The organism is Sphingopyxis sp. (assembly GCF_050725655.1).
Classification (GTDB): domain Bacteria; phylum Pseudomonadota; class Alphaproteobacteria; order Sphingomonadales; family Sphingomonadaceae; genus Sphingopyxis.
Genome location: NZ_JBOHHT010000033.1, coordinates 1 through 108,331, shown reverse-complemented (window position 1 = coordinate 108,331; position 108,331 = coordinate 1). Strand labels below are relative to the sequence as shown.

The 108,331-nt window shown below is 65.6% G+C and carries 122 protein-coding genes (1 of these 122 cut by a window edge); 56 read left to right on the top strand and 66 right to left on the bottom strand.

The genetic code is table 11. The features are described from left to right. Positions 1–1,672, top strand: the 3' portion of a protein-coding gene (purL, locus tag ACREBX_RS04690; protein ID WP_431560590.1) for a phosphoribosylformylglycinamidine synthase subunit PurL. It extends 584 nt beyond the left edge of the window; the window shows 1,672 of its 2,256 coding nt (coding positions 585–2,256); its start codon lies off the left edge, out of view; the stop codon is at positions 1,670–1,672. Positions 1,673–1,831: 159 nt separating this feature from the next. Next, positions 1,832–2,569 (top strand): DUF72 domain-containing protein, encoded by a 738-nt coding sequence (locus tag ACREBX_RS04685; RefSeq protein WP_431560589.1) that lies wholly within the window; start codon positions 1,832–1,834, stop codon positions 2,567–2,569. A gap of 84 nt (positions 2,570–2,653) precedes the next feature. On the opposite strand, the gene ACREBX_RS04680 is transcribed toward ACREBX_RS04685, so the two are convergent. Beyond that, complete coding sequence (locus ACREBX_RS04680) at positions 2,654–3,001, bottom strand: winged helix-turn-helix transcriptional regulator (RefSeq protein WP_431560588.1); 348 nt, start codon at positions 2,999–3,001, stop codon at positions 2,654–2,656. A 135-nt stretch (positions 3,002–3,136) separates the two neighbouring features. Between ACREBX_RS04680 and ACREBX_RS04675 the strand changes: the two genes are divergently transcribed. Next, positions 3,137–3,784, top strand: coding sequence for a flavodoxin family protein (locus ACREBX_RS04675; RefSeq protein ID WP_431560587.1), 648 nt, complete (start codon positions 3,137–3,139; stop codon positions 3,782–3,784). Between the two features lie 77 nt (positions 3,785–3,861). On the opposite strand, the gene ACREBX_RS04670 is transcribed toward ACREBX_RS04675, so the two are convergent. Beyond that, on the bottom strand, positions 3,862–4,641 hold the full coding sequence (locus tag ACREBX_RS04670; protein WP_431560586.1) for a Coq4 family protein: 780 nt from the start codon (positions 4,639–4,641) through the stop codon (positions 3,862–3,864). 113 nt (positions 4,642–4,754) lie between these two features. On the opposite strand from ACREBX_RS04670, the gene ACREBX_RS04665 reads away from it, so the two are divergent. Further along, positions 4,755–5,429, top strand: a complete 675-nt coding sequence (locus ACREBX_RS04665; RefSeq protein WP_431560585.1) for a nitroreductase family protein — start codon at positions 4,755–4,757, stop codon at positions 5,427–5,429. 28 nt (positions 5,430–5,457) lie between these two features. Further along, on the top strand, positions 5,458–6,696 hold the full coding sequence (locus ACREBX_RS04660; RefSeq protein ID WP_431560584.1) for a DUF418 domain-containing protein: 1,239 nt from the start codon (positions 5,458–5,460) through the stop codon (positions 6,694–6,696). Here the strand turns inward: ACREBX_RS04660 and ACREBX_RS04655 are convergent. The 6 genes from ACREBX_RS04655 to panB form a co-directional block, all read right to left on the bottom strand. Next, positions 6,690–7,094 carry an Hpt domain-containing protein gene (locus tag ACREBX_RS04655; protein ID WP_431560583.1) on the bottom strand — a complete coding sequence of 135 codons (405 nt, stop codon included), beginning with the start codon at positions 7,092–7,094 and terminating at the stop codon, positions 6,690–6,692. The two genes, ACREBX_RS04660 and ACREBX_RS04655, sit on opposite strands and share 7 nt — an antisense overlap. 117 nt (positions 7,095–7,211) lie before the next feature. Then, positions 7,212–7,442, bottom strand: coding sequence for a sulfurtransferase TusA family protein (locus ACREBX_RS04650; RefSeq protein ID WP_431560582.1), 231 nt, complete (start codon positions 7,440–7,442; stop codon positions 7,212–7,214). Continuing rightward, entirely contained in the window at positions 7,439–8,827 is a 1,389-nt protein-coding gene (der, locus tag ACREBX_RS04645) for a ribosome biogenesis GTPase Der (RefSeq protein ID WP_431560581.1), read from the bottom strand. Before der ends, ACREBX_RS04650 begins: the two co-directional genes overlap by 4 nt. Positions 8,828–8,873: 46 nt before the next feature. Beyond that, positions 8,874–10,208 carry a PQQ-binding-like beta-propeller repeat protein gene (locus ACREBX_RS04640; RefSeq protein WP_431560580.1) on the bottom strand — a complete coding sequence of 445 codons (1,335 nt, stop codon included), beginning with the start codon at positions 10,206–10,208 and terminating at the stop codon, positions 8,874–8,876. A 1-nt stretch (position 10,209) separates the two neighbouring features. Beyond that, positions 10,210–11,019, bottom strand: coding sequence for a tetratricopeptide repeat protein (locus tag ACREBX_RS04635; protein WP_431560579.1), 810 nt, complete (start codon positions 11,017–11,019; stop codon positions 10,210–10,212). A 114-nt stretch (positions 11,020–11,133) separates the two neighbouring features. Continuing rightward, positions 11,134–11,997 carry a 3-methyl-2-oxobutanoate hydroxymethyltransferase gene (gene panB, locus ACREBX_RS04630; RefSeq protein ID WP_431560578.1) on the bottom strand — a complete coding sequence of 288 codons (864 nt, stop codon included), beginning with the start codon at positions 11,995–11,997 and terminating at the stop codon, positions 11,134–11,136. Between the two features lie 167 nt (positions 11,998–12,164). Here panB and ACREBX_RS04625 point away from each other — a divergent pair, with 167 nt between their 5' ends. Then, a complete protein-coding gene (locus ACREBX_RS04625; protein WP_431560633.1) occupies positions 12,165–12,551 on the top strand; it encodes a hypothetical protein in 387 nt (128 codons plus the stop codon). Continuing rightward, positions 12,544–12,765, top strand: a complete 222-nt coding sequence (locus tag ACREBX_RS04620) for a helix-turn-helix transcriptional regulator (RefSeq protein ID WP_431560577.1) — start codon at positions 12,544–12,546, stop codon at positions 12,763–12,765. Before ACREBX_RS04625 ends, ACREBX_RS04620 begins: the two co-directional genes overlap by 8 nt. 63 nt (positions 12,766–12,828) lie before the next feature. Here the strand turns inward: ACREBX_RS04620 and ACREBX_RS04615 are convergent, their stop codons facing one another. From ACREBX_RS04615 to ACREBX_RS04600, 4 genes are all read right to left on the bottom strand, one after another. Continuing rightward, positions 12,829–13,758, bottom strand: coding sequence for an aldo/keto reductase (locus ACREBX_RS04615; protein WP_431560576.1), 930 nt, complete (start codon positions 13,756–13,758; stop codon positions 12,829–12,831). Beyond that, positions 13,755–14,831 (bottom strand): glycerophosphodiester phosphodiesterase, encoded by a 1,077-nt coding sequence (locus ACREBX_RS04610; RefSeq protein ID WP_431560575.1) that lies wholly within the window; start codon positions 14,829–14,831, stop codon positions 13,755–13,757. Before ACREBX_RS04610 ends, ACREBX_RS04615 begins: the two co-directional genes overlap by 4 nt. Continuing rightward, a complete protein-coding gene (locus ACREBX_RS04605) occupies positions 14,828–15,178 on the bottom strand; it encodes an ArsC family reductase (protein WP_431560574.1) in 351 nt (116 codons plus the stop codon). The genes ACREBX_RS04610 and ACREBX_RS04605 overlap by 4 nt, the downstream gene beginning before the upstream one ends. A 72-nt stretch (positions 15,179–15,250) precedes the next feature. Further along, positions 15,251–15,928, bottom strand: a complete 678-nt coding sequence (locus ACREBX_RS04600; protein WP_431560573.1) for a Crp/Fnr family transcriptional regulator — start codon at positions 15,926–15,928, stop codon at positions 15,251–15,253. A 257-nt stretch (positions 15,929–16,185) separates the two neighbouring features. Between ACREBX_RS04600 and ACREBX_RS04595 the strand changes: the two genes are divergently transcribed. After that, positions 16,186–17,559, top strand: a complete 1,374-nt coding sequence (locus tag ACREBX_RS04595; protein ID WP_431560572.1) for a class II 3-deoxy-7-phosphoheptulonate synthase — start codon at positions 16,186–16,188, stop codon at positions 17,557–17,559. A gap of 88 nt (positions 17,560–17,647) precedes the next feature. Here the strand turns inward: ACREBX_RS04595 and ACREBX_RS04590 are convergent, their stop codons facing one another. Next, a complete protein-coding gene (locus tag ACREBX_RS04590; protein WP_431560571.1) occupies positions 17,648–19,153 on the bottom strand; it encodes a M28 family peptidase in 1,506 nt (501 codons plus the stop codon). Positions 19,154–19,253: 100 nt separating this feature from the next. Continuing rightward, positions 19,254–20,063, bottom strand: coding sequence for an HpcH/HpaI aldolase/citrate lyase family protein (locus tag ACREBX_RS04585; protein ID WP_431560570.1), 810 nt, complete (start codon positions 20,061–20,063; stop codon positions 19,254–19,256). A gap of 83 nt (positions 20,064–20,146) precedes the next feature. Between ACREBX_RS04585 and ACREBX_RS04580 the strand changes: the two genes are divergently transcribed. Continuing rightward, positions 20,147–21,061 carry an SPFH domain-containing protein gene (locus tag ACREBX_RS04580; protein WP_431560569.1) on the top strand — a complete coding sequence of 305 codons (915 nt, stop codon included), beginning with the start codon at positions 20,147–20,149 and terminating at the stop codon, positions 21,059–21,061. A 1-nt stretch (position 21,062) separates the two neighbouring features. Next, positions 21,063–21,509: an NfeD family protein gene (locus ACREBX_RS04575; RefSeq protein WP_431560568.1), complete on the top strand. Its 447-nt coding sequence runs from the start codon at positions 21,063–21,065 to the stop codon at positions 21,507–21,509. On the opposite strand, the gene ACREBX_RS04570 is transcribed toward ACREBX_RS04575, so the two are convergent. The 3 genes from ACREBX_RS04570 to ACREBX_RS04560 all read right to left on the bottom strand — a co-directional run bounded on the left by ACREBX_RS04570 (position 21,506) and on the right by ACREBX_RS04560 (position 23,672). Further along, positions 21,506–22,048: a GNAT family N-acetyltransferase gene (locus tag ACREBX_RS04570; RefSeq protein ID WP_431560567.1), complete on the bottom strand. Its 543-nt coding sequence runs from the start codon at positions 22,046–22,048 to the stop codon at positions 21,506–21,508. The two genes, ACREBX_RS04575 and ACREBX_RS04570, sit on opposite strands and share 4 nt — an antisense overlap. 32 nt (positions 22,049–22,080) lie before the next feature. Beyond that, positions 22,081–22,641: a hypothetical protein gene (locus tag ACREBX_RS04565; RefSeq protein WP_431560566.1), complete on the bottom strand. Its 561-nt coding sequence runs from the start codon at positions 22,639–22,641 to the stop codon at positions 22,081–22,083. A gap of 140 nt (positions 22,642–22,781) precedes the next feature. After that, positions 22,782–23,672, bottom strand: coding sequence for a metal-dependent hydrolase (locus ACREBX_RS04560; protein ID WP_431560565.1), 891 nt, complete (start codon positions 23,670–23,672; stop codon positions 22,782–22,784). Between the two features lie 56 nt (positions 23,673–23,728). Between ACREBX_RS04560 and ACREBX_RS04555 the strand changes: the two genes are divergently transcribed. The 6 genes from ACREBX_RS04555 (at position 23,729) to sppA (ending at position 30,585) form a co-directional block, all read left to right on the top strand. Then, positions 23,729–24,337, top strand: a complete 609-nt coding sequence (locus ACREBX_RS04555) for a TetR/AcrR family transcriptional regulator (protein ID WP_248456751.1) — start codon at positions 23,729–23,731, stop codon at positions 24,335–24,337. Positions 24,338–24,545: 208 nt separating this feature from the next. After that, positions 24,546–25,586: a GTPase ObgE gene (gene obgE / locus ACREBX_RS04550; RefSeq protein ID WP_431560564.1), complete on the top strand. Its 1,041-nt coding sequence runs from the start codon at positions 24,546–24,548 to the stop codon at positions 25,584–25,586. Positions 25,587–25,636: 50 nt separating this feature from the next. Then, positions 25,637–26,431 carry a MipA/OmpV family protein gene (locus ACREBX_RS04545; RefSeq protein WP_431560563.1) on the top strand — a complete coding sequence of 265 codons (795 nt, stop codon included), beginning with the start codon at positions 25,637–25,639 and terminating at the stop codon, positions 26,429–26,431. Positions 26,432–26,476: 45 nt separating this feature from the next. Further along, a complete protein-coding gene (gene proB, locus ACREBX_RS04540; protein ID WP_431560632.1) occupies positions 26,477–27,580 on the top strand; it encodes a glutamate 5-kinase in 1,104 nt (367 codons plus the stop codon). 47 nt (positions 27,581–27,627) lie between these two features. Then, positions 27,628–28,524, top strand: a complete 897-nt coding sequence (locus ACREBX_RS04535) for an NAD-dependent epimerase/dehydratase family protein (protein ID WP_431560631.1) — start codon at positions 27,628–27,630, stop codon at positions 28,522–28,524. A gap of 78 nt (positions 28,525–28,602) precedes the next feature. Then, positions 28,603–30,585, top strand: a complete 1,983-nt coding sequence (sppA, locus tag ACREBX_RS04530; protein WP_431560562.1) for a signal peptide peptidase SppA — start codon at positions 28,603–28,605, stop codon at positions 30,583–30,585. A 121-nt stretch (positions 30,586–30,706) separates the two neighbouring features. On the opposite strand, the gene ACREBX_RS04525 is transcribed toward sppA, so the two are convergent. From ACREBX_RS04525 to ACREBX_RS04515, 3 genes are all read right to left on the bottom strand, one after another. Further along, positions 30,707–31,609 (bottom strand): alpha/beta fold hydrolase, encoded by a 903-nt coding sequence (locus tag ACREBX_RS04525; protein ID WP_431560561.1) that lies wholly within the window; start codon positions 31,607–31,609, stop codon positions 30,707–30,709. A 25-nt stretch (positions 31,610–31,634) separates the two neighbouring features. Beyond that, complete coding sequence (locus ACREBX_RS04520; RefSeq protein WP_431560560.1) at positions 31,635–32,909, bottom strand: oxygenase MpaB family protein; 1,275 nt, start codon at positions 32,907–32,909, stop codon at positions 31,635–31,637. Between the two features lie 90 nt (positions 32,910–32,999). Next, on the bottom strand, positions 33,000–33,620 hold the full coding sequence (locus ACREBX_RS04515; RefSeq protein ID WP_431560559.1) for a trimeric intracellular cation channel family protein: 621 nt from the start codon (positions 33,618–33,620) through the stop codon (positions 33,000–33,002). Between the two features lie 53 nt (positions 33,621–33,673). Between ACREBX_RS04515 and ACREBX_RS04510 the strand changes: the two genes are divergently transcribed. Next, positions 33,674–34,135 carry a GFA family protein gene (locus tag ACREBX_RS04510; RefSeq protein ID WP_431560558.1) on the top strand — a complete coding sequence of 154 codons (462 nt, stop codon included), beginning with the start codon at positions 33,674–33,676 and terminating at the stop codon, positions 34,133–34,135. Between the two features lie 5 nt (positions 34,136–34,140). Here ACREBX_RS04510 and ACREBX_RS04505 read toward each other — a convergent pair whose 3' ends face one another. From ACREBX_RS04505 to mdh, 8 genes are all read right to left on the bottom strand, one after another. Then, positions 34,141–35,478, bottom strand: coding sequence for an amidohydrolase (locus ACREBX_RS04505; RefSeq protein WP_431560557.1), 1,338 nt, complete (start codon positions 35,476–35,478; stop codon positions 34,141–34,143). A 23-nt stretch (positions 35,479–35,501) separates the two neighbouring features. After that, positions 35,502–36,929, bottom strand: a complete 1,428-nt coding sequence (gene lpdA / locus ACREBX_RS04500) for a dihydrolipoyl dehydrogenase (RefSeq protein ID WP_431560556.1) — start codon at positions 36,927–36,929, stop codon at positions 35,502–35,504. Between the two features lie 50 nt (positions 36,930–36,979). Then, a complete protein-coding gene (locus tag ACREBX_RS04495) occupies positions 36,980–37,297 on the bottom strand; it encodes a hypothetical protein (protein WP_431560555.1) in 318 nt (105 codons plus the stop codon). A 4-nt stretch (positions 37,298–37,301) separates the two neighbouring features. Beyond that, positions 37,302–38,546 (bottom strand): 2-oxoglutarate dehydrogenase complex dihydrolipoyllysine-residue succinyltransferase, encoded by a 1,245-nt coding sequence (gene odhB, locus ACREBX_RS04490; protein WP_431560554.1) that lies wholly within the window; start codon positions 38,544–38,546, stop codon positions 37,302–37,304. Positions 38,547–38,578: 32 nt separating this feature from the next. Beyond that, positions 38,579–41,401, bottom strand: a complete 2,823-nt coding sequence (locus ACREBX_RS04485; protein ID WP_431560553.1) for a 2-oxoglutarate dehydrogenase E1 component — start codon at positions 41,399–41,401, stop codon at positions 38,579–38,581. A gap of 82 nt (positions 41,402–41,483) precedes the next feature. Continuing rightward, a complete protein-coding gene (locus ACREBX_RS04480) occupies positions 41,484–41,774 on the bottom strand; it encodes a GIY-YIG nuclease family protein (protein WP_431560552.1) in 291 nt (96 codons plus the stop codon). Between the two features lie 68 nt (positions 41,775–41,842). Continuing rightward, positions 41,843–42,733: a succinate--CoA ligase subunit alpha gene (gene sucD, locus ACREBX_RS04475; protein WP_431560551.1), complete on the bottom strand. Its 891-nt coding sequence runs from the start codon at positions 42,731–42,733 to the stop codon at positions 41,843–41,845. Positions 42,734–42,858: 125 nt separating this feature from the next. Then, entirely contained in the window at positions 42,859–43,821 is a 963-nt protein-coding gene (mdh, locus tag ACREBX_RS04470) for a malate dehydrogenase (protein WP_431560550.1), read from the bottom strand. Between the two features lie 408 nt (positions 43,822–44,229). Between mdh and ACREBX_RS04465 the strand changes: the two genes are divergently transcribed. Then, positions 44,230–45,273, top strand: coding sequence for a polysaccharide deacetylase family protein (locus tag ACREBX_RS04465; RefSeq protein WP_431560549.1), 1,044 nt, complete (start codon positions 44,230–44,232; stop codon positions 45,271–45,273). Here ACREBX_RS04465 and zapE read toward each other — a convergent pair. The 3 genes from zapE to ACREBX_RS04450 are packed head-to-tail and all read right to left on the bottom strand — an operon-like array spanning position 45,226 to position 47,632. Then, positions 45,226–46,365 (bottom strand): cell division protein ZapE, encoded by a 1,140-nt coding sequence (gene zapE / locus ACREBX_RS04460; RefSeq protein WP_431560548.1) that lies wholly within the window; start codon positions 46,363–46,365, stop codon positions 45,226–45,228. The two genes, ACREBX_RS04465 and zapE, sit on opposite strands and share 48 nt — an antisense overlap. Further along, positions 46,362–46,853, bottom strand: coding sequence for a PaaI family thioesterase (locus ACREBX_RS04455; protein WP_431560547.1), 492 nt, complete (start codon positions 46,851–46,853; stop codon positions 46,362–46,364). The genes zapE and ACREBX_RS04455 overlap by 4 nt, the downstream gene beginning before the upstream one ends. Next, entirely contained in the window at positions 46,850–47,632 is a 783-nt protein-coding gene (locus ACREBX_RS04450) for a succinate dehydrogenase iron-sulfur subunit (RefSeq protein WP_431560546.1), read from the bottom strand. Before ACREBX_RS04450 ends, ACREBX_RS04455 begins: the two co-directional genes overlap by 4 nt. 128 nt (positions 47,633–47,760) lie before the next feature. Here ACREBX_RS04450 and ACREBX_RS04445 point away from each other — a divergent pair, with 128 nt between their 5' ends. The 5 genes from ACREBX_RS04445 to ACREBX_RS04425 are packed head-to-tail and all read left to right on the top strand — an operon-like array spanning position 47,761 to position 52,673. Next, positions 47,761–49,305, top strand: coding sequence for a lipopolysaccharide biosynthesis protein (locus tag ACREBX_RS04445; protein ID WP_431560545.1), 1,545 nt, complete (start codon positions 47,761–47,763; stop codon positions 49,303–49,305). 5 nt (positions 49,306–49,310) lie between these two features. After that, positions 49,311–50,009 carry an HAD-IB family phosphatase gene (locus tag ACREBX_RS04440; RefSeq protein WP_431560544.1) on the top strand — a complete coding sequence of 233 codons (699 nt, stop codon included), beginning with the start codon at positions 49,311–49,313 and terminating at the stop codon, positions 50,007–50,009. Continuing rightward, positions 50,009–51,148 carry a hypothetical protein gene (locus tag ACREBX_RS04435; protein ID WP_431560543.1) on the top strand — a complete coding sequence of 380 codons (1,140 nt, stop codon included), beginning with the start codon at positions 50,009–50,011 and terminating at the stop codon, positions 51,146–51,148. The genes ACREBX_RS04440 and ACREBX_RS04435 overlap by 1 nt, the downstream gene beginning before the upstream one ends. Next, complete coding sequence (locus ACREBX_RS04430) at positions 51,145–52,248, top strand: CDP-alcohol phosphatidyltransferase family protein (protein ID WP_431560542.1); 1,104 nt, start codon at positions 51,145–51,147, stop codon at positions 52,246–52,248. The genes ACREBX_RS04435 and ACREBX_RS04430 overlap by 4 nt, the downstream gene beginning before the upstream one ends. Continuing rightward, a complete protein-coding gene (locus ACREBX_RS04425; protein ID WP_431560541.1) occupies positions 52,245–52,673 on the top strand; it encodes an HIT family protein in 429 nt (142 codons plus the stop codon). Before ACREBX_RS04430 ends, ACREBX_RS04425 begins: the two co-directional genes overlap by 4 nt. Here the strand turns inward: ACREBX_RS04425 and ACREBX_RS04420 are convergent. From ACREBX_RS04420 to ACREBX_RS04410, 3 genes are read right to left on the bottom strand one after another with little or no spacing between them, the layout of a single operon-like run. Then, positions 52,661–53,425 (bottom strand): sugar phosphate nucleotidyltransferase, encoded by a 765-nt coding sequence (locus tag ACREBX_RS04420; RefSeq protein ID WP_431560540.1) that lies wholly within the window; start codon positions 53,423–53,425, stop codon positions 52,661–52,663. The two genes, ACREBX_RS04425 and ACREBX_RS04420, sit on opposite strands and share 13 nt — an antisense overlap. Further along, positions 53,422–54,216, bottom strand: a complete 795-nt coding sequence (locus ACREBX_RS04415; RefSeq protein WP_431560539.1) for a nucleotidyltransferase family protein — start codon at positions 54,214–54,216, stop codon at positions 53,422–53,424. Before ACREBX_RS04415 ends, ACREBX_RS04420 begins: the two co-directional genes overlap by 4 nt. Further along, complete coding sequence (locus ACREBX_RS04410) at positions 54,213–55,139, bottom strand: alpha/beta hydrolase (RefSeq protein WP_431560538.1); 927 nt, start codon at positions 55,137–55,139, stop codon at positions 54,213–54,215. The genes ACREBX_RS04415 and ACREBX_RS04410 overlap by 4 nt, the downstream gene beginning before the upstream one ends. 244 nt (positions 55,140–55,383) lie before the next feature. Between ACREBX_RS04410 and ACREBX_RS04405 the strand changes: the two genes are divergently transcribed. From ACREBX_RS04405 to ACREBX_RS04390, 4 genes are read left to right on the top strand one after another with little or no spacing between them, the layout of a single operon-like run. Then, positions 55,384–56,226 carry a diacylglycerol/lipid kinase family protein gene (locus ACREBX_RS04405; RefSeq protein WP_431560537.1) on the top strand — a complete coding sequence of 281 codons (843 nt, stop codon included), beginning with the start codon at positions 55,384–55,386 and terminating at the stop codon, positions 56,224–56,226. Further along, positions 56,223–57,071, top strand: coding sequence for a metallophosphoesterase family protein (locus ACREBX_RS04400; RefSeq protein ID WP_431560536.1), 849 nt, complete (start codon positions 56,223–56,225; stop codon positions 57,069–57,071). Before ACREBX_RS04405 ends, ACREBX_RS04400 begins: the two co-directional genes overlap by 4 nt. A 55-nt stretch (positions 57,072–57,126) precedes the next feature. Then, positions 57,127–58,215 (top strand): hypothetical protein, encoded by a 1,089-nt coding sequence (locus ACREBX_RS04395; RefSeq protein ID WP_431560535.1) that lies wholly within the window; start codon positions 57,127–57,129, stop codon positions 58,213–58,215. Next, positions 58,212–59,252: a phosphotransferase family protein gene (locus ACREBX_RS04390; protein ID WP_431560534.1), complete on the top strand. Its 1,041-nt coding sequence runs from the start codon at positions 58,212–58,214 to the stop codon at positions 59,250–59,252. The genes ACREBX_RS04395 and ACREBX_RS04390 overlap by 4 nt, the downstream gene beginning before the upstream one ends. 98 nt (positions 59,253–59,350) lie before the next feature. On the opposite strand, the gene rpsI is transcribed toward ACREBX_RS04390, so the two are convergent. The 4 genes from rpsI to ACREBX_RS04370 form a co-directional block, all read right to left on the bottom strand. Beyond that, on the bottom strand, positions 59,351–59,848 hold the full coding sequence (gene rpsI, locus ACREBX_RS04385; RefSeq protein ID WP_431560533.1) for a 30S ribosomal protein S9: 498 nt from the start codon (positions 59,846–59,848) through the stop codon (positions 59,351–59,353). Then, complete coding sequence (gene rplM, locus ACREBX_RS04380; RefSeq protein ID WP_431560630.1) at positions 59,848–60,327, bottom strand: 50S ribosomal protein L13; 480 nt, start codon at positions 60,325–60,327, stop codon at positions 59,848–59,850. Before rplM ends, rpsI begins: the two co-directional genes overlap by 1 nt. 180 nt (positions 60,328–60,507) lie before the next feature. Further along, a complete protein-coding gene (locus ACREBX_RS04375; protein WP_431560532.1) occupies positions 60,508–61,317 on the bottom strand; it encodes a hypothetical protein in 810 nt (269 codons plus the stop codon). Beyond that, positions 61,314–62,363 carry a COX15/CtaA family protein gene (locus ACREBX_RS04370; protein WP_431560531.1) on the bottom strand — a complete coding sequence of 350 codons (1,050 nt, stop codon included), beginning with the start codon at positions 62,361–62,363 and terminating at the stop codon, positions 61,314–61,316. Before ACREBX_RS04370 ends, ACREBX_RS04375 begins: the two co-directional genes overlap by 4 nt. Positions 62,364–62,467: 104 nt before the next feature. On the opposite strand from ACREBX_RS04370, the gene ACREBX_RS04365 reads away from it, so the two are divergent. The 6 genes from ACREBX_RS04365 to galU all read left to right on the top strand — a co-directional run bounded on the left by ACREBX_RS04365 (position 62,468) and on the right by galU (position 67,432). Beyond that, a complete protein-coding gene (locus ACREBX_RS04365; protein ID WP_431560530.1) occupies positions 62,468–63,490 on the top strand; it encodes a M48 family metallopeptidase in 1,023 nt (340 codons plus the stop codon). A gap of 57 nt (positions 63,491–63,547) precedes the next feature. Next, a complete protein-coding gene (gene msrA, locus ACREBX_RS04360) occupies positions 63,548–64,084 on the top strand; it encodes a peptide-methionine (S)-S-oxide reductase MsrA (protein ID WP_431560529.1) in 537 nt (178 codons plus the stop codon). A 139-nt stretch (positions 64,085–64,223) separates the two neighbouring features. Continuing rightward, complete coding sequence (locus ACREBX_RS04355) at positions 64,224–64,763, top strand: YfiR family protein (protein ID WP_431560528.1); 540 nt, start codon at positions 64,224–64,226, stop codon at positions 64,761–64,763. Next, a complete protein-coding gene (locus ACREBX_RS04350; RefSeq protein WP_431560527.1) occupies positions 64,760–65,986 on the top strand; it encodes a diguanylate cyclase in 1,227 nt (408 codons plus the stop codon). The genes ACREBX_RS04355 and ACREBX_RS04350 overlap by 4 nt, the downstream gene beginning before the upstream one ends. Before the next feature lie 19 nt (positions 65,987–66,005). Then, entirely contained in the window at positions 66,006–66,506 is a 501-nt protein-coding gene (locus ACREBX_RS04345) for an OmpA family protein (RefSeq protein WP_431560526.1), read from the top strand. A gap of 62 nt (positions 66,507–66,568) precedes the next feature. Then, on the top strand, positions 66,569–67,432 hold the full coding sequence (gene galU / locus ACREBX_RS04340; RefSeq protein ID WP_431560525.1) for a UTP--glucose-1-phosphate uridylyltransferase GalU: 864 nt from the start codon (positions 66,569–66,571) through the stop codon (positions 67,430–67,432). 36 nt (positions 67,433–67,468) lie between these two features. On the opposite strand, the gene aqpZ is transcribed toward galU, so the two are convergent. Next, positions 67,469–68,191 carry an aquaporin Z gene (gene aqpZ, locus ACREBX_RS04335; RefSeq protein ID WP_431560524.1) on the bottom strand — a complete coding sequence of 241 codons (723 nt, stop codon included), beginning with the start codon at positions 68,189–68,191 and terminating at the stop codon, positions 67,469–67,471. A gap of 100 nt (positions 68,192–68,291) precedes the next feature. Further along, positions 68,292–69,578 carry a methyl-accepting chemotaxis protein gene (locus ACREBX_RS04330; protein WP_431560523.1) on the bottom strand — a complete coding sequence of 429 codons (1,287 nt, stop codon included), beginning with the start codon at positions 69,576–69,578 and terminating at the stop codon, positions 68,292–68,294. A 180-nt stretch (positions 69,579–69,758) separates the two neighbouring features. On the opposite strand from ACREBX_RS04330, the gene ACREBX_RS04325 reads away from it, so the two are divergent. Further along, entirely contained in the window at positions 69,759–70,064 is a 306-nt protein-coding gene (locus tag ACREBX_RS04325) for a hypothetical protein (protein WP_431560522.1), read from the top strand. A gap of 113 nt (positions 70,065–70,177) precedes the next feature. Here ACREBX_RS04325 and ACREBX_RS04320 read toward each other — a convergent pair whose 3' ends face one another. After that, entirely contained in the window at positions 70,178–70,846 is a 669-nt protein-coding gene (locus ACREBX_RS04320) for a S24 family peptidase (protein WP_431560521.1), read from the bottom strand. Positions 70,847–70,982: 136 nt separating this feature from the next. Between ACREBX_RS04320 and ACREBX_RS04315 the strand changes: the two genes are divergently transcribed. Both ACREBX_RS04315 and ACREBX_RS04310 read left to right on the top strand, forming a co-directional pair. Continuing rightward, positions 70,983–71,246, top strand: a complete 264-nt coding sequence (locus ACREBX_RS04315) for a hypothetical protein (RefSeq protein WP_431560520.1) — start codon at positions 70,983–70,985, stop codon at positions 71,244–71,246. Further along, positions 71,243–71,569 carry a hypothetical protein gene (locus ACREBX_RS04310; RefSeq protein WP_431560519.1) on the top strand — a complete coding sequence of 109 codons (327 nt, stop codon included), beginning with the start codon at positions 71,243–71,245 and terminating at the stop codon, positions 71,567–71,569. The genes ACREBX_RS04315 and ACREBX_RS04310 overlap by 4 nt, the downstream gene beginning before the upstream one ends. Here the strand turns inward: ACREBX_RS04310 and ACREBX_RS04305 are convergent. Together ACREBX_RS04305 and ACREBX_RS04300 are read right to left on the bottom strand one after the other, a co-directional pair. After that, on the bottom strand, positions 71,566–72,414 hold the full coding sequence (locus ACREBX_RS04305; RefSeq protein WP_431560518.1) for a hypothetical protein: 849 nt from the start codon (positions 72,412–72,414) through the stop codon (positions 71,566–71,568). The genes ACREBX_RS04310 and ACREBX_RS04305 overlap by 4 nt on opposite strands. A 56-nt stretch (positions 72,415–72,470) precedes the next feature. Next, the gene (locus ACREBX_RS04300) at positions 72,471–73,676 is read right to left on the bottom strand and encodes a TIGR04063 family PEP-CTERM/XrtA system glycosyltransferase (RefSeq protein WP_431560629.1); all 1,206 of its coding nucleotides are present in this window, start codon (positions 73,674–73,676) and stop codon (positions 72,471–72,473) included. Between the two features lie 105 nt (positions 73,677–73,781). Here ACREBX_RS04300 and ACREBX_RS04295 point away from each other — a divergent pair, with 105 nt between their 5' ends. The 10 genes from ACREBX_RS04295 to ACREBX_RS04250 all read left to right on the top strand — a co-directional run bounded on the left by ACREBX_RS04295 (position 73,782) and on the right by ACREBX_RS04250 (position 81,878). Beyond that, positions 73,782–73,907, top strand: coding sequence for a hypothetical protein (locus ACREBX_RS04295; protein ID WP_431560517.1), 126 nt, complete (start codon positions 73,782–73,784; stop codon positions 73,905–73,907). Further along, positions 73,900–75,237 carry a putative O-glycosylation ligase, exosortase A system-associated gene (locus ACREBX_RS04290; protein ID WP_431560516.1) on the top strand — a complete coding sequence of 446 codons (1,338 nt, stop codon included), beginning with the start codon at positions 73,900–73,902 and terminating at the stop codon, positions 75,235–75,237. Before ACREBX_RS04295 ends, ACREBX_RS04290 begins: the two co-directional genes overlap by 8 nt. Further along, positions 75,198–76,364, top strand: a complete 1,167-nt coding sequence (locus ACREBX_RS04285; protein ID WP_431560515.1) for an acyltransferase family protein — start codon at positions 75,198–75,200, stop codon at positions 76,362–76,364. Before ACREBX_RS04290 ends, ACREBX_RS04285 begins: the two co-directional genes overlap by 40 nt. Positions 76,365–76,423: 59 nt before the next feature. Continuing rightward, positions 76,424–77,434, top strand: coding sequence for a DNA topoisomerase IB (locus ACREBX_RS04280; RefSeq protein WP_431560514.1), 1,011 nt, complete (start codon positions 76,424–76,426; stop codon positions 77,432–77,434). A gap of 126 nt (positions 77,435–77,560) precedes the next feature. Then, the gene (locus ACREBX_RS04275) at positions 77,561–78,661 is read left to right on the top strand and encodes a mechanosensitive ion channel family protein (protein WP_431560513.1); all 1,101 of its coding nucleotides are present in this window, start codon (positions 77,561–77,563) and stop codon (positions 78,659–78,661) included. 95 nt (positions 78,662–78,756) lie between these two features. Further along, positions 78,757–79,215 (top strand): MaoC family dehydratase, encoded by a 459-nt coding sequence (locus ACREBX_RS04270; protein WP_137891928.1) that lies wholly within the window; start codon positions 78,757–78,759, stop codon positions 79,213–79,215. Positions 79,216–79,228: 13 nt separating this feature from the next. Then, the gene (locus tag ACREBX_RS04265; protein ID WP_431560512.1) at positions 79,229–79,783 is read left to right on the top strand and encodes a carboxymuconolactone decarboxylase family protein; all 555 of its coding nucleotides are present in this window, start codon (positions 79,229–79,231) and stop codon (positions 79,781–79,783) included. 2 nt (positions 79,784–79,785) lie between these two features. Then, a complete protein-coding gene (locus tag ACREBX_RS04260; RefSeq protein WP_431560511.1) occupies positions 79,786–80,967 on the top strand; it encodes an acetyl-CoA C-acyltransferase in 1,182 nt (393 codons plus the stop codon). A gap of 16 nt (positions 80,968–80,983) precedes the next feature. Further along, positions 80,984–81,568, top strand: coding sequence for a carboxymuconolactone decarboxylase family protein (locus ACREBX_RS04255; RefSeq protein ID WP_431560510.1), 585 nt, complete (start codon positions 80,984–80,986; stop codon positions 81,566–81,568). A gap of 19 nt (positions 81,569–81,587) precedes the next feature. Beyond that, positions 81,588–81,878 (top strand): putative quinol monooxygenase, encoded by a 291-nt coding sequence (locus tag ACREBX_RS04250; protein ID WP_431560509.1) that lies wholly within the window; start codon positions 81,588–81,590, stop codon positions 81,876–81,878. An 81-nt stretch (positions 81,879–81,959) separates the two neighbouring features. Here ACREBX_RS04250 and ACREBX_RS04245 read toward each other — a convergent pair whose 3' ends face one another. Further along, on the bottom strand, positions 81,960–82,445 hold the full coding sequence (locus ACREBX_RS04245; RefSeq protein ID WP_431560508.1) for a hypothetical protein: 486 nt from the start codon (positions 82,443–82,445) through the stop codon (positions 81,960–81,962). 81 nt (positions 82,446–82,526) lie between these two features. Beyond that, positions 82,527–82,997: a redox-sensitive transcriptional activator SoxR gene (gene soxR, locus ACREBX_RS04240; protein WP_431560507.1), complete on the bottom strand. Its 471-nt coding sequence runs from the start codon at positions 82,995–82,997 to the stop codon at positions 82,527–82,529. 83 nt (positions 82,998–83,080) lie between these two features. Here soxR and ACREBX_RS04235 point away from each other — a divergent pair, with 83 nt between their 5' ends. The 3 genes from ACREBX_RS04235 (at position 83,081) to ACREBX_RS04225 (ending at position 84,438) form a co-directional block, all read left to right on the top strand. Continuing rightward, on the top strand, positions 83,081–83,476 hold the full coding sequence (locus ACREBX_RS04235) for a VOC family protein (protein WP_431560506.1): 396 nt from the start codon (positions 83,081–83,083) through the stop codon (positions 83,474–83,476). Positions 83,477–83,540: 64 nt separating this feature from the next. Then, positions 83,541–84,005, top strand: coding sequence for a pyridoxamine 5'-phosphate oxidase family protein (locus ACREBX_RS04230; protein ID WP_431560505.1), 465 nt, complete (start codon positions 83,541–83,543; stop codon positions 84,003–84,005). A 40-nt stretch (positions 84,006–84,045) separates the two neighbouring features. Beyond that, entirely contained in the window at positions 84,046–84,438 is a 393-nt protein-coding gene (locus tag ACREBX_RS04225; RefSeq protein WP_431560504.1) for a hypothetical protein, read from the top strand. Here ACREBX_RS04225 and ACREBX_RS04220 read toward each other — a convergent pair. Next, positions 84,435–85,436 carry a dipeptide epimerase gene (locus ACREBX_RS04220; protein WP_431560503.1) on the bottom strand — a complete coding sequence of 334 codons (1,002 nt, stop codon included), beginning with the start codon at positions 85,434–85,436 and terminating at the stop codon, positions 84,435–84,437. The genes ACREBX_RS04225 and ACREBX_RS04220 overlap by 4 nt on opposite strands. Before the next feature lie 24 nt (positions 85,437–85,460). Here ACREBX_RS04220 and ACREBX_RS04215 point away from each other — a divergent pair, with 24 nt between their 5' ends. Beyond that, complete coding sequence (locus ACREBX_RS04215) at positions 85,461–85,856, top strand: YkvA family protein (RefSeq protein ID WP_431560502.1); 396 nt, start codon at positions 85,461–85,463, stop codon at positions 85,854–85,856. A 308-nt stretch (positions 85,857–86,164) separates the two neighbouring features. On the opposite strand, the gene ACREBX_RS04210 is transcribed toward ACREBX_RS04215, so the two are convergent. Beyond that, positions 86,165–87,397, bottom strand: a complete 1,233-nt coding sequence (locus ACREBX_RS04210; protein ID WP_431560501.1) for a polyhydroxyalkanoate depolymerase — start codon at positions 87,395–87,397, stop codon at positions 86,165–86,167. A gap of 277 nt (positions 87,398–87,674) precedes the next feature. Between ACREBX_RS04210 and ACREBX_RS04205 the strand changes: the two genes are divergently transcribed. The 3 genes from ACREBX_RS04205 to ACREBX_RS04195 all read left to right on the top strand — a co-directional run bounded on the left by ACREBX_RS04205 (position 87,675) and on the right by ACREBX_RS04195 (position 90,416). Then, positions 87,675–87,932, top strand: coding sequence for a YjhX family toxin (locus tag ACREBX_RS04205; RefSeq protein WP_431560500.1), 258 nt, complete (start codon positions 87,675–87,677; stop codon positions 87,930–87,932). A 133-nt stretch (positions 87,933–88,065) separates the two neighbouring features. After that, a complete protein-coding gene (locus ACREBX_RS04200) occupies positions 88,066–89,850 on the top strand; it encodes an ABC transporter transmembrane domain-containing protein (RefSeq protein ID WP_431560499.1) in 1,785 nt (594 codons plus the stop codon). A 23-nt stretch (positions 89,851–89,873) separates the two neighbouring features. Further along, positions 89,874–90,416, top strand: coding sequence for a DUF1993 domain-containing protein (locus ACREBX_RS04195; protein WP_431560498.1), 543 nt, complete (start codon positions 89,874–89,876; stop codon positions 90,414–90,416). Positions 90,417–90,438: 22 nt separating this feature from the next. On the opposite strand, the gene ACREBX_RS04190 is transcribed toward ACREBX_RS04195, so the two are convergent. The 11 genes from ACREBX_RS04190 to ACREBX_RS04140 form a co-directional block, all read right to left on the bottom strand. Beyond that, positions 90,439–90,879, bottom strand: coding sequence for an ExbD/TolR family protein (locus ACREBX_RS04190; RefSeq protein ID WP_431560497.1), 441 nt, complete (start codon positions 90,877–90,879; stop codon positions 90,439–90,441). Positions 90,880–91,121: 242 nt separating this feature from the next. After that, on the bottom strand, positions 91,122–92,237 hold the full coding sequence (locus tag ACREBX_RS04185; protein WP_431560496.1) for an OmpA family protein: 1,116 nt from the start codon (positions 92,235–92,237) through the stop codon (positions 91,122–91,124). Between the two features lie 129 nt (positions 92,238–92,366). After that, a complete protein-coding gene (locus tag ACREBX_RS04180) occupies positions 92,367–92,819 on the bottom strand; it encodes a DUF2793 domain-containing protein (RefSeq protein ID WP_431560495.1) in 453 nt (150 codons plus the stop codon). Between the two features lie 12 nt (positions 92,820–92,831). Then, positions 92,832–95,009 (bottom strand): phage tail protein, encoded by a 2,178-nt coding sequence (locus ACREBX_RS04175; RefSeq protein WP_431560494.1) that lies wholly within the window; start codon positions 95,007–95,009, stop codon positions 92,832–92,834. A gap of 73 nt (positions 95,010–95,082) precedes the next feature. Then, on the bottom strand, positions 95,083–95,463 hold the full coding sequence (locus ACREBX_RS04170) for a hypothetical protein (RefSeq protein ID WP_431560493.1): 381 nt from the start codon (positions 95,461–95,463) through the stop codon (positions 95,083–95,085). Between the two features lie 34 nt (positions 95,464–95,497). Then, positions 95,498–96,319 carry a DUF2163 domain-containing protein gene (locus ACREBX_RS04165; RefSeq protein WP_431560492.1) on the bottom strand — a complete coding sequence of 274 codons (822 nt, stop codon included), beginning with the start codon at positions 96,317–96,319 and terminating at the stop codon, positions 95,498–95,500. Beyond that, on the bottom strand, positions 96,313–98,652 hold the full coding sequence (locus ACREBX_RS04160; RefSeq protein WP_431560491.1) for a DUF2460 domain-containing protein: 2,340 nt from the start codon (positions 98,650–98,652) through the stop codon (positions 96,313–96,315). Before ACREBX_RS04160 ends, ACREBX_RS04165 begins: the two co-directional genes overlap by 7 nt. A 270-nt stretch (positions 98,653–98,922) precedes the next feature. After that, a complete protein-coding gene (locus ACREBX_RS04155; protein ID WP_431560490.1) occupies positions 98,923–99,504 on the bottom strand; it encodes a tail tape measure protein in 582 nt (193 codons plus the stop codon). Beyond that, positions 99,497–99,700, bottom strand: coding sequence for a phage tail assembly chaperone (locus ACREBX_RS04150; protein WP_431560489.1), 204 nt, complete (start codon positions 99,698–99,700; stop codon positions 99,497–99,499). Before ACREBX_RS04150 ends, ACREBX_RS04155 begins: the two co-directional genes overlap by 8 nt. A gap of 1 nt (position 99,701) precedes the next feature. Then, positions 99,702–100,013 carry a gene transfer agent family protein gene (locus ACREBX_RS04145; RefSeq protein WP_431560488.1) on the bottom strand — a complete coding sequence of 104 codons (312 nt, stop codon included), beginning with the start codon at positions 100,011–100,013 and terminating at the stop codon, positions 99,702–99,704. After that, positions 100,010–100,417: a phage major tail protein, TP901-1 family gene (locus tag ACREBX_RS04140; protein ID WP_431560487.1), complete on the bottom strand. Its 408-nt coding sequence runs from the start codon at positions 100,415–100,417 to the stop codon at positions 100,010–100,012. The genes ACREBX_RS04145 and ACREBX_RS04140 overlap by 4 nt, the downstream gene beginning before the upstream one ends. 49 nt (positions 100,418–100,466) lie before the next feature. Between ACREBX_RS04140 and ACREBX_RS04135 the strand changes: the two genes are divergently transcribed. Beyond that, a complete protein-coding gene (locus ACREBX_RS04135) occupies positions 100,467–100,802 on the top strand; it encodes a hypothetical protein (RefSeq protein WP_431560486.1) in 336 nt (111 codons plus the stop codon). Positions 100,803–100,805: 3 nt separating this feature from the next. Here ACREBX_RS04135 and gp17 read toward each other — a convergent pair whose 3' ends face one another. The 4 genes from gp17 to ACREBX_RS04115 are packed head-to-tail and all read right to left on the bottom strand — an operon-like array spanning position 100,806 to position 104,049. After that, positions 100,806–101,198 (bottom strand): tail completion protein gp17, encoded by a 393-nt coding sequence (gene gp17, locus ACREBX_RS04130; protein WP_431560485.1) that lies wholly within the window; start codon positions 101,196–101,198, stop codon positions 100,806–100,808. Continuing rightward, a complete protein-coding gene (locus tag ACREBX_RS04125; RefSeq protein ID WP_431560484.1) occupies positions 101,195–101,752 on the bottom strand; it encodes a head-tail connector protein in 558 nt (185 codons plus the stop codon). The genes gp17 and ACREBX_RS04125 overlap by 4 nt, the downstream gene beginning before the upstream one ends. Then, complete coding sequence (locus ACREBX_RS04120) at positions 101,752–102,033, bottom strand: hypothetical protein (protein WP_431560483.1); 282 nt, start codon at positions 102,031–102,033, stop codon at positions 101,752–101,754. The genes ACREBX_RS04125 and ACREBX_RS04120 overlap by 1 nt, the downstream gene beginning before the upstream one ends. A 21-nt stretch (positions 102,034–102,054) precedes the next feature. Then, positions 102,055–104,049 (bottom strand): hypothetical protein, encoded by a 1,995-nt coding sequence (locus ACREBX_RS04115; RefSeq protein ID WP_431560482.1) that lies wholly within the window; start codon positions 104,047–104,049, stop codon positions 102,055–102,057. 242 nt (positions 104,050–104,291) lie between these two features. Here ACREBX_RS04115 and ACREBX_RS04110 point away from each other — a divergent pair, with 242 nt between their 5' ends. Beyond that, positions 104,292–104,579 carry a hypothetical protein gene (locus ACREBX_RS04110; RefSeq protein WP_431560481.1) on the top strand — a complete coding sequence of 96 codons (288 nt, stop codon included), beginning with the start codon at positions 104,292–104,294 and terminating at the stop codon, positions 104,577–104,579. Further along, complete coding sequence (locus ACREBX_RS04105; protein WP_431560480.1) at positions 104,579–104,788, top strand: hypothetical protein; 210 nt, start codon at positions 104,579–104,581, stop codon at positions 104,786–104,788. Before ACREBX_RS04110 ends, ACREBX_RS04105 begins: the two co-directional genes overlap by 1 nt. 59 nt (positions 104,789–104,847) lie before the next feature. Here the strand turns inward: ACREBX_RS04105 and ACREBX_RS04100 are convergent, their stop codons facing one another. The 4 genes from ACREBX_RS04100 to ACREBX_RS04085 form a co-directional block, all read right to left on the bottom strand. Then, positions 104,848–105,990 (bottom strand): phage major capsid protein, encoded by a 1,143-nt coding sequence (locus ACREBX_RS04100; protein WP_431560479.1) that lies wholly within the window; start codon positions 105,988–105,990, stop codon positions 104,848–104,850. Between the two features lie 77 nt (positions 105,991–106,067). Beyond that, positions 106,068–106,466 (bottom strand): HK97 family phage prohead protease, encoded by a 399-nt coding sequence (locus ACREBX_RS04095; protein ID WP_431560478.1) that lies wholly within the window; start codon positions 106,464–106,466, stop codon positions 106,068–106,070. A gap of 101 nt (positions 106,467–106,567) precedes the next feature. Continuing rightward, complete coding sequence (locus ACREBX_RS04090; protein ID WP_431560477.1) at positions 106,568–106,876, bottom strand: DUF6127 family protein; 309 nt, start codon at positions 106,874–106,876, stop codon at positions 106,568–106,570. A 15-nt stretch (positions 106,877–106,891) separates the two neighbouring features. Then, the gene (locus ACREBX_RS04085; RefSeq protein WP_431560476.1) at positions 106,892–107,998 is read right to left on the bottom strand and encodes a phage portal protein; all 1,107 of its coding nucleotides are present in this window, start codon (positions 107,996–107,998) and stop codon (positions 106,892–106,894) included. Positions 107,999–108,331 lie beyond the last annotated feature (333 nt).

Sequence of the window (108,331 nt, the reverse complement as noted above, 5' to 3'; positions counted from 1 at the left end):
CGGCATCGCCGAACAGGACAAAATTTTCTATTCGGCCGCGTCGGGCATCGGCAATCCGATCGTCTATGTCGGCTCGAAAACCGGCCGCGACGGCATCCATGGCGCAACGATGGCGTCGGCCGACTTCGGCGAAGATGCCGAGGAAAAGCGCCCGACGGTGCAGGTCGGCGACCCCTTCACCGAAAAATTGCTGATCGAGGCGTGCCTCGAACTGATGGCGTCTGACGCGATCGTCGCGATTCAGGACATGGGCGCAGCCGGGCTTACGTCATCGTCGGTCGAAATGGCGTCGAAGGGCGGCGTCGGCCTCCACCTGAAGATGGACGACGTGCCGCAGCGCGAAACCGGCATGACCACGTACGAGATGATGCTGTCCGAATCGCAGGAACGCATGCTGATGGTGCTGAAGCCCGGCCGCGAGGATTTCGCCGCCGCGATCTTCCACAAATGGGAACTCGACTTCGCGGTCATCGGCACCGTCACCGATACGGGGCGCATGGTGCTGGAGCATAAGGGCGAGATCGTCTGCGACATTCCGCTCGCCCCGCTCGCCGACGACGCGCCGCTCTACGACCGCCCGCACGTCCCGACGCCGAAGCAGCCCGAGCTGACGAACGTCCCCGAAACGACCGACGTGGCGGCCGACCTCAAGACGCTGATGGGCACCCCCGACATTGCCAGCCGCCGCTGGATCTGGGAGCAGTATGACAGCCAGGTCGGCGCCGACACGGTGCAGATCGGCGGCGACGCCGCGCTCGTCCGCATCCACGGTACGAACCGCGCGCTCGCGATGTCGACCGACTGCACCCCGCGCTATTGCTACGCCGACCCCGTCGAGGGCGGCAAGCAGGCGGTCGCCGAGACGTGGCGCAACATCAGCGCGGTCGGCGCCACTCCCCTGGCGATCACCAATTGCCTGAACTTCGCCAACCCGCAGCGCCCCGAAATCATGGGCCAGATCGTCGGCTGCCTCGACGGCATGGCGCAGGCGTGTATCGCGCTCGACTATCCGATCGTGTCGGGCAACGTCAGCCTCTACAATGAATCGAAGGCAACGGGCGGCGGCAGCGCGATCCTGCCGACCCCCGCGATCGGCGGCGTCGGCGTGATCGAAGATCTGAACAAGGCGGTCGGCATCGGCTTCAAGCGCACCGGCGACATCGTGCTCGCGGTCGGCGAACGCGCCGGCCATCTCGGCCAGTCGGTGTGGCTCCGCGAAATCCACGGCCGCGAAGAAGGTCCGCCGCCCGAAGTCAATCTGCGCTGCGAAAAACGCACCGGCGACTTCATCCGCGGCGCGATCAACGCCGGCTGGATCACCGCCTGCCACGACGTGTCGGACGGCGGCATGGCGGTGACGCTCGCCGAAATGGCGCTGAAATCGAATATCGGCGTGCTGGTCAGCGAAGAACAGCCGTTCGGCGTCGCCGAAAGCTTCTTCGGTGAGGATCAGGGCCTCTATCTCGTCACCGTCTGCGACACCTGCCTCGCCGACTTCCTCGACGCCGCAGGCCGCGCCGACGTGCCGGTCGATCCGGTCGGCCGCACGATCAAGGACCGCATCGTCTTCGAACTGGAGGGCAGCGACCATCAGGTGACGCTCGCCGAACTTCGCGAAGCGCATGAGGGTTTCTTCCCGACGCTGATGGGAGCCGACGCGGCGCTTGCGTGATGCGCCAAGCGCTAGCGTTGGCAACAGTTCCTAGATAAATCACGCTCGTCATTGCGAGCGAAGCGAAGCAATCCAGGGCGGTTTACGCCATTCTGGATTGCCGCGTCGCTTCGCTCCTCGCAATGACGGTTCAGGATTTGTGCGCGAAGGGAAGAACCGATGAGCATCTATGTCGGAATCGGAGGCTGGACCTTCGAGCCGTGGCGCGGCCCCTTTTACCCTGCCGGGCTCGCGCAGAAACGCGAGCTCGAATATGCCGGCCAGCACCTGACCGGCATCGAGATCAACGGCACCTATTATGGCAGCCAGAAGCCCGAAACCTTTGCCAATTGGGCTGCGTCGGTGCCCGACGGCTTCAAGTTCAGCGTCAAGGCGTCACGCTTCACGACCAACCGCAAGATATTGGCGGAGGGCGCCGGGTCGATCGAGAAGTTCCTGACGCAGGGGCTGACGCAGCTCGGTGACCGGCTCGGCCCGATCCACTGGCAGTTCATGGCGACGAAGAAGTTCGATCGTGACGATTTCGCGGGCTTCCTCGATTTGCTTCCCGACACGCAGGACGGCCTGCCGCTGCGCCATGCGATCGAGGTCCGCCACGAAAGTTTCCGCGACCCCGCCTTCGTCGAGATGGTCCGCGAACGGAACATGGCGATCGTCTTCGCCGACAGCGACGAGTTCCCCTGCATCGACGAACTGACCGCCGACTTCACCTACGCGCGGCTCCAGCGCAGTCAGGACGACGTCGAAACCGGTTATGACGCCAAGGCGCTCGACCAAAGGGCGAAGCAAGCCCGCGACTGGGCGAAGGGCGACCGCGACGTCTATATCTTCTTCATATCGGGCGCGAAGGTCCGCAACCCGGCGGCGGCGCAGGCGCTGATCGCGAAGCTCGGCTGATTAACACCGTCATCCGCGTTGAGATCGAAGAACGAGCTGGCAACGAACGACCTGGGCAACGAATGTTACGCCGGTCGGCGCGTTTCAGCCGGGCATCGGATCGGATGGCCGGCGATTTTCCAGATTGTGTTTTCCCCATTCGCATAGCGGCGTCAGCGCTTCGTTGAGCGATGCCCCCAAGGGGGTAACCGAATAATCGACGCGCGGGGGAACCTGGTGGAACATTTCGCGGTGGACCAGGCCATCGGCTTCCATTTCCCGCAATTGCTGGATCAGCATCTTTTCGCTGATACCGGCGATACGCCGCTTGAGCGCGCCGAAGCGCACGGCGTTGCCGTGAAGTTCCCAAAGAATCAGCGCCTTCCACTTCCCGCCGATAATCTCGAACACCGGCCCAAGACCATCATTATAGGGTTGATTGCGTGTCGTCATGATCTTCAATTCTTACCTGAAGGTTAGTATATGACAAAATAGTAGGTAGTTGATCAATCGAAAGTACCACGCCACCCCTTTGCGTCAACAAGACATGGCAGCCGTGCCGTGTCTGACGCGAAAGGATCGGTCGATATGTCGGAAAAACTGCTCATTCTTGTCGGAAGCCCGCGCAGAAACGGAAACACCGCTACGCTTGCCGAAGCCGTTCGGCGCGGCGCTGAGGCGGCGGGCAGCGATGTCGCACTGCGATTTCTGGATGACCATATTTCCGGGTTTCTGCGCGATTGCCGCCAATGCCGACGCGCCGATGGTGAATGCGCGATCGACGACCCGTATCGCGCCCTATTCTTCGAAGAGTTCTTGCCCGCGCGAGGGGTGATTTTTTGTTCGCCCATCTATTGGTACGGCGTGTCCGCCCAGATCAAGGCGTTCTTCGATCGCAGCTTCTGCTATTATGCGGCCTCCTATCCGGGCTCGCAGGAAGCGCTCGCAGCGATGGCGCGGAAACGGCTCGGCCTGGTGCTGGCGTCCGAGGAAACATATCCCGGCGTGGCCCTCGGCATCGTCCACCAGATTCAGGAATTTTCCCGCTACACGAATTCGGACTTCGTCAGCGTGGTGCGCGGAGCCGGCAACAGCCGCGGCGAAGTGCGCAACGATCCGGCGAACCCGATCGGGGACGCCGAACGCCTGGGCAGGGAGATATTTTCCCGATCCTATTCCGACTATCGACTGGAAACGCCGCGCAGCCCGCGCGTCTGGCCGGAAAGCACGGGTTGATCACGAGCAGTTGCTGCGAACGGGGAATTCGAGGTTGGCGTCGAGGCCCCGGCTTTCGCCGGGGTGACGTTGGAGGTTCAGGCGGCCGCGGCCTGCGGCGCGAGGAAGTTGTACGGATCGATCCCGCGGTTGCGGTACGCTCGGTGCGCTTCCTGATAGAGCGTAGGCTCGCCGATCCCCAACCGCGTGCGCGCGGCTTCGAGCGGTTCGGCGAGCAGCGAGCGGATGTCCTGCTCGATGATCGCCTGCGACGCCTTGCCGTGGCGCTGGCCCTGACGGATCGCGCCCATCACCGGCGCGTCGCTCTTGATGCTGCGCTTCACTTCGTAGCCGCCGGCATAGGCGATGAAGAAATTGCCGTAATTGCCCGTCTGGCCATAGGTGAAGCCGAGCACGCACTGCTCGCCGAGCGCGTCGCGGCCATAGCCGGTCAGGATGTGGAACAGGTCGTGCGTGTCGCGCAGGCGGTTCGAATACCATTGCACCTGGTCGTCATATTGCGGGCGGCCCATCTTGTCGCTTTCGGCGACGAGGCCCGCGGCCGAAAGACCTTCGCGGCGCATGAAGGTGACATAAGCGTGGCCGACGGTGCCTTCGGGCAGTGCGTCGATCCAGCCATGGTCGTCTAGCAGGTCGGGTAGATAGGGTTCGCGTTCCATCAGCTTCTTGCCGAAATCGCTTTCGACGAAGGCGCGCGCATCGTCCATGAAGCCCTTGCGCGGCAGGTTTTCAAAGATGCGGAACACCTGTTCGGTGTCTTCCTTGTCCTTGATCAGATTGCGGAAGTGCCGGAACGCCTTGAACGGGCGGAATTTCGCGGGGATGCGGTCGGGGTGGGAGAAAATGGTTGGGGTCATGGATCGTTCCCGTTCGAATCATTTGATGCTGTCCAGATAACATTACTGACATGGATGTCAATAGTGAGTTAACACCGCTGGCGAGCCGGGCGCATCGCGGCTAGACCGGTGCTATGAAACCGCACCCGACCGTCCCTTATACCGCCCTGCCCCACATGACCGACGCCGCGCGCATCGCCGCCGCCGAAGCGTTTCGCGACCATATCGCTGCGCGGCGCACATGCCGCATGTTCACCGATGATCCGGTCCCGCGCGAGGTGATCGAAGCGGCGATCGCCGCCGCCGGCACCGCGCCGAGCGGCGCCAACCACCAGCCCTGGCATTTCGCCGCGATTTCGACCCCCGCGATCAAGCACCGCATCCGCCTCGCCGCTGAAGCAGAGGAGCGCGAATTTTACGCGAGCCGCGCCGGACAGGAGTGGCTCGAGGCGCTCGCGCCGCTCGGCACCGACGAGGACAAAAGCTTCCTCGATATCGCGCCATGGCTGATCGTCGTGTTCGGGCAGCGTCGCGGCGGCATCGAGCCCAGCGACACGCGGCAGAATTATTACGTCACCGAAAGCGTCGGCATCGCGTGCGGCCTGTTGCTGACGGCATTACACGGCGCGGGACTCGCGACGCTGACCCACACCCCGTCGCCGATGGGCTTCCTGCGCGAGATTTGCTTGCGCCCGGGCGACGAAAAGCCGCTGATGCTGATCGTCGCGGGCCACCCCGCTCCCGATGCGACCGTACCGGCCTATGCGCTGCGCAAAAAACCGCTCGACCAGATCGCGTCTTGGCTGTAGTATATTGGTAATACAGCCGGAGAGCCGCATGATCATTGCCGACGAACGCGCGACCGAACGCCTCGTCACACTCGACGCGCTGCGCGGCTTCGCGGTGATGGGCATTTTGGCGATGAACGTCGTCGCCTTTGCGATGCCCGAAATGGCTTATGTCTCGCCCAAAGCCTATGGTGGCGACACGGGGTCGAACATCGCCGCCTGGGCGTTCGGCTTCCTCCTGTTCGACGGCAAGATGCGCGGGCTGTTCTCGATCCTGTTCGGCGCGAGCATGCTCCTGATCATCGATCGCTCCGAGGCGTCGGGACAGGATCCGGGCTCGGTGCATTACCGCCGCATGGCGTGCCTCGCGGTATTCGGCCTCTGCCATTATTTCTTCCTCTGGTGGGGCGACATATTGTTCCTCTACGCCGCAGTCGGCTGCGTCGCCTTCCGCTTCCGCGCGTGGGAGCCGCGCCGGCTGATCAAATGGGCGCTCGGCATCTTCACCCTCGGCGTCGTCCTGACATCGCTCTTTTTCGGCGCACAACTCGCGGTCGGAAATGCGGCCGACAATCCCGCGTCGCCGATGGCCGAGGCCGGGCACGAGGTCCGCGCCGAATATGCCAAGATCGACGGTGAAGTGACCGAGGAACTCGCGCTCTATCGCGGCCCCTATCTTCCGATCCTCAACTCACGGCTCGATACCGCGATCAATCCGTTCGTCGGCGTGCTGATGATGATATGGGAAACGCTGCCGTTGATGATGATCGGCATGGCGCTGTTCCGCAACGGCTTCCTGACGGGTGCATGGGCGGCGGCCGACTACCGGCGGATCACCCTGCGCTGGCTGCCCCCGGGGGTCGTGCTGACATTGCTCGTCGGCTGGCTCCAATGGCGCGCGGGCTTCGACTATCTCGTCGCGGTCAACGCCTTCATCGCGTGGGCCGGGCCGGGACGATTGATGATGACGATCGCCTATGCCGCGCTGCTCGTGCTGCTGATCCGGCGCGCCAGCGCCAGCGCGTGGATCGCTCGTGTCGCGGCGGCGGGGCGCGCGGCCTTCTCCAACTATCTCGGCACCAGCATCGTGTTGACGACGATCTTTTATGGCTATGGGGTCGGTCTGTTCGGCGACGTCGGCCGCTGGACGCTCTATCTCGTCTGCGCCGCCATGTGGGCGGTCATGCTGCTGTGGTCCAAGCCATGGCTCGATCGCTTTCGCTATGGCCCGCTCGAATGGCTGTGGCGCAGTCTTGCGCGCGGGTCACTGCAACCGATGCGTCAGTAACCGACGGCGCGGTCGAACCCCGTAGGGCGGCGCTGGACAAGCGGATTGGCTTCGCGTTCGAGCGCGGCGAGCGTCTCCTCGAACAGCGGGCGCAGGGCGACGACGCGCGGCAGATATTCCTCGGGGCTGATCTGGCTTTCGACGCAGTGCCGCGCGAAGACTTCGATGTCCTCGGCGAGCGCGCCGAGTTTCTCGCCGCCGAACTGCCGCGCTTCGCTTTTCAGCGTGTGCGCGGGCATGACGAGACCGCGCGCGTCGCGCGCGCGCATTGCCTCTTCGATCGCGGCGACCGATTTGGTGCCGTCTTCGCGAAAATAGCCGAGAATTCGTACGAATGCGGCACCCAACTGAGTGCGCGTCGCGCGAAATTCATCCCAATCGACCAGGATTTCGTCCAATGCTTTAGTCCCTTGGTGTTCAAATTCGGCCGTGGTCCCAACCGGTCCATGCCGAAGTTGGGTAAAAAAGACGTTACGGCGTGAGTGACCCTGCGAAGAAAACCGCTCCATTTTGGGTCAGCGCCGGACGCGCCAGCGTCCCTCGGCAGCGGGCGTTTCATTGGGTTCGACCGACCAGCCGTGCTCGCCCGCCAGCGCCGCAACTTCGAGCCCCGCCTGCGGATCGTCGGCGATCAGCAGCACGTCGGACGCATCGCGCATCGCTCGGGCGAGCCGCAGCGCGGGCCAGGGACAGCGCATGCCCCGTGCATCGACGACCAGCGTCCCCAATGCCTTAGGCGCTGTCATTCGTCATAGGGATTGCGCGAATTGCGGAAATTGATGCGCACGGGAACGCCCTGGAAACCCAGTTCCTTGCGCATGCCGTTGACCAGATAGCGCGTGTAGCTTCCGGGCAAGCTATCGGTTCGGGTGCCGAAAACAACGAACGTCGGCGGCCGCGTCCGCGCCTGCGTGATATAGCGCAGCTTGATCCGCTTGCCGCCCGGTGCCGGCGGCGGATTGTTTTCGACCGCATTTTCGAACCAGCGGTTGAGCTTTGCGGTCGAGACGCGGTTGGTCCAGATCGCCCGCTGTTCGAACGCGACGCGGACCAGCGTGTCGATGCCCTTGCCCGTTGCGCCCGAAATGCTGAGCACCGGGACGCCCTTGACCTGGCTGAGCCCGTCCTCGAGCGCGGTACGCACGCCGTTGAACAGCGACGACGGGTCTTCTGCGACGTCCCATTTGTTGAGCGCGATGATCAGTGCGCGGCCTTCCTGCAGCACCCTGTCGGCGATATGCAGATCCTGCGACTCGAGGCCCTTGGTGGCGTCGAGCAGGAGGACGACAACCTCGGCGAAATCGACCGCGTGGAGCGCATCGGCGACCGACAGTTTCTCCAGCTTTTCGACCACCTTGGCGCGCTTGCGCATGCCTGCGGTGTCGAACAGCTGAATCTCGTGGACCTCGCCGTCCCTCTCCCATTGCCAGTCGACGCGGATCGAATCGCGGGTGATCCCGGCCTCGGGTCCGGTGATCAGGCGATCCTCGCCGATCATGCGGTTGATCAGCGTCGACTTGCCCGCGTTGGGACGGCCGACGATCGCGAGCTTCATCGGCCCGAGCGGCGCGTCCTCGTCTTCTTCGCCTTCAACCGGCGGCGGCACCGCCTCGAATGCCGCAGCATCGAAACCCTCGACGATCGGGCGGAGCGCGTCGAACAGGTCGACGACGCCCTCGCCATGCTCGGCGCTGAGCGCGATCGGATTGTCGAAACCGAGCGAATAGCTTTCCATCAGGCCGTTTTCGCCCTGTTTCCCCTCCGCCTTGTTGACGACGAGGATGATCGGCGTGTCCTCGCTGCGCAGCCAGCGCGCGATTTCCTCGTCGAGCGGAGTGACCCCGGCACGGCCGTCGATCATGAACAGCGCCGCGTCGGCCTCACGCACCGCCTTTTCGGTCTGCACGCGCATGCGGCCGGGCAGCGTCGCGGCGTCATAATCCTCGAAACCCGCGGTATCGACGATGCGGAAATCGAGGCCGAGCAGATGACCGTCGCCCTCGCGGCGGTCGCGCGTCACCCCGGGCTGGTCGTCAACGAGCGCGAGGCGCTTGCCGACCAGCCGGTTGAACAGCGTCGATTTGCCCACATTGGGCCGTCCGACAATGGCAATCGTCGCGAATCGCGACATGAAACTTATCCCTATTACACCGGGCCGCCCCGGCCCGGACGCTGTGTCAGCGCCAGGCCGTGATCTGCCCGTCGTCCGCGAGGACGTACAAAATATTGTTCGCGACCACTGGGGCCTGCGACAGCGGCGATTTGAATTCGGTCGTGCCCAGCAGCGATCCGTCGGTCGGCGAAAATTCCGACAGCACGCCTTCGCTGTTGACCGCGATCAAACGGCCACCCGCGAGGATCGGCCCGGTCCAGCGGATCGGATCCTTCTTTTTCTTTTCGGTTTCGACGCGGAAGCGCGCGAGTTGTTGCAGCCAGCGTACCTTGCCGCTCGCGCGCGCGACGGCCAGCAGCTTGGCGTCGTCGGTCATCGCATAGACCCACTCACCGATGACATAAGGCGTCGAGATGCCGGCGATCGAGATTTCCCAGCTGCGCTGACCGGTCACGAGTTCATAGCTTGCCATGCGGCCGCCCTGACCAAGCGCGAAGACGCGGCCGCGATCGACGACCGGATCGGCGTCGACGTCGGTGAGCGTCGACACCGACAGCGCCATCGACGTGCGCGCGAGCGCGTCTTCCCACAGGTCGCGGCCGTTTTCGTAGCGATAAGCCTGGACCTCGCCCGACGAGAAGCCGGCGACGATCGTTCCCTGCCCCGCCGCGGGCGACGCGGCGCCGAACACGCTGCCCGCCTCCATCGACGCGGTGGCCTGCCACTGCACCGCACCATCGGCGGCATTGAGCGCGAAAATCTGGTTGTCCTGGCTGATCACATAGACGCCGCCGAAGGCAATCGTCGGCGCACCGCGCAGCGGACCTGCGGGCCGCACCTTCCAGATCACCGATCCGTCGGCGACGTTGAGCGCCGCGACGTCGCCGACGCCGCTGGTCGCATAAACGACATTGCCGTCGACCCCGGCGCCGCCGCCGAACAGCGACGCCTTGAAATCCTTGCCCGTGCTGCCGATCGCGACGCTCCACAATTTCGCGCCCGTGTCGGCGGCGAAGGCGGAGACCACGGCGTCGGTATCAACGACGAACAGGCGGTTGTCGGCGATCACCGGCGAGGCGGCGATCCGCTGCTTGTTGGTGCTGCCCGCGATATTGGCTTCCCACAGCTTGGTCCGCGTGGCGGCGAGCGCCGGGTGCCCCATCGATTTCGATGCGTTGCCGCCCGATTGCGCCCACGCGGCGTTGACCGCCGGTTCGGGCAGCACGACCGCGATCGACGCGGTGGCCGGATCGACCTTGACGCTGTTGTCGTTCGAGAGGATCGACACGCGGTCGCCCACCGTCGGGGTTTTCGGCCCGCCGTCACCCTTGAGCACGCCACATGCCGTCAGCGGCAGCGCGAGCAGCGCCGCATAAATTCCGAAACGCGCTTTCCGCATATTAATTGGCTTCCTCAGTCTTTACGGCTGCCGCGGCCTTTGGCGCGGCATTGCCTTTCTGGTCCCCGGCGGCGGCGGCTTGCGTCGCGCCTTTCTTTTCGGCTGCGGCGCTTTCGTCCGCCCGGTCCGCGACCGCATCGACGCCGAGCATCCCCGCCATCTGCACCGACCGCGATTGCAGCGATTTGCTCACATTGGGCAATTTGGCGATGCGGCCATAAAGCGCGCCGGCCTGGTCGAACTGGCCAAGCTGGTAATGCGCGGTCGCCGACAGTTCGGCGGCGCTCGCGAACCAGCTCGAGGCCGGATCCTTGGCATCGACCATCGGCTTCATCCGCGCGATCACCACTTCGGGCTTCAGCGTGTCATATTCGAACGCGGTCTGGCGGATCAGCGCGAGATCGCGCAGCGCCTGGTCGAGCTTGGTATCGGCCGCGACTTTCGCCATCAAGGCGGCGGCCGCCTTCAGGTCGCCAGTCTGTGCCTTGATGTTCGCTTCCTGCATCTGCGCGACCGCGCGATAGGCGGGGTCGCCTTCGGCTGCGAGCTTCTGCAATTCGGTGGTCGCAGCGCGCGGCTGGTTGGTGCCGAGCTTGTCGAACGCCGCGATCAACTCTTCGGCCTGCTCGCCGCGCGCGGCATCCTGCTGATGGCTCCAGAAGAGATAGCCGCCGAACGCCAGCAGGGCCGCGATGACACCGCCGATGATCCAGCGGCCATAGCGCTGCATAATCGTATCGAGCCGGTCCTTGCGAACAGCTTCGTCGACTTCCTGTAACAGCGCGGCATCATTCGTCGGGCTCAGGGCCAATCAAACCTCCATAAACTCAATATTGGCCCGGGCCTTCAGCATCGCGCCGGCCGCTTCCTTAGCGACGGCGCCGAAAAACGCCAAGCGTTTCACTCTGCGCGGATCACCGGACGCTCAACCTGCGTAGGTCTGATCCTCGGTCGGGAATGAACGGGACCTGACTTCGTCGGCATAGTCCTTGACCGCGCCTTCGACGACGCTTGCCATATTTCCATAACGCTTCACGAACTTGGGAACACGCTCGAACATGCCGAGCATGTCGTCGGTGACGAGCACCTGACCATCGCACTGTGCCGATGCGCCGATACCGATGGTCGGGCAATCGACCTTGTTGGTGATCTCGATCGCGATCGATTCGAGCACGCCTTCGATCACGATCGAAAAAGCGCCGGCCTGTGCGACGGCGATGGCATCTTCGACGATCGAGCGCGCTTCTTCCTCGCTCTTGCCGCGCACGCCATAGCCGCCGAGGATGTTCACCGCCTGCGGGGTCAGCCCGACATGGCCCATCACCGGGATGCCGCGCTGGGTCAGGAATTCGATCGTCGGCGCAAGCACCTTGCCGCCCTCGACCTTCACCGCCGCCGCACCGGTTTCCTTAAGCAGCCGCGCAGCGTTGTGAAACGCCTGTTCAGGACTGGCTTCATAGCTGCCGAAGGGCATGTCGACGATCACCGCGGCATGATAGCTGCCGCGCACCACCGCCGCGCCGTGCAGCGCCATCATCTCCATCGTCACGCCGACGGTGTGCGGCAGCCCGTAAATCACCTGCGCCAGCGAATCGCCGACGAGCAGCATGTCGCAATGCGGGTCGAGCAGCTGCGCCATGCGGACGGTGTAGGCGGTGAGCATCACGATCGGTTCGCCGCCCTTGCGCTGGCGAATGCGCGGCACGGTAAGGCGTTTCATCGGCTGCGGCGTCGGATTGGCGCGGCTGGTCGACGTGTCGAAGGTGAGCGTTTTCGGGAGTGTGGACATGGGGCGGGGCTTAGCGACTAAAGCCGGGACGCGAAAGCATCAAAGCCAGGACATGTTATCACTGGTTGACTTAATGTCAAAAATAACGAACATTACGTTCGAATCATATAACATGGAGCCGATGGATGTCGTTTCGGGAAAAAATTCACTGGGTAACTTTGGTGACGATGATTCTGGCCTTTGGTTGGTATTTCCTCGCTTACCCTTGGCAAATGGCCGCCAGCCCCGCGGGAATCTGGGCCGCCGCAGGGACGCTGATCGCGGTCACGATCGGGATCATCGTGGTCATGACGATCGCCTCCGCCTATCTCGCCATCCGCACCCCGGACGAGGTCGATATGAAGGAGGATGAGCGCGATCGCTCGATCCACCTGAAAGGCACGCATTACGCCTATTACCCGCTGGTGATCGGCATCTGGGTCAATATCGTGGCGCTCTTCTGGGGCATCGGCCAAGCGGCACAACTCAACCTGATGCTAGCGACGGTGGTGCTGGCCGAACTCGTGCGGATCGGTTCCCAGCTCTATATTTATCGGCGGGGCTGGCATGGCTAGGCCACCCTTTACCAACGACATCCGCACGCTGCGTTTCCTGGCGGATGAGATGACGCAAGGCGACCTTGGCGACCGTGTCGGCGTCACCCGTCAGACGATCGCCGCGATCGAGCAGGGCAAATATTCGCCGTCGCTGGAGGTCGCCTTTCGCATCGCGCACGCCTTCGGCAAGCCGCTCGAAGCGGTGTTCCAGTGGAACGATGTCGAGGATTGAGACAGCGCGGCCGCGCGGGCCCGGCCCACGCCTCTCCCCGGGGGTGTCGGGTCGGGCTTTCGATTAGGCTGCGCTCAGTGCGGCCTGATGCTCTTCGCTCAGTTCGAGATCGAGGCTGCCCAGAAGTTCATCGAGTTGCTCGACCGTCGTCGCGCTCGCGATCGGCGCAGTCACACCCGGTTGCGCCGCAACCCACGCCAGCGCGATCTGCGACAGGGTGGCGCCGGTTTCCGCCGCGATGCGGTCCATCACCGCGAGCACCGCAGGACCGTTGCCGTCGAGATAGGGTTTGACCCGCGCGCCGCGCGGGCTTTTGCCAAGGTCGTCGGCGCTGCGATATTTTCCCGACAAATAACCCGAAGCGAGGCTGAAATAGGTGATGACCCCCAGCCCTTCGTCGATGCAGAGCTTTTGCAGCGGCCCTTCATATTGATCGCGGTCGAGCAGGTTGAGCTCGGGCTGCATCGCGGTGAAGCGCGGCAGGCCCTTTTCGTCCGCCACGCCGAGCGCCTCGGCCAATCGCTCGGCCGAATAGTTCGACGCGCCGATCGCGCGCACGATCCCCGTGTCGACCAGTTCTGCAAAAGCGCCCAGCACTTCGTCGAGCGGCACGTCGGGATCGTCTTTGTGCGCGAAATAAAGATCGATGACGTCGGTGCCGAGACGGTCGAGCGAGCCCTGCGCCGCTTCGCGGATCCGGTCGGGTTTCAGACCGCCGGGCATCATGCCAACCTTGGTTGCGATTAAAACCCGATCGCGCGCACCGCTTTCCTTCAGCCACGCACCGATCATGCTTTCGGACTCGCCGCCCTTGTGCCCGGGAACCCACGCCGAATAGACGTCGGCTGTGTCGATCATCCCGCCGCCCAGTTCGACGAAGCGGTCGAGAACCGCAAAGCTCGCATCGCGCCCCGCAGTCATGCCAAAGACATTGCCGCCGAGGACGAAAGGCCGGATCGACAGGCCGCTCTGGCCCAAAGCGCTTTCGGTCATTGCCTACTCTCCTTGCGCACCGTCGCAACCGCCTCGCGCGGATTGTCGCTGAACAGGCCGTCGATGCCCGTCTTCAAATAGGCGCTGATTTCCCCCGCGAGGTCGCCATGCGCCGCGGGATTGACCCCGCCCTTGTCATTCAGCGGCAGGAAATAATTTTCGCGGCGGAAGGTCCATGGATGAACCTTAAGCCCCGCGGCATGCGCATCGCGCACCAGGTCGGTGGGTTTGCCGAGCCGGCCAAGCGCGCCGCGCGGGATCACCAGCGCCTTGTTCGGGCCGATGCCGTCGGCATAGGCGGCGATCATTTTCAGCCCCGCAGGCGACGTCATGGCGGCATAGCTGGTGCCGAGCCGGTCGGCCGGGCCGCCCTCGGCATCGATCAGCTGGATCAGCGGCAGCTCGCTCTTGGCGCGAAGGTCCATCAGATTGCCGACCTCGAAGCTCTGGATGAACGCCGGCGCGGTACGGCCGCGATAACCGAAGCGATCGAGCACCCTGAGCAAAGGCGCCTCGTGCGGCAGCCCGATCGACACGAAATAGCCCGGGTGCTTGGTTTCGGGGTAGACGCCGACGGGCTTGTCGCGTCCCTTGTTGACCTCGGCGAGCAGGGTCAGGATTTCCTCGAAGGTCGGGATTTCGAACTGGCCGTCATATTCGGTGCTGCGCAGCTTCGGCAGCCGCTCGCGCGCGCGCAACGTCTTGAGTTCCGCAAGGGTGAAATCTTCGGTGAACCAGCCGGTGACCTCTTGTCCGTCGATCGTCTTCGCCGCCTTGCGCGCCGCGAATTCGGGATGGGCGGCGACGTCGGTCGTTTCCGAAATCTCATTCTCGTGCCGCGCGACCAGCACGCCGTCCTTGGTCAACACCAGGTCGGGCTCGATATAATCGGCGCCAACTTCGATCGCGAGCTTGTAGCCCGCCAGCGTATGTTCGGGACGTTCGCCCGACGCGCCGCGGTGGGCGATCACGATCGGCGACTGGCCATCGAGGGTCGGTTGCGCGATCACCTCGTCAGCCGTGCAGCCGGCGAGCAGCGTGAAGGCCAGCAGCGCCGCGAGCGACCGGATCATGCCCCAAAACGCGCCTGCCAGTCATCGGCCGAAAAGCCGACGCTGATAGCGCCCGCGGCGTCGACCACCGGGCGGCGGATCATCGCCGGCTGGTCGAGCATCAATGCCCTGGCCGCCGCAGCATCGAGCCCTTCCTTTTGCGCATCGGGCAGCTTGCGAAAGGTCGTCCCGGCCTTGTTGAGCAGCTTTTCCCAACCGAGCGCATCGATCCAGTTCTGGAGCCGCGCGGCGTCGAGCCCATCCTTGCGCACGTCGTGAAAGTGATAGACGACGCCCTGCTCGTCGAGCCAGCGCCGCGCCTTCTTCACCGTGTCGCAGTTCGAAATGCCATAGAGAATCATCGTCATGGACCGAGGACTTAGCAGGCGCGGGTTGCAGTTTCGAGGCCGGGAAAGGCCAGGCTCAAGAAAAGACTAGGCTCAAGAAATTGCCGAGCGCTCGGCGATGCGCGTGTTCGCGCTCGCCAGCTTGCCGCGAAGGGCGCGGGCGAAACCTTCGTGCAGTGCGCCCGCAATTCCGGGATTGGCCGCCAGATAGGCGCGCAGCGCAGCGGCGGGGACAAACCACAACCGGGTGTTGCTGCCGAGCGTCACCGTCCCGGTCGCATGCGCGCCGTCGAGCACCGTGGCTTCGCCGATCAGCGCCCCGTCCGAAAGTTTCCCGATCTCGACACCATCGCGCAGGATCGCCGCTTGCCCCTCGGCCAGATAGAAGAGGCTGGGCGCCGCCTGATTCTCGCGGATCAGCACCTCGCCGCGCTTGGCCGAAATCCAGTTCCCCTGATCGATCAGATCGCGCGCGGCCGCGGCGCCGAGGCCGGAAAAATGCTGGCGGCGCAATTCCTCTTCTTCAGGCGAAAACTGCACCTTTGTGCCGCGCAGCCACAGCCGCGCCAAAATGCCGATGTTGACGACGAGGATCGCGAGCACGAGCAGGCCGGAACCGACGTCCGGTCCGCGGAACAAGGCCAAAGGCAAAGCCACCAATGCCGCGGCGGCGAGGCCGATGCGGACATAGTCGATCCGCACGACAAAACTCGTCGCCAAAAGGAGCGCCAACGCCCCATAGAGGAACCATGCGGAATCGAAACTCGCCATAGCCAATCGCTTCGCGTCGAGACCCAAGCTCGGGTCACGGGTGTATAACGTTGTCGATAGCCAAAAGCCTTGGTCGCGCGAGGCTAATCGCATTTCCGCAGCGTGTAATAAACTACCAGTTTTGGTCTCTCAAGAAAAGCATAGGTGCGCAGATGTCACGATAATGCTAATTTTCGGGTTTGATCGTGCCGGAAACATTGCTTCCGCGCGGCATAGGCGCCATGTGGCGCTCGATTCGAACGCGAAAAGACAGGCAGATGACAAAAAACTGGCAACCGCATAGCTGGCGCTCGCACGAAGCCCGCCAGCTTCCCACCTATCGCGATGCCGATGCGCTCGCGGCCGCCGAAAACGAGCTCAGCAATTATCCGCCGCTGGTGTTTGCCGGCGAGGCGCGCGACCTGACCGCCGACCTTGGCCGCGTGGCCGAGGGCAAGGCGTTTCTGCTGCAGGGCGGCGATTGCGCCGAAAGCTTTGCCGAATTCCATCCGAACAACATCCGCGATACGTTCCGCGTGCTGCTCCAGATGGCGGTCGTGCTGACCTTTGCGTCGAAAATGCCGGTGGTCAAACTCGGCCGCATGGCGGGCCAGTTCGCCAAGCCGCGTTCGACCGACATGGAGGACATCGATGGCGTGTCGCTGCCCAGCTATCGCGGCGACATCATCAACGACATTGCGTTCGAGGAAACGGGCCGCGAGCCCGACCCGCAGCGCATGGTCAAGGCGTATAACCAGTCGGCGGCGACGCTGAACCTGCTGCGCGCCTTCGCGAACGGCGGCTATGCGAACCTGCATCAGGTCAACGCCTGGACGCACGACTTCATGGACCGTAGCCCGTGGGCGAAGAAATATCAGGAAACCGCGGCGCGGATTTCCGAAGCGCTCGCCTTTATGGAAGCGTGCGGCGTGACGCCCGAAACCGTGCCGCAGATCAAGGGCACCAGCTTCTACACCAGCCACGAGGCGCTGCTGCTCCCCTATGAGCAGGCGCTGACGCGGCAGGACAGCCTGACCGGCGGTTGGTACGACACGTCGGGCCACTTCCTGTGGGTCGGCGACCGCACCCGCTTCGAAGGCTCGGCGCATATCGAATATCTGCGCGGCATCGGAAACCCGGTCGGCATGAAGTGCGGCCCCAGCCTCGAGCCCGACGTGCTGCTGCGCCTGCTCGACACGCTCAACCCGAACCATGTCGCGGGCCGCATGACGCTGATCACGCGTTATGGCCACGACAAGATCGAGGCGCATCTGCCGAAGCTGGTGCGCGCGGTGAAGGAATCGGGCCATCCCGTCGTCTGGTCGTGCGACCCGATGCACGGCAACGTCATCAAGACGCCCAACGGCTACAAGACGCGCCCGTTCGAACGCATCCTCGCCGAGGTGCGCGGATTCTTCGCCGTCCACCGCGCCGAGGGCACACATGGCGGCGGCATCCATATCGAGATGACCGGCCAGAATGTCACCGAATGCACCGGCGGCGCGATGGACGTGACGCAGATGGATCTGGCCGATCGCTATCACACACATTGCGACCCGCGGTTGAATGCAGGACAGAGCCTCGAACTGGCTTTCCTGCTCGCCGAGATGCTCAATCAGGAAATGGCCGACCGGGCCAAGCAGGCGGCCTGATTATTACGTCGCCCCCGCGAAGGCGGGGGCCGCTGGCAGCCTTGTGCTAAGCCGATAGTGGCCCCCGCCTTCGCGGGAGCGACGCTTACTATTTACCCGGCCACCGCTTCGTATCGGCGAACGCCCGACCGATTGCGACATGCAGGTCGGCATCCTCGGCGGCGCCGCCGAGCGGGATCTTGTCCGAGAAATTATCGGCGGCGCTGTGATAATCGCTGCCGAGGAAGGCTTCGAGCAGCTTCATGTCCGAGAAGCTGCCGCCGACCATCAGCGACGTCACGCCCTTGGCGCCCAAGGCCCAGCCGTCCTGCCGCTGGATGAAGGCGTCGGCCTCGCCATCCTCGTCGAGCTTGCGGCCGAGCTTCGTCGCAGCCTCGCGCACCACAGCGTCATAAGCGGGCTTGCCGCGTCCGATCGTCGCGACCGGGGCGCCGCGCGGCGAAATCGCGATGGTGTCGATGTTGAGCGCAACGGTGATGTCGGACAGCGGCACGACCGGATGATCGGCGAAATAATGCGCGCCGAGCAGACCCTTTTCCTCCGCCGTCGTCGCCATGAAATAGATGTCGCGGTCGGGACGCGCGCCCGAACCCAGCCGCTTTGCGACCTCGATCAGCACCGCGATGCCGCTCGCATTGTCGACCGCGCCGTTGCAGATGCGGTCCGCCGCGCCTTCGGGTTCGCAGATGCCGAGATGATCCCAGTGGCCGAGGAACAGGATCGCCTTGCCGTCGGGCTTGGCGCCGGGGAGCTTGGCGATAATATTGTTGCTGGCGAAGGGACGGATGGCCGATTGCGTCGCAAGGTCGACCGTCACCGGCAGCGCCGCGCCCTTGTAGTCGGGCGCCTTCGCCGCCTCGCGCACCGCGCCGCCGTCCTGCCCGGCTTTTTTGAGCAATGCATCGGCGGCTTCGAGCGACAGGAAGCCCGTCACCTGCGCGCCCGGCTTCACACTCGCGAGACGCACTGCCTTGCTGCCGGCGCTTTCGCGGAGCTGCGCCCACGGCACCGCGTCGGTCGCGATCACCAGCACGGCCGATGCGCCCGCATCGGCGAGCAACTGACGCCGCTCGCGGTAGCGCGGCAGCTTGTCGCCGAACGGTGCATTGTCGAACAACATGATCGCCAGCTTGCCCTTGACGTCGGCATTGACCTTGCCCGCGCCGTCGACCCCATAGCCGACAAAAACCGCGGGCAGGCCCGTCAGCGATACCGACGGGTCGCGCCCGGTCAGGATGATGCCGTCGTCCTCGATCGCGAAGTCGCGGCCGTGGACCTTGAATTTCGCGGTGCCGTTCAACGCCTGCGTCTCGACGAAGGGCACCGGCTGGAGCCACGGGGTTGCGCTGCCCGGCACGGCTTCGAGGCTCGCCTTCGCCCATTCGCCGACGATATAGGCGATGGTGCGATCCTCGCCCTCGGTTCCCGGCGCACGGCCTTCAAACGCATCGCTCGCCAATATCTTGATATGGTCGGCAAGCTGCGCCTCGGTGACGGGGGTGTCACCCTTGGCGGGTGCGGCCAAAGCAAGGGGAGCGGAGAAAGCGACGAGAGCGACGGCCGCGATGGCGGCGTGGAAGCGGGTGGTTTTCATGGTGCCGCCGCATGACATTTCCGCCGATGACAGGCAAGGCGGTTCGTCGAACGACGAACGACGGTCCGCCCAACCCTACCCGTCATCCGGGCGAGGTCGGTTAGCGCCCCGCGCGTTCGAGCAGCGCCCGCGCCGCGGCGACGTGCATATCCTCGATCATCCGGCCCTCGTGCCGCTGCGCGCCCCCGGTCGCCGCCGCGACGAGGGCTTCCGCCGCGGCGATCTCGCGCTGCGAGGGCGCAAAAGCGGCGTTGCACGGATCGACCTGCGACGGGTGGATCAGCGTCTTGCCGTCGAAACCGAGCCGTCGGCCTTCGGCCGCTTCGGCAGCGAAACCCGCAGCATCGTCGATCGCATTATAGACGCCGTCAAAACCCCACACACCGCCGGCACGCGCTGCGAGCACAATCGCCTGAATGGCATGGCTCATCGCGCCGCGGTCCATCCCGTCGGGCAGTTTGAGTTCGTGGGCGAGATCGTTGAGCCCGGCGATCAAGCCCGTCACGGCGGGATCGGCGGCAATCTCGCGCGCGGCATAGATCGCCCCCGGTGTCTCGATCATCGCGAAGATCGGTAAGCGGAGGCCGCGCAGCGGGTCGAGATCGGACGGCGCGTCGACTTTCGGAAGCACCAGGGCGTCGAGCTTCAGCCCTTCGATCGCGGCGATGTCGGCTGCCTGTTCGGCCGTGCCCGTCGCATTCACGCGCACCGCAACGCGCTTGCCCGGAAAGCCGGTCGCGACCGCGGCGCGCATCGCAGCGCGCGCTTCGTCCTTGCGGCCTTCGGGCACTGCATCCTCGAGGTCGATGATGAGCATGTCGGCGGCGAGTCCGCCCGCCTTTTCGAGCGCCCGCGCGTTCGATCCGGGGACATAGAGCAGCGAGCGCGGCGGATAGTCACTTGGGGTCATGCGCTTTTCTGTGGCGCAACCGGGCCATTGCCGCAATAAGGAAGCGGGTTTGCAAAGGCGCAATTTTGCATAGGGGATGATTGATGGAATTCGCACTCGCACTGGTGGTTCTGGCGCTGGTGTTCCTGCTCTGGGCGCTGACGCCCGTGAAGCAAGGTTTTGCCTATACGATCGAACGCTTCGGCCGTTACACCCACACCGCGCAGCCGGGGCTCAATTTCATCATGCCGATCTTCGACCGCGTCGGCCGCAAGGTGAACATGATGGAACAGGTGCTCGACATCCCGGGCCAGGAAATCATCACCAAGGACAATGCGATGGTCGCCGTCGACGGCGTCGTCTTTTTCCAGGTGCTCGACGCCGCGAAGGCCGCCTATGAAGTCAGCGACCTTTATCTCGCGATCATGAACCTGACGACGACGAACCTGCGCACCGTGATGGGGTCGATGGACCTCGACGAAACGCTGTCGAAACGCGACCATATCAACGCGCGCCTGCTGGTCGTGGTCGACGAGGCGACGTCGCCGTGGGGGGTCAAGATCACCCGCGTCGAGATCAAGGACATCCGCCCGCCCGCCGACATTTCGAACGCGATGGCGCGGCAGATGAAGGCCGAGCGCGAAAAGCGCGCCAACATCCTCGAAGCCGAAGGCATGCGCGCGTCGGAAATCCTGCGCGCCGAGGGCGAGAAGCAGGGGCAAATCCTGCAGGCCGAAGGGCGCCGTGAAGCCGCCTTCCGTGACGCCGAAGCGCGCGAACGCGAAGCCGAGGCCGAGGCCAAGGCGACGCAGATGGTGTCGGATGCGATCGCGAGCGGCAACGCGCAGGCGATCAATTACTTCATCGCGCAAAAATATGTCGAGGCGATCAGCCAGTTCGCGACCAGCCCGAACGCCAAGACGATCCTGTTCCCGGTCGAGGCGACGCAGCTGATCGGTACATTGGGCGGGATCGGCGAGCTCGCCAAGGATGCGTTCGAGCGCAAGGCGGGAGCCTGACATGCCCGAATGGCTGACGAATATGGAACCGCATTGGGCGTGGCTGTCGCTCGGCGTGCTGCTCGCCGCCGCGGAGATCGTCGCGCCGGGGTTCTTCCTGATCTGGCTGGGGGCCGCCGCGATCGTCACCGGGGCGATCGCGTGGGTCGTCCCGCTGAGCATCCCCTTGCAGCTCGGCGTCTTTGCGGTCCTGTCGTTCATCGCGCTCTATGGCGCGCGGCGCTGGCTGAAAGCGAACCCGATCACCACGGCCGACCCGCATCTCAACCAACGCGGCGGCCGCCTGATCGGTGAAGTGCTGACGGTGACCAAGGCGATCGAGGACGGACGCGGGCGCGCGAAAGTCGGCGACGGCGAATGGCCCGTGCGCGGCCCCGATGCGGCCGAGGGCAGCAAGGTCCGCGTCGTCAGCGCCGACGGCGGCGTGTTGGTGGTCGAGGCGGCCTAACCGCCCTTTGGTCGCGAATAGATCGCGACCACATGCCCTAATGCGTCGCTTTCGCCGATCCGGCGGAAACCGAGCTTCGCCGACACGCGTTCCGATGCGTCGTTACCGAGGTCGATGATGCAGCGCACTTCCTTCGCATCGAGGTTCGCGTCGGCCCAGCCGAGCGCCGCGGTCATCGCCTCAGTCGCGTAGCCGGCGCCCCAATGATCGGCATCGAACGCCCAGCCCGCCTCGGGCATTCCTTCGAGTTCGGGGATGCCGCGGCAGAAATAGCTGAGCCCCCCCATGCCGACGAGCGCATCGCTCGACCGGTCGGCGAAGACCCAGTAACCGAAGCCCATGACCGGCCACAGCCCGGCCGAGCTCAGGAACTTGCCCCAGCTGACGTCGGGCGTGCGCGGTTCGCCGCCGATGAAGCGGGTGACGCGTTCGTCGGCCCACATAGTGATATGGACGTCCTTGTCGGACAGGCGTCCCGGCCGCAGGCGCAGGCGTTCGGTCTCGATGACGGGGGGTGCGGTAATGGCTTTAAAGGACATGGGGGCGGGTGTGCCGAAGCCGGCGCGGGCGGTCAATCGGGGATCAGATAGTGGTCGAACAGGTCGTGCAGCACCGCCGTGCCGTCGACCTGCGCCTTGGCCCGCATCACCGCGAGCGTGTCGACGCGTGCCAGCACGTCCACATGGCGAAGCACGCCATGATAGTGCGGCCGGTCCTGAAAATCGTGGAACAGAAAGATGCAGTCGGGTTTGCAGTGGATGATCGATTGCAAAAGGCAGGCGACACGAAAGCGCCCGTCGATCAACACCGCATCGGGGCTGCCGTTTACGTTGCGCCATATATCGGTGTGATAATGTGGCCAGTCGCGAATCCGACTTTCGTCCGCTGGATAACCCCATTCGCCGACGGGGCCGATGTCGACGTGAAAGGGTGTGAAATCGACGACTTCGCGCCTGACATCGGTCTGAACCTTGGCCAGCCAAGCGGAGTCGCTATCGACGCTGACGATCCGGCGCACCTGCCGCGCCGCGACGACCGTGCTGCCGCCGCAGCCGAATTCGAGCAAGGAGCCGAGCCCCGCCAGTTGCAGTTCGAACTGCGTGACTTCGGCCGCGGTCATTTGTGGTTGCATGGTCCCCTCCACCCACAAATGGATATGGGAACGCGTCCGCGGCGTCCAGCGGCATTGACACCGCCTCCCCGCGGATGAGGAGGGCCCAGAGACAGGGAGAGAGAACCGCCCTGGACCCCCGCATCCGCCGAGAAGAGAGATCAGGCGGCCGCGGCGGCCAGTTCGGGCTTCGACGAATGCGCCGGCATGATCGCGTCGGCATAATCGCTTTCATATTTCTTGATCAGCGATCGGTCGTCGTGGTTCCACGGATGGAAGCCGGGCATGAAATAGGAAAGCCAAGGGAAAACGCTCTTGCGCAGCACCCCGGGCGTGCCGAGCAGATACCACCAGATGCGCGCCGTGACGCGCCAGCCGGTCAGGCCGTCCTGCCGGAGCAGCGCCTTCATCCCCTTGACGCGCTTCGGCCAGAAACGCGTGGTCACCAGAATCATCATCAGCGACTTGGCACGCCAACGACGGAATCGGCTCCAGTCCTTCGTCGCGTGCAGCCAGGTGTCGTATGCGACGCCCTTATGCTCGATTTCCTCGATCGCGTGCCACTTCCACAAGGCGGCCCATTCGGGCTCCGCGCCCGCGTACATGCTGTCGTCGCGCAGCATCACCGCGGCCATCATCGCGGTATAATGTTCGAGCGCGATCGTCGCCATCAGGTTGACGATCTGCGGGCGTGTCTTGATGAGGTCGAGAACCTGATTCACATCGGCCTCGAGTTCGGAGAGGTCGTAACCCGCTTCCGCCGCCTTCTTGTTGAAGACGACATGTTCGCGGCTGTGAATCACTTCCTGCTGGGTGAAAGCGCGGATTTCGCGCGCCAGCTTGTCATCCACCCCGTCGCGGTGCGCCTTCACCGCCTCGATGAACATCGCCTCGCCGCGCGGAAAGGTCACCGACAGCGCGGTGTGGAATGCCGAGGCGATTGGGTCGCCGTTCAGCCACCAGCGGCCCTGTTTGTCGTCGCGGCCAAAGCGCACGTCGCGCGGGGTGATCGACAGATCGGCGGGGGTCGGCGACTGGGAAAGGCTGGACATATGGCTCATACCGTCGAAAAGGGGAGATGGGCCAGCAATAGGGTTTACTTACACATATGTCAATAGTGAAGAAGCGTTTGAGTCCCGAGGAAAGCCGTTCGGCGGCGCTCGAGGCTGCGCGCCAGATTTTGGTCGAAACGGGACCGGCGGCGGTGACGCTGAAGGCCGTTGCGGCGCGCATCGACCGCACGCACGCGAACTTGCTCCACCATTTCGGCAGCGCCGCGGGGCTGCAAAAGGCGCTCGCCGCCTATCAGGCCGAAACCGTATGCGCGACGATCGGCAGGAAGATGGCCGAATCGCCGCCCGGCGAACGCAATGTGCGCGAGATCGTCGACCTCGCCTTCGATGCCTTCAACGAAGGCGGCGCCGGCGCGCTCGCGACATGGATGGCGGCGACGGGCAATGACGATGCGCTCGACCCGATCGTCGATGCGATCCACAAGCTGATCGACGGCATGTCGCCCGATGCGCATGAAAAGCGGCTGATGCACGAGGATACGCTTGCGCTGGTGCTGATGGCGCTCGGCGATGCGCAGCTCGGCGGGCCGATGGCCGAGGCGCTCGACCTGCCGCGCGACACCTCGCGCGTGCTGGCGACCGAACTCATCACTGGGCGGATCGCCAAATTCTGGGCCGAGCATGGCGGCAAGCCGCAGGGCTAGGGACTGGTAATTTTGTGTCTCCCGCGCTAGGGGCACACCAATCCCCTCATTCCGTTCGCATCGAGCCCTTCGACTGCCTTGGCAGGCGCTCAGGATAAACGGCGTCGAGATGCCCATCGGCCTTCCGCCATTTCGATGGGTGTCTCGACTTCGCTCGACACGAACGGAGCTTGATGCGTAATCAAGTTTCCGCCCTGAAGGCCCCGCCATGCATTTCCTCGACCAAGCCAAGATCTTCATCAAGTCCGGCGACGGCGGTCCCGGCGCCGTCAGCTTCCGGCGCGAGAAATATGTCGAATATGGCGGCCCCGATGGCGGCAATGGCGGCAAGGGCGGCGACGTGATTTTCGAAGCCGTCGCCGGTCTCAACACGCTGATCGACTTTCGTTATACCCAGCATTTCAAGGCGAAGCGTGGCACCCCCGGTGCAGGACGCGACCGCACCGGCGCGGGCGGCCCCGACCTGATCATCCAGGTGCCGATCGGCACCCAGATCCTGGGCGACGACGAAGAACGCAGCCTGCTCGGCGACCTGACCAAGGAAGGCGAACAGCTCGTCTTCCTGCGCGGCGGCGACGGCGGGCGCGGTAATGCGAGCTACAAGACGTCGACCAACCGCGCGCCGCGCCAACATGGTCCCGGCTGGCCCGGCGAAGAATTGTGGGTGTGGCTGCGGCTGAAGCTGCTCGCCGATGCCGGCCTCGTTGGCCTGCCCAATGCGGGCAAGTCGACCTTCATCAACGGGGTGTCGAATGCACAGGCAAAAGTCGGCGCCTATGCCTTCACGACGCTGCGCCCGCAGCTCGGCGTCGTCAGTCACAAGGGGAATGAGTTCGTCGTCGCCGACATCCCCGGGCTGATCGAGGGCGCCGCCGAAGGCGCCGGGGTCGGCGACCGCTTCCTCGGCCATATCGAACGCTGCCGCGTGCTGCTGCATCTGGTGGACGCGAACGACGAGGATGTCGCGACAAGCTATCGCATCGTGCGTGACGAACTCGAAGCCTATGGCGCCGACCTCACCGACAAGCCGGTGATCGTCGCATTGAACAAGATCGACACGCTCGACGACGAACTCGTCGCCGCGCTGTCGGCCGAACTCGCCGAGGAAAGCGGGCATCCGGTGATGGCGCTGTCGGGCGCGAGCGGCGCCGGCGTGCCCGCGGTGCTCGACAAGCTGCTCGAGGCGATCGGCCATCCCGAGCCCGGCGAGGACGAAAGCGACGAAGCCCCCGGCTGGTCGCCCGTCTAGGAACGAAACGCCACCGCCATGAATTTCATGCGGAACAACAAGGATTTCGCATGACCGATCGCAACAAGTTTCCCGCCCTCGTCTTCACCGCACTCGCGCTGGCCTCGGTTCCGGCCACGGCGCAGGAAGGCAGCGAGGGCGGGGAGAAGCGCACGCGCCTGATCCTCGGGCCGCAATTATCGCCGTCCTGGCCGGGCGCGGACAAGTTCAGCGTCGGCCCCTATGTCGACGTCTCGCGCACCCGCGACAGCGAATTCGCGTTTGAGGCTCCCGACGAGAGCTTTGGCTCACCGCTGATTCATTCGGGCAATTTCGCGTTCGGGCCGGCGTTCGGCTTCATCGGCAAGCGTAAAGCGTCCGACATCGGCGCCGACCTGCCCAAGGTCGGCTTGTCGATCGAGGCCGGCGCGTTCGGGCAGGTCCATCTGACCCCCGCGCTGCGCCTGCGTCTCGACGGCCGCAAGGGTCTGAGCGGCCACAAGGGTTGGACCGGCGAAGTCAGCGCCGACTATGTCGCGCGTCAGGGCGACGACTGGCTCTTCTCGATCGGCCCGCGCGTCACGCTGGGCGACGCCAAATATACGCGTGCCTATTTCGGCGTGACCCCGGCAGCCGCGGCGACGTCGGACCTGCCCGCCTATGATCCGGGCGGCGGCATCCAGTCGGTCGGCGTCACCGCCGGCTATCATCGCATGCTCGGCAAGCGCTGGGGGATCGCGGTCTATGGCCGCTACGACCGGCTCGTCGGCGATGCCGCGGACTCGCCGATCACGCGCCAACTAGGATCGCGGAACCAGCCGTCGGGCGGTGTCGCGCTCAGCTATACTTTCGGCGGATCGCGCTGACGTAATAACATTGGCGTGACGGCGCCCGCACGCTATCGGCGGCGGATGTTGTTCGCACCCACCTCCTGCCCCCGGCTGATCGTCAAGATCGGATCGGCGTTGCTCGTCGATCCGTCGGGCGCGGTAAGGCGTGACTGGCTTGTCGGCATCGCTGCCGACATTGCCGAACGGACGCGCGCAGGCCAGCAGGTCGCCGTCGTCTCGTCGGGCGCGATCGCGCTTGGCGCGCGGCGGCTGGGACTGGCGAAGGGCGGGCGCGGGACGCTCGAGGATGCGCAGGCCGCCGCCGCGACCGGGCAGATCGCGCTGTCGCAGGTGTGGGCCGAGGTGCTCGGCGCCGAAGGGCTGACCGCGGCGCAGATGCTGGTGACGCTCGACGATCTCGAACATCGCCGCCGCTATCTCAACGCCGCGGCGACGCTCGACCGCCTGCTCAGCCTCGGCGTCGTGCCGATCATCAACGAGAATGACAGTGTTGCGACCGAGGAAATCCGCTTCGGCGACAACGACCGCCTCGCCGCGCGCGTCGCGCAGGCGGCGGCAGCGGGCGGGGTCATCTTGCTCTCGGACATCGACGGCCTCTACGACCGCAACCCCGCGCAGGACGGCGCCGTCCATATCGCGCGCATCGAGCGCATCGATACGAGCATCGAGGCGATGGCCGACACCGGTTCGGCGTCGGGCATGGGATCGGGCGGCATGGTGTCGAAGATAGCGGCGGCGCGCATCGCCAATGCCGCGGGCGCGCATCTCGCGATCGCATCGGGCCGCATCGACCGGCCGCTGTCGACCGCGGCGCGGCACAGCCTGTTCGTCGCCGACAAAGGTGCGAGCGCGCGCAAGGCGTGGCTCGCGGGCGGGCTGACCGCGAAGGGCCGGATCGAGATCGACGCGGGCGCCGCGAGGGCGCTGCAAGGCGGCGCGAGCCTGCTCGCCGCCGGCGTGACGGCGGTCAGCGGCAGTTTCGCGCGGGGTGACATCCTCGACATCGCTGGTCCCGACGGGCGCGTCATCGCGCGCGGCCTGTCCGAATATCCGGGCGCCGACGCCGCCAACATCGTCGGCCTTGGCCGCGACGCGCAAGAGGCGGCGCTTGGCTATGCGCCGCGCAGCGCGATGGTTCATCGCGACCATATGGTGTTGCTGTGACACCCCCTCCCCGTTCCGGGGAGAAACAGACTACGCGCGTGCTGGCGATGACCGGCGCAACCGGCTTCGTGGGCGGCGCGACGATGCGCGATGCCGTCGCGGCGGGCTGGCACGTCCGCGCCCTTACCCGCCGCCCGCAGCCGGAGCGCGACGGCGTGACGTGGATCGAGGGGGCGCTCGATGACAAGGACAGCCTTGCCGAGATGGCAACGGGCGCCGATGTCGTCATGCACATCGCAGGGGTCGTCAACGTGCCGACACGTGCCGCGTTCGAGGCGGGCAACGCGACCGCGACCGCCAACGTCGTCGATGCCGCGCGCAGTGCGGGGGTGACGCGCTTCGCCCACGTCTCCTCGCTCGCGGCGCGCGAGCCCGGCCTCTCCAACTATGGCTGGTCGAAGGAGCGCGCCGAGGCAGTCGTGCGGGACAGCGGGCTCGACTGGACGATCGTGCGGCCGCCCGCGGTCTTCGGGCCCGGCGATACCGAAATGCTCGACCTGTTCCGCATGGCGCGGCGCGGCATCGCGCTGGTGCCGAGCGGACGCATGTCGGCGATCTATATCGACGAACTTGCACGGCTGCTCGTGACGCTCGCCGCCGATCGCGGCGCCAGCATCGGGCAGATTTACGAACCCGACGACGGCAAGCCCACCGGCTGGTCGCATCGCGGCTTCGCGCGCGCGGTCGCGCGCGCCATCGGGCGCCAGCGCCTGTCGACGGTCGCGACCCCGGCGTTGCTGCTCAAGGTCGGCGGGCGGCTCGACAAGCTCGTGCGCCGCAGCCGCGCCAAACTAACCCCCGACCGCGCGCGCTATATCGCGCATCCCGACTGGGTCGCGACCGAAGGAAAATGCCCGCCCGCCGCGCTGTGGCGCCCCGAGCGCGACACCGACGACGCGCTCGCCGAGACCGTGCGCTGGTATCGCCGCGAAGGCTGGCTCTGACGTCGCCCGTACGGCGATGGCGTTCGCCCGTCGAAGCGTGCATTGCCAAGGGCGAGCCGCATCCCTAGGTTTGCGGGCATGACCGACACCACCGCGAACACCCCGAATGATCCCGCCGGCCCTTGGGCCATCCCCGTGCGCCGGCCGCTGCCCGGCGAGGACAAGCCGAAGTCGACGACCAGCTTCCCGCGCAAGGTCTGGAACCTGCTCGTCGGGATCAAGGATGCGCTCGCGCTCATCTTCCTCTTGCTCTTCTTCGTCGCCTTGTTCGGCCTGCTGTCGGGCCGCCCCAACGCCGGCCTGCCGGTCAGTCAGGGCGCGCTGCTGGTCGAGCTCGACGGGATCGTCAGCGAGCAGCCGGCCGACGTCGACCCGCTGGCGGCGCTGTCAGGCAGTGCGCAGCTCAAGGAAATCCGCGTCCGCGACGTCGTCCGCGCGCTGGAAGTCGCCGCCGACGACAAGCGCGTGACCTCCGTCGTGCTCGACCTCGACCGCTTCCTTGGCGGCGGCCAGGTGTCGCTCGCCGAAATCGGCGCCGCGGTCGACAAGGTGCGCGCGAAGAAAAAGCCGGTGCTCGCCTTTGCCACCGCCTATACGACCGACAGCTATCAGGTCGCGGCGCACGCCAGCGAAATCTGGGCCGACGGCATCGGCGGCGTCGCGATCGCCGGGCCGGGCGGATCGCGCCTCTATTACAAGGGGCTGATGGACCGCCTCGGCATCACCGCGCATATCTATCGCGTCGGCACGTTCAAGAGCGCGGTCGAGCCCTTCCTGCGCACCGATCAGTCGCCCGAGGCGAAGGAAGCGAACCTCGCCTATGCCAGCGTGTTGTGGGAAAACTGGCTGACCGACGTCAAAAAGGCGCGCCCCGCCGCCAAGCTCGACGCATATATCGCCGACACGGCGGGCGCCGTGAAGGCGGCAGGCAACGACCTGTCGAAAGCATCGGTCGATGCGGGCCTCGTCGACAAGGTCGGCAGCCGCATGGCTTTCAACCGCCGCGTTGCCGAGATCAGCGGCGCCGCCGACGACAGCAAGCCTTGGGAATATAATGCAATCCCGCTCGAAAACTGGGTCGCCGCCAATCCGCCCGCAACGAACGGCAGCGCGATCGCGGTCGTCCCCGTCGTCGGCGAGATCGTCGACGGCGAAGCGCCGAACGGGGTCGCGGGCGGCGAAACCGTCGCGCAGCATATCCTCGACGCCGCCGCCGACAGCAGCATCAAGGCGATCGTCCTGCGCGTCGATTCGCCCGGTGGATCGGTCCTCGCGTCGGAGGAAATCCGTCAGGCGCTGCTCGCCGCGAAAGCGAAGAAGCTGCCGATCGTCGTCTCGATGGCGAATGTCGCGGCGTCGGGCGGCTATTGGGTTTCGACCCCCGCCGACCGTATCTTTGCCGAGCCCGAGACGATCACCGGATCGATCGGCGTGTTCGGCATCCTGCCGAGCTTCGATCAGGCGCTTGCCAAGATCGGGGTCAACGCCGACGGGATCGCGACGACTCCGCTGTCGGGCCAGCCCGACGTCTTTGGCGGCGTGAACGACGAGTTCAATGCGCTGGCGCAGGCGAGCGTCGAGGACATCTATGCGCGCTTCACCGGCCTTGTCGCCAAAAGCCGCAAGCAGCCGATCGAGAAGATCCGTACTATCGCCGAAGGGCGCGTCTGGGCGGGCGGCACCGCGCGCCAGATCGGCCTGGTCGACCAGTTCGGCGGCCTGCCCGATGCGCTGAAAGCTGCCGCCAAACTCGCGAAGGTCGACGGCGATTTCCACGCCAAATATTTCGAGGACGAACCGAGCGAATTCTCGAAGATGCTCGCGAGCTGGTCGGGTGCCGAAAAGGAAACCGCGGCGTTGCCGCGCGGTTGGTTCGGCATCGCGGCGATGAACCGCCAGCTGACCGAGCGGCGGCTGGCACAGGATCTGACGATGCTGACGCAGGCGGGATCGGTGCAGGCGTCGTGCCTCGACTGCCGTGCCCATCTGCCCGCCGTTCCGCGGCCGGGTCAGGCCGAGGCGAAGGGCTTCTTCGCGACGATGGCGTTGCTGCTAAAATAACGCCCCTCCCGCTTGCGGGAGGGGCAGCGAGACTTGCGAACTTGTTCGCTAGTCGCAGCGGGGTGGGCATCTGCTAAGGTGCTCGCCCACCCCCAACTCCTCCCGCTAGCGGGAGGGGAGATCAGGCGGCGACGGCCACTTCCTTCGCATGCTCGGCAATCGCATCCGCCAGCGTATCGACGAGCGCGAGCGGCAGATCGTGGCCCATGCCGGGGATCGTCCGCAGCCGCGCACCCGCGATATTGTCCGCGGTGTCACGCCCACCCGGAAGCGGCACCAACGGGTCGTCCTCACCATGGATGACGAGCGTTGGCGCCTTGATGTTCTTGAGCAATTCCCGCCGGTCGCCATCGGCGACGATCGCCGCCATCTGGCGCGCAACACCCTGCGGATACCAGCCGCGTTCGAAATCGGCGCGAACGCGGCGCTGCAGTCGTTCCTCGGTTGCGGGATAGCCGGGACTGCCGATCACGCGCGCCGCGCGCACCGAATAGGCGATCATATCCTCGGGATCGCCGCTCATCGGACGATTGGCGAGCACCTGCATCGCCTCCTTTTGCGCGCGCGGCAGGCGGCGATTGCCGGTGGTTGACATCACCGAGGTCAATGACAGCACGCGGCCCGGATAACGCGCCGCGATATGCTGCGAAATCATGCCGCCCATCGACACACCGACGATATGCGCGCGGTCAATGCCCAGATGGTCGAGCAGCCCGATGCCGTCGGCCGCCATATCGGCAAGCGTATAAGCGGGACGGATGGGCAGTCCGATCACCGATTTGACGATCATCCATTTGACGTTCGGCACGCCCGCCGCATCGAAGCGCGTCGACAGGCCGACGTCGCGATTATCGTAGCGGATGGTGCGAAAGCCGCGTTCGTTCAGCGCATCGACGAACTCGTCGGGCCATAGCGTCAATTGCCCGCCCAGCCCCATCACCAGCAGGATTACGGGCGCATCCCTCGGCCCCTTGTCCTGATAGGTGATGCTGATGCCGTTAACGGTCGCCTGTTCTGTCTGCATGGAAATCCCTTGGCTGGAAGTCGAATCAACCCGCAGTAGCAGGCTTGTAATTTGCGGCGTTCGACGTGAATTCGGCGCGGCCGTATCCATCGAGCTGGCGTTCGATCCGGCGCACGAGCCGGCGGTCGGCGAGATGGCGGATCACGGGCAGGCGCGAGGCGACGCGGTACGCCGCCATGCGCCCCGCGATGCCGAGCATCGTCGCACCGTAGATGAGGTGATCGCGGCGTTTCACCTGCACGCCGACATTCGCCGCGCGCTCTTCGTCTCCGGCAAGGAATGCCTTCACAAAGAAGACGCGGCTGACCGAATATTCGAGGCGGCGCTTGACCAGCCCTTTCGGCGACATGTCCTTCGACAGTTCGGCGTCCATCGTCGCACGCAGCAGCCCGCCGCAGACCTGGTCGTCATATTCGTAGCGCAAGGTCGCGCTGCGCGTGCGCCAGATGCGGACGATCTCCTGCGGCGTGTCGGCGAGTAGATCCTCGGGCAGCCCGAGCAGATAGCAGCGATAACGCGCGAGCTCGACGCGCGCGCGTTCGAGCCGGGTGAAACTCGTTCGCCCCTTCGCCAGCACCTCCTGCGAGAGGAAATAGACCGGGATCAGCCCCGCCGGCATCTGGTCGAGCTGCGGGATCGGCATGCCATAGGTTTCGGTGTCCCACATGCCCGGCCGCGACAGCACGTTGATACGCACCATAGAGTGCATCAGCCGCACCATCGCCGCGGCCTTGAAGCCCGGCCCGAAGCGGTCGAGCGCGCCGGGGAGCGCGGTCGTGGCAAAGAAGGTCGCGGTTTCCTTGACACGCCGCGCGGCGGTCGCCTGACCGAGCGTGCCGGTCAGCGCCATCGGCAACGCCGAATATTTGTTGAGGAAGGTCGCGATGAACGCACCGCGGATCAGGAAAGGCGACAGGTTCGCGGTGGCGTTACGCTCATAGGCGGCGCCCTCCTCGACTAGCTCCATGTCGAGCCACTCGGGCTTCTGCTCCATCTCATGGATCAGCGCCGCGAGTTCGGGCGGCGCGTCTTCGACCGCCTCGATACCCTTGTCGCACGCCTCGACGAGCATCGCGACGGTTTGCTGGAACCCAAGGCGCGGCATCAGCGCGGCATAGGCATCGCCGGTGCGGTCGCCGAGCATCGTATATTCGCGGATGCGGCCGAGCAGCTCGGGATCGTCCAGATAGGCCGCGCGATCGATACTGCGGACGCGGCTGAGTTCGCTGACCGCGTCGGCCTCGGGCGCCCAGCGCTCGGGCGCCTTGTCGAAATCGAAACAGCCGAACAGCTCGGGCAAGGCGTCCGCCTGACCCCGCACCCGGCGGGCGATGGTGCTGACATCACTGTTCACAAGCCGAAACTGACAGAGTTTCGCGATTTGGCAAGCTTATCCGCTTTTGGGACCGCGGTAGGCCGGAAGCGCGAGCGACCAGTGAATCGCCGCGCCACGCAGGATGAAACCGGCGAGCGCGCCCGCAACGGCCGCAATGGGCGTCCCCGTCCCCAGCCATTGCAGGAGCAGGAACAGGCCCGACGCCAGCGCCGCCGCGGTCACATAGACTTCGGGCCGCATGATGATCGACGGCACCCCGGCGAGAATATCGCGGATTGTGCCGCCGACGCAGCCGGTGATCACGCCCATCATCAGCGCGGGCACGGGCGGGACACCCCACGCCAGCGCCTTCGCGGTGCCGAACACCGCATAGGCGGCGAGTCCCACGGCGTCGGCCCATTCGAGCAATTGCCCTTGCCACCAGCGTTCGGGGGTGAGCCAGACGACCATCGCAATCGCGATGCACACCGCCGCGATCGCGCCATCCTGCACCCAGAAGACCGGTGCGCCGATCAACAGATCGCGCACGCTGCCGCCGCCGACGCCGGTCACCAGCGCGAAGAAGGCGGCGGTCACCAGCGTCTGGCGCAGCCGCACCGCCATCAGCGCGCCCGAAAGCGCGAAGACACCGATCCCGATCAGGTCGAGCAGGCGGACGAGGGTCTGTGTATCCATCGCGCGCCGGGCTATCATCGCGCGCGATACGGCACAATGGAGAGGAGGCAGCCATGGAAGGCAGATGCACTTGCGGTGCGGTTCGCTACCGGCTGACCGCGGCACCGATGATCATCCACTGCTGTCATTGTCGCTGGTGTCAGCGCGAGACCGGCAGCGCCTTCGTCATCAACGCCGTGATCGAGAGCGACCGCGTCGAAGCCGAAGGGATACTCGATTATGTAATGACACCGTCGGAAAGCGGCCGCGGGCAGGAGATCGTCCGCTGCCCGTCCTGCCGGATCGCGCTCTGGAGCCATTACCCCAACGCGGGCCGCCGCTCCTCCTTCGTCCGTGTCGGGACGCTCGACGACCCGGACCAATGTCCGCCCGATGTCCATATTTTCACGCGCAGCAAACAGCCGTGGGTCGTCTTGCCCGACGGCACCAAGGTTTTTCCGGATTTCTACCCGTCACCCGGGGGCGTGTGGAGCGATGACGCGCGGCGCCGATGGCAGGCGATGATGGCTGGCTGACGCCCTCATTTCGCGTCGGGGCGCACGCCCCCGATGACCGACAGCACGATCGCGGCCACGGCGTTCCGGATCACCGGCTCGGCTTTCGGCGCGAAGAAGGGCGAATGGTTGGTCGGCACCGGCTGGCCCTTCGCCTTCAAATCGGCCAGCACCGCGGGGTCATAGCCGCCGATCGCGAAATAGAGCGAGGGGATGCCCGCATCGACGAACTCCGAATAATCTTCGCTCGCCGACACCGGCGCGGCGCTGGCCGGCGCAAAGAGCAGGCGTTCGCCGAACACCGGCTTCAACGTCGCAAAGCCGTTCGCCGCCATCGACTCATTGTTCACGAGGCTCGCGGTGCCGGTCAGATAGGTGATCGTCGGCTCGGGCGCATTGCCCATCATCGCCGCCGCCTTCGCCGAACGCTCGGCGCCCGAGCGCAGCAGCTGGCGCACCTCGGGGGTCAGCGAACGGATATTGACCTTCACCTCGGCGCTGTCGGGGATGATGTTGGGCGCGCTGCCCGCATTGATCGCGCCGATCGTCAGCACGCCGAACGCCGCCGGGTCCTTCTCGCGGCTGATCACCGTCTGCACATCGGTGACGAAACGCGCGGCGATCGGGATCGGGTCGAGCGCCGCCGACGGCATCGATCCGTGCCCGCCGCGGCCGTGGAAGGTGATCGAATAGCTGTCGGAGGCCGAGAAGGCGGTCCCCGCCTTGATCCCGATCGTGCCCGTCGGGCCGTTCAGCACATGCGCGGCAAAACCATAGTCGGGTTTCGGGAAACGCGTGAGCAGCCCGTCGTCGAGCATCGCTTTCGCGCCCTTCAATATCTCCTCGGCGGGCTGGCCGATCAGCACCACGGTGCCCGACCAACTGTCACGCATCGCGGAGAGCGCCTGCGCGACGCCGACGAGATAGGCGACATGCGTGTCGTGCCCGCACGCGTGCATCACGGGCACATCCTTGCCTTCATAGGTCGCGCGCGCCTTGCTCGACCAGACGAGCCCGGTCTTTTCCTCCATCGGCAGCGCGTCCATGTCGGCGCGAATGAGGATGGTCGGACCCTCGCCATTCTTGAGCACGCCGACGACGCCGGTGCCGCCGACCTTTTCGGTCACGGTGAAGCCCGCCTTGCGCAGATGCTGCGCGAGGATGCCCGCGGTGCGCACCTCCTGCAGCCCCAGTTCGGGATGCAGGTGCAGATCCTTGTACAGCGCGTCGAGCGCCGGATAATTCTTGTCGAGCAGCGCGGTCAGCCGCGCGTTGGCGGCGGCAAGATCGGGTGCCGCCTGCGCGCCGGTCGCGGTGAGAGAGAGGGCCAGCGAAGCCGCTGCCCAGAGCCAATGCTTCGCCATAATTCTCTCCCCCATTTGTTCCGTCAGACGTGGATCGGCTTACCCGTCACCGCCATCGCGGCTTCTTTGATCGCCTCGCTGTGCGTCGGGTGCGCGTGGCAGGTGTAGGCGATGTCTTCGGATGTCGCACCGAATTCCATCGCCTGCGCCGCCTGCGCGATCATCGTACCCGCGACGCTGGCGATGCACCATACGCCAAGCACGCGATCGCTCTTGGCATCGGCGATCACTTTCACGAAACCGTCGGGCTCGTGGTTGGTCTTGGCGCGGCTGTTCGCCATCATCGGGAATTTTCCGACCTTGACCGCGGCCTTTTCCCCACCCGCCTTCTCAACGGCCTGCTCTTCGGTCAGGCCGACGCCGGCGATTTCGGGCCAGGTGTAGACGACCGACGGGATGACGTCGTGGTTCACGATGCCGGTCAGCCCGGCGATATTCTCAGCGCAAGCGATGCCTTCGTCCTCGGCCTTGTGCGCGAGCATCGGGCCCGGGATCACGTCGCCGATCGCCCAGATGCCGGGGACCTGCGTGCTGAAATCATGGTCGGTTTCGATCTGGCCGCGCTGGTTGACCGCGAGCCCCGCCTTGTCGAGACCGAGCCCGTCGGTGTTCGGACGGCGCCCGATCGAGACGAGCACGACATCGGCCTCGAGCGTCTCGGCGTCGCCGCCGGCCGCGGGTTCGAGCGTCAACACGGCCTTCTTGCCCCCACCCTTTACAGAGGCGACCTCGGCCTTGGTGACCTTGGTCTTCAGCTTGAATTCCATGCCCTGCTTCTTGAGGATCTTGTTCGCTTCCTTGCGGACGTCGCCGTCCATGCCGGGCAGGATCTGGTCGAGGAATTCGACGACGGTGACCTTGGCGCCGAGGCGGCGCCACACGCTGCCGAGTTCGAGCCCGATCACGCCGCCACCGATGACGACCATATGGCCCGGCACCTTCGCGAGTTCGAGCGCGCCGGTCGAATCGACGATGACCTGCTTGTCGTTATCGACTTCGACGCCCGGAAGCGGGGTCACCGACGAGCCGGTTGCGATGATGATGTTCTTGGCGCGATAGGTCTTGCCCGCGACTTCGACGCTGTCTTTCGACGTGAACTGCGCATAGCCCTTCAGCCAGTCGACCTTGTTCTTTTTGAACAGGAATTCGATGCCGCCGGTCAGGCCCTTGACCGCGTCGATGCGCTGGCCGTGCATCGTCGGCAGGTCGAGCTCGGGCTTTACCTTGATGCCCATCTTCGCCATCGAACCATTGGCGGCCGCGTCGAAATATTCCGACGCATGGAGCATCGCCTTCGACGGGATACAGCCGACGTTGAGGCAGGTGCCGCCCAGCGTCTCGCGTCCTTCGGCGCACGCGGTCTTGAGGCCGAGCTGCGCCGCGCGGATCGCCGCGACGTAACCGCCGGGGCCCGAACCGATGACAAGCACGTCGTAGTCGTAATCAGCCATGTTCAATCTACCTCAATTTTCTGCCTGGCCCCGTCAACGAGCGAATCCGCTCAAACGGGCAGCCCGGATTTCGCGGCGCATTGTTTCATAACCGGTGCCGCCATTTCGGGCGACAGGCCGATCAGGTCCGATGCGCTATATTTCTTGATCAATTCGTCGGCCGTACATTTGCACACCTTGACGGCCAGGTCTGCCGGCGCCCCGCTACCTTCGGCCGCCGTGCGGCACGATTCGCCGAAGCTTTCGACGAAGCTGGTCTTGAGCCCGTCCTCGAACCCTTTCTGCATGCGGCTTTCGCCCTCGCTGCAACCCGCAAGGGCAGCGGCGACGGCGAAGGCCAGAAGCGGACGGGCAGAGAGGGCGTTCATCGGATCAAAGATCGATCAGCAGACGCGTCGGATCCTCGATCGCTTCCTTGATCGTCTTGAGGAAGGTCACCGCCTCGCGTCCGTCGATCAGGCGGTGGTCATAGCTCATCGCGAGATACATCATCGGGCGGATCACGATTTCGCCGTTGCGGACGACCGGGCGGTCCTCGATGCGGTGGAGGCCGAGCACCGCCGACTGCGGCGGATTGATGATCGGGGTCGACATCAGGCCGCCGAACACCCCGCCGTTCGAGATGGTGAAGGTGCCGCCGGTCATGTCGTCGATCGTCAGCGTGCCGTCCTTGGCGCGCTTGCCGAGGTCGGCGATCGCCTTTTCGATGTCGGCGAACGACAGGCTGTCGGCATTGCGCACGACGGGAACGACGAGGCCGTTCGGCGCGCTAACCGCGACCGAGACGTCGAGATAGTCGTGATAGACGATCTCGTCGCCGTCGATGCGCGCGTTGACCGCCGGGATGTCATGCGCGGCGAGCGCGACCGCCTTGGTGAAGAAGCTCATGAAGCCGAGGCGCACGCCATGCTTCTTTTCGAAGCTTTCGCGATATTTGTCGCGCGTCGCCATCACCGCCGACATGTCGACGTCGTTGAACGTCGTCAGCATCGCCGCGGTGTCCTGCGCGGCCTTCAGCCGCTTGGCGATCGTCTGACGCATGCGCGTCATCTTGACGCGCTCTTCGTTGCGGCCCGGGACGCCGCTGGCGACGGGCGCGGGTGCCGCGGCCGGAGCGGGCGCGGCTTCGGGGGCGTTGTTGGCGGCGGCGAGCACATCTTCCTTGGTCAGGCGGCCGTCCTTGCCGCTGCCCTTGATGCGGGTCGGGTCGACGCCATGCTCGAGCACGAGACGGCGGACTGCGGGCGACATGGTGGTGACCGTGTCGATGCCATCGTCGGCCGGAGCCGCAGTTGCGGCGGGCGCCGGTGCGGCGGCTTCGGCCTTGGCCGGTGCGGGCGCAGGCGCGGCAGCGGCGGGAGCCGGAGCCGCGGCAGCGCCGCCAGCCTCAATCGTCGCAATCGCCGCGCCGACATTGACCGTCTCGCCGACCGCGGCGAGCTGCTGGCCCATCACGCCCGCGACCGGCGACGGCACTTCGACCGCGACCTTGTCGGTCTCAAGGCTGGCGATCGGCTCGTCGAGCGCGACCGCTTCGCCGGGCTTCTTCAGCCACTCGCCGATCGTCGCTTCGGTAACGCTTTCGCCCAGCGTGGGGACTTTGACTTCGGTGCTCATAGGTGCAGTTCCTTAGGGCCTAAGCGTCGGGCTCAGGCTTTGTTCTTGGTACGGCGGATTTCGGCGCGAACCGACAGGCCAAGCGCGTCGGCGACGAGCGCCGACTGTTCGGTCTGGTGACGGCTCATCAGGCCGGTCGCGGGCGACGCCGCGGCGGCGCGGCCCGCGTAACGCGGCCGCATGCCCTTCTTGCCGGCATCGGTCAGCGCGTCCTCGATCAGTTCGTTGACGAAGAACCACGCGCCATTGTTGCGCGGCTCTTCCTGCGCCCAGACGACCTCTTCGAGGTTCGGCATGCGCTTCAGACGAACGCTGAGCGGCTCTCCCGGGAAGGGGTAAATCTGCTCGAGGCGGACGACCGTCGTGTCGGTGAGGCCCGCGGCATCGCGCGCTTCCATCAGGTCGTAGCCGACCTTGCCCGAACACAGGACGACGCGCTTGACGTCCTTGTCGGCGGGCGGCGTCCGGTCGGACATCAGGCGGCGGAAATGCGCGTCGCCGATGAAGTCCGAACGCTGCGACACCGCGAGCTTGTGGCGGAGTAGCGACTTGGGCGTCATGATGATCAGCGGCTTGCGGAACGGCCGCAGCATCTGGCGGCGCAGGACGTGGAAATAGTTCGACGGGGTCGAAATATTGCACACCTGGATATTGTCGCCCGCGCACAGTTGCAGGAAGCGTTCGAGACGCGCCGAGCTATGCTCGGGCCCCTGCCCTTCATAGCCGTGCGGCAGCAGCAGCACCAGGCCGTTGGCGCGGAGCCACTTGGCTTCGCCCGACGCGATGAACTGGTCGATCATGATCTGCGCGCCGTTGGCGAAATCGCCGAACTGCGCTTCCCAGAGCACGAGGCTCTTCGGATCGGCCATCGCATAGCCATATTCGAACCCGAGCACGCCATATTCGCTGAGCGGGCTGTCGAGCACCTCGAACCGGCCGTGCGGCACGGTCGTCAGCGGGATGTATTTATCCTCGGTCTTTTGATCGACCCAGACGGCATGGCGCTGGCTGAACGTGCCGCGCCCCGAATCCTGACCCGACAGGCGGACCTGATAGCCTTCGCTGAGCAGCGTCCCGAAAGCGAGGCTCTCGGCGGTTGCCCAGTCGAACACTTCGCTATCGCTCTTGTCGGCGAACATCGCGCCGCGCGCGTCGATCACGCGGCGGAGCGTCTTGTGGACTTCGACGTCGGCGGGGATCGTCGTCAGCGTGCGCCCGATCGAATCGAACAATTTGTCCGAAACGCCGGTCGCGATGTTGCGGCGCGCGTTTTCGGGATCGGCGGGGGCGTGCAGCCCCGACCAGCGGCCCGCGAACCAGTCGGCCTTGTTGGGCTTGTAGCTCTTCGCCGCCTCGAAATCCTCTTCGAGCCGCGTGGTGAATTCCGCGCGCCGGGCATCGGCCCAGCCCGCGTCGATCACGCCTTCGGCCTCCAGCTTCGCGGCGCAAAGCTGCGACACCGGCGGATGCTGGCGAATGACAGCGTACATCAGCGGCTGCGTGAACGACGGCTCGTCACCCTCGTTGTGGCCGAAGCGGCGATAGCACCACATATCGATCACGACGTCGCGCTTGAACTGCTGGCGGAAATCGATCGCGAGCTTGCACGCGAAGGTCACCGCCTCGGGATCGTCGCCGTTGACGTGCAGGATCGGCGCCATCACCCCCTTTGCGACGTCCGACGGATAGGGCGACGAGCGCGCGAACTGCGGGCTGGTCGTGAAGCCGATCTGGTTGTTGACGATGAAGTGGATGCAGCCGCCGGTGTTGTACCCGCGGATGCCCGAGAAGCCGAGGCATTCCCAAACAATCCCCTGCCCCGCGAACGCCGCGTCGCCGTGGATCAGTACGGGCAGTACCTGCTCATGCTTTTCGAGGTCGTCACGCACCACCTGCTGCGCGCGCACCTTGCCGAGTACGACCGGATCGGCGGCCTCGAGGTGCGAGGGGTTCGGCACCAGCGACATATGCACCGACGCGCCGCCGAATTCGCGGTCGGTCGAGGTGCCGAGGTGATATTTGACGTCGCCCGAACCGCCGACATCGTCGGGGTTCGCGCTGCCGCCCGAAAATTCGTGGAAGATCACCTTGTACGGCTTGGCGAGCACGTTCGCGAGCATGTTGAGACGCCCACGATGCGCCATGCCATAGACGATCTCGCGCACGCCGTACTGGGCGCCATATTTGATGATGGCTTCCATCGCGGGAATCATGCTCTCGCCGCCGTCGAGGCCGAAACGCTTGGTCCCGACATATTTGCGCGCGAGGAATTTCTCCCACTCCTCGGCTTGGATCACCTTGCTCAGGATGGCGCGTTTGCCCTCGACCGAAAATTCGATGATCTTGTCGGCGCCTTCCATCCGTTCCTGCAGGAACTGGCGCTCCTTCAAGTCGGCGATGTGCATATACTCGAGGCCGACATTGCCGCAATAATTGGCGCGCAGGATCGCCACGATCTCACGCACCGTCGCGCGCTCGAGGCCCAGCGTGCCGCCGAGCCAGACCGGGCGGTCGAGATCGGCGCCGATGAAACCGTGATATTCGGGCGTCAAATCCGCGGGCAGCTCGCGCTGGCTGAGGCCGAGCGGATCGAGGTTTGCGGCCAGATGACCGCGCACACGATAGGTGCGGATCAGCATCATCGCGCGAATCGAATCGTCGGCAGCGCGTTCGACTTCGGCGTTTGACAGGGGCGCACCCGCCTTGGCGGCGGCCGCCTTCACCGCGACCTGCATCTGCTGCGGGTCGAGCGCGGCGGTCAGGTCGTCGCTGTCGATCTGGGGCCAGTTCTTCGGCGCCCAGCTCGGGCCGGCCTGCGGCTCGTCGATGTCGAAGCTTTGTCGTTCGAGGTTCATAATCTCACACTCGCTGTGCCCCTGCGAAGGCAGGGGCCCATCTCCTGGGGGCTAAACATGGTGCCGATGGAGCCGATTTTCATCAGCCCTGAATCTCGAACCACAAATCCCGCCAATCGGGATTTGCTTCCTCGATCATCCGCACCTTCCAACTTCGTTTCCAACGCTTGATCTGAAGTTCACGCAGCCGCGCTTCCTGCAAATCTTCATGCACTTCAAACCACGCCAGCAACTTGCATCCGTGGGTCTTGGTAAATCCTTCGATCAGCATCTCACGGTGCTGATAAACGCGCTGCACCAGCTTCGATGTCGATCCGGTATAGATGGCGCCGTTTTTGCGGTTCGCCATGATATAGACCGCGCCGCTCTTCATGATTCACCGTTTCGGGTGATGGGCCCCTGCCTTCGCAGGGGCACACGCATGGGAGAGCGGCGCAATTATCAGACGCGTTCCTTCAGGACTTCGGCAAGCGTCGTGCCCAGTTCCGACGGGCTCGCCGAAACCGTGATTCCTGCGGCTTCCATCGCCGCGATCTTGCTGCCGGCGTCGCCCTTGCCGCCCGACACGATCGCGCCGGCGTGGCCCATGCGGCGTCCCGGCGGAGCGGTCAGCCCGGCGATGAAGCCAACCATCGGCTTTTTGCGGCCGCGCTTCGCTTCGTCGATCAGAAACTGCGCGGCTTGTTCTTCGGCGTCGCCGCCGATTTCACCGATCATGATGATCGACTTGGTCGCATCGTCGCCCAGGAACAGTTCGAGCATATCGATGAAGTTGGTGCCGTTGACGGGGTCGCCGCCGATGCCGACCGCGGTCGTCTGACCGAGACCGGCGTTCGTCGTCTGGAACACCGCTTCATAGGTGAGCGTACCCGAGCGCGAGACGACGCCGACGCTGCCCTTGGAAAAGATGCTGCCGGGCATGATGCCGATCTTGCACTCACCTGGCGTCAGCACGCCGGGGCAGTTCGGACCAATCAGCCGCGACTTCGAACCCGACAGCGCGCGCTTCACCTTGACCATGTCGAGCACCGGAATGCCTTCGGTGATGCAGACGATCAGCTCCATCTCGGCATCGATCGCCTCGAGGATCGAGTCGGCGGCGAACGGCGGCGGCACGTAAATGCAGCTCGCGGTCGCGCCGGTCGCGGCCTTGGCTTCCTCGACGGTGTTGAAGTTCGGCAGGCCGATATGCGTCGTGCCGCCCTTGCCCGGCGTCACGCCGCCGACCATCTGCGTGCCATAGGCGAGCGCCTGTTCGGTGTGGAAGGTGCCGGTAGCACCGGTCATCCCTTGCGTGATGACCTTGGTATTCTTGTCGATGAGGATACTCATATGATCAAATTCCGTTGCTCGTGCCCCTGCGAAGGCAGGGGCCCATCTCCAAATTTCTCGGTCACCCACCGCCCTATTGCGAGAGCGCAGGTGATGGGCCCCTGCCTTCGCAGGGGTACAAGGCTTTAAGCGAGGCTGGGATCCAGCGCCTTACAAGCGTCGAGCAGTTCCTTGACCGCATCGACCGACACCTGCAGCCCGGCCTTATCGTCGGCATCGAGTTCGATCTCGACGATTTTCTCGACTCCGCCGGCGCCGATCATCACCGGGACGCCAACATACAGGCCGTCGAGGCCGTACTGACCATCGACATAGGCGGCGCAGGGCAGGATGCGCTTCTGGTCGCCCAGATAGGCTTCGGCCATCGCGATGCCCGACGCTGCGGGCGCATAGAAAGCCGAACCGGTGCCGAGCAGCGCGACGATTTCGCCGCCGCCGCCGCGGGTGCGCTTGACGATCGCGTCGATCTTGTCCTGGCTCGACAGGCCCATCTTGATGAGGTCGGGAACGGGGATGCCGTTGACCGTCGAATAGCGCGTCACGGGGACCATCGTGTCGCCATGGCCGCCGAGCACAAAGGTGTTCACATCCTTGACCGACACGGCGAATTCATCGGCGATGAAGTGGCTGAAGCGCGCCGAGTCGAGCACGCCGGCCATGCCGACGACCTTGTTGTGCGGCAGGCCCGAGAATTCGCGGAGCGCCCAGACCATCGCGTCGAGGGGGTTGGTGATGCAGATGACGAACGCGTCCGGCGCATTGGCCTTGATGCCCTCGCCAACCGCCTTCATGACCTTCAGGTTGATGCCGAGCAGATCGTCGCGGCTCATGCCCGGCTTGCGGGCGACACCGGCGGTGACGATGATGACGTCGGCGCCGGCGATGTCGGCATAATCGTTCGTGCCGGTGATCTTCGCGTCAAAGCCGGCGACCGGGCCGACCTGCGACAGGTCGAGCGCCTTGCCCTGCGGCACGCCTTCGACCACGTCGAACAGGACGACGTCGCCGAGTTCCTTTTGCGCGGCGAGCAGCGCCAGCGTTCCGCCGATATTCCCGGCTCCGATCAATGCGATCTTCTTGCGTCCCATGGTGCGCGGCACTCCTTCGTGGCAAGCCCGGCAATTGGTTCACAGACCGGCGGGAGCACGGGCTAAAGCTCCGCTCCGGTCCCAAGACTGGCGACGCCCCTACGCCGATTCCCTTAACGAAACAACCGCGAAAAGGACGAAAAACAGGCTTTCTTTGCTAATAGTTCGCAATAACTATAAGGCGCATTGCAAGTCTGCGCATTCACATGAGAATAAGGGCAAAGTGCGACAAGGATATGATGTTCCGGCGATGCTGACATCATCCTGTCCCGACGCGAAGCCGGATCTTTGGGCAGCTTGTCCCACCCCTGCGGCTATGTTAGCCCGACGAAAGCGTGGCGTGACAGACGGGTTATCCCGCAGGCGCCGGTTAACGCTCCCTTATCGCAGCACTGCTAGGCGCGAGGCGTGACCCGGGCAATCATCAGCTTCGACACCGAATTGTCGGCCGGCCTCTACCAGCGCGGTGCCGATGCGCGCGCCAATTTCGAAAGCTCGATCCTCGGCCGCTGCCGCGATGGCGATTTCGGCATCCATTTCCAGATGGACATGCTCGAACGCCACGGCCTGACCGGCGTCTTCTTCATCGATCCGATGCCCGCGCTGGTCTATGGCCCCGAGGTGATCGACGCGATCGTCCGGCCGGTCGTCGAGCGCGGGCACGAGGTGCAAGTCCATATCCACACCGAATGGCTCGCCTTCGCACGCTTCAACCCGGCCGGGCGGCTGACCGGACGCAACATCGGCGATTTCCCGCTCGCGGCGCAGAAGAAGCTGATCGCGCTGGCCCGCGACATTCTCGTGGGAGCAGGCGCACCGAAACCGACCGCCTTTCGCGCCGGCAATTTCGGCGCCAACGACGATACGCTACGCGCGCTCGCCGCCCTCGGCTTCCGCTTCGACAGCAGTTTCAACGGCGCGTATCAGGGCCATGGCTGCGACATCTCGCTCGACCCCGGCAACCTCGGCATGCGCATCCACCATGGCGTCTGCGAAGTGCCGGTTAGCGGGCTGATGGACCGCGCGAGCCGTTTCCGCCCGGCGCAGCTTTGCGCGATGTCCGAAGAGGAAATGCGCGACGCGCTGGACCATAGTGCCGCGAGCGGCGCGATCCAGTTTTCCGCCTTCAGCCACAGCTTCGAACTTCTGAGCCGCGATCGCGAGGTCCCCAACGGCCTCGCAATCTCACGGATGGAGGCGCTATGCCGCGCGGTCGCAGACGACACGCGCGTAACCAGCGGCGGATTTGCGACTTTACCCGGCCCCCCCGAGCGCCCGGCGCGGATCGGGGTCGCGGCGCCCAAACCGCTGCGCACGCTGCGCCGCACGATCGAGCAGGCGTACGGCCATCTGGCGCACGAGGTGCGCTATGTCCGCGACCTGATTACGGTGACGGTCAATTCGTCACGCTGGGGAAAGATTGCCAGCGGCGTCGTCCTGGCCATGGCCTAGATCGAGATAATCGTCCGACTGCATTTCGGCGAGGCGGCTCGCCGTCCGCTCGAATTCGAACGCCCCGTCGCCCGCGATATAGAGCTGGTCGGGCATCGCCGCCGCGCTCGCCAGCAGCTTGACCTTATATTCGTAGAGCGCGTCGATCAGCGTGACGAAACGCGCCGCCTCGTTGCGGTTCTCGGGTCCCATGCGCGGGATGCCGACGACGATGACGGTGTGGAAATGCCGCGCGACAGCCAGATAGTCCGATGCGCCCCGCGCCTCGCCGCACAAGCGTTTGAACGAAAAGACCGCGACACCCTTCAACGCCTTGGGCACATGGAGCGTCCGCCCGCCGCCGACGTCGAGTTCTAGCGTGGGGACGTGCGCGCGATCCTCGGGCGGATAGTCGGTCAGGCGGAAGAAGGCCGCCGACAGCGCCGCGCTCGCCGCATCGTCGGCAGGAACGAACCAGCGCGCGCCGTCGCCGAGCCGGTCGCGGCGATAGTCGGTCGGGCCGTTGAGCCCCATCACGTCGAGCCGTTCCCCGACGAGCGCGATGAAGGGCAGGAAATGCTCGCGGTTGAGCCCGTCCTTGTAGAGATCCTTCGGCGGGCGGTTCGAGGTTGCGACCATCGTTACCCCGCGGTCGATCAGCGCGGTGAACAGGCGCGAGAGGATCATCGCATCGGCGCTGTTGTTCACGACCATCTCGTCGAACGCGAGGCAGCGCGTATTTTCGGCGATAGCATCGGCGACGAGCGGGATGGGGTCGCCTGTCTCGTTCTTCCTGACCTCGCGCATCCGCGCGTGGACATCGAGCATGAAGGCGTGAAAATGGACGCGGCGCTTCCGTTGGATGGCGAGCTGGTCATAGAACAGATCCATCAGCATCGACTTGCCGCGCCCGACCGCGCCCCACAGATAGACGCCGCGCAGCGCCTCGGGCTTGCGGCCAGCGAGGCGCCAGAGCAGGCTGCCGCGCTTCGGCACGGCTTCGAGTTCGGCCTGCAGCTGGTTCAGCCGTTCGGCGGCGGCGCGCTGCTCGGGATCGGGGCGAAGCTCGCCCGCCGCGACGAGCACGTCATAGGCCGCAAGGACGGTGGTCACTTGGCGCTCGCCTTGCGGATCGTTCCGGCAAAGCTCAGCACGATATGGCTGTCGCCCTCGCCCTGCACGACGAGCCCGCGCAGGAAGATCAGGCGGCCGGTCTCGCGCACCAACTCGACGACAGCGTCCAATGGCTCGCCCACGCGCCCCGCACCCACGAACTGCGTCGACAGGTCGAGCGTCACCGAATGGCCGACATTGAGCGATCCAAACTGGTGCGACGCCGCGAACAGCGCGATGTCGACGAGCGCCAGCGTCACCGCGCCATGGACATTGTCGCCAAGATTGCTGTGCTTGCACTCGGGTATCATGCGCACCCGCGCACGGGGCCGACCGTCAGGAGTTGGCGATTCGACGCGGACCGTCAGCGGTTCGATGAAAGCGTTGAAGCGGCTGGGGTCCTTGAGGTTCCAGCTGACCCAACCATCCTCCAGCGTCTCCGCGCTGAAATGATCCCGGCGCTTCGGTTCCTCGATCCCGTCGTTCACACTTGCCTCTCGGCCTCGAGCTTCTTGATCTCGGCGATCGCGCGCGCGGGGCTGAGGCCCTTGGGGCACGCATTGGCGCAGTTCATGATCGTGTGGCAGCGATAGAGGCGGAAGGGGTCTTCGAGCTCGTCGAGCCGTTCACCGGTCATTTCGTCGCGGCTGTCGGCGAGCCAGCGATAAGCCTGAAGCAGGATCGCGGGGCCGAGGAACTTGTCGCTGTTCCACCAATAGCTCGGGCAGCTCGTCGAGCAGCAGGCGCACAGGATGCACTCGTATAGCCCATCGAGCTTTTCGCGCTCGGCGGGCGACTGCAGCCGCTCCTTGCCGCTCGGCGTCGTCGTCTTGGTCTTCAGCCAGGGCTCGATCGACGCATATTGCGCATAGAAATGGGTGAAGTCGGGGACGAGATCCTTGATCACGTCCATCGCCGGCAACGGGGTGATCGTGACGTCGCCCTTCAGATCTTCGATCGCGGTCGTGCAGGCGAGGCCATTCTTGCCGTTCATATTCATCGAACAACTGCCGCAAATGCCTTCGCGGCACGAACGACGGAAGGTCAGCGACGAATCCTGCTCGCTCTTCATCTTGATCAGCGCATCGAGCACCATCGGGCCGCATTTTTCGGTATCGATCTCGAACGTGTCGAACCGCGGATTCTGGCCGCTATCGGGGTCGTAGCGATAGACTTTGAACTTTTTCACCGCCGCGGCGCCTTCGGCCTTGTGGACCTTGCCCGTCTTTTGCGGGCGGCTGTTCTTGGGCAGGACAAATTGGGCCATATCGCGGGGTTCCCTATGCAATTGCGCGCTGCCTAGACCCGAAAGGCAGAGTCGACAAGAGGGTGAAGCGGGTCGACCGCGCGAAAGCCGCTGGCGGCGCGGCGGACGAGTCGCTAGGTGCGGCAACGATGAGCGAAGACGTCGCCCAACCCACCGTTACCAACCGCAGCGTCGCACGCGGGCTCGGTACGACCGTGCTGGCGCGGCTGGGCGCGGTGGTCGAGATCGTCGCGCAGCCGCTTTACGTCCTGATGTTCGGCCTCGCGGGCTATGGCCTTTATGCCGTGCTGTGGGCGGCGGTGAACCTGCTCGAAAATATCTTCGACCTAGGCATGACGAGCGCGATGCAGCGCACCGTCCCGCAATCGGCGGGCAATGCCGAGGCGGCGGCCGCGCTGCGTACCGCGATGATCTTTGGCGTCGGCCCATGCATCGTCGTCGCGGCGATCGTTGCATTTTTTGCCGCCGATCTCGGGCCGCTGCTCAATGTCGCGGATCGCGACCGCGAACTCGTCACCCCGGCGATCCGCATCTTCGTCTGGGCACTGCCGCTGTGGGCCTTTGTCGAGATCGCGACCTCGGCGCTGCGCGCGCGCATGGTGTTCGGCGCCGAAATCCGGTTGCGGATCGTCTGGGAACAGATGTTGCGGCTGGTGTTCGCGGGGCTGTTCTTCGCCGGCGGGCTCGGGCTCAAGGGGCTGTTCCTTGCCCATCTCTGCTCGCTCGCGATCACCGCGGCGCTCAGCGTGCGACTGCTCGCGCGCCACTATAGTTTCGCCGACCTGTGGCATGGCCCCTGGGTCACCGACACGACGCGCAACACCTTCTGGGCGGGGCTTTCGATCCTGCCGTCGAACATCATCACGCGGCTGTTCGGCGATGCGCCCGCACTGATCCTCAACATGATGCTTCCTGGCGCGGCGGGCGCCGCGGCGGCGGGCCTGTTCACGATTGCGCGCAAGCTGTCGAGCGTCGTCCAGCTGGTGCGCATCGCCTTCACCTACGTCATGGCCCCGCTCGCCGCGAGCGCCGAACGCGAGGACCGGCGGCAGGTCGCCGACATCTATGCCTATGCGACGCGGCTGATCTCGGCGATCGCGCTGCCGCTCGCCGCGGTGCTCGCCGCGGGCAGCGCGTCGCTGCTCGGGCTGTTCGGGCATCAGGCGCAGGCCGCCCAGGCCGCGCTCGTCATCCTGCTGTTCGCGCGCGCCGCCGAAGCCGTGCTCGGCATTTCATCACCCGTGCTGCAGGTCGTCGCAGCTTTCCGCCAGCAACTCACCGCCAGCATCTTCGGCGTTGCCGTCGCGATTGGCGCGGGCTGGCTGATCGTCGGCCATCTCGATCCGCTGACCGGGGTGACGCTGGCGACAGCGATCGGCCTTGTCGTGATGGCGGCGATCCCGACGCTCCAGCTCGCGGTGACCGAAAAGCTGCACCCCTTCGATGCGCAATTTCCCGCGGTCGCGCTGCGCGGCGTTGTGATCACCCTGGTAGCCGGCACGGCGGCGGTGTTCGCCGATCTGTTGCCCGACCCCATATCGCTGCCGCTGCTCGGGCTGATCGCCGTGGGCGCGATCTGGCTCGCGCTGCGCTTTGCCCTGCCGCTCGCCGACCGCGCCTCGCTCGGCAAGACGGCGCGTAAACTGCGCCTGATCGGACCGACCGAGGGATGAGCGAAATGGCTCCCGTCCGCGTCGCGATTTACGATCTCGATCGCACCGTGCTGCGCACGCCGACCTTCACGCTGTTCCTGCTGTGGGCGGCGTGGCGCGAGGCACCGTGGCGCCTGCTGCTGCTTCCGGCGCTCGCCGCGCTGATGATCGGCTATGCGCTGCGCCTCTATGGCCGCGACCGGTTCAAGCCCGCCGCTATCCGCCTGATGCTCGGCGCCCGCATCGCCCCTAAACGCGCCGAGGCGCTCGCCGCCGATTTCGCCGCGTGGCGCGTCCCGCGCGACGTCCCGCCGGGCGCGGCAGCGTGCATCGCGCGCGACCGCGCCGAGGGGTATCGCCTGCTGATGGCGTCCGCCGCGCCCGAATTCTATGCCGGTGCAATTGCCGCCGCGCTCGGCTTCGACGCCATCGTCGCCTCACGCCACCAGCGCGATGCCGCCGGAAACTGGCTGCCCATACTCGACGGGCAAAATTGCTATGGCGAGGAAAAGGCGAGACGCGTTGCCGAATGGCTTGCAGCCAATGCCAAGGACGGCGCCGTCCATATCCGCGCCTATTCGGACCATGTCAGCGACGCACCGACCTTTGCCCTCGCCAGCGAAGCCTGGCTGGTCGGGCGCGGCGACAAATTCGTCCGCCTCGCCGCAAGGCATGGCTGGCAAGCCGCCGATTTCGAGAATACCTCGGTGATTGAGACTCGTTGATGCGTATCCTGTTCCTGTTCGTCGGTGAGCCCCACCATGTCTTCCACGCGCTGCCCATCGCCGCTGAAATGGCGGCAGCGGGGCAGGCGGTCGAAGTTGCGGTTTCGAGCGCGGACCATCTGCGCGTGGTCGAACAGGTGACGCTTGCCTATCCGGGGTTCGCGCCAAAGATCACGCTGCTTGGTCAGAAGGGTTTTGCTCGCTGGCTCCGCGAAAAGGGGCTGTTTCGCCATCCACGTCTGCCGATCCTGCTCGATGCCCTGCCGTTCCTGCGCCAGTTCGACGCGATCGTCGTACCCGAGCGGACGACCACCGCGATCCGGTATTTCCTGCCGCGCAAAACGCGGTTGATCTTCACCCCGCACGGGGCGGGCGACCGCGCGATCATGCTCGACCCACGCGACCGGCATTTCGATTTCGTGCTCGTCGCGGGCGAGAAGAGCGAGCAGCGCCTACTCGATGCCGGGACGATCCGGCCGGGGCGTTATGCCGTCAACGGCTATGTAAAGCTCGACCTGATGCCGCGGCTGCAAGCGACGCGCGAACCGCTGTTCACGAACGGCCGGCCGACCATATTGTACGCGCCGCATTTCAGGCGGGACCTGTCGTCATGGGATCGGTTCGGGCGCGACATCATCGACCGGTTCGCGGCGCAGGACCGCTATAATCTCGTCGTCGCGCCGCACGTCCGGCTTTTCGCCGAGGCAAGCGATGCCGAGCGCGACGCGGTGACGGCGCTGGCGATTCCGGGCAAGATATTGATCGACCTGGCGTCCGACCGGCTGTTCGACATGAGTTATACCAGCGGCGCCGACATCTATCTCGGCGACGTCAGCAGCCAGGTGTATGAATTCCTCGGAACGCCGCGCCCATGCCTGTTCCTCAATGCGCACGGCGTCAATTGGCGGGGTGATCCCGACTATCTATTCTGGACGCTCGGCGACGTCGTGGACGACCTCGCGGCCCTACCCGCTAGGCTCGATCAAGCGGCCGCCCGCCATGCGCTTTATACCGACGCCCAGTGCGAAAGGCTGGCGGAATCGATCGGCGGTAACCCGGCGGGCGCGGCGCAGCGCGGCGCCGAAGCAATCCTGCGCTTCCTTGCAATGGACGCCGGGCAGGATAAGAGCGGCGGATGACCGAAGCGAAATCCCTGCCCGTCCTGACGCCGATCGGCGAAAACTCGACTCTGCTCTGGGGCATGTCCAATGCCGAACGGTTGCGGCGGCTGGCGCGCGCCGAAGGCTTGCCCGAAAGTGCGGCCCCTTCTGGCGCGCAGCTATACGTCAATCTCGACTATGTCTTCGATCCGGTATGGCTGCGGCACATCCTGACGCTGCCCGGTGCGGTGGTGATGGATGGCAGCGACCTTGTGATGGCGCATCTGACCGGCGGCATGCGCGCCGAGGAGATCGCGCAGCATCGCGATACGCTCACCATCATCGACTATCGCGACAATCCGCAAATCTATAACCGCCAGCTGCGCAAGCTCGACTGCCCGTTCATCCAGCGGCTGACGCCCGAAACACGGCGCGAGATCGAGCGGAAGAGCTATTTCGGCGCCTATAAGGGCGTCACCGACGCGCTGACCAAATATCTGTGGCCCGAGCTCGCGCTGTGGCTGACGCGCGGCGCCGCGAGCATCGGCATGACGCCCAATATGGTCACCGCGATCGGCGCGGCGCTGTGCATCTATGCGACCTATCTCTTCGCCTACGGCCATTACTGGGCGGGCATGCTTGCGGGCTTCATCTTCATGGTGCTCGACACCGTCGACGGAAAGCTGGCGCGCTGCACGATCACCTCGTCCAAATGGGGCAATGTCGCCGACCATGGCGTCGACCTGGTCCACCCGCCCTTCTGGTGGTATTTCTGGGGCGTCGGGCTCGGCAGCTGGGGCCTCGCACTATCCAATCAGGCGTTCATCCTGGTCATGGTTGCGGTCGTCGCGGGCTATATCCTCCAGCGCGTGATCGAGGGACTGTTCATCAAGGATTTCGGCATGGACATCCACGTCTGGCAGAAATTCGACAGCGATTTCCGGCTGGTCACCGCGCGCCGCAATCCAAACTTCGCCATCCTCTTTTTCGCAACGCTCGCGGGGCGCCCCGACATCGGCCTGATTGCATTGGCATGGTGGACCGTGATCTCGCTGATCGTCCATGCGGTGCGGCTGGTGCAAGCCTATGCGGTGAAGCGCGCAGGCCGCCCGATCGTAAGCTGGATGGAAGAAGCATGAACGAGACCATCGAAAAATTCGGCTATCCGGCGACGCTGATCGCCGAATATGACCATTGGGTCCTGCTGCTCCGTCCCGCCCAGCCGACGCTCGGCGCTCTGGTGCTGGCAGCGAAATCCGACGCGCCCGCGTTCGGCGACCTGCCCGCCGAAGCCCATGCCGAACTCAAGACTGCAACCGCCGCGATCGAGGCCGCGCTGACGCAGGCGGTCGGCTATACGAAGATCAACTATCTGATGCTGATGATGGTCGACCCGCACGTCCATTTCCATGTGCTGCCGCGCTATGACGGCGAACGTTCGGGCGCAGGCTTGACGGTCCCCGACGCAGGCTGGCCGGCGCAGCCCGACCTCGGGCAAGCGGTAAAGCTCGACGAAGCTCAGGTCGCGGCGCTCACCGACTGGCTCAAACCCTATTTCGCGTAGCGGCCTTCTTCGGCCCATTTCGCGGTAAGCGTATCGGCGGCTTCGACATCCTGCGGGAAGTCGACTTCCTGCCATTCGAGCCCTTCGATCGACACGGTGCCGACGCGGTTGCCCTTGGCGATGATGTCGATCGCGCGCAGATACCAGCGCTCGACCCCGTCGGGAGTGCGCATCATCTGGTCGACCTGGTTGCGGAAGATCGATGGGCCGTCGCCGACGAACGCCAGCATGCCGATCGACTCCGCATTGGTGTCGGGGGGCAGCAGCCGCTTGCCGATGTGATGCAGGCGCCCCTCGGCGTCGCGGTTCACCTTCATATCGTCGTCGTCATAGTCGGCCTTGACGTCGACGGTGACATTGATCGGTTCGTTCGCACCCGCGATCAGCTTCGCGACGATCTCGTCCGAAATGATGGTGTCGCCGTTGAGGATGATGAAATCGCGGTCCATCTCCTCGCGCGCGATCCAGCAGGTGCCGAGATTGTCGGCGACCTGGAAGAAGGGATTGAACAACGTCCGAATGCGCGCGCCGGTGTCGCGGTAGAGCTGGAGCGCATGATCCTCGACGCGTTCGGTGCGAAAGCCCGTGACGACGACGATGTCCTTGATCCCGTTCGCGACGAGCGCAGCGACCTGCCAGCTGATGAGGCTGCGGCCGTTGAACTCGATCAGGCATTTGGGAATGTCGCGGGTCAGCGGCAGGAGGCGCGAGCCCTGCCCGGCCGACAGGATGATGGCTTTGTCGATTGTCATAGGGGTTGCCCTATAGCCGCTTCCCGCCGCGCGGCAAATATCGCTTCGATCAGTTCGATGTCGGCGGGCTTGTCGGCATCGATGCACGCCTCGGGCTCCGACATCGGGACGACCTTCGCCTTCAACCCAAAACGCAGCCCGGCGCGCGCGACGCCCTGCTGGATCGTGAAGAGGCGAAGCAGCGCGCCAATGAGCAGCCATGGGCCGAAAGCCGCAATGATTTTGAGCCCCTTCTTGCGGTCGCGTTCGATGCGGCCCCAGAAATCGAGCAAAGGCAGCACGCGGCGCCCGCGCAGGCGGAACATGTTCGCCCCCGACCACCAGCCGCCGCGGAATTTCAGCCAGGTGCGCTTCGACTGCGGATAGCGCGCGAGCAGCACGTCGCGCTCGACCATCGCGACCGCGACGTCGCTTTCCTCGGCCCCGGCCAGGAATTCGGCGATCATCGTGGCGGTCAGCAGAACATTGTCGGCAGTGGTGACGAGCAAAGGATCGTCGCCCGGTGGCAAGGCGGCGGCGAGCGAGCTGCTGATCCCCTGCCCCGAATCCGCGAAATGCAGGTCGGCGAGCCCAGCCAACCCCGGCTCGACCGCGAGTTCGGCGCTGTCCTGCGCCAGGATCGTGATCGCGCCGACTTCGGGCGAAGCGCGCAGCGCCTTCACGACATGGACGAGCATCGCTTGTCCCGCGATCGGTAGCAACGCCTTGGTCGAAACCCCGCTGCCGGTCAGCAGCGGATCGGGGCCGGGCCGACTGCCCGCGAGGACGATCGCCGGGATCGGGGCGCTCACTTCGCGGCCTCGGCTGTGGGCGTAATACGCCGCGCCGTGACGCCGCGCAGGAAATCGGTCGCTTCGTCGAGCACCGGCCCCCTGCCCTGGAACGGCGCGGCGAGCGCCATCACGATGCCGGTATGCCCCATGCCCGGATAGATGCGGAGCGTCACCGGGCCGCCCGCCTTCTCGATCGCGGCGGCGAGGTTCTGGCTGTTGCGCGGGCGCACCGTGTCGTCCTCGTCGCCGGTCGCGAGCCACAAGGGCGGCGCGTCGCCGCGCGCGAAATGGATCGGCTGGGTTTTCTCGATCGGCTTGACCTTGCCCATCGCCTTGTCGCCGCGGCCGCCCTTTTCGAGCGGGAGGAAGTCATAAGGGCCCGCGAGGCCCGCGACGCCGCGGATGATCGACGGATCGCTCTTCACCGCGCGCAGCCATTGGGGATCAAGCGCGAGCATCGCGGCATTATAGGCGCCCGCCGAATGGCCCATCAGCGCGATCCGGTCGGGGTCGCCGCCGAGCTTGGCGATATGTTCGTGCGTCCATGCGACCGCCGCCGCGCTGTCCTCGATAAAGTCGGGCCAATACGCCTTGGGCACGAGGCGATAATCGGGGATCACGACGACGAAGCCCTGCCGCGCCAGCGCGCGTCCGACAAATCCGTAGCTGCCCCGCTCACCGCTATCCCAGCCGCCGCCATAGAAAAAGACGATCACCGGCAACTGGTCGTCGGCTTTGGCATTATCGGGCAACCAGATGTCGAGCGACTGGCGGGGACCGCGGCCATAGGGCTGATCGCCGAGCAGCAACCACACCCCGTCGCCCTGCCCCAGCAGCCGGTCGGCCATATTGAGCGACTTGGCGCCGCCAGCAACGATCATCTTGGCGCCGCCGCCGAACAGCAGCACGAGCAGCAGCAGCACGAAAAGGAATTTGATCAACCGTCGTCCTTTGGAAACCGACCCCGCCATCTTTCGCGCCCTACAGGGCGGCGGTGCGGCGAACAAGACGGCGCGGCAAGGTCTGCACCTCACTTTTTCGTCACCCCGGACTTGATCGGGGGCCATGAATAATAGCACGGGCGTGCGGGACAGGCGCAATGGTTCCCGGATCAAGTCCGGGATGACGAGAGAAAGAGAAAGAGCCGTTCGCTACCTTTTTCGCGCTCGCGCGTAGGACAGGACGATGACCAGCAATTTCTCGCGCCCCGCCCTTGTCTGCAACCTGCGTAGCGGCAGTTCCGACGAGACCCTCGTCGGCCGTTTGACCGAGATATGCCGCGCGGCGGGCGCACCGCTCGTCCGCACGGCCATCCTTCCTGACGAGGAGCTGCCTTCGGCGGCCACGCTGGAGGGCGACGGCGTCGACCTGCTGCTGGTCCTCAGCGGCGACGGCACACTCAACGCCGCCGCGAGCAAGCTCGAAACATGGGGCGGCGCAATGCTCCCGCTCCCCGGCGGAACGCTCAATCTGTTTCACAAGACGCTGCATGGCGATCGCGGTCCCGAGGATATTTTGCGGGACGCGCTCGTCGGCAAGGCGCGGAACGCCCATCCGCCGACGATCCTTTGCGACGCGGGGCGCGCTTATATCGGCGTGATCGCTGGGCCGACCACGGCATGGGCAGAGGTTCGCGAACAGTTCCGCTCGCTCAGTCTCAGCGGCCTTGCCGAAACCATCCCCGATGCGATCGATGCGACGCTTCACGGCGATGGTGTCCGCATCCGCGGTTCGGACCAGTCGTTCCAGGCGATCAACCTGACGCCAAAGTCCGACCGCATCCTTGCCGAAGGATTGATCACCGATAGCGCCGGCTCGATCCTCAGCCACGGGATCGCCTGGCTCGGCGGCGATTTTCGCGAAGGGCCGAGCGTCGACCTGTCCGAACGCCGCGCGGTGGTCATTGAAAGCAAAGGATCGATCGGCCTGCTCCTCGACGGCGAACCCGCCGAATTGCCGTCGGGCGCGACCTATCGCCTCGAATCCAGCCCGCTCGCGTTCCTCGCTACGGCACCTGCCAAGCCATGACGCGGCTGTTCCACATCAGCGACCTGCATTTCGGGCTCGAGGATCGCGCCGCGATCGCCTGGTTCCGCGAATGCGTGCGCCGCGAACAACCCGATGCGGTGCTGATCACCGGCGACCTCACGATGCGCGCGCGCAGCCGCGAATTTGCAGCGGCGTGCGACTGGATCGGCGCGCTCGACGTGCCGGTTACGGTCGAGGTCGGCAATCATGACCTCCCCTATTTCAACCCGTTCGAACGCTTTTTCGACCCCTATCGCCGCATCCGCGGGATCGAGGCGCTCGTCGAGCGCGAACTCGACCTGCCCGGCGTCGCAGTGGTGCCGCTCAAGACCACCGCGCGCGCGCAATGGCGGCTCGACTGGTCGAAGGGCTGGGTGACGCCCAAAGCGCTCACCAAGACACTCGCTGCAATCGATGCGCTGCCGCGCGGCTCGACGCTACTCGTCACCGCGCACCACCCGCTCGTCGAAGCAGGCACGCGCGGCCGCGCGCTGACCCGAGGCGGCGAACGGGCGCTGCGCGAACTGGCCAAGCGCGGCGTCGCGGCGGTGCTCACCGGCCATGTTCACGACGCCTTCGATCTCGTCGCTCAAACCGCATCCGGACCGATCCGCATGATCGGCGCGGGGACGCTGTCGCAGCGCATCCGCTCGACCCCGCCGAGCTTCAACGAGCTGCGGATCAAGGACGGCGACATCGCAGTCCGTGTTCGCAACGTCGGGGCGGTTCCGACCCCCGACATGCAGATCGACGACGTGCCGCCCGATGCATTGCCGCCGCGCGAACCGGGCGAACCCGTCGCACCGATCGACGCCGTGCCGCCGGTCGATCCGCCGGTGCATTGACGCCGCGCCGTATCCCGTTACGTTGCAAGAAAAAACGGAAATGGGATGAGAGACGATGCTGACCAAGGGCGACGATTTCCCGCTGCACCAGAGCGCCGAGCCGATTGCCTTCGCGGGCACCGACCGCAATTTCTATGATCGCTATTTCTTCAACGGCACTTCGCCCGACGGATCGGTCTTTTTCGCCGCGGCGATGGGTTTCTATCCGCAGTTGGGCATCGTAGATGCGGCTTTTTGCGTGTTGGTCGATGGCGTGCAGCATAATTTGCGCGCCAGCCGCCGATCGGGGGGCGAGCGGCTCGATCTGTCGGTGGGGCCGATCACGATCGAAATAGATGCGCCGCTCGAGCGGCTGACGTTGCGCATCGCCCCCAATGACGGTCCGCTTGCTGGCGAGCTGCATTTCACCGCACGCCATTTCCCGATCGAGGAGCCGCGCTTTACGCGCCGCAACGGCACGCGCCTGTTCATGGACTATACGCGCATGACGCAAAGCGGCTATTGGTCGGGGTGGCTCTCGGTCGATGGCGCGCGTGTCGATGTCGGTGCCGACTGGGCCGGAACGCGCGACCGTAGCTGGGGTATCCGTCCCGTCGGCGCCGCCGAGCCGCAACCGCCGCCGCAGGGCAATTTCCACCAATTCTTCTGGCTGTGGACGCCGTGCAATTTTGCCGACCGCTCGCTCTTCTTTCACAGCAACGACGACGGCGAGGGCGCACCATGGAACCGCCGCGCGGTGCTGGCCGGCACGAACGGCGGCGAGCGCCATTATGCCGACCCCGCTTTCACCGCCGAATGGCAGCCGGGCACGCGACGGCTCGCCAAACTGACCGCCGATTTCGACGGCAGCACGCGCCTGACATTGACCCCGAGCGGGCCGATTTTCGCGATGAGCGGCCTTGGCTACACCCATCCAGTCTGGGGCCATGGTTTCGACCATGGCGAACTCGAGATCGCGCACGACAGCCTGTCCGAAGCCGAGCGGATGTGGGGCAATCCGCTCGCGATGCATGTGCAGGCGCTCGTCCGCGCCGACCTCGCCGACGGCGACCGCCGCGACAGCGGTATCGGCGTGCTCGAACAATTGTTCGTCGGCCCGCACGCGCCGACGGGGCTCACCGGCCTGATGGATCCCGCACCGTGAGTTTTCCGACCTCGCCCGAGGCGATGCAACCGCAATGGCTCGGTGCCGTGCTCGGGCACCCGGACAGGCTGAAGGGTTTCGTCGCAGCCAAGGTGGGCACCGGGCAGATGTGCGACAGCTATCGCCTGACGCTCGACTGGCAGGACGGCATCGAAGCGCCCGCAACTGTCATCGCCAAATGCCCGAGCCACGACGAGGCGAGCCGCAATATCGCCAAGCTTACTGGCACCTATGTCAAGGAAATCAGCTGGTATCGCGAGCTTGCCGCGGCAAGCGACGTTCCCGCGCCGATATGCCATTATTGCGACATCGCCGACGATGACGTCGACTTTGTCCTGATCCTGTCGGACCTCGCTCCGGCACGGGCGGGCGACCAGCTTGCCGGTCTCGGCCTCTCCGGCCTGATCCCTTGCATCGAAGCGGCGGCAAAGCTTCACGGATATTTGTGGAACGACGCCCGGCTCGCGCAGATACCCTCGCTTGCACGCGACAATGCCGGGCTGATCCGCACCCTGTTCCCCCAGCTCTATATCGGTTTTCGCGAACGCTATGCGGCAAGGCTCGCGCCCGAAGTGCTCGACCTCGGCGCCGGGCTCGTTACAAAACTCGACGCCTATCTGGCGCGCGAGCCTTCGGTCCGGACGATCATCCATGGCGACCTGCGCGTCGACAATATCCTCTTCGCGCCGGACGGCGAAGCCTGCTGGATCGTCGACTGGCAGACGCTGGGGCGTGGCAGCGGCGCGGCCGACCTCGCCTATCTGGTCGGCACCAGCATCGCCGACCCCTTAGAACGCGCCGCCGCCGACCGGCCGGCGTTCGACCATTGGATCGCAGCATTGACCGCCGCGGGCGTTAAGCTCGATGCCGAAGCGCTGTGGACCGATTACCGCGTCGGGGCCTTGAGCGGCTATTTCATGGCGGTCTTCGCATCGATGAGCGTCGAACGCACGGCACGCGGCGACGAGATGTTCGCGGTGATGGCCGAACGACCGGCGCGTCAGGCGCTCGCGCTCGGGAGTCTCGACCTGCTCTAGCCGAGCGGGTGCCGCAACGGATCACCCCTTGCCCAACGGAAAAGGGCGGCCCGTTGCCGGACCGCCCTTCCCTTGTCCGTCCGTCGACGGAAAACTGATTAGCGCTTCGAGAACTGGAAGCTACGGCGAGCCTTGGCCTTGCCGTACTTCTTACGTTCGACCGTGCGGCTGTCGCGGGTCAGGAAGCCGGCCGTTTTCACAACACCGCGCAGCGCGGGTTCGAAACGGGTCAACGCCTGCGAGATACCGTGAAGCACGGCACCCGCCTGGCCCGACAGGCCACCACCCTTGACGGTTGCGATCACGTCATACTGGCCAACGCGCTCGGTCAGACCGAAGGGCTGGTTGATGACGAGACGCAGCGTCGGACGTGCGAAATAGACTTCCTGGTCGCGGCCGTTGACGGTGATCTTGCCCGTGCCGGGCTTGACCCACACGCGGGCAACGGCGTCCTTGCGGCGGCCGGTCGCATAGGCGCGGCCCTGCTTGTCGACGATCTTTTCGCGCAGCGGCGTGGTCGAGACCGGAGCAGCGACGGTGCCTTCGACAGCGCCGGCGAGATCCTTGAGATCGGTCATGGTCTGTTCGTCAGCCATTATGCACCCACCTTGTTCTTGCGGTTCATCGACGCGACGTCGATCACTTCGGGGCTCTGCCCTTCATGCGGATGTTCAGCACCGGCGAAGACGCGCAGGTTGCGCATCTGCTGGCGGCCGAGCGGGCCACGCGGGATCATGCGTTCGATGGCCTTTTCGAGCACGCGCTCGGGAAAACGGCCTTCGAGGATCTTCGCGGGGCTCGTTTCCTTGATGCCGCCGGCATAACCGGTGTGCTTGTAGTAACGCTTGTCCTGCAGCTTCTTGCCGGTGAACGCCACCTTCTCCGCATTGATGACGATGACATTGTCACCGCAATCGACGTGGGGGGTGAACGACGGCTTGTGCTTGCCGCGCAGGATGTTGGCGATAATCGAAGCAACGCGGCCCACAACGAGACCCTCGGCGTCGATCAGCACCCATTTCTTTTCGACCGTACCGGCATTTGCCGAAGCGGTCGTCTTGGTCAGCGCCTTCATCATGGCGACCTCCTTGACAGATAGGGACTAGGACGAGCAGCCATGCCGCCGCCCGAACAAACCGCGCCGCCTGATCCTCGAAGGGACGCAGCGGCGCTTCGGAGCGGGCCAATGGCGCCAACCGAGCGGAAAGTCAAGCATCGCGCGGCTTTCCTGACAGGTACTATAATACCTTCTCCTTTACGGAACAAGCTCCAGCGCACGGACCCGTTCTTCGACGAGGGTCCGTCCGTCGTCCTCGGCCTCGACGATCCAGCTCTGTCGCTGCTCGCGCATCACCAGCCCGGTGGCGGTGTCGATGGTCCACAGATTGTCGATTTCCAGCGGCTTGGCGGCGCCGGCGACGGGTGCGGAATCGCGCTCGACCTTGGCGATCGTCTGCAACGCGCCGTCGTGCATGATCGACACGCTCGCGCCGTCCGCCTGCGCAGAGACCGGAATGGCATTGTTTGCAGGCGCAATCAGCGCCCGTATATCGGCGGTCGCCAGCCGGTCGCGCTCGGCGGCGGGCAGCGCGGCAATCAACTGCGCCAGTTGCCGGGCTTCGGGCCGTCCCGCCTTGGCGCCCACCGCTTCTATCCGCGCGGTTACTCGCGCCCACAATCCTTCCGGATCGACAAGATCGATACGGCCGCCGTCGGGCGCGACGAGATAGACCATCGCTTCGCCCACCAGCGGATCGAGCATCAACGACAGCGCGCGAGTCACTTCGGGGCGGGCATCGGAATCGATCCGCTGCAGCACCGCCTCGAGCCGGTAACCGCGCCCGACACGCTGCCATTGCAGCGCATAGGTGAGCGAGAAGTTGATCAGCGATCCTTCGCGGCCGATCCGGCGCGTGGTCACGCGATAGGTCATCGGCCGGCCCACCGGGGGAGCGAACTGGAAATGCGCGGTCGTCGCGGCCGGAACATCGTCCGGCGCAGGGGACGGAAAAGGCTGCGCCACCAGCAGCAATAGCGCGCCGCCGAGGCTGCCGACCGGGATCATGCGGAGCGGCGACCCAGCCGGTGAAGCCCCGCCGCGGCGATCGCGACGAGGATCGCGCCGGTCACCTGATGCCACACGGCAACCCACATCGAAACGCCCGAGACGACGGTCCAGATGCCGAGCAGCATCTGCGCCGCGACGACCGCGACGAGCAGCCGCGCCTCGCTGCGCGCACCGCGCCGCGACAAGGTGCGCGCGAGGAGGAGCAACGCGATCGCCGCAATCCACGACCACCAGCGATGGAGGAAATGGATCAGGAAGGGATCGTTGGTGAGAGCAAGCCAGGCGCCGCCCGCCCAATCGATACCCTCGGGCACGAAATGATCGTTCATCAGCGGCCAACTGCTCGCGACATAGCCGGCGTTGAGCCCCGCGACCCACGCGCCGAGCAGCAGCTGGACGAAGAGGATCGCGATGACGCCCAGCGCAGATCCGGTCAGGCGCGCCGGGCGCGCGGCGGGATCGCGCGCCAGCCTGTCGAGGTCGCGCGCCGTCCACACCAGCCCGGCAAGCAGGAACAGCGCGGTCAGCAAATGGGTGGCGAGGCGGAAATGGCTGACGTCGGTGCGATATTCGAGCCCCGAGGCGACCATCCACCAGCCGATCGCGCCCTGCAATCCGACGAGCGCGGCGAGCGCGATCAGACGTGGGCCATAACCCGCCGGGATCGCGCGGCGCCAGGCGTACCAGGCGAGCGGTACGAGCAGCGCCATGCCGACAAGCCGGCCGAGGATGCGATGCAGCCATTCCCAAAAGAAGATCGCCTTGAACCCCGCCAGCGTCATGCCGAGGTTGATCTCCCTATATTCGGGGATCAGTTTGTACTTCTCGAATTCCGCGATCCATCCGGCCTCGCTCAGCGGCGGCAAGACGCCGGAAACGGGACGCCATTCGGTAATTGAAAGCCCCGATTCGGTGAGACGGGTGATACCGCCGACCCCGACCACGATGATCACGAGCAGTGCGACCGCCCAGAGCCAGCGCGCGAGCGCCGCGGGGTGGGGTTGGCGGGCGGCAGGCGCCGGCAAGACAGAGGCGTGCGTCATTGCCCGCCCTATCGGCGCTTGCCGGGCGATAGGCAAGAGGTCCGGAACCCCGGATAGGGGCGAAATTCATGGCCCCGACAGGTGCGACTTGATAGGGGGTGCCGATGCTGCGCCGCGCCCCGATGATCCTTGCCGCTCTGCTGGCGTCGATGGCGGCGCCCGTGCTGGCGGCGGCGCCCACCGGACAATCGCCCTATGCCGCATTGGCGTCGACCGAGGCGCGCGTCGCGGCCATCGGCTTCCGGTTGACGACCGCCAACGCCGCCTGGTGCCCGGTGCGCCAGCCGCAGTTCGGGTGGATATGGGGCGACCCGCGCCTCTACGCCGCCGACCGGCGCGCAGAGGCGCTCGCAGCTTACAGCGCCGAGGACCAGACTCATCCGTTCATTGCGGCGCTAGCCCCGCATTCGCCCGCCGCATCGGCGGGGATGAAAGTCGGAACACCGGTCACGGCGATAGCGGACGCGCCCGTCCCCGATGGAACCGGAGACCATCCCTTTGCACGCATCACCGCGATCGAAGGCAGCATGGCGGCACGACCGGTCGATGCCGCGATCGCACTGCATGTCGGCGCCGGACATATCGTCCAACTGACGCCGGTAGCAGGCTGCGTCAGCGACTTTCGGGTCGAGGCCAATGAAAAGCCGGGCGCCGTCGCCGACGGACGGATGGTCCTCGTCAACCAGGGCCTTGGCGATTTCGCCGCCGATGACGAGGAACTCGCAGCCGCAATCGCGCACGAACTGGCACATAATATCCTGCGTCACCGCGCGCGGCTCGATGCGGCGGGGGTAGATCGCGGTATCGGCAAACAATTCGGCCGCAATGCGCGCCTGTTCAAGCAGACCGAGGCCGAAGCCGATCGGCTGTCGGTGTGGCTGCTCGTCGGGGCGGGCTATGATCCGGCCGCGGCGGCGCGCTTCTGGTCGCGCTTCGGTCAGCGAAAGGGGCGACCGTTGTTCCAGGCCAGCACGCATCCGAACTGGCGCGACCGCGTCGCTTCGCTCGAAGCCGAAACATCGACGATCGCTTCGCTGCGCAAGGCGGGCCAGCCGCTGCACCCGCCACTCGTCGACGCCCCGCCGCCCTTGGACCCGCCGCCCTTGGACCCGCCGCCCTTGGAATAGCCTGGCACACATCCTATTTCGGGAGCATTCCACTTCCTCCCAGCAAGGATCGACGCCATGACCCGTGTGACCGCCATTTTCGCCGGAGGCTGCTTCTGGTGCACCGAAGCCGTGTTCCAGTCGCTCAGCGGTGTCGAGGGCGTCGAGAGCGGCTACATCGGCGGCACCGTCGAGAATCCGACCTACAAGCAGGTTTGCAGCGGCGACACCGGCCACGCCGAGGCGATCCGCATCACCTTCGATCCCGCCGTCATTTCTTACGACGACCTGCTCGACGTCCATTTTGCGACGCACGATCCGACGACGCTCAACCGCCAGGGCAATGACATCGGCACCCAGTATCGCAGCGCCCTCTTCCCGCTCGATGCCGCGCAGGCCGATGCCGCGCGCGCCGGAATCACACGCGCCGCTGCCGATTGGCCCGCATCCATCGTTACTACGATCGAGAGTGCGTCCCAATGGTATCCGGCCGAAGATTACCACCAAGCCTATTGGGACGGCGAAGGCCAGCGTAATCCCTATTGCATGGCGGTGATCCCGCCGAAGCTGGCCAAATTGCGCAAGGGATTCAGTGACCGTTTGCGCGCCGAATAGACGAGGTTGAATCGATGCGGCCGCTGTTTCTATTTGGCCGCATGACGTCACTTTTCATTGACTTTCCAATTGTTTTGACTAGCGGACGCGCCTTCGCTGGGGCAGGATGCCCCTGAAACGCAGTTGGGGGCGCGGCCAGGTGCTGGCATCACTGTTTCTGATCGGCGCGTTGGTAACGACGCCCCAGATGTCGGTTCAAGCCGCAAGCCAGACCGCTGTCGAAGACGGGTCGGGCGGGATGACGCGCGCCGTCAACCGGATGGTGGGCGGCATCGTCAGCTATGCGCGCTGGCCCCATGGTTCGGCGGCGGCAGCCCGGACGATGTGCGTGGTTGGCGCGCCGCGGCTGGCCGATCGCATGGCGCCCGATGTTCCGGGGCCCGGCTCGGTCACGGTCCGCCGGGTGACCACCGCCACCGTCACCCCCGAGTGCGATATCTTGTTCCTCGGCCGGATGCCCGTCGCCGATCGCCGGCAGCTTATCGCCTGGGTGCGCGGCCGCGCGGTCCTGACCATCACCGACGATGACGCCGCATGCATCTATGGCGCGATGTTCTGTCTCAGCAACAAGGCGGCGAGCATCAGCTTTTCGGTCAATATCGACGCGATCGGGCGCGGCCCGCTGCGTATCGATCCGCGCGTCCTGCGCATCGGCGGCGGCGAAGAGGGCGCGTCATGACCGGCCCGAACCCCACGCCCCCGGTCGAACGCATCGGCACCCGCACAACGCTGCAAAAACTGCTGTCGCGCTTTCATTTCGGGATCACCCTGTTCGCGGTCGCGCTTTCGGGCCTGACCATCCTGCTCGCCGGGGTAACCGCGCTGCGCGGCTATGCCGATCGCAATATGGAACTCGCCGCCAAATTGGGCGCCTACGGCGTCGAACCGGCGCTGGTGTTCAACGATCCGCAGGCGGTCCGCGAAGGGTTGGAACCCTTGACCCGCATTCCCGGCATTGCCCGCTTGCGCGTGCTCAACGATGTCGGCCGACCGGTCACCGAATGGACCTCGCCGGCCCCCGACCCGGCGCCGGCCTTGACCCGCATTTTCTTTCCCCGTCCTTTCGCCGTCACGGTTCAGCGCAACGGATCGGCGATCGGAACGATCGAGGTGTGGGGCGATAGTTCGACATTGATCGATTATGTCCGTCTGGGCCTGCTCGCCGGTCTCGGCTGCCTGCTCATCACGGCGTTCGGCACCATCTTCCTCGCGCGGCGATTCGAATATGAGCTGGTCAAGCCATTGAACGAGATCGCCACCGTTGCCCATGACGTGCGCCTGCATCGCCGGTTCGACAAACGGGTTCAGCCGCTCGGCATTGCCGAGCTCGACCGGCTGGGCGGCGACATCAACGCCCTGCTCGACGAACTGCAGGGCTGGCAGGGTCATATGGAAAGCGAACGCGCGGCGCTGGCGCACCGCGCCACGCACGACACGCTGACCGCGATGCCCAACCGCGATGCCTTTGACGAACAGCTGGAGGAACGCATCCGGAAGGCCGAGGGTCGTGGCGACCGCTTTGCCCTGCTTTTCATCGACGCCGACAACTTCAAGGCGGCGAATGACAATTTCGGCCATGCCGCGGGCGACACCGTGCTCGTCGCGCTATCGGCCTGTATCAAGGAAACACTTCGCAAGGGCGATTTCGCGGCACGGATCGGCGGGGACGAGTTTATCGTCATCATCGACCCGCTGGGCACCGAAGCCGTCCCCGACGATCTGGCGAACCGGATCCGGGCCTGCGTGTCGCAGCCGGTCGCGCTGCCGGGCGGCGAAACCTATCGCGCGGCGGTCAGCGTCGGCGTCGCGGTCTTTCCCGACGATGGCACCAACGCCACCGCGCTGCTCACCGCAGCCGACGCCGCCATGTATGCCGACAAACTGATCAACCGTTCCAGATGACGACCAGCGGAGTGACGCCGTGACATTTGATTTCCCCCGATCGATCCGGACTCTTTTCCTCATCGGCTTCGCCGCGTTGCTCGCGGCGTGCCAAAGCGTGCCGCCGACCACCGGTTTCACCCCGGTACAAATTGCCGCCCTCCAGTCGCAGGGCTTTGTTGAAGACGGTCCCGGGTGGATGCTGAGCATGCCCGAACGGCTGCTTTTTCCGTCGAACGAAAGCAGCGTGTCGCCCGATCAGCAACAGCGGATCAGCGATATCGCCGCCAAGCTCGTCTCGGTGGGCATCGCGACCGCGCGGATCGAAGGTCATACCGATTCGACCGGCACGTCGGCCTATAATCTGACGCTGTCGCAGGCGCGCGCCGAGGCCGTCGCGGCGCCGATGCAGGCGGGCGGCATGCGGTTTACCGCGGACCAGGTCGTCGGTCGCGGCGAGACCTTGCCACTGTCGAGCAATACGACAGCGGACGGCCGCCAGGACAACCGGCGCGTGGTCGTGATCGTCACGCCGCAGTAAAGCGTCTGAAGACAGCGACCTCGCGCTTTTCTTGAACGGCGTTCGCGGCTAAGCCGTCGTCCATGAAACCGATCCGCAAAGCCGTTTTCCCCGTCGCCGGCCTCGGCACCCGCTTCCTTCCCGCGACCAAGGCAATCCCCAAGGAGATGCTGCCCGTCGTCGACCGGCCGCTGATCCAATATGCGGTCGACGAAGCGCGCGAGGCGGGGATCGAACAGATGATCTTCGTCACCGGGCGCGGCAAAAGCGCGATCGAGGATCATTTCGACGTCGCCTTCGAACTCGAAAAGACGATGTCCGAACGCGGCAAGGATCTGTCGGTGCTCGAACCGACGCGCCTCGGACCCGGTGCGTGCGCCTATGTCCGCCAACAGGAACCGCTCGGGCTGGGCCACGCGATATGGTGCGCGCGCGACATCGTCGGCGACGAACCCTTCGCGATCTTCCTCCCCGACGAATTCATGCACGGATCGCCCGGCTGCATGAAGCAGATGGTCGACGCGTATCAAAGGGTCGGCGGCAATCTGATCTCGGTGCTCGAAGTGCCGCACGAACAGGTGTCGAGCTACGGCGTGATCGCGCCCGGCATGCGTGATGGGGCGCTGACCGAAGTCCACGGCCTGGTCGAAAAGCCGCCGGTCGCCGAAGCGCCGTCGAACCTGATCATTTCGGGCCGCTACATCCTGCAGCCCGAGGTGATGCGCGTGCTCGAAAAACAGGAAAAGGGCGCTGGCGGCGAAATCCAGCTGACCGACGCAATGGCGACAATGATCGGCAACCAGCCCTTCCACGCCGTCACCTTCGACGGCGCGCGCTATGACTGCGGGTCGAAGGCCGGATATATCCAGGCAAATCTGGCGGTCGCGCTCGAACGGCCCGACATGGCGGCCGAAGTGCGCGCTTTTGCGATCGATCTACTGAAATAGGAGCGGCGGAGGCTCTGGCCCCCGCCGTCCCGGCGCTTATTCGCCTTCGATATTCGGTTTCGGGAAGCTGTCGGCCCCGAGCGTCTTGTAGAGCAGCCCGCCGATCAGTCCGCCGACAATCGGGGCAGCCCAGAACAGCCACAATTGCTGCAGAGCGAGCCCGCCGACGACAAGCGCGGGACCGGTGCTGCGCGCCGGATTGACCGAGGTGTTGGTCACCGGGATCGAGATGAGGTGGATCAGCGTCAGCGCCAGGCCGATCGCGATCGGAGCGAAGCCGGCAGGCGCACGCCCGTCGGTCGATCCCATGATGATCCACAGGAAGAAGGCGGTCAGCACGATCTCGATGATCAATGCCGACGTGATATCGTAATTGCCTGGCGAACCCGCGGCATAGCCATTGGCGGCGAGGCCATTTGCCATATCGAATGTCGGGCTGCCCGCAGCGACATGATAGAGCAGGAACGCCGCGACGATCGCACCCAGAACCTGTGCAATGACATAAAGCGGAATATCGCGCGCGTCGAACCGCCCGCCCGCCCACAGACCCACGGTGACCGCGGGATTGAGGTGACAGCCTGAAATATGGCCGATCGCATAGGCCATGGTGACAACCGTCAGACCGAAAGCGAAAGAGACGCCGAGCAGTCCGATCCCGACATCGGGAAATGCCGCGGCAAGAACGGCGCTGCCGCAACCGCCGAAGACAAGCCAGAAAGTGCCGATAAATTCGGCCAGACCCTTTTGGATATTCGTCATGATGACCCTCCTCCCCGCCGGCGGCCTCTGACGCCCCCGGCGCGAGTATCATCCTATCAGGGCTGCGCGAACGGGCAAGCCCTTGTCTGGCCATGACGAATCAGGCGGCCGCGACCGCCTCGACGAAGTGACGCGCGCGCTGGTGGAGCGACAATGCCGCCTCGGTCAGCCCGGCGGACAATTTGCCCAGCGCCTGCGCACCATCGCCGACGGCGGTCGCGCCGTGCCCGATCTCGCGAACACGCGCGTCGATTTCGCGGCCCGCGAAGACCGCCTGTTCTACATAGCTCGCGATCGTCAGCGTCGTCGCGCTCTGTCCGTCAACCGCGTGGTCGATCGCGTCGGAAAAACCGTTGTTGGCGTCGATCGCCTTCTCGACCTCTTCAAATCCCGCCGCGACCTGTTCCACGATGTCGCGGATCCGGTCGACATATTGGGTGATGTCACCCGCGGCGGCACGCGTCTGGCTGGCCAGCGTCTTAACCTCCGACGCAACGACCGCAAAGCCGCGGCCGGCGTCGCCGGCGCGCGCTGCCTCGATCCCCGCGTTGAGCGCGAGCATGTTGGTACGGCTCGCCATGTCGATGATCAACGCGAGCATCTGTTCAATCGACTGGCTCGCCGTTTTCAAGGCGATCGATCGATCGCTGGCCTGTTTGATCTTGCGATGCGCATCGCCGCGAACCGTGCGGGCGCGCGATCCGTCGTCGACGATCTTCGCCATGGTCGCGGCGAGCGCGTGGCCGCGGTCGCCGAGGTCCTGCAGCCCGGCGAGCGTCTGCGCCGTCGCGCCCGCGACGGTTACCGCGTCGCGCCCCGTTTGCTGCGCGCGTTCGGACAGCGTGCCCGCAACCGCCTCGACCTTGCGCGCCATCTCGGACAGCGCGCCGGTAAGCGCGGTGATGTCCTGCTGGAATTGCCGCCCCGCATCGTCGATCTGCGTCGTGCGCGCCGTACGTTCCTGTGCCAATTCGACCTCGCGCAACATCGCCAACTTGGCGAGCTGGCTGCTGTCGAGCGTCTCGACGAACCGCCCTGCCCGGACGAGGATCAGTTCTTGCTGCCCCGGCGACTGCGCCACGATGCGCAGCAGGTCGGGCGTCGACCGCGCAACGTCGGCGACGGGGCATGGTTCGATCATCGATGCGATCGAGCCGCCGATCGTCGGATTCTGCATCAGCGAAAACCAGAAGGGACAGAAGAGCAATTCGCGCACCCGCTGTTCGCGGATGATGCCCACCGGCCGGTCTTCGCCATCGACCACGGCAAGCGCGCGGAGCTGCGGATTGCCGCGAAACAGGTCGATGACCTGTGACATATGCGCGTCGGCGCCGATCGCGGACGCGTGGCCCGGCGATGGCGTAAAGGCATATCCCATGGCGTTCATCGATCTCTCTTCAATCTGCGACCTTGTTCGCGCTCCGACCTAAAGTGACTTGGTAAACACCGCTTTAACCATTTATTTCAGTGATGTGACACGCTGGCCGCGCGTGGCGCCAATCCGTCGCAATATCCTGTTCAGATCGCGGCGGTTATGCGATGGGGCATCATCGGCGAGGAGAAGAAAATGCGCGTTCTAATCTTGGCGGTCATGGCCGCCCCCCTGCTCGCCGGCTGCATCAGCGCGGTCAAGACGGTCGTCACCGCGCCGGTGAAAGCCGTCGGCCAGGTCGCCGACTGGTCGACGACCAGCCAGGACGAATCCGATCGCAACCGCGGCCGTGAAATGCGCAAGCGTGAGGAACAGATGGGCAAGCTGTCGCGCCAGCGCGACAAAGCGGCCGAGAAATGCCGCGACGGCAACGAAGATCAATGCCAGCGCGCCGAAGTGCTGGAGCATGAGATCGAGGCGGTGATGGCGGCGCCGCGTTAAAATCGATCGCGGCACCAGCCCGCTCCCCCACCCGGCGTCCCACAGAGTAAACTGGATTGGGAGGCCGGGTGGGGGAGCGGGCTGGTGCCGCCTTCGCCGTCAGGCGAAAACAGTCACCGCACCCGCCGGCCCGTCCATACGACGCGGCCGACCAGTTGCACCGACGTCATCGGCAGATCATCCCAACTGCGATAATGCGGATTGTCGCTGATCACCGAAATGCGGCCCTGCCCCGGCGCGCGTGCGACGCGCTTCACCATCAGCACATCGTCCATCCGCAGCACATAGATGCCGTCGCGCAGCCGCGCCGCCGCGTCGCCGCCATCGACCAATATATCGTCGCCATCGTCGAGCGTCGGCGCCATCGAATCGCCCTCGACGCGAATGATGCTGAGCGCGCGCGGATCGGCACCCAGATCACGTAGCCATTTGGGGTCGAACGCGACCTCACCCTCAACGGCTTCGCCATCGACGCTGGCGCCCGCGCCGGCCGAGGCGCCGATCGCCAGTTTCGGCACCAATATCATTCCGGGTCCCCGCGCCCGCGCCGGGGTCGCGACACGCTGAACCGGCCCGCCCAGCATCGCTTCGGACACGCCGAGATAGGCCGCGATGCGCGCGCGATCCTGCTCAGCCAGCCGCCGCGGCGAACCGCGTTTGATATATTGCTGGATATAGGCGGGGTTGCGCCCGATCACCTGCGAGATGCGTGCATAGTCGAGCCCCCTTTCAGTCAAGAGGCGGTCAAGCGCGGCGCGCGGATCCTGATCGAAATCGGCCATAGGTCGCTGGGGGCTGGTCCTTCCTATTTCGTCTCTAGCAAACGGATTTTTCCTAGACAAGTAGGAAAATGAGCATCAAATAGGAAATATCCTATCGGGTGAGTCGCCCGGTTTCAGCGCGATCAGGGAGGAATTTATGGAGCGCAGCCTGCTGCAACGGATCGAGGCATTCCTGAAGGAATCGGCGATGCCGCCGAGCGTATTCGGCCGCGCCGCCGCGCACGACCCGCGTCTCGTCGGCGATTTGCGCGGGGGGCGCGAGCCGGGGCTCGACCTGATATGCCGCCTGGAACATTTCATGAACAAATGGCGCGCCGACCGGCGCGCGGGCCAGGTCGCGCCGCAGGGCGACCGGCGAACCCGCGCCTTTCGCCGCATCGAGATGGGAGCACGGGCATGATGCGCTGGTCTCCTGCCTTACCGCCGCGTCCCGGTTGTCCGCATCGGCGGCTCCGCCATCTGCTTGTCCGCGAATTGCCGCATGGTCTGGCGCCGGGCGCATCGACTTTTCGCCCCTGGGCGAGCGCGAGTTTCGTTGGCGCGCGTCACCTGTTCCCGTGTGTGCTCGCGGCCGGCGATGGCGAGGCGGTCCGCCGCGCGCTGCACGACCGGTTGAACGCGGCCGAATGGACGCTCCCCGGACATATCGTCGCCGATGTCGTAGTGGAATGCGGGGCCGATCCGCAGACGCTGCGCATCGAAATATTGACGGTCGAGGATTAGCCGACCGACTGGCGCGTCATCCGCTGCAAGGTGCTGAGCGCGGCTTCGAGCGCGAAGTCGACCTCGGGCTCCTCGGCTTCCGCGCCTTCCGCGCTTTCGGGCACCGGAATCGCCGCGGTCGAAGCGGGCGCGGCCTGCTGGCGACGCGTGAGCCCCGCTTCGAAACGCGCGACCATCGCGCCGAGCGATTTGTCGGCGGGGTCGGGCATCGGTGGCGGCGACGTCATCACGGCGGGTTGCAGCCAGGGCGCCTCGCCGTCGAATTCCTCTTCGGGCGCAAGATCGGCGAGCACGAGTTCATCACCTTCATCGCCTTCGTCGGCTTCGGCTTCGTCCAACCACAGGTCGGACGCAGCCGGTTCGACAATAGCACTTCCGTCGAGTCCGCCCGCCGGCAGATCGCGTCCCGCGCGGATCGGCGGGCGCGGCGGATCGTCGGGGTGCAGGTCGACGCGGCGGCGCGTCAGCACCGGTTCGTCATCGCTCGTTTCGTCATCGCTCGTTTCGTCACGGGCGCGGCGAAAACGGTCGCGCAACGAAGACAATCCTGCCGCTTCGGGCTTTGCGATCAGCAACGCAACGAGGCCCGCTATCAGCGCAGCGACCGCCGACATGCCGAAGGCAAGCGCCAGCCGCCCGCCATTGCCGATCGGCTGCACGAAAAGGTCGGAGAGGCGGTCGAGATAGAGGTTCCAGCTGATCCCCGCGACCCACGAAAAGGGCATCACGGCGGCGAACAGGAAGGTGAGCGCCGCAGCGCCGATCACCGCCGGAATCGCGGGCTGGAGCGCGCGCAGCAGCGCGGTCGCTGTCGCCTTGACCCGATTCTCGCTGATTTCTTCCATATCGTCCCAAATCCATCGGCCCACCGGCCATTTGTCGTCACTTCGAATCGCGGCGCTCATGCACCGCGCAGCAATCGCTGGTAAACCGGCTCGTAACGTAAAATGTTTGATGACCAGTTACGATGACTTTCCACAAAAATACGTGCTGTCCGCCGTCGCTCCGGCCACATTTCCCTATTTTGCAGCAGCTTGGCAAGCGCGCCAGCGACGGCAACGGGATCGTCGGGCGCGAACAGGGTGCCCGTGGCGCCGTCCTCGATCAGCTCGCGATGACCACCGACGTCGGACGCGGCAACCAGCTTGCCCTGCGCCATCGCCTCGAGCGGCTTCAGCGGCGTGACCAGATCGGTCAGCCGCATTTTCTTGCGCGGATAGGCGAGAATATCGATCAGCGAATAATAGCGCTCGACTTCCTGATGCGGCACGCGGCCGACGAAATGGATGTGCGCGGCGGCAGGCGACGCCGCCGCCTGCGCTTTCAGCGCCGCCTCCATCGGCCCGCCACCGACAAGAAGCAGCCGCGCATTCGGTTGCGCCGCGACCAGCGCGGGCATCGCGGCGATCAGGTCGTCGATCCCCTCATAATCGTAAAAGCTGCCGATATAGCCGATCACCGCGTCGTCGGTCGCGAGGCCCAGCGTGTCGGCAAGCGCATCGTCGCGGGGCCTCGGATCGCCAAACAGCTCAAGATCGACACCGTTCGGCGACACGGTGATTTTGTCCGCGTCGATGCCGCGCGCAATCAAATCGCCGCGCAGCCCTTCGCAGATCACCGCGACCGCGTCGGCCGATTTCACGGCATGGGTTTCAAGCTGTTTGGTCAACCAATAGCGCAAACTGCCTTCGCGCCCGGTGCCGTTGCCGACCGACGCATCCTCCCAGAAGGCGCGAATTTCATAGATGACCGGGATGTCGAGTTTCTTGCCGACGCGCAGCGCCGCGAGCCCGTCGAGCACGGGCGAATGCGCATGCAGCACGTCGGGTTTCCATTCCCTCGCCAGCGCCGCGACGCGCTTCGCCAGCGCCCCGATCTCGCGCCACTCGCGGATCGGCGCGCGCGCGGGCGCAATCGGCGGGGTGCGATAGAAGGTCAGCCCGTCAACCGTCTCGCCGTCCGGACCCGGCTCGGGATGCCGCACGCCGGTCACCCCCGCAACTTCCCAGCCCTTCGCCACCTGCGCCTTCATCAGCGCGCGGGTGCGAAAGGTGTAGCCGCTGTGCGCGGGCAAGCTATGGTCGAGGACGTGCAAAATTCGGGTCATCATGCAGGGCTTTGACAGACAAGGCTTAACGCGGCGTCAACCCCAATAGCGTAGGCAACGCCTTATATGGTCGACAATTTTTCCCTTGGCTTGACGCACGTTCTGATGGCGATCGCGCTCTGGCGCCTGCTCTATCGCGACGATCTCGATCGCGAGGTCAGCCCGCGCCTGCTGTGGCAGCAACGCCGCGACGCTGAACATGCCGAACAGGATGCCCGCCCCGATGCGTGACATCGCGTTCGTCGCCTTTCTGTTCGCCTTCATCGGGATCGGCTTCAGGAAGCCATTCCTGTTCGTGCTGTGCTTTTGCTATATCGACATCGTCGCGCCGCAGCGCCTGAGCTATTTCCTGATCAACTCGATCCCGGTTTCACTGATCGTCTTCGGGCTCGCGATCGCCGGCTGGCTCGTGGCCGACGACAAGAAGGACACACGCTGGTCGGGGCGGCAGACTTTGCTCGTGATGCTCCTCTTCTATTGCTGGATGACGACCATCAATGCCGATTTCCCCGTCGAGGCTGCGGACAAGTGGAGCTGGGTGTGGAAGGCGCTGATCTGGGCGATCTTCCTTCCGCTGACGCTGCGGACGAAGCTGCGGATCGAGGCGCTGGCGCTGATGCTGCTGCTCTCGGCGGCGGCGATCGCGATCGCGGGCGGCATCAAGACCGCAGCGGGCGGCGGGGGTTATGGCACGCTTCGGTTGCTGCTGAGCGAAAATTACGGGCTTTACGAGGGCAGCACCATGTCGTGCGTCGCCATATCGATCATCCCGCTGATCCTGTGGTATCGCCGCCACGGGACGATCTTTCCGCCCGACCGGATGGTGTCGGTCTTCTGCTTCGCGCTGGTCTTCGCCTGCACCTTGCTGCCTGTCGGCACCCAGGCGCGCACCGGGCTGATCTGCCTCTTCGTGCTCGCGCTGCTGTCGCTGCGCGCGGTCAAGCACCGCCTTCTCTACATCGCGGGCGCCGGGCTGCTCGCGGCCGCCGCTATCCCCTTCCTGCCGCAAAGCTACACCGACCGGATGGAAACGATCCGCGGCTACAAGTCCGACCAGTCGGCTTCGACGCGCGTCGCGGTGTGGGCGTGGACCTGGGACTATGCGAAGGACAATCCCATGGGCGGCGGCTTTAACGCCTTTCTTCAAAATCGCGTGCGCGTCGAAAAGGAAGCGAGCCGCGCCGACGAGACCGCGAGCGTTTATGAGGAAGAGTCGCGCGCCTATCACTCCAGCTATTTCGAGATGCTGGGCGAGCAGGGCTATCCGGGAACCGCCATGTGGTTGCTCCTTCATTTCGCGGGGCTGGTGCAGATGGAGCGGATTCGGCGGCGCTACCTGAAAACGCGGCGCGGCGAAGAGCAATGGATCGCCCCGCTCGCGACCGCGCTGCAGCACGGCCATATCGTCTATCTGGTCGGGTCGCTGTTCGTCGCCATCGCCTTCCAGCCCTTCATCTACATGATGCTGGCGCTCGAGATCGGGCTGACGACCTATTGCCGCCGCCGCGAGAAGGAAGCAGGATGGCGGCCGCTGACCCCGCGCCGGGTGGTGACTGCGTGAGCGTCGCCGCCATGCCGCGTCAGATGCTGCCGACCCTCACCGGGCTCCGCGGGGTCGCGGCGCTGATGGTTCTGCTCTACCATATCCGCAGCGCGATGGGGGGCTTCCTGCCCGAACGGGTTATTGCTGTGCTGGCCGAGGGCTATCTCGCGGTCGACCTGTTCTTCGTGCTGTCGGGGTTCGTGCTATGGTGGACCTATGGCGCCGAGTTCCGCGATCAGGGTATCCGCGCCGCGCCGCGCTTCATCATACGGCGATTTGCCCGCATCTTCCCGCTCCACCTCGCGATCCTGTCGGCGATGGTCCTGTTCGCGGTGGCGCTGCTGGTCAGCGGGCGCGACCCTGGCGCGCATTACAGCTTCGCCGAGCTGCCGGCGCATTCTCTGCTGGTCCAGAATTGGGGGTTCGGCAACGGGCTGACATGGAACGATCCGGCGTGGTCCATCTCAACCGAATGGGCGGCCTATTTATTGCTGGCGGTCGCGGGCGGCTGGCTGACCCGGCTGCCGCGAGGCGCGTGGAGCTTCCCTCCGTTGATCATCGCGATGGCCACCGGTCTGGGATGGTGGTTCGCGGCAACCGGCCGCACGAGCATCGGCGACGATATTCCGGCGACCGGGCTGCTACGCTGTCTCGTTGAATTCGGCATCGGTATCCTTCTTTGCCAATGGTGGACGGCGCAGCGCGAAAGGCCCCACGGCACGGCGATAATCTATGGCACCGCGCTGGGCCTCGTTGGCGCCGCGGCGCTCCTGTTCGGGGTGGCCGGATCGCAGCCGGCGGCCGTGCCGCTGATCATGACCGCTGTCGTCATCCTTGCGCTGCAGGCATCGACGGCGCCGCGGCCGCTCTTGTCAGGCCGGATCGCACAATGGCTGGGGGACATCAGCTATGCCGTTTATCTGTCGCATTTCTTCTTGTGGATCCTCTTCAAGCTTTTCTTCGTCGACGATCCGGCGCTGGTCCATCCGGCCAAGATTCTGGCTTTCATCCTGTTGACGCTGGCCGCGTCGCACCTTCTCCATATCGCGCTCGAGGTGCCGGGGCGGCGTATCGCCCAGCGCGCCGGCGATCGCCTGCTCGCCGCACCGCGCACCATCTTCGCCACGGGTCGTAGCGAGACCTGACCCGCGGAAGCCGCATCACGATCGGGGAACCATCGGCGGCGACGAGGCGCTATTGCTCCATGTCCGCACCGCGCCTTGTCCATGTCGACGACAGCCTGCCCGGCATCAGCCGCGAGCGTTCGGGCGTCGGCTGGCGCTATCGCGACGCCAAGGGAAAGACCATCCGCGACCGCGACGAGATCGACCGCCTCAACGCGATCGCGCTGCCGCCGGCGTATGAGGATGCGTGGTTCTGCCCCGCGCCGAACGGCCACATCCTCGCGACCGGCTATGACGCGCGCGGTCGTAAGCAATATCGTTATCACCCCGATTTCCGCATGGCGCGCGAGGCCGACAAATATGACCGCTGCGCCGCCTTTGGCCATGCGCTGCCGTTGCTGCGCGCGCGCCTCGTCGACGATCTGAACCGCCGGACGCTCTGCTCCGAACGTGTCGTCGCGGCGGTCGTGCGCCTGCTCGACCTTGCCGCGCTGCGCGTCGGGAACGAACAATATGTCGCGGCGAACAAAAGCTTCGGCGCGACGACGCTGCGCCAGCGCCATGCGAAGCTGTCGGGCAAGACGCTCCGCCTCAAATATATCGCCAAGGGCGGCGCCAAGAAGGAAGTGACGATCAGCGACCACAGCCTCACCACGCTGGTGCGCCGGCTCCAGGACCTGCCCGGCCAGAATCTCTTTCAATATGAGGATGACGACGGCCTCTGCGCCGTCGCGTCCGAAGATGTGAACGCCTATATCCGCGAGGCGATGGGCGGAGATTTCAGCGCCAAGCATTTCCGCACCTGGTCGGCGAGCGTCGAGGCTTTCGCCTTCCTTTACGACGCGCCGGAGCCGCCGACCTTGAAGGCGATGCTCGAACATGTCGCGGGCCGCCTCGGCAACACCCCCGCAATCGCGCGCAAAGCCTATGTCCACCCCGCGATGCTCGCCGCGGCACAAGCGCGCGAAGACTTTGCCGCGGCTGTCGGAAACCTGCCGCGCGCGACGCGCTATCTTTCGCGTTACGAACGTGGATTTTTGACCTATCTGGAGCAGGCGCCCGCGGCCGCGGTGCTGCTCCAATCCGCCTGATCCGACCCAAGAGGACCTGACCTGACTTTCTCCCTGCTCACCGCCGCGACCACCGCCGCCCCGAAAGCCGCGCCTGCAAGGGCGGCCGCGACCAATCCGATCGACGACCTCCAGCGCTATTGGGACATGAGCGTCACATGGGTAAACAGCCACTGGCTGCAGATCGGCATCGCGATCGGTGCGGGCTTGCTCATCTATTTCGTCCTGTCGATGGTTCGCGGCTTCGCGCTCAAGCACGCGCAGTCGGCCGCAGGCGAAATGACGTTGACCCACATCGCCGGACGCGTGATCCACAAGACCAAGTCATCCGTGCTCGCGATCATCGCGATCCGCATGGTCGCCGGTTATGCGCAGCCGCCCGCCGTGATCATGCAGATGATCCAGTTCGTCTTTACCGTCGCGGTCGTGCTGCAGGTCGCAATCTGGGCGCGCGAGATCGTGCTCGGGCTGATCCAGCGCCGCGCCGCCGAGGGAAATAACGAGACGCTCAGCAACGCGATGGGCATTATCCGCCTGCTGATCAGCATCGCCTTGTTCGCGATCGCGGCGATCGTCATCCTCGACAATATGGGGGTCAACGTCACCGGCCTGATCGCCGGCCTCGGCATCGGCGGCATCGCGATCGGCCTCGCCGCGCAAGGCATTTTCTCCGACCTCTTCGCCTCGCTATCGATCATCTTCGACCGGCCGTTCCGCGTCGGCGAGACGATCAAATATGACACGAGCACCGCGACGGTCGAACGCATCGGGCTCAAAAGCACGCGCCTGCGTTCGCTCAACGGCGAATTGCTGGTGATCTCGAACACCAATTTGCTGAGCAAGGAGATCACCAACTTCGCGCATCTCCACCGCCGCCGGATCACCTTCCGGATCGGCGTGATCTATCAGACGACACCCGAAATGCTGCGCGACCTGCCGGCGTTGCTCGAGGCGCAGGTCGTCGCCGGCGGCCAGGAATTCATCCGGTCGAGCTTCCTGACCTTCGGGCCGTCGAGCCTCGATTTCGAATTGCTCTTCGACGTGTTCAGCGACGAGTTCGACGTCGTCGCCGCGGCGCGGACCGATATCGGCATCCGGCTGTTCGAAGCGATGGCAAAGGCCGGATACGAGTTCGCCTATCCGACGCAGACGACCTTTACCGCGGCGCCCGACGGGACCATGATCATGCCCTATTCCGAGTCTCCAAAGCCAAAGGCGGCGGCGGCAAAGGCAGCAAAGCCCGGCTGACGCTACGGCGCCGCGGCTGCAGGGCTTGGCTCTTGTGCAACGCGGCAAGAGATGCCTAGAACGCGCCCCGAACCAGCAATTTCAGGGGATGACATATGGCCACCATCACGCCGCAGGAACTGCAGACCAAGGTCGGCGAGCATCTCGGCACGTCGGACTGGGTGCTCGTCGATCAGGAGATGATCAACAAGTTCGCCGACGCGACGGGCGACCACCAGTTCATCCATATCGACGAGGAAAAGGCGAAGCTGACGCCGTTCGGCGGCACGATCGCGCACGGCTTCCTCACCCTGTCGCTGATGCCACTGCTCGGCGCGAGCACCGACGGCCCCAAGGTCGGCGGCGTCAAGATGGGCGTCAATTACGGCTGCAACAAAGTCCGCTTCCTCTCCCCTGTCCGCTCGGGCAAGCGCGTGCGCAGTCATGTGAAGCTGCTCGAGCTCGAGGAAAAGCGCCCCGGCCAGTGGCAGCAGACCAATGAAGTCTCCGTCGAGATCGAAGGCGAGGAAAAGCCCGCCCTGATCGCCGAATGGATCAGCCAGTTTTTCGTTTGAAGGAATCCGCCCAGTGGCGCGCATCGCCCCCTTGACGAAGCCCTACCCCGACGAATTTGCGCAGCGCATGGCGATCCTGATGCGCGGCGCCGAACCGCTCGCCCTGTTCACCACCCTTGCTACCAACGATCGGGCCTGGGGCAAGTTCACCGGCGGTTCCTTGCTCGACAAGGGCAGCCCGCTGTCGATGCGCCAGCGCGAGATTGTTATCGACCGGGTCACCGCACGTTGCGGCTGCGAATATGAATGGGGCGTCCATATCGCGGGCTTTGCTGCGCACGTCGGCCTGACCGCACAGCAGGTCCATGCCACCGTGCATGGCGCGGCCGACGACCCGGCCTGGCCCTCGGACGAACAGGTACTGATCGCAACGGTCGATGCCCTGCTCGACCACAAGAAACTGGACAATGCGCAATGGACCGCGCTGCGCGCGCTTGTCGATGAAGTGCAAGCGCTCGAGATCGTCCAGCTCGTTGCCTTTTATCACGGCGTGTCGCTGATCTGCGGCGCGCTCGACCTCCCTTTGGAAAGTAACGCGGCGCGATTCCCGGCCGCCATAGGAGATTAATCATGCGTGACGCCGTCATCGTTTCCACCGCCCGCACCCCGCTGACCAAGGCGGGACGCGGTTCGTTCAACAACACTCTCGCCCCGACGCTGGGTGCGCATGCGGTCCGCGCCGCGGTCGAGCGCGCCGGCATCGAAGGCGGCGAAATCGACGATGTCGTCTTCGGCGCGGCGATGCAGCAGGGTTCGCAGACGATGAACGTCGCGCGCCTCATCGCGCTGCGCGCTGGCCTGCCCGTCACCGTCCCCGGCATGTCGATCGACCGCCAGTGCTCGTCGGGCCTGATGACGATCGCGACCGCCGCGAAGCAGATCATCGTCGACCGCCAGGACATCGCGGTCGCCGGCGGCATCGAGAGCATCTCCAAGGTCAGCGGCAGCGGCAAGATATTCATCGAGACCGACGCCGAGCTGATCGCGATGCACAAGGACACCTATATGCCGATGATCGGCACCGCCGAAGTCGTCGCGAAGCGTTACAATATCAGCCGCGAACTGCAGGACGAATATTCGTTCCAGTCGCAGCAGCGCACCGCCGCCGCGCAGGCGTCGGGCAAATATGACGACGAGATCGTCGCCTGCAAGGCGACCATGGCGGTGATGAACAAGGAAACGAAGGAAGTCACCTTCCAAGACGTCGTTGCCGACAAGGACGAGTGCAACCGCCCCGACACGACGCTCGAAGGGCTGTCGAGCCTGAAGCCGGTGATGGGCGAAGGCTTTTCGATCACCGCGGGCAACGCCAGCCAGCTCGCCGACGGCGCATCGGCCGCGGTGTTGATGGAAGCCAAGGTCGCTGAAAAGAAGGGCCTCCAGCCGCTTGGCCGCTATGTCGGCATGGCGGTCGCGGGCACCGAACCCGACGAAATGGGCATCGGCCCCGTCTTCGCGATCCCCAAGCTGCTCGAACGCTTCGATCTCAAGATGGACGACATCGGCCTCTGGGAACTCAACGAAGCTTTCGCCGTACAGGTTCTCTATTGCCGCGACCAGCTCGGCATCCCGAACGAACTGCTCAACGTCAACGGCGGCTCGATCTCGATCGGCCACCCGTTCGGCATGACCGGCGCACGCTGCGTCGGCCACGCGCTGATCGAAGGCAAGCGCCGCGGCGTCAAATATGCCGTCGTCACCATGTGCATCGGTGGCGGCCAGGGCGCAGCGGGCCTGTTCGAGGTCTTCTGATTTGCGAGCCCGTTAAGTGAGACTCAGTAAACCGCGTATCGAGCCGGTCGACCTCGACCGGCTCGATGCCGACCAGCGCACCGCGCTCGAGCCCTTCCTCGCCTCCGAAGGCGGCAAGGTCGGGGGCGGCAAGATCCTCAACATCTTCCGCACCCTTGCCCATGCGCCGAAAGCGCTCACCGCCTTCCTCGGCTGGGGCAATTATATCCTGTCGAAGCGGAGCGCGCTTTCCCCCCGCGACCGCGAACTCGTCATCCTGCGCACCGGCTACAACTGCCGCTCGGGTTATGAATGGACGCAGCACAAGCGTATCGGCCTCGACTGCGGGCTGACCGAAGACGAGATCGCGCGCATCAAATCCGGTCCCGACGCCGACGGCTGGAACGGTCTCGACCGCGCGATGCTCCGCGCGACCGACGAGCTCACCGCCAACCATTTCGTTACCGACGCAAGCTGGGCCGCGCTCGCCCCGCTCGGCGACAAGGGCCGCATGGACCTCGTCATGACCGTCGGCCAGTACACGCAGGTTTCGATGATTTTGAACAGCTTCGGCATCCAGGTCGAGGACGGCTGGACCGTCGACCCCGACCTCAATGCCTGAACCACAAGGGAGAGAATCCATGAGTGCCATCGGTGTAATCGCCACGCTGCGCGTCCAGCCCGGCAAGGAAGAGGCTTTTGAAGGCGTGTTCGCCGAACTCGCCGCCGCGGTGCACGCGGACGAGCCCGGCAACAGCTATTACAAGCTGTTCCGCACCAATGAGGCGGGCGTGTACAAGGTGCTCGAATGCTATGACAACGATGCCGCGGTCGAAGCACACCGCGCCTCGGACCATTTTCGCACTCTCGGCGCGAAGCTCGGCCCCTGCCTCGCCGGTGCGCCCGAGATCGAGCGCCTGGCTGCGGTTTGACGCGTCCGGAGCCGATCCTTCATTCATCGTCATCCCGGACTCGATCCGGGGTGACGATGAAAAATGAAGCAATGTCTGTCCTCAGCGCACGCGGTTGAAATAATTGGTCCGCATCGCGGGCACGCCTTGCTGCGTGAAATAGACGACCGTCTCGGTCATCGTCTTGCCGTCGGGCGAGACGGTGTAGGTGCGCATCGATCCAGGTTGCCCGCCGCGCGCGAGTGCGGTCACCATAACGCGCGGTTCGGGCAGCCGCGTCGCCGCCATGTCCGCCTCCAGATTGCCCTCGACCGGCGTCGCGGTGCCGTCGGGGACATAGGTCGAAATGGCCTCCACCGCCTTGCCGTCGGGCAGCACGACCTCCACCTTGGTCCGCCACTTGCCCGCGCCCGCATCGCTATAGGTGATCGTGACGCTCTTCGGACGCTCGGCAGGCGGCGTCGTCAGTTTCGCCGTATCGACCGCCCAGCTACCGAGCAGCGACGAGGTGGCTGACGTCTCGGCAAAAGCTGGCGCGCCTTGCATTGCGGCGACTGCGAACAGGATCGGGTAAAAAGCGTTCTTCATGATGCCTCTCCAGCCAAACGACAATTTCCGGCTTATGATGCTGTATAACATCACATTTCCATGCCTGTCGACCATGGAACATCAGCCGACCTCGGCTATTTCCCCCGACCGGTCGCCCAGCACATAGCGCGGCCCCGCGCCGCGCTGCGCGGCCTTGTCTTCGCGGTTGTAGAGGCCGCATTTCTTGAGCGAGAGGCATCCGCAGCCGATGCAATTGCCGAGCAGTTCGCGCGTGCGCTCAAGCGCCGCGATCTGCGCATCGATCCGCGCGCCGAGGCCGGTGCTGATCCGCGTCCAGTCGGCACCGTTCGGCGTCCGCCCGGCGGGAAGCTGCGCCAACTCGGCGGCAATCTCCTCCAGGCTCAGCCCCAGTTGCTGCGCGATGAGGATGAAAGACACGCGGCGGATGTCGGCGCGCAGAAAGCGGCGCTGGCCGCCGCCGGTGCGCAGCGCCTCGATCAGTCCCTTCGCTTCGTAAAAGCGGATCGCCGACACTGCGACCCCGGTGCGCGCCGCGAGTTCGCCGATCGCGATCAGGTCGGTCCGATGCATGATCCTCGCTCTCTTTTTTCGCTTGATCTCAACCTGACTTGAGCTTTCATAAGCCGTGCGTCAACGCGAATCAGGAGAGTAAAGTGACGTACCCCTTCATCGAGCATGTGAACCTGACGGTCAGCGACGCTGGCCGCACCGCTGGACTGATGTCCGCGATCTTTGGCTGGCACGAACGGTGGCGGGGCCGCGCCCGCGACGGCGGCACCGCAATCCATGTCGGCAGTGACCGTTCCTATCTGGCGGTCTACAGCGGACCCGACGGCAAATATGCCGGCGATCGCTACCCCCAGGGAGCCCCGCTTAACCATGTCGGGATCCAGGTCGATGATCTAGCCACGATTGAGGCGCGGGTCAAAGCCGTCGGCCTCACCACCTTCAACCATGACGATCACCCGCCCGGCCGCCGCTTCTATTTCCTCGACCACGACGGCATCGAATATGAAGTCTTCAGCTATGCAGAGCCGCAGCCGCGCTGAACCGGGCAACGACCGGACTTCGGCCGCGTTGATCGATCATCGGGGGGCACAAAGGAGCCAATCGATGAGCGACGATATCAAAAAGCAATTCTGGAAGGCGCTGGCCGACAGCCCCTATGTTATGGTCGGCGCGACCGGTGAGCGCGAGCATCATATCCCGATGAACGCACAGCTCGACAAGGATGCGAACAGCGCCTTCTGGTTCTTCACCGCAACCGACAACCGGCTTTCGGGCGGCGGCCCTGCGATGGCGCAATTCGCGTCGAAAGGCCACGACCTGTTCGCCTGTATAGCCGGTACGCTGGTGCAAGAAAGCGACCGCGCGGTGCTCGACAAATTGTGGAACAACAGCATCGCAGCCTGGTACGAAGGCGGCAAGGACGATCCGAAACTCGTCCTCTTGCGCTTCGATCTCGACAATGCCGAAATCTGGACCGCCGACCCCAGCATCAAGGGCCTGTTCAAGATGGCAACGGGCATGACGATGAAGGAAGGCGAACTCGGCCAGCACGCGGAGGTAGCGCTTTAGCATATCTGGACATGCGCCCATGCTCGGCTAAAAAGTCGCCATGGGCGCATGGCTTGAACGGCATTTTTCATGGCACGGCGAGACGAGCCGCGACGAATATCGTCGCTGGCTGCCGCTGGTTATCCCCGTCGAAATCCTGCTGCTCGCCGGGCTGTGGTTTTACGGCCACAACGGCACAATCCACTTCCCCTCGACATTATCCGGGGTAAGCCTCTTAGCGGTCGGCTTCGCCTATAGGATCGCTCTTTTCTTTCTTACGGCGCGGCGATTTCGGTCGGCAGGACTTTCGCGGGGATGGTTGTTCATCCCCTTCTTTACCATCAACATTCCCGTCGGCAGCCATTTTTGGAGCGTCGGAGCCACAATCACGCTGCTCACCATTTTGGCCGGGGCGACCGTCGAAGATTTGCGGGAGGAAGAACGCATCTACTAGACGCGTGGAGCGATCCGCCCCTCACGAAATTCGAACCCGCCCTCGCGGTCGCGCTCCAACAATGCGGGCCCGTCGAGATCCACCCAGCGGGCGCGCTGTGCGAGTACAAACGCCGGCGCGATCGCCAGGCTGGTCGACAACATGCACCCGACCATGATCGACAGCCCAGCGGCGTCGGCGGCGTCGGCAATCCGCAGCGCCTCGGTCAGCCCGCCCGCCTTGTCGAGCTTGATATTCACACCGTCGTAAAAGGCTCCGATCCGCGCGACATCGGCCGCCGTCTGACAGCTTTCGTCAGCCACAAAGGGAATGGGCGCATAGATCGGATCGAGCAGCGCGTCGGCACCCACCGGCACCGGCTGTTCGATCATTTCGACCCCCAGGTCTGCGAGCGCCTCGGCCTCGCTCAAAATGTCGATGTCGCGCCAGCTTTCATTGGCGTCGACGATCAGTCGCGCTTCGGGCGCGCCCTTGCGCACCGCCGCGACGCGCAGGCGGTCGCCTTCGCCGGTGAGCTTCAACTTCAGCAAACGATAGCCGTCGGCCTCGGCAGTCGCCGCCTGCTCCGCCATCGCGCCGGGGGTGCCGAGCGAGATGGTGAAAGCGGTGACACGCGATGTCGGCGCGCCGTCAGAGCCGGCAAGCTGCCAAAGCCTGAGACAGCGCTGCCGCGCCTCGAGATCCCATAACGCGCAGTCGAGCGCGTTGCGCGCCGCGCCGGGTGCCATGAGTTCCTGCACCGCGGCACGCGCCTCGGCAGCGCCCAGTTCGGCGATATGCGGCGCGACGCGCAAAATCTGATCGCGGCACCCCGCCGCATCCTCACCCAGATAATAGATCGGGGTGCCCTCGCCGCGCCCGAGCGCGCCCCCATCTCCTTTGGCGCCCTCGATTTCGGCGACGACGACATCGACATGCGTTTTGGCTCCGCTACTGATGACAAACTCGCCCGCGACCGGCCAGCGTTCGACACGCGCGCTTTTCAGTTGGATAGCCATGCAGGAAGGCTAGTGTAGATCGCGATGACCGGCAAATCCCTTTCGGAACGTATCGGCGACCTCGGCCACCGCCTCGCGGTCGAGGCGCACGCCGCCTGGCTCGCCGCGCGCGACCCGCGCGTGCCCTGGCTCGCGCGCCTGCTCGCGATTGCGGTCGCGGCCTATGCGCTGTCGCCAATCGACCTGATCCCCGACTTCATTCCGGTGCTGGGCTGGCTCGACGATTTGCTGATCGTGCCGCTCGGCCTGTGGGTCGTGCGCCGCCTGATCCCTCATCCGCTCTGGGCCGAACTTCACGCCGCGGCCGAAACCGCAAGCGAACGCCCGTCGAGCCGCGCCGGCATGGCGATCATCCTGCTGCTCTGGGCGGGACTACTGTATGTTGTTTACTGGTCGGTGCGGACGTCGCCCTGGCATTGAATACGGCGCGCCGAAGCAGTGTCGAACGTCCGCTATAGGGTGGGAAGCGGACGTTGCTTTCCCCACCTTCGTCATCCCGGACTTGATCCGGGATCCACAGCGGGGCCGTCGTCGTGGACCCCGGATCAAGTCCGGAGGTGACGGTGATGCGAATATCCTCCCTGTCGCGCAGCGATGGGGAGGGGGACCGTCGCCGCAGGCAATGGTGGAGGGGCCGCGACGTTAGCGCTAAAGCCCCTCCGTCAGCGCTTCGCGCTGCCACCTCACCATGCCTGCGGCACAGGGAGGATTACGGCAACTACCGATCGTTACCCGCCGTGCGCGCGGATCCATTTCTCAACGACCGGCGCAATCTCCTCGCGCCATTTGCGGCCGTTGAAAATGCCATAATGGCCGACGCCTTTGACCATCAGATATTTCTTCTGGTCCGCCGGCAGCGACTTCGCGATCGTCAGCGCGGCCTTGGTCTGGCCGATCCCCGAAATATCGTCGCGCTCGCCTTCGATCGCAAGGATCGCGATATCCTCGATCACCCCGACGTCGACCGGTTGGCCGCGGTGCGTCATCTCGCCCTTGGGCAGCAAGTGGCGCTGGAACACGACGTCGACCGTCTGCAGGTAGAATTCGGACGTCATGTCGCACACCGCGCGATATTCGTCGTAGAATTCCTTGGTCTTGTCGGCGCCTTCGCCGTCGCCGTCGACCAGATGTTTGAACATCTCCCAATGGCTCATCATGTGATTGCCAAGGTTCATCGACATGAAGCCCGCGAGCTGCAGGAAGCCCGGATAGACGCGGCGACCCGCGCCCGGATAATAGGCGGGAACGGTCGCGATCACATTTTCTTGGAACCAGGCGTGCGGCCGCGTCATCGCATGCTCGTTCACCGCGGTCGGCGCCTTGCGCGTGTCGATCGGGCCGCCCATCATCGTCAGCGTCCTGGGCCGGCACTTGTTCTTGTTTGCCGCCATGACCGCCGCCGCCGCAAGGCTCGGCACCGACGGCTGGCACACCGCGAGCATATGCGCGCCGGGGCCGATATGTTCGAGCCACGAGATCAGATAGTCTACATAATCGTCGAGATCGAACTTGCCCGCCTCCAGCGGCACGTTGCGCGCGTCGCGCCAGTCGGTGATCCACACGTCATGGCCGGGCAGCATACGCTCGACCGTGCCGCGCAGCAGCGTCGCATAATGGCCGGACATCGGCGCGACGATCAACAGCTTGGGGGCGGCGCCCGTTCCCTTTGACGACCCCTTATGCTTGAAATGCTTGAGCTGGCCGAAGGGCTTGCGCGCCTCGATCGCCTCGGTGACGCGCACCGTTTCGCCGTCGACGACGGTTTCGTACAGCTCGAATCCCGGCTTGCCGCGCGGCGCCGAGGCGTGCGCGAAGACTTCGAGCGCCGACGCGAACATCGGGCTACCGCTGAAATAGCCGAGCGGGTTCGCCGGATGCTGCATCACCTGCGCGCCCGCGGTGGCGAGCGCACTCGCCCCTGCGAGCCAGTTCTTCTGCATGTCAAAGGCGTGATAAAGCATGTTCAAATCGTTCCTTGCGTGACCCCGGCGGCGCTCTTCGGCGCCTGCGCATTGGTTAGCAGTCTAGGGGCTGATCCTCATTGTGCAATGCATCAAAATCGTTGCGAGGCGTGCCGAAGTCGAATATTCTGCGTTTCGCGGCGCATGATGCGCCGATGGAGTGAATATGTCTGAGATTGCGGGCAACCGCTAACATCCCGGCGTAATCGGGATGTGCGCAGCGCGGCGACCAATGGGTCGGCGCGCCTTTGTTGCTTGAAAATCCCGGATCTATCCCATGAATATTTCGAAAGCGGAGCAGCGTATGCTCCATGTGCTGGCGCAAGGCGGCATGATCCGCCATCGGCGCGACGAAAACGGCCATATCGTTGAGGCGCTGTGCGTCACCCGCGACGGGCATGTGCTCGCCACGACTGGTTTGTCACTGTTCAACCGGCTGAGGCGACGCGGTTTCATCGGCTCGCAAAACGGCGCGCCGTACCGCATCACGCAGGCGGGCCTCCGCGCGGTGCGCGCGCAGCTCGACAACCGATGACGGAAAGGGAGCGCGGTGCACGCCGCCGCGCTCCCTTTCGACGCGATCCTGTCGCCCCGCTTCAAAGCGCTTGAAGCCATGTGCCATTCTGCGGCGTTGAGCACCATCGGCGGGACTGCTAGGGCCGTCGTCCATGGCGACCACATCCGAAAAATCCGACGCACCCCGCCGCAAGCTCGGCAGCCTGCGCATGATCTGGCACTATGCCAGCCGCTATCCGCTGCAGCTGCTGATCGCCGCTGTCGCGCTCGGCATTGCTGCGCTCGCGACGCTGGCGATTCCGTATCAATTCAAGGAAATGATCGACAGCGGCTTCGTCGCCGGGGGCGGCGACGTCGCACCGCATTTCCGCTTTTTCTACGTGATCGTGTTGCTGCTCGCGGTCGCCACCGCGCTGCGCTTCTATTTCGTCAGCTGGCTCGGCGAGCGCACCGTCGCCGACATCCGCCAGGCGGTCCAGCGCAACCTGCTCCGTCTCGCGCCCGGTTTTTTCGAGGAAAACCGCCCGTCGGAAATCGCCTCGCGTATGACATCGGACACCTCGGTCATCGAACAGACCGTCGGCACCACCGTTTCGGTCGCGCTCCGCAACACGGTGATGGGGATCGGCGGCATCGCTTATCTCTTCACCCTGTCGCCCAAGCTCACCGGCGGCATATTGCTCGGTATTCCGGTGATCATCATGCCGATCGTGCTGCTCGGCCGAAAGCTCCAGAATGTCTCGCGGTCGAGCCAGGACCGCGTCGCCGACATCGGCGCGACCACCGCCGAGCAATTGGGCGCGATGAAGATCGTCCAGGCGTTCGGGCAGGAAGCGCGCGAGGCCGACCGCTTCACCACCGCGGTCGAGGCGAATTTCGCGACCGCCAAACGCCGCATCCGGCTGCGCGCGATGATGACCGCGATCGTCATCGGCCTGCTCTTCGGGGCGATCACGACCTTGCTCTGGTACGGCGCCGCGGGTGTTGCCGCGGGCACGATCACCGGCGGCACGATCGCCGCCTTCGTGCTCACCGGCGGTCTGGTCGCGGGCGCGTTCGGCGCGCTCACCGAAGTCTACGGCGACCTGCTCCGCGCGGCAGGGGCGGCTGAACGCCTCAGCGAATTGCTCAATGCCGAGGCGAGCATCGCGCCGCCCGCAGAACCGCGCGCCTTCCCCGAACCGCCCGTCGGCACGCTCGAGTTCGATCATGTCGAGTTTCACTACCCGACCCGACCCGACGCCCCCGCGCTCCACGATTTCAGCCTCGCGATCCGCCCGCGCGAAACCGTCGCGATCGTCGGCCCCTCGGGCGCCGGCAAGTCGACGCTCTTCCAGCTCGCCGAGCGCTTCTATGACCCGCAGGGCGGGCAGATCCGTCTCGACGGCGTCGCGCTTACCGAAGCCGACCCCGCCGACATCCGCGCGCGCATCGCTATGGTGCCGCAGGAAACGGTGATCTTCGCCGCCTCCGCGCGCGACAATTTGCGCTATGGCAATTGGGCCGCGACCGACGAGGATTTGTGGGACGCCGCGCGCGCCGCCAATGCTGAGGAATTCCTGCGCAAGCTGCCGCAGGGTCTCGACACTTTCATGGGCGAAGGCGGCGCACGCCTCTCGGGCGGCCAGCGCCAGCGCGTCGCGATCGCCCGCGCGCTGCTCCGCCGCGCGCCGCTGTTGCTGCTCGACGAAGCAACCTCGGCGCTCGACGCCGAGTCCGAAAAGCTGGTCCAGGACGCGCTCGAAACGCTGATGCACGACCGCACGACGATCGTCATCGCGCATCGGCTTGCAACCGTGCGCGCCGCCGACCGCATCATCGTGATGGACGACGGCCGTATCGTCGAAGAAGGCAAGCACGACGAACTCGTCGCCGCCGACGGTCTCTATGCCCGCCTCGCGCGGCTCCAGTTCCAGGACAATCTCGCCGCCGCCTGACACAAGTTCGATCGACCGAAGGAATGACGATGCTCTACGACCTGACCGTACCGGCGTGGCAAAATGGCCTGGGGGCCTTGTCGGGAGAGCTTTCACGCGCGCGCGCATGGGGGGAGGAAAACGGCATCGGCGAATTGCAGTTCGCGGTCGCCCGCCTCGCGCCCGACATGTTCCCGCTCGCCTCGCAGGTCCGCTTCACATGCGTCCAGGCGCTCCAGCCGCTGGTTCGCCTTGCCGATGCCGAAGTCCCCGATTTTGCCGAGGACGCGATCGATTTCGCCGGAATGCAGGAGCAGATCGCGGCGACGCTTGCGGTCCTCGACGCGGTCGATCCCGCCGCGCTCGGCACCGGCCTCGATCGGGCGGTCAGTTTCCCGCTGCCCAACGGCATGATCTTCGACATGAGCGCTTTCGACTATGTCCGCGACTGGGCGCAGCCGCAATTCGCTTTCCACCGCACCGCGGCCTATGCGATCCTGCGCCATATGGGCGTCCCGCTCGGCAAGGCCGATTATGTCAGCTATATGATGCGTTATCTCCGGCCAGGAACAGCTCCCGCCGACTGACGGCCGGCAGGAAGCGGGACGATCAGATCAGGCTGGCGTAATTCTGGATGCCCGGAAAGCCGAGCTTCGACCCGCCGTTGCGCCGGATCGCTCCAATGGCTTCGTCGACGCGCAAATAGCGCGCACGCGCCTCGGGCTCGAGCAGGATCGCCGCCGGCTCTGACCGGTCGGCCGCCTCTTTGACCAGCATCCCCAACTGCGCCAGATCGACCGCCTCATTGTTCCAGCGGATCACGTCGGTGGTATCGATCGTCACGCGATTTTCGTCGAGGACCTTCGCAATCGGCGGCGCCTCGCCAGGCAGATCGACGTCGACACTATGCGTCGGCGGCGGGATGGTGATGATGAACATCACCAACATCACCAGCATAACGTCAATCAGCGGGGTGGTGTTGATGTCAGGATCGCCATTGGGGTCGGCGCGAAAAATGCTGCGATGGAACATGCTGCGGCGTTTGCGCATCGTCTCTCTCCCGCTCGGGGAAGGACGCGCCGCGATTGACGGGCCCCCATCCCTTCATCGAGGGCCCAAGACCATCTCGCGCCCTTGACGTAATGGTATATCATAATGCCAGGCGAGCAAGCAGAATCTGGGATTGACGCCAGGCCACCGTCGCGGCGCAAAGCGCGCATAAAGAAAGGGCGGCACCTTTCGGTACCGCCCCTCTTGTTCGTTCCAGTCCCTGTCGGGAGCGGAAACCGGCCTTACATGCCCGAGTTCGGACCGTAAGTGATTTCCACGCGACGGTTCTGGTCGTTGCGGACGCCATCGGCGGTTGCAACGGCCGGGCGGCTTTCGCCGAAGCCCTGCGCGCTGATCGAGCCATCCGAGATACCGCGAGCGGTGAGATAGCTGCGAACCGCGGTGTTGCGACGTTCCGACAGGCCGACGTTGTACTTGGCCGAACCCGAACGGTCGGCGTGACCGGCGAGCATGACCTGCGTACCCGTGCAACCACGGTTGTAGGCGCTGATCGCGTTGTCGAGCGTCGAAGCCGCTTCCGGCGTGATGTCCGACTTATCCCAGTCGAAGTACACGATATACGGTCCCGGTGCGCATTCCACGACCGGCGGCGGCGGCGGAGGCGGCGGGGGCGGGGGCGGCGGCGGGGGCGGCGGCGGCGGTGCCACAACCGGCTCCGGTGCGCCACCGAAGTTGAACGTCAGCGTACCGAGGATCGAGTGCGAACGGAAGCGCGTCGAAACGTCGCGACCGAGCTGGTCGACCAGGTCGATCTTGTCGGCGTTGAAGAAACGATACTTCAGGCCAACGTCGATGCTGTCGGTCAGCGGAGCGCGGATACCCGCGATCGCCTGCCAGGCAAAGCCCGTGTCCGAATCGTCGAGGAAGTTACCGGCATAGACCGGTTCAACCGAAACGCGCGCAACACCGACACCACCGCCGACAAAGCCCTGAAGGCCGTCGTCGTCACCGAAGTCGAGCAGGCCGTTGACCATGAAGCTCAGCGCGTTCGAATCGCCGGCGAGGTCACGCGAACCAGTAGCCAGCGCACCCGAGCCATTGACCGACTGCGGGATACCAGGCGCGCTGAAGCGGCCCGACTTGATGTCGGCTTCACGGAAACCGACTTCGACTTCCGCGCGGAAACCGCCGAAGTCATACCCGACGGTACCTTCGACGTCATAGCCAGCGCGATGATCAAGCGTACCGGCATTATTGAACGTGCCGATGTCGAGATCCAGGTCCTCGACGAGCATTGCGCCAGCACCCACACCAACATACCAAGAGTTGTCGCGCGCCAGAACAGGCGACGCCAGGGCGGTGGAGGCCAACGCCAGAGCGACGGCAAGCTTCCTCATAATAATTCCCCTTTCAATTGAGATATACGTCTCGGCAGACGTCCTACTCGCCGCTTTGGTTCCGTGCAAGTGAACAAATCGTCAATCTGTTGCCAAAAAGTCGCACTTGTTACGTCAATGAACCGAAATTCAGCCTGAAATCAGAAGACCCTGCGCGGCGAGGTGAAGGATCAGTGTAGAGATCGCGCTACGCGCTTCGGAGTCGATTGTCGACCCGCCGGAAGGCGCCGTGATTGTCGCCGGCACGGCCCATGCGGCGCTGTCGAAACGAAGCTGCGCACCGTCGATCAGGCGCGTCGCCCGCATCCCCTCACGCGGCGGCGCAAATCGCCATCCGCCCCCGGTCCGGATTGCGATCGCATTTTCCTGACCCGCCCAGGCGCCCGTCGGCGCCGTACCGACGATCCAGCATTGCCCCTCTTCCGGATCCACGGGCGGCGCGGTGATCGGCCCGGCCTCGACGGCCGCATGGACCAACGCGTCGAGCAGCGTCAAAGCTTCGTTGTACGTTACCTCTTTCTGCGCTTGCGCCACCGCAAGTAACGGTAACGCGAAGCGCGGTGTGGTTGGTATGGCGATCATGGCATTATCCTTTTATGTCAGTGGTAAGGACAGGGGCGGCGACAGCGCGAAATCCCCCGCCTGCCGAATCTCGATCGTGCAGCCGGGTGGCAGCGCGGCCAGTTCGGCGGCACCGATATTCAGCGTCGGGGATGCGCTTTCCCATGGCCCAATTCCCGGAACGGGCGGTGACAGGGCGATGCGCCAGACCTCATGACTTTCGCCAAGTGGCAGGTCGACATGGTCGCGCCATCCCGTGTCGGCGCGGCTACGCCGGACCCAGCCGATCGTCACGTTGCCCGCACCATCAGTACGGACCTGCCCATGCACCGGGGCCAGCGGCCGCAGCGCCCGACCGGCCGCCGGAACACCAACCTCGGTCAGCGTCGTCCCGCCCCGCGGTGCCCACTCGAGGGTCGCCGCGCCGCCCTCAGCCAATCCGGCGAGCGTCTCGGGCAACGTCAACAGCGCCGGATCGTCGAGCAGAACGAAGGACGCTCCCGCTAAATGGGGCATTCCCCTCTCGGTCCCGGCCCGCCCGCGCAGCAATCGCGACAGCCGCCAGCGTCCGGGTCCAACGACATCGGCGATACCGAACTGCAGCAGCTCGTCAGCGACCATCGCCCGGTTCGCCCCGCCCAGCAGCGCCGCAGCGCCGACCGATTCCAATGCCATTGCCGGATTGACCAGCTGCACCTCGATGCTGTTCACCAGATCGAACAGGCAACCGCTCCCCGCGGCCAACGGCTCGACAAGCTGGCCCAGTGCCGTGGCCGGACGCACCGTGCCGACCGGGATCGGTTCGGTGCCGGGCGACGCGACGAGCCAGCAATCGGCGCCGCGCCAGCCATCGTTGCTGCCGGCGCCGGCTACCAATAGCCGCGGCGCCGATGCCGCCGGACTGCCCATATTGGGAAGGTCGAACAGGTGGACTGTACCAATGGCGTCGGGCCAATCGGGCGCACTCACCGGAACGCCGGGTTCTGCAGGAAAGTCGGCTGCAGGGAGCGGCGCGTGGCGCTTGAGTTCCAGCAAGATGTCGCTGCCGCGAACCGTCCTCCCCGCCAGCCGCCAGCGGCTCCCGCCGGCCAGTGCAACGACATGCCCGACCGTCAGCGCCAGCGCCGCAAGGTCGGCGCGCCATACCAACGTTTCGCGCCCATCGGCCGCGGCGGCGGCAAGCCGCTGCGCGAGCGCCCGCGCCGACGTCGCCGGCAACACCGCGGGCAGGTCGATCCGCTCCTCACGGACCCCGCCACCCGCCACCTGGCTCGTCTGCTGGCCGAGCTGATAATCGCGTTCTGGCTCATAATGCCGCAGCCGGATCGACCCCGGCAGCGACGACAGCGGAGCCCGGCGCTGTTCGGTCCGGTCGCCCAGCGCATCGCCCCGCCCCGCCTCACGAAAATCGGCGAGCGCCAACGGCTCGCCGGCTGCGGCCGTCGGCGCCAGCTTCCATCCGTCCGGCCCGTTCACCAGCCGCACCCCGTCCACCTCGAACAGCGGCGCAAGTGCGTCGCGCAACCGGTCGCCCGATGCGGCATAGCCCGTAAAAGACCATTCGCCGCCACAACGCGCGGCTTCTCCGAACAGGCTATTGCCGACCATCCCCGCGTCGATACCCGCGGCATCGGCCTCGACCTCGAATGTCAGGGACGGAATCCGGTTGCCGAACGCGCCGAGCTCGAGCTCTTCGAACACCGCATAGGCGCACCCCCGAAATGCACTTGTCGACGCGACGCCCAGCGCCGACGCGATCAACGGATCGACCGCCTGATCCTCGCTGCCGTCGTGCCAGCGAAAGATGCACCGTTCGTGGAACGTCCCGCTCGACCCGCGCAGCAGATTGCCGTCGGCCCAGATGCGCCCGATCCCTCGGATCGGCCGCGACGACAGTGCGACCGCCAGCGACACGGCATAGCTATATTCGGTTGTCGACGGCCGTCCCTTGCCTCCGCCGCGCTTGTTCCGCCGTTCGATCAGGTCGGTCGCCCAAATCACGCTGCCCGCAACACGCATCGTCCCGAACATCTGCGGGATTTGCTGGCCATAGGTCGACGCCTGAATCTTCAGGTCGGCCAGCCGCGGCCCCTCGCGTCCCTTGGGTTTGAAAATCTGCGCGTCGATCTGCTGGCCCACCGCAGCCCCGATCGCGGCGCCCACCGGACCCCCGACAATCCCGCCGACCACCGTCAGCACCAACGTTGCCATGATGCGCTCCCAACAAAATGATTTTTATCCCCTCCCGCTTGCGGGAGGGGTAGCGAGACTGGCAGCTTGCTGCCTAGTCACAGCGGGGAGGGCATTGCTCCAGCCGCCAGCACGCCACCCCGTGCATGGTTTCATCGAGCGGCGTCTCGACCACTCGCCGCAGCCCTGCATGCGCATGCACCAGCCGATCCAGCCCCATCAAGCCGAGATGAAACTGCCCCGCCGGATAGGCGACCAGCATCACATCGCCCTCGTGCCCATCCCCCACGACCGGCACGAAGCCGGCCTGAAACAGGCCCGCTTCGACCTGAGTCCGCGACCAGCCGCGCAGCGGATAACCGCGTGGTCGTTCCAACACGCACCCCGCCGCCGCATAAGCCGCCCACACCAGCCCCACACAATCGAGCCCCGTAGCGGGATCGCTCCCCTGCGGCCGGAACGTCGCCCCGACCATGGATCGCGCCGCCGCAAAAGCGCGCGGTCCAGGCTCATCCACCGGGATAACGCGTCAGCAAATCATTGCCCGGCAGGTGCGCCTCGCCGCGAAAGTTGGCCGCATTCGCAAAGCGGTCGCGGCACGTCGCAAGCTGCTTGTCGCACCCTTCGGTAAGCCGCACGCGTACCGGCTCTGCGACAGAAAAAGGCGGCGCTTCGGCCAGATGCAGCACCGCCGCGTCGACCGCGACCACCGGGCTGCCCAGCCCGCAATTGCCGCCCTCCATCCACTTGAGCTCGCCGAACGCCATTCCGGGCGCGGCCGCGTCCAGCGTAACCATCCGCCCATCGACGGCAACGACCCGCCTGTGATGCGCAAGCGGCGCCAGGTCGATCCGGCACGCCCGGTCGCCGAGCATGGCGCGGCACGACGGCGAGGTGGCCGGACACACCGGCCGGTCGAGCACGCGGGCCACCCCCTGCAACTCGGCAGCAAAGGCCGGCCCGCGCCGCTCGATCGCCCCCAACGATCCGCGCGCCACCGTGACCGGCGCGACGTCGGCCGCGCTCCAGTCGGTGACGAACAACTCCATCTCCGCGCCGTCCCACCGCCCGGCGTCCAGATCGCGCGCGGCGATGGCGTCGCTTGTCACCGCGCCCTCAAGGTCCATCGTCGCCACGTCGAGGCTGTCGCTCGTCTCCAGCGCCGAAGGCTTCATCCCCGGCGCGGCGCGGTACATCGTGCCGCCAACCATCAGGTCATGGTCGTGCGAGGTCAGCCCGACGACGACCCCGTCGCGCCGCGCCAGCCGCCAGCACCACGCCAGCGTCACCAGCTCTTCGCGCAGCCAGTCGGGCGCGCGTTCCATCACCATGGCGCACGCACCTCGACCAGCGGCACGCTCGCCATCTCGCCCGCCAGGAAGGTCGCGCGGCTCACCTCCAGCCGATCGTCGGCAAAGCGCACCGGCACGTCGAACAGAAACCCGGCGCGCACAGCCACACCGGGCGCGGGCGCGACATCGAGCAGAACCTCGCCCGCATCCGTCACTTGAAATCCCGCCGTCTCGATCCCGTCGACCGACACGCGCACGCTGTCTTCCACCGGCAAACGGACGCTGCGCACCTGCTCGGCATAGCCCGCGCCATAGCGCTTCACCAACGCAAACTGCCGCCGCGCGCCATCGCCGACCCCCAGCATCTGGTCGCCCGCCGCCGGCAACCCGCCATCCGTGGCCGAACTGCCATCGAACGGATCGCGAAAGCGAAACGCCCGCGCCGCGCCGCGCCGCGCGCGAAAAAAGTCAACGAGCATCCGCACATCGACCTCGGACCGGATTCCCGGCCCCGCGTCATAGCGCATTCGCGCCTCGGCCCATTCGCTCGCGCGCTGCTCGTGCCCCGACGGCGAGTTCACGATCTGCGTCGAAAACTCGGTCGCGACCATCGCCTCACGCCCGATTGCCAGCGGAAAGTCCACCGCATCGAATGCCTGCACGTCATCCTCCCCATCGAATGTCACAAACCCGTCGCGCGCCACCTGCGGCAGCGCCCAGACAAAGGCCCGCGCAACCCCCGCGCGCCGCGCGCCATCGGCCGCATCGGCAATCGCCGCCCATTGCGCACGATCCTCCGCCGCCAGCACGAAGCCCGAAAAATAATGCTGTTCCGCAATCGGATAACCCAGGCGCAGCGTCATCGCCGCGCGCGCGAGCGCCGTCTCCGCCCCGCGCTCGCCGGTCACCCAGTCATAATCCTCGAGCTGTAGCACATCGAAGGCCGGCGCTGCCCACCCCAGCGGCACATTGGCGCGACGCACCGCGGGCGCCGCCGGGTCAAGCACCGTCGGCAGATAGACGAGCAAATGGCTCACCAGCTCCGCCGTCCCCGCCGCGTCGCGCGCGGCCGCAACGAGTGCGGCGGTCGACCCCGCCAACAAAGCCCCCAACGCATCGAGCATCGCGAGTTGCGCCGCATCCAAAGTCCCGCGCACGTCGGCAATCGGAACGCTCGCCGCCCCCAGCGCCGCCGTCGTCGCCGTATCATAGGCGCAAATCCGTCCGCCACTCGCGATCCACCACCAGGGCTCGCCGACCTGGAATTTCAGCGGCAACCCCGCCCCCGCCGCGACCGCGACAAACGCCCGCGCGACCAACTGCAAATACCCCATCGCCGCCGCATTCGCCGGCGACAGCAGGGTCGACGGCGGCGCCCACCCGGTCAGCGCGGGCGACCCGTCGCTCGCCCGCTGTTGCCAGTCATCCCGACAATAGGCGTCGAACAGCTCGTAGGAGAGCGACCAGATCACCCCCAGCCCCGCCTCGCGGCAGGCCGCCGCAAACCCCGCATGCCACGCCGCGCATGGCGCGTTGAGCACCCCGCCCACGACGCTCGCATAAAAGCCGCCGCCTGACGCCTCGAGCCGCATATAATGGCTCATCCCGACATAGTGGACGACATCGCCGCGATAACCGAGCTGGATCATCTGCCGCACCAGCCGCGTCGGCGTCAGGTGATAGCTGTCGTCATAGCCGCTCGCGATCCCCAGCCCCCCTTTCGCCGGGTCCAATTCGGGCATCACGACGTCGCCGAGCGCCAGCACCGACCCCGACCCCGAACAGGCAATCGCGCTCATCTCGGCCCAGCCCGCGACCGGTGCCCCCAGCACGCCTTCGCCGCCATCATAGGTCGGCGGCACCAGCGAAATGAACATCCGGTCGATGTCGCCTGCCCACACCCGATCGGCCTCGCCGGGAAGCAGGAAGCCACCGTCGAGCGCGTCGAAATCGAGGCTGACGAGCGCATCCTCGGCCGTCCCATCGGCATAATTCCAGAGCCGAACATACCAGGCGCGCGGCACGCCAGCCGCATCGCGCCCCTCGATCGTCAAGGTTGGGCCATGCAGCGCGTCGAGCGGCTTCACGCCGCCCGACCGCCACCGAAACCTCAGCTGCGTGTGCCGGAAATCGCGCTTCGTCTCATACGCGAGCAAAGGATGATCCCAGCGATCCTCCGCTTCCCAGATCAGCCCCGCCAGATCGTGCTTCTGATAGAAGACCGTCTCGACACGCAGCGCGCCCGGCGCCTCGCTCGTCACGCTTGCCATCATCGGCCGCGCAAAATCGACCGTCCAATATCGCGGATCGAACCGCTTGAGCCAACCCTTCCGATGATGCGGCTCGGCGGCCGCGACCAGCGCCCAGCCCATCACGAGAGCCTTTCCGGGGCACTTTTATGCGCCGGGATAGACTGGAGAAGCCCGCTGGGTAGGAATGGCGCGCAGCGCGGGCCGGTAGCCCGTGCAAGGGCCATGACGCCGCCAGCGGGCTTCTCCAGTCGACCGCGCAGCGGCGGGCCAATTTTGGCCGATTGCTGCGTTGCTCGTCGGTCACGATGCATCGACATCTCTCTCTCCTCGCGCCTTGCACTCGGCCAAAATTGGCTCCGTCCCGGCGTATAAAAGTGCCCCGGAAAGGCTCTAATCCCCCGCCGCGACCGCACGCCGCACCGCGCGCGCCAGTTGCCGCCCCGTCTGCGCCAGCCGCTGCGGCTCGCTCCCCGCCTGCCCATGAACATTCACCGTAATCGCGAAATTGCGCACACCCCCGGCGCCCGCCGCCTCGATCCGCCCGCTCGCGGTCGGCACGAACAGCTCAGGCCCGCGCTCACCGACGCGATAGGCACGCCCGCCGCTCACCGGCCCGCCCGTCGCCCGCCCCGGCGCGCCGAACAGCGCCATCGCGATCGAGGTGCCGAGCGACAGCAGATTGCCGCTCCCGCCTCCCCCCGACCCGCCGCCCGTCGCCGCGCCGATCCCGTTCGAAATCGCCGCCCTTGCGATGTCCGCCATCACCGACAGCGCGAGCCGCTTCAGATCCTCGAACCCCATCTTGCCGCTGACGATCGCACGCGACAGCGCCCGCTCGATCGCGCGCCCCGCCTGATCGGCCTCGGCGACCAGCGGCCCACCCAGCTCGGCGCGCAATGCCGCAATGTCGCGCCGGAACGCGCCGGTGTCGGCGCGAACCGCAACCACCATTTCGTCGATCTCGTCACCCATCGGGAAACCTCTCCATCATCGCCGCCAGCGCCGCGCCGCCGAAGCACGCCTCGGCATCCGCCTCGACCCAGCCCGCCAGCACCGCGCGCACATCGGCCGGCGTCGCGGCCCAAAATTCACCCGGCCGCCATCCCGCGACGCGCGCCATCACGCCCGCAAGCTTGATCGCCGCAGGCCCCAGCCGATCGTCCGCCACCTCATCGTCCCTGCAAAATCTGCCCCAGCAACACGCGCAGCGCCGGGGTAACCGACGTCAACCCCTGCGCGATGACCGCCTCGCCGACCGCCTCGCGCGTCAGCGTCTCGGGCCGATCCTTCACGCAATGCCAGAACAGCGAAACCAGCTCGCCCAGCCCCAACCGCGCATCGGCGGCACGCTCAACCAGCGCGAAGAGCGGCCCGAGTTCGGCTTCCGCCGCGACCAACGCGGCAAAACTCGGCCGCAGGACATGGACATCGTCCCCGACGCGCAATTCCGCTTCGCCGCGCAATGCGTTAGCGCCGCTCACAGGCTGGCCACCGCGCCGCTCGATTCCAGGTTCAGCGTGTAATTGCGCTCGCCATTATAATCGCCGGCGTAATCGAGCCGCGTGACCAGGAAACGCCCGCGCATTCGCTCGCCGCTTTCAAAGCTCAGCTCATAATCGTCGATCACGCCCGAAAGCGCATGGCCGCGCAGCCGCACCTCGGCATCGGACCCGGTAAAAATGCCCGCCGCGCTCACTGAAACCGATCGCACCCCGGCGCCCGACAGCAGTTCGCGCCAGCCGCCCGAATCCTTGTTCGTGACGTTCACCGCCTCGCCGTTGACCGACAGCTGCGTGGTGCGCAGGCCCGCGACCGTGCGATAGGTGGGCGGGGCTTCCCCGTCGCCGATCTTGAGCAGAAAATCGCTCCCATTTTCAATCGCCATCGTCTAATCTCCTCGGGTAAAAAATCATCCGTTAATGGGGAGTCGCAGGATGCTGATCACAACATTGATTTTGGCCGTCATGGTGCAGTCGCCCTCGGCGACGGTCGACACGACGCGCGCCGCCTTCACCAAGTGCCTGCGCGCCGACATGAAGAAGGCGCTGGAGGCCAAGGTCGAAGAGGCCGAATATGAAATGACGGTGAAATCGAACTGCGCGACCGAGCGCGACGCCTTTCGCAAGGCGGTGATCGCGCTGGGCCGGTCGGGCGGCGATTCCGAAAAGGTCGCGGGCGAAGACGCCGATATGCAGATCGACGATTATCACGCCAATTTCACCGACAAGTTCAAGGACTATAAGTCGACGAACACGATGCCGGGCGAGTGATCCTCACGCCGCGAGGCAGCGGCACCGCAAGATGAACTCGTGCCGCCAGCCGCCTTCGCGTACGAAGGTGAAACGCGTCCGTATCATCCGCACGCCGACCACCGCCCAGCCGTCCGCCGCCCCGCGCAGCGTGGCCGCGACGGCTTCGATACGCGCCGCGGCCAGATCGTCGACCCCGCTGCCCACGCCGACCAATGTCAACGTCAGGCGGATTTCGCGCCCCGCCCGGTCCTTGGTTCCCCAGTCGCTGCCGTCCGCGGTGCCGACCGCCACATAGGGCGCACTCGCCCGCGGCGGCGTGCCGTCGAATATCCCGTGCACCATCGCCGCCAGCGCGTCATCGCGCGCCAGCAGCTCGATCGCCCGCGCGCGCACCGCACCTTCCGCGCCCGTCATTGCCCGCTCCCCAGCGTCAGTCGCCGCCACGGCTGCCACAGTGCCGCGATCACCGCCGGCGGGGCCGCGCCCGCGCCGTCGCGCGCCCCATCACGCGCCTCGTGCAGATGCTGCGTCATACGGACGATGCCCTGCCGGATCGCTTCGGGAATCCCGTTCGCCCCTTCGGCGATTCCCGCACGATAGGCGACGCGAACCCGCGCCGCGCCGCTAGGATCGCTCACTGTCACCCGCGCGGTGCCGTCGCGGCCGATCGACGTCCGGTAATCGCCGTCGCCCAGCACGGCCTCGTCACCGCCGGGAAACAACAAGATCACCCCATCGATCCCTACCACCGGCCGCGCGCCGGGTTGGACCGCGCCGTTTTTCAACGGCAAAACCTCCTCGGCCGCGCGAATGACCAGCCACTGCCCGATAAAGGCTTCGCAGATATTGGTCGCCGCGCGGACAAGGCCCGCCACCACGGCATCGTCGATCGTCGCTCCCAGCCGCAACCAACCGCGCGCTTCGTTCAGGCTCACCGGGGCATCGCCGGGCACCAGACTTTCCGCCATCACCGTTCCTCCACCCGCACGGTCATCGACCGCTCGTCGATCTGTCCGTCGCTCAGCGTCACCCGGTTGGTGACGCGATAGACATGACCGGCCACGCCGCCCGCCAGCGTGGCGGTCGTGCGGGTCAGGTCATGCGCCGCGGCGGCAACTTCGATCCCGTCGTCCCGGGCCGGCGCGACCGTCCAGCCGCTCGCGACCACCGCTTGCCCGTCGGGATAGGCGGCCGCCCAGTCGAACTCATAATCGATCCGCGCATCGGGATCCTTCACCACCATCGCCATGGCTGCTCCTCTCTCTCGATCCTATGGTTTACGCGGTTTTACGCGGCGGCCGGGTTCGCGCGCGATCGGCACCGTGCCGCGCGGCGCCGACGGCTCGGGCCCGCCCCATTCGCTCGCCAGATCGCGCGGCGCCGTGTCGCCGACCGCGCGCGACGACAGCGCCGACCCGCCGATCACGCCGCCGCCTCCAGCGCGGCGAGCCGCGCCTCCTGCGCCGCGATCAGGAACAACAGCAGCTGGTCGGGGCGAATGCCGAAACGGTCGCCCGCTTCGTCGCCCTCCTCCCATGCGTCCCAACACAAAAAGGCATAGGGTGTCGCACCGGGCCGTCCCTCGGCATCGATCGGGTCGATCAGGCTTTCGTCGGCCATGATCTCCCACACGCGCTGCGCCTGGACGCCGAAATGATAACGCGCATTGTCCGCGCCCTTCGCAGCGATCGCATCGTTCCATTGACAAAAAGCCCAGCTCGGCGACGATCCGCCTGCCCGCGCGCATCTCGGCCGCATTGGCGGCGCCGCGCCAGGTTTTTTCACGCGCGTCCGACGTGTTGATCGTACCGGTGGCCGCATAGACGACCGTAGTACGGTTGCCGGCCCCGCCGAGCGAATGGACATTGTCCGACACCGGCTGGAAATGGCCCGCCGTGACCAATTGCCAGCGCGCCGCATTGCCGGTCGCAAAGATATGTCCGCCGGTCGGCCCGACGCTGTTCCCGGAATAATGCCAGAGGCGGCCCAGATTATCGACCGTCCAGCCATAAGCCTCGGTGCCGCTGACGGGCACGAGGTTCAGCTTCAGCTGCTGGTTGGTGGGCGCCGGCGAATTCGCATAGGAGGTGTCGAGGCTGATCCGCGTCGGCGTGGCAAGCGGACCTCCCAGGACGCCCAGTTGCAGCAGGCTCCCCCGAAAGGTGACCGCGCCCGTCCCTGCGGCGATCTGCATCGAAGAGGCCGCGGCCTGATTGTCCCAGATCGCAAAGTCGCCGCCGCCGTTGACCCCCAGGCTATAGCTGCGCGCGGCCACATTCCCGCCCAGCGTCAGACAGGGATAGTCGCCCTGGATGTGAAGCTGACGGTTGAAACCGCCGCTGTTGCCGGGCGAGGCCGTGCCGATCCCGACATTCCCCGCGCCGTCGACCCGCACTCTTTCGGTGGCACCGGTATCCAGCGCCACGAAATCGCCGCCGATCCGTATCCCGTCCCGGCCGGCGCCCGCGCCCGCGACGTTGAACAGGCCCGTAAACCCGGCATCCGCGTAAAGATAAAGCGATTGCCCACTCGCAACGCCGAAACGCGCGACATCGCCCGCACCGCCGGCCTCGACGTGCAAGCGCACTGTTGGCGCGTTCGTCCCGATACCCAATTGTCCCGACGGTGACAGCCGAAGCCGCTCGACGCCGTCGGTCGCGATGCCGATCGCGTCCGCCGCCGCCCGGAAAAGACCGGTATCGGGGTCCGCCGCAAAACTGATCGCGGGCACGGCGGCGCCGCCGTTCTGCGCCCCGAGCGGACCATCCAGCGCGTACCGCCCATCGCTGGCCCGAAAGGCAAGCGTGGAAAGCGGAATATTCACCCAGCCTTCGCCGCGCCGCACGGTCACCCGGTCGTCCGCCGCCCCCGCCGTCGCCGCGGGGTGCGTCGTCGACAGCGGCTGCTTTGCCGCCAAGGCTTCGGCCAGTTCGCTGCCCTCCGCATCGTGCGCGGCGAACCATTCGGCGCCGACGGTCAATGCAATCGTCTTCAGACCCGGCGCGAAATCGACCCGGTCGCCGGCGTTGGACGAGGCCGCGACGCTGTCACGCTGCAGCCGGCCCGCGCCGTCGATCCGGCCGATGCCGACTTCCCACTGCGCCGGCTGGGCGATGCCGGCGATGGCATAATGAAAAGGATCGCCCACTGGAACGATCCCCGAAAAACGGCGGTGGCCGGGCACTGCACCCGTCGGCATCAGTGGTCCGGTCCCGCCATCCTGGCACAGCTCGCGCACCAGATCGGCGAAAAAGAAGGTCGGCATGGCAGGGCTATCCTTTCGGGGAAATCGTTGATTGGGAGAAAGAACCGGTCGCCATGGCGTCAGACCGAGTAGGAATCACAGATAACTAAGGGCCAAAATGGCGGTTTCGCACGCCCCCCAGCACTCGCGCGCCGAGCGAAAACATGCGCGCGGTGGTGCGGGACGCGCGGGGGAAAGCTTTCCCCGAACCCCGTTCGTAAATCATCTGGACAACACTCGCCCCGCCCGCCAACGCTGGCGCCATGAATAAATCGCTTGTCGGGCTGCTGATCGCTGCCCTGCCCCTCATCGCCTCGCCCGTCTTCGCGCAGGAGACGCCCGCTGCGACGCAAAACGCCGCACCGAAAGCCGATCCTGATGAGAAAATGCTGCGCGACATTCTGGACTATTGCGTCGGCAGCTATGACATCCCCTCGGGTAAGCGCAGCGACCTCAGCCATTGCAACGGCACCAGCATCGAGGCTGTGCTCGAGGCGATCGGGACCTGCTGGCCGGTGCTCGAACCTATCCCGCACAGGATGCACCCCTGATGTTCGCGCACCTTGCAAGGGCGACGATGGCGTCGGACTCGAACGACTGGGAGGGTTTCATAACCCATTTGACCTCGGTCCGTGATGTCCGCACCAGCAGCCGCATCGACGCGGCGGCTTTCGGGCCATTTACCACTGAAATAATCGACCAATGGCTTGCGGAAGCGAAAAAACGCGTGGCTACACGCCAGGCGTCGAGCAAGAAATAAGCACCCGGCCCTGCACCGAAAGGGAAAGGACCAAGGCCGGGCGCCCATCGCGCGCCAGATCAGCTGGCGGCGAATTTCATCAGCTTGATCGCCTGCGTGTCGATGATCGCACCGCCGACCCTCTTCGTTGCATAGAAATGCACGAAGGGTTTGTTGCTGAACGGATCGCGCAGGATGCGCGTTTCGCCGCGGTCGGCGACCAGATAGCCGGCGCGGAAATTGCCGAACGCGATCGACAGGCTGTTCGCGCCGACATCGGGCATATCCTCGGCCTCGACGACAGGATAACCCAGCAACGTCGCCGCCTGCCCCTCGACCATCCCCGGCTGCCAGATGAAGGCTCCGTCGGTCGTCTTGAATTTGCGGATGCGGCTCAGCGTGTCCGAATTCATCACCCAGCTCGCGCCCTGCCGGTACGGCGCCTTCAGCGAGTGGACCAGTTCGACCAGTCTGTCCTGCGGGTTCGACGCCGGAAAAGCCCCCGCCGTTCCCGTCGCCAGATGCTGCAACGTGCCAAACGCGCGCACGCTGTCGATCTCGTTCGTCGTCGTATAAGTCAGGAAACCCTTCGGCCGGTTCGTGCCATTGCCGCCCACGAACGCGCCGCCCTCGGCGATCGCGAACTCGCGCCCCAGCTGCTCGGCCAGCCAGTCCTCGACGTTGAACATCGCATCGTCGAGCATCGCCTGGCTCGCCGCCGGATTGGCGTAAAGCTCGCCCGACGGCGGCACAATCTCGGCAAAATTGCGCGTCGCGGTCTCGGGCCGCACTGCGGTCTCGCCGACCCAGCCCGCGCCCATCGATCCGGTTGCGATCAGCTTGCGATAGCCGCTCGTTCCCGTCTGCACGACCGTCGCGATCGACCGGATCGGCGACAGGCTTTTCAGCGTTGCCGCGATGCTGCCGTCGATCTCGCGCGGCACCGCAAAACCGCCCTCGCCGCCGCTTGCCCCCGACAGGCTCTTCATCTCTACACCCGCATCGATCCCGCGGCGCAGGTAACGCTCGACGAAGGCATCGCGCGCCGGATCGGCCGCCTTCGCGCCGTCGAGCGGCAGCCGCGACGCCGCCACCGTCTGCGCAGCGACCTGCGCTTTCAGCGCCGCCACCGACGCCTTCAACTCATCGACCGCCTCGGCCGCCAGCACCGCATCGAATGCCCCCTCGAGCGCATCCGCCTTCACTTCCATCTCCATATCCATGCCCGTCACTCCTTCATCGAAAATAGACTCCATCCCCCTCGACGGGGGAGGGTTGCGTAGCCTTGGCAGCTTCCTGCCTAGGCGAAGCTGGGAGAGGGTGAGGCGACCTCACGCTCACCGCCCACATCCACCACAATCACCCGCGCCAAAGGCTGCATCGGCGCTGCCACCAGACTCACCTCCGCCAGATCGAGCCCCAGCAACTCGCGCGGCCCATTCCCGCGCGACGCCGTCACCCGATAGCCAAAGGACAATCCCGTCAGCGCCCCGCGCGCGACCAGCGCCGCCGCCGTCGGATGTGTCACCCGCGCCACCACGCGCAGCCCGCGCGCATCCTCCGCCAATGTCTCGATGACACCGATCACGGCGCCCGGCCGATGCTGCCACAGCAACGGCACCGCCCGCCGCTCGCGCAAACTCGCCGCAAAGGCCCCAGCTCGTACCACATCGCCCCCGCGATCGACCCGATCGAACACCGAAGCATAGCCCGCAAACCGTACCTCCGCTCCGGCTTGCGGGAGGGGGTGTCCCGAAGCCCGTGACTCGGGGCACGGGTGGGCCGCGGCACTCGCCACCCTCACCTGAGCAACCCCGGCAGCCCCAGCTTCATCGCCAGCCCGACGACCAGCAGCGCCAGCCCGCACCGCACCGCCCAGTCGACCACCGCCTTCCACGCGCTCTTCTTGGCATCGCGCCACGCACCCAGCAGCTGCCGCAAATCGCTCACATCGTCTCGCGCCGCCTCATCGGCGAGCCCCAGCCGCGCCAGCGCCCGCCGCGCGCCCAGCTCGCTCGCTTCCTCCACGACTGCACGCAGCAAAGCCGCATCGGGCGCGCTCGTCCCCGCCAGCGCGATCAACCGCGCCAGCGCCTCTTCCTCATCCATGTCGCAATCTCCGGGTTAAGCGACGCCCAGCAGCGCCTTCTTCTCATCCGCCGTCAGCCAGTCCGCCGCCGACACCTCGCGCCACAGCGCCATCCGGTCCTCCGCCAGCGCCGGCACCTTGTCCAAATCGACGCGCAACTCGGCGCCGTCGAACCAGCCGCTAAGCCCCTGCGCAATCGCGCCCAATATCTTCGCGCACAGCGGCAGCACGGTCAGCCGCCACAGCGCCCGGTTCGCCTCGCGATAATTGGCATAAGTCGCATCGCCGGGCAGCCCGAGCAGCATCGGCGGCACCCCGAACGCGAGTCCAATCTCGCGCGCGCTCGAATCCTTGAGCGCCAGAAAATCCATCTCGGCCGGCGACAAGGACAGCGCCTGCCACCGCAATCCACCCTCCAGCAGCAACGGACGCCCCGCATTCGCCCCGCCCGCGAAACTCTCGGCCAGCTCCTCGCGCAGCCGATCGACCTGCTCGGCCGACAAGGGCATCCCCTTTTCGCCCGGATCATGCACCAGCGCGCCCGAAGGCCGCGCCGCATTGTCGAGCAGCGCCGCATTCCACTTCGCCGCCGCATTATGCGCCGCGATCGCGCCCGAAGCCGCGCCCAGGCACCCCGCGCCATAATGATCGTCCAAGGGATGCAACGCCTTCACATGCACCACCGCGGTCCGCCCCGCGCCATCCTCGGCGGACAGCACCGCAGCCGACCCGCCTGCCTTGTAGCGATAGGCCACCGGCCATCCGCGTGCGTCGGCCTCGACCGTCACCCGATCGGGCCGCAGCGCGAACAGCTCCACCGGCGCCCCCGCCCCATCGGCCAAAATCTGCACATATCCATTGCCGTGCAGCAGCAATTGCGACGCCAAAGTCTCGACCAGCCCCTGCCCGCCCGACGTCGCCGCGACGAGCGCCGCCAGCGCCGGATCGCTCGCCACCAAGGGCGCGCTACCGGCAGCCTCGGCCACCAGCCGCACCGCCCGCTGGACGATCGCGTTGGACAAATAGCCCTCGCGCACCTGCGCCTCCCAGCTGAGCGGCGCAGGCGCCGACCAATTCCCGTACACACGCGACAAAGCGGGCCGCGCAGGTGCCTGCGCAGCCTTCCGGCCAAACCAGTTCATAATGATCTCCTGCAAATTCTCCTCTCCCCTTGAGGGAGAGGGTTGCGAAGCCTTGCGAGCTGGCTCGCCAGGCAAAGCTGGGTGAGGGTTTGCGCGCTATCGACCGGAAGCTGCCCTATCTTTCATCGTCATCCCGGACTTGATCCGGGGTCCATAGCCGCCCCATCGTCGTGGGCCGCGGATCAAGTCCGGGGTGACGAAGGGCGGCTAACGACCGGTTGCAGCCGTAAAGGTCCTCCCCGCTTGCGGGGAGGGGGACCGCCGAAGGTGGTGGAGGGGGTTGGCGGCCTGAAGCGACGTTGCGGGCGGGCGCCAGCCCCCTCCGTCAGCGCT

Excerpts from the sequence above, each read along its gene's own strand:
- ACREBX_RS04370 (WP_431560531.1), bottom strand. The coding sequence starts at position 62,363 with ATGACGCACGCCTCTGTCTTGCCGGCGCCTGCCGCCCGCCAACCCCAC.
- ACREBX_RS04175 (WP_431560494.1), bottom strand. The coding sequence starts at position 95,009 with ATGGCAACGTTGGTGCTGACGGTGGTCGGCGGGATTGTCGGGGGTCCG.
- ACREBX_RS04545 (WP_431560563.1), top strand. The coding sequence starts at position 25,637 with ATGACCGATCGCAACAAGTTTCCCGCCCTCGTCTTCACCGCACTCGCG.
- ACREBX_RS04170 (WP_431560493.1), bottom strand. The coding sequence starts at position 95,463 with ATGGTCGGGGCGACGTTCCGGCCGCAGGGGAGCGATCCCGCTACGGGG.
- ACREBX_RS04650 (WP_431560582.1), bottom strand. The coding sequence starts at position 7,442 with ATGACAGCGCCTAAGGCATTGGGGACGCTGGTCGTCGATGCACGGGGC.
- ACREBX_RS04285 (WP_431560515.1), top strand. The coding sequence starts at position 75,198 with ATGGCGGCCGCTGACCCCGCGCCGGGTGGTGACTGCGTGAGCGTCGCC.
- msrA (WP_431560529.1), top strand. The coding sequence starts at position 63,548 with ATGACCCGTGTGACCGCCATTTTCGCCGGAGGCTGCTTCTGGTGCACC.
- ACREBX_RS04275 (WP_431560513.1), top strand. The coding sequence starts at position 77,561 with ATGAGCGTCACATGGGTAAACAGCCACTGGCTGCAGATCGGCATCGCG.
- proB (WP_431560632.1), top strand. The coding sequence starts at position 26,477 with ATGTTGTTCGCACCCACCTCCTGCCCCCGGCTGATCGTCAAGATCGGA.
- ACREBX_RS04365 (WP_431560530.1), top strand. The coding sequence starts at position 62,468 with ATGCTGCGCCGCGCCCCGATGATCCTTGCCGCTCTGCTGGCGTCGATG.
- ACREBX_RS04110 (WP_431560481.1), top strand. The coding sequence starts at position 104,292 with ATGAATAAATCGCTTGTCGGGCTGCTGATCGCTGCCCTGCCCCTCATC.
- ACREBX_RS04295 (WP_431560517.1), top strand. The coding sequence starts at position 73,782 with ATGGCGATCGCGCTCTGGCGCCTGCTCTATCGCGACGATCTCGATCGC.
- ACREBX_RS04445 (WP_431560545.1), top strand. The coding sequence starts at position 47,761 with ATGAGCGAAGACGTCGCCCAACCCACCGTTACCAACCGCAGCGTCGCA.
- ACREBX_RS04610 (WP_431560575.1), bottom strand. The coding sequence starts at position 14,831 with ATGATCCGGTCGCTCGCGGCGCTGCTGGCCTTCACGCTGCTCGCCGGC.
- ACREBX_RS04395 (WP_431560535.1), top strand. The coding sequence starts at position 57,127 with ATGCTGACCAAGGGCGACGATTTCCCGCTGCACCAGAGCGCCGAGCCG.
- ACREBX_RS04620 (WP_431560577.1), top strand. The coding sequence starts at position 12,544 with ATGGCTAGGCCACCCTTTACCAACGACATCCGCACGCTGCGTTTCCTG.
- ACREBX_RS04125 (WP_431560484.1), bottom strand. The coding sequence starts at position 101,752 with ATGGCGGAAAGTCTGGTGCCCGGCGATGCCCCGGTGAGCCTGAACGAA.
- ACREBX_RS04665 (WP_431560585.1), top strand. The coding sequence starts at position 4,755 with ATGAAACCGCACCCGACCGTCCCTTATACCGCCCTGCCCCACATGACC.
- ACREBX_RS04670 (WP_431560586.1), bottom strand. The coding sequence starts at position 4,641 with ATGACCCCAACCATTTTCTCCCACCCCGACCGCATCCCCGCGAAATTC.
- galU (WP_431560525.1), top strand. The coding sequence starts at position 66,569 with ATGAAACCGATCCGCAAAGCCGTTTTCCCCGTCGCCGGCCTCGGCACC.
- ACREBX_RS04225 (WP_431560504.1), top strand. The coding sequence starts at position 84,046 with ATGGGCGCATGGCTTGAACGGCATTTTTCATGGCACGGCGAGACGAGC.
- ACREBX_RS04350 (WP_431560527.1), top strand. The coding sequence starts at position 64,760 with ATGACCGGCCCGAACCCCACGCCCCCGGTCGAACGCATCGGCACCCGC.
- lpdA (WP_431560556.1), bottom strand. The coding sequence starts at position 36,929 with ATGGCTGATTACGACTACGACGTGCTTGTCATCGGTTCGGGCCCCGGC.
- ACREBX_RS04115 (WP_431560482.1), bottom strand. The coding sequence starts at position 104,049 with ATGCCGACCTTCTTTTTCGCCGATCTGGTGCGCGAGCTGTGCCAGGAT.
- ACREBX_RS04405 (WP_431560537.1), top strand. The coding sequence starts at position 55,384 with ATGACCAGCAATTTCTCGCGCCCCGCCCTTGTCTGCAACCTGCGTAGC.
- ACREBX_RS04615 (WP_431560576.1), bottom strand. The coding sequence starts at position 13,758 with ATGACCGAAAGCGCTTTGGGCCAGAGCGGCCTGTCGATCCGGCCTTTC.
- ACREBX_RS04215 (WP_431560502.1), top strand. The coding sequence starts at position 85,461 with ATGACCGGCAAATCCCTTTCGGAACGTATCGGCGACCTCGGCCACCGC.
- ACREBX_RS04090 (WP_431560477.1), bottom strand. The coding sequence starts at position 106,876 with ATGGATGAGGAAGAGGCGCTGGCGCGGTTGATCGCGCTGGCGGGGACG.
- ACREBX_RS04180 (WP_431560495.1), bottom strand. The coding sequence starts at position 92,819 with ATGATCGCCATACCAACCACACCGCGCTTCGCGTTACCGTTACTTGCG.
- ACREBX_RS04625 (WP_431560633.1), top strand. The coding sequence starts at position 12,165 with ATGATTCTGGCCTTTGGTTGGTATTTCCTCGCTTACCCTTGGCAAATG.
- sppA (WP_431560562.1), top strand. The coding sequence starts at position 28,603 with ATGACCGACACCACCGCGAACACCCCGAATGATCCCGCCGGCCCTTGG.
- ACREBX_RS04160 (WP_431560491.1), bottom strand. The coding sequence starts at position 98,652 with ATGGGCTGGGCGCTGGTCGCGGCCGCCGAGCCGCATCATCGGAAGGGT.
- ACREBX_RS04190 (WP_431560497.1), bottom strand. The coding sequence starts at position 90,879 with ATGCGCAAACGCCGCAGCATGTTCCATCGCAGCATTTTTCGCGCCGAC.
- ACREBX_RS04525 (WP_431560561.1), bottom strand. The coding sequence starts at position 31,609 with ATGCAGACAGAACAGGCGACCGTTAACGGCATCAGCATCACCTATCAG.
- ACREBX_RS04185 (WP_431560496.1), bottom strand. The coding sequence starts at position 92,237 with ATGAGGAAGCTTGCCGTCGCTCTGGCGTTGGCCTCCACCGCCCTGGCG.
- ACREBX_RS04200 (WP_431560499.1), top strand. The coding sequence starts at position 88,066 with ATGGCGACCACATCCGAAAAATCCGACGCACCCCGCCGCAAGCTCGGC.
- ACREBX_RS04425 (WP_431560541.1), top strand. The coding sequence starts at position 52,245 with ATGAACGAGACCATCGAAAAATTCGGCTATCCGGCGACGCTGATCGCC.
- ACREBX_RS04510 (WP_431560558.1), top strand. The coding sequence starts at position 33,674 with ATGGAAGGCAGATGCACTTGCGGTGCGGTTCGCTACCGGCTGACCGCG.
- mdh (WP_431560550.1), bottom strand. The coding sequence starts at position 43,821 with ATGGGACGCAAGAAGATCGCATTGATCGGAGCCGGGAATATCGGCGGA.
- rpsI (WP_431560533.1), bottom strand. The coding sequence starts at position 59,848 with ATGGCTGACGAACAGACCATGACCGATCTCAAGGATCTCGCCGGCGCT.
- ACREBX_RS04120 (WP_431560483.1), bottom strand. The coding sequence starts at position 102,033 with ATGGCGATGGTGGTGAAGGATCCCGATGCGCGGATCGATTATGAGTTC.
- ACREBX_RS04565 (WP_431560566.1), bottom strand. The coding sequence starts at position 22,641 with ATGCAACCACAAATGACCGCGGCCGAAGTCACGCAGTTCGAACTGCAA.
- ACREBX_RS04450 (WP_431560546.1), bottom strand. The coding sequence starts at position 47,632 with ATGGCCCAATTTGTCCTGCCCAAGAACAGCCGCCCGCAAAAGACGGGC.
- ACREBX_RS04495 (WP_431560555.1), bottom strand. The coding sequence starts at position 37,297 with ATGAACGCCCTCTCTGCCCGTCCGCTTCTGGCCTTCGCCGTCGCCGCT.
- ACREBX_RS04100 (WP_431560479.1), bottom strand. The coding sequence starts at position 105,990 with ATGGATATGGAGATGGAAGTGAAGGCGGATGCGCTCGAGGGGGCATTC.
- ACREBX_RS04260 (WP_431560511.1), top strand. The coding sequence starts at position 79,786 with ATGCGTGACGCCGTCATCGTTTCCACCGCCCGCACCCCGCTGACCAAG.
- ACREBX_RS04320 (WP_431560521.1), bottom strand. The coding sequence starts at position 70,846 with ATGGCCGATTTCGATCAGGATCCGCGCGCCGCGCTTGACCGCCTCTTG.
- ACREBX_RS04155 (WP_431560490.1), bottom strand. The coding sequence starts at position 99,504 with ATGGGTGACGAGATCGACGAAATGGTGGTTGCGGTTCGCGCCGACACC.
- obgE (WP_431560564.1), top strand. The coding sequence starts at position 24,546 with ATGCATTTCCTCGACCAAGCCAAGATCTTCATCAAGTCCGGCGACGGC.
- ACREBX_RS04280 (WP_431560514.1), top strand. The coding sequence starts at position 76,424 with ATGTCCGCACCGCGCCTTGTCCATGTCGACGACAGCCTGCCCGGCATC.
- ACREBX_RS04585 (WP_431560570.1), bottom strand. The coding sequence starts at position 20,063 with ATGACCCCAAGTGACTATCCGCCGCGCTCGCTGCTCTATGTCCCCGGA.
- ACREBX_RS04315 (WP_431560520.1), top strand. The coding sequence starts at position 70,983 with ATGGAGCGCAGCCTGCTGCAACGGATCGAGGCATTCCTGAAGGAATCG.
- ACREBX_RS04245 (WP_431560508.1), bottom strand. The coding sequence starts at position 82,445 with ATGAAGAACGCTTTTTACCCGATCCTGTTCGCAGTCGCCGCAATGCAA.
- ACREBX_RS04485 (WP_431560553.1), bottom strand. The coding sequence starts at position 41,401 with ATGAACCTCGAACGACAAAGCTTCGACATCGACGAGCCGCAGGCCGGC.
- ACREBX_RS04220 (WP_431560503.1), bottom strand. The coding sequence starts at position 85,436 with ATGGCTATCCAACTGAAAAGCGCGCGTGTCGAACGCTGGCCGGTCGCG.
- ACREBX_RS04675 (WP_431560587.1), top strand. The coding sequence starts at position 3,137 with ATGTCGGAAAAACTGCTCATTCTTGTCGGAAGCCCGCGCAGAAACGGA.
- sucD (WP_431560551.1), bottom strand. The coding sequence starts at position 42,733 with ATGAGTATCCTCATCGACAAGAATACCAAGGTCATCACGCAAGGGATG.
- ACREBX_RS04105 (WP_431560480.1), top strand. The coding sequence starts at position 104,579 with ATGTTCGCGCACCTTGCAAGGGCGACGATGGCGTCGGACTCGAACGAC.
- ACREBX_RS04440 (WP_431560544.1), top strand. The coding sequence starts at position 49,311 with ATGGCTCCCGTCCGCGTCGCGATTTACGATCTCGATCGCACCGTGCTG.
- ACREBX_RS04420 (WP_431560540.1), bottom strand. The coding sequence starts at position 53,425 with ATGACAATCGACAAAGCCATCATCCTGTCGGCCGGGCAGGGCTCGCGC.
- ACREBX_RS04135 (WP_431560486.1), top strand. The coding sequence starts at position 100,467 with ATGCTGATCACAACATTGATTTTGGCCGTCATGGTGCAGTCGCCCTCG.
- ACREBX_RS04605 (WP_431560574.1), bottom strand. The coding sequence starts at position 15,178 with ATGACGATGATTCTCTATGGCATTTCGAACTGCGACACGGTGAAGAAG.
- ACREBX_RS04685 (WP_431560589.1), top strand. The coding sequence starts at position 1,832 with ATGAGCATCTATGTCGGAATCGGAGGCTGGACCTTCGAGCCGTGGCGC.
- soxR (WP_431560507.1), bottom strand. The coding sequence starts at position 82,997 with ATGCATCGGACCGACCTGATCGCGATCGGCGAACTCGCGGCGCGCACC.
- der (WP_431560581.1), bottom strand. The coding sequence starts at position 8,827 with ATGTCGCGATTCGCGACGATTGCCATTGTCGGACGGCCCAATGTGGGC.
- ACREBX_RS04375 (WP_431560532.1), bottom strand. The coding sequence starts at position 61,317 with ATGATCCCGGTCGGCAGCCTCGGCGGCGCGCTATTGCTGCTGGTGGCG.
- ACREBX_RS04570 (WP_431560567.1), bottom strand. The coding sequence starts at position 22,048 with ATGTCCTTTAAAGCCATTACCGCACCCCCCGTCATCGAGACCGAACGC.
- ACREBX_RS04535 (WP_431560631.1), top strand. The coding sequence starts at position 27,628 with ATGACCGGCGCAACCGGCTTCGTGGGCGGCGCGACGATGCGCGATGCC.
- ACREBX_RS04205 (WP_431560500.1), top strand. The coding sequence starts at position 87,675 with ATGAATATTTCGAAAGCGGAGCAGCGTATGCTCCATGTGCTGGCGCAA.
- odhB (WP_431560554.1), bottom strand. The coding sequence starts at position 38,546 with ATGAGCACCGAAGTCAAAGTCCCCACGCTGGGCGAAAGCGTTACCGAA.
- ACREBX_RS04140 (WP_431560487.1), bottom strand. The coding sequence starts at position 100,417 with ATGGCGATTGAAAATGGGAGCGATTTTCTGCTCAAGATCGGCGACGGG.
- ACREBX_RS04430 (WP_431560542.1), top strand. The coding sequence starts at position 51,145 with ATGACCGAAGCGAAATCCCTGCCCGTCCTGACGCCGATCGGCGAAAAC.
- panB (WP_431560578.1), bottom strand. The coding sequence starts at position 11,997 with ATGTCCACACTCCCGAAAACGCTCACCTTCGACACGTCGACCAGCCGC.
- ACREBX_RS04310 (WP_431560519.1), top strand. The coding sequence starts at position 71,243 with ATGATGCGCTGGTCTCCTGCCTTACCGCCGCGTCCCGGTTGTCCGCAT.
- ACREBX_RS04580 (WP_431560569.1), top strand. The coding sequence starts at position 20,147 with ATGGAATTCGCACTCGCACTGGTGGTTCTGGCGCTGGTGTTCCTGCTC.
- ACREBX_RS04195 (WP_431560498.1), top strand. The coding sequence starts at position 89,874 with ATGACGATGCTCTACGACCTGACCGTACCGGCGTGGCAAAATGGCCTG.
- ACREBX_RS04560 (WP_431560565.1), bottom strand. The coding sequence starts at position 23,672 with ATGTCCAGCCTTTCCCAGTCGCCGACCCCCGCCGATCTGTCGATCACC.
- ACREBX_RS04250 (WP_431560509.1), top strand. The coding sequence starts at position 81,588 with ATGAGTGCCATCGGTGTAATCGCCACGCTGCGCGTCCAGCCCGGCAAG.
- ACREBX_RS04595 (WP_431560572.1), top strand. The coding sequence starts at position 16,186 with ATGACAAAAAACTGGCAACCGCATAGCTGGCGCTCGCACGAAGCCCGC.
- aqpZ (WP_431560524.1), bottom strand. The coding sequence starts at position 68,191 with ATGACGAATATCCAAAAGGGTCTGGCCGAATTTATCGGCACTTTCTGG.
- ACREBX_RS04590 (WP_431560571.1), bottom strand. The coding sequence starts at position 19,153 with ATGAAAACCACCCGCTTCCACGCCGCCATCGCGGCCGTCGCTCTCGTC.
- ACREBX_RS04435 (WP_431560543.1), top strand. The coding sequence starts at position 50,009 with ATGCGTATCCTGTTCCTGTTCGTCGGTGAGCCCCACCATGTCTTCCAC.
- ACREBX_RS04575 (WP_431560568.1), top strand. The coding sequence starts at position 21,063 with ATGCCCGAATGGCTGACGAATATGGAACCGCATTGGGCGTGGCTGTCG.
- ACREBX_RS04290 (WP_431560516.1), top strand. The coding sequence starts at position 73,900 with ATGCGTGACATCGCGTTCGTCGCCTTTCTGTTCGCCTTCATCGGGATC.
- ACREBX_RS04660 (WP_431560584.1), top strand. The coding sequence starts at position 5,458 with ATGATCATTGCCGACGAACGCGCGACCGAACGCCTCGTCACACTCGAC.
- ACREBX_RS04680 (WP_431560588.1), bottom strand. The coding sequence starts at position 3,001 with ATGACGACACGCAATCAACCCTATAATGATGGTCTTGGGCCGGTGTTC.
- ACREBX_RS04515 (WP_431560559.1), bottom strand. The coding sequence starts at position 33,620 with ATGGATACACAGACCCTCGTCCGCCTGCTCGACCTGATCGGGATCGGT.
- ACREBX_RS04270 (WP_137891928.1), top strand. The coding sequence starts at position 78,757 with ATGGCCACCATCACGCCGCAGGAACTGCAGACCAAGGTCGGCGAGCAT.
- ACREBX_RS04085 (WP_431560476.1), bottom strand. The coding sequence starts at position 107,998 with ATGAACTGGTTTGGCCGGAAGGCTGCGCAGGCACCTGCGCGGCCCGCT.
- ACREBX_RS04480 (WP_431560552.1), bottom strand. The coding sequence starts at position 41,774 with ATGAAGAGCGGCGCGGTCTATATCATGGCGAACCGCAAAAACGGCGCC.
- ACREBX_RS04165 (WP_431560492.1), bottom strand. The coding sequence starts at position 96,319 with ATGGTGATGGAACGCGCGCCCGACTGGCTGCGCGAAGAGCTGGTGACG.
- ACREBX_RS04305 (WP_431560518.1), bottom strand. The coding sequence starts at position 72,414 with ATGGAAGAAATCAGCGAGAATCGGGTCAAGGCGACAGCGACCGCGCTG.
- gp17 (WP_431560485.1), bottom strand. The coding sequence starts at position 101,198 with ATGACGGGCGCGGAAGGTGCGGTGCGCGCGCGGGCGATCGAGCTGCTG.
- rplM (WP_431560630.1), bottom strand. The coding sequence starts at position 60,327 with ATGAAGGCGCTGACCAAGACGACCGCTTCGGCAAATGCCGGTACGGTC.
- ACREBX_RS04600 (WP_431560573.1), bottom strand. The coding sequence starts at position 15,928 with ATGGCGAGTTTCGATTCCGCATGGTTCCTCTATGGGGCGTTGGCGCTC.
- ACREBX_RS04300 (WP_431560629.1), bottom strand. The coding sequence starts at position 73,676 with ATGACCCGAATTTTGCACGTCCTCGACCATAGCTTGCCCGCGCACAGC.
- ACREBX_RS04505 (WP_431560557.1), bottom strand. The coding sequence starts at position 35,478 with ATGGCGAAGCATTGGCTCTGGGCAGCGGCTTCGCTGGCCCTCTCTCTC.
- ACREBX_RS04640 (WP_431560580.1), bottom strand. The coding sequence starts at position 10,208 with ATGCGGAAAGCGCGTTTCGGAATTTATGCGGCGCTGCTCGCGCTGCCG.
- ACREBX_RS04325 (WP_431560522.1), top strand. The coding sequence starts at position 69,759 with ATGCGCGTTCTAATCTTGGCGGTCATGGCCGCCCCCCTGCTCGCCGGC.
- ACREBX_RS04400 (WP_431560536.1), top strand. The coding sequence starts at position 56,223 with ATGACGCGGCTGTTCCACATCAGCGACCTGCATTTCGGGCTCGAGGAT.
- ACREBX_RS04330 (WP_431560523.1), bottom strand. The coding sequence starts at position 69,578 with ATGAACGCCATGGGATATGCCTTTACGCCATCGCCGGGCCACGCGTCC.
- ACREBX_RS04230 (WP_431560505.1), top strand. The coding sequence starts at position 83,541 with ATGAGCGACGATATCAAAAAGCAATTCTGGAAGGCGCTGGCCGACAGC.
- ACREBX_RS04210 (WP_431560501.1), bottom strand. The coding sequence starts at position 87,397 with ATGCTTTATCACGCCTTTGACATGCAGAAGAACTGGCTCGCAGGGGCG.
- ACREBX_RS04555 (WP_248456751.1), top strand. The coding sequence starts at position 23,729 with ATGTCAATAGTGAAGAAGCGTTTGAGTCCCGAGGAAAGCCGTTCGGCG.